Source organism: Paraburkholderia sp. J41 (assembly GCF_905220235.1).
Taxonomy (GTDB): domain Bacteria; phylum Pseudomonadota; class Gammaproteobacteria; order Burkholderiales; family Burkholderiaceae; genus Paraburkholderia.
Window position 1 is genome coordinate 57,672 of record NZ_CAJMZE010000009.1, and the last position, 113,081, is coordinate 170,752.

Below are 113,081 nucleotides of genomic sequence, written 5' to 3' on the forward strand. Positions count from 1 at the left end.
GCCGGTTAAACTTCGTCGCGGCCTGTCGGTCATGACAGCCACCAACGGCATGAACTACAACAACGTCACCCGGGTCATCCAGCTCTACGGCAACGTTCGTGGCGCGATCGCCCCGGCTGACTCCGGCGGCTCGTCCTGAACCCCGGGCCGTCCACGCAAGGCACGATTGCATGAACGAATCGACTCCCCGTCCTGAGTCCGGCCGCTCGCGAAACGCGCGCGCCGACCGCGCCGTGATCGCGGCGCTGGCCGCGCTCGCCGCCGCGCTTTCGCTCGGCGTGTTCGCACCCTCCGCGCACGCGGAGCGCGCCGACAAGGACAAACCGCTCAATATCGAAGCGGACAACATGACGTACGACGATCTGAAACAGCAGACCGTCTTCACCGGCCACGTCGTCGCGACGAAGGGCACGATCCTCATCAAGGCCGAGAAACTCGTCGTCACCCAGGACCCGCAGGGCTACCAGTACGCCACGGGCACCGTCGCGCCCGGCAGCACCGGCGACAATCTCGCGTATTTCCGCCAGAAGCGCGAGGGCCTGAACGAATATGTCGACGGCACGGCCGAGCGCATCGACTACGACGGCAAACAGGATCTCACCACGCTCACCACGAACGCGACGGTGCGCCGCCTGCAAGGCCTCTCGACGCTGATGGACACCGTCCACGGCAGCGTCATCACCTATGACGGGCAGAACGACTTCTATACCGCGAAGTCGGGCAAGGACGTCGCCGGGCCGGGCAACCCCGGCGGCCGGGTGCGCGCCATGCTGTCGCCGCGCAACGGCGGCGCGCAGCCGCTCGCCGGCGCTCCGGCGCCGCTCGCCCCGTCGAACAAGCTGCAGGGAACGCCGCAACAGTGAACACCGTTACCGCCCCCCAAAGCCACGGCCGCCAGCTCGCCGGCAAGACAAGCTCGCTCGTCGTGCGCAATCTGAAAAAACGCTACGGCTCGCGCACGGTCGTCAAGGACGTTTCGCTCGACGTGAAAAGCGGCGAAGTGGTCGGCCTGCTCGGCCCCAACGGCGCCGGCAAGACCACGTCGTTCTACATGATCGTGGGCCTCGTGCCGCTCGACGCGGGCGACATCGACCTCGACGGCCGGTCCATCAGCCTGCTGCCGATCCACAAGCGCGCGGCGCTCGGCCTCTCGTATCTGCCGCAGGAAGCTTCCGTGTTCCGCAAGCTCACCGTCGAAGAAAACATTCGCGCGGTGCTCGAACTCCAGGTGGACGGCAACGGCAGGCGGCTCTCGAAAGACATCATCACGCAGCGCGCCGAGGCGCTGCTCGAAGAATTGCAGATCGCGCATCTGCGCGACAATCCGGCGCTCTCGCTTTCGGGCGGCGAACGCCGCCGCGTGGAAATCGCGCGCGCCCTCGCGACCGACCCGAGCTTCATCCTGCTCGACGAGCCGTTCGCGGGCGTCGACCCGATCGCCGTGCTGGAAATCCAGAAGATCGTGAAGTTCCTCAAGCAGCGCAACATCGGCGTGCTGATCACGGACCACAACGTGCGCGAAACGCTCGGCATTTGCGACCACGCGTACATCATCAGCGACGGCACCGTGCTCGCGGCCGGCGCACCCGGCGACATCATCGAAAACGAGAGCGTGCGCCGCGTCTATCTCGGCGAGCATTTCCGCATGTGATGCCGCGCCGCCGGGCGCTCGCGGCATGACGCCGCGCGCCCGTCCGGTCTGTCCCAATCTCCCTTTTTTGGCGCGCCCGGCGCGTGACGCACAATTGCGGGTTGCCTCGCGCGCGATGCGCGGCGCTCGCGCCGGGCGTGCGATCCATACCGTTTTTCCGCGCATCCGTCGCGCTTTCCGCGCGTTTTCCGTATTCCCCCCCGCAGGAACCGCTCGCGCCCACGCGCGCGCGGCCCGGTGCTTGCGCACCCTGTCCGCCGATGCGGCATGACGGCGCTTGCGTGGGATCGAGGTGACATTGCGAATGCCACTTGGTGCCGCGTACGTGGCAAACTCTTTACAATGATTCGCACATCGCCATGAAAGCCAGCCTCCAACTCCGCCTTTCGCAGCATCTTGCGCTGACTCCCCAACTGCAACAGTCCATCCGGCTGTTGCAGCTGTCGACGCTCGAACTGCAACAGGAGGTCGCCACGGCGATCGCGCAAAATCCGCTGCTCGAAAACGAGGACGACTGGATCGCCAGCCCCTTGCGCGTGGCCGCCGACGGCTCGCTCATCGCGCAGCCGCCCGCCTCCGCGAGCGCGGAGCCGATGCAAGGCGCGAGCATTTCGTCCGCCGCGTCCAACGGCAGCGACGACAACGGCGAGCGCGAGCCGCGCGGCGTGGACGAATACGACGGCATGTCCGGCGACGCGAACGGCGACGCGAGCCAGTGGAATCTCGACGACTACGGCCGCTCCGGCAACGCCTCCGACGACGACGATTTGCCGCCGCTGCAAATCCACGAATCGACCACCACGCTGCGCGATCATCTGATGGCGCAGTTGCGCGAGACGAACGCGAGCCTGCGCGACCGCGCGCTCATCACGTTTCTCATCGAGTCGCTCGACGAAGACGGCTATCTGAGCGCGACGTGCGAGGAAATTCTTGCCGATATCCCCGACGAACTCGAAGTCGACAACGACGAACTGAACGCGGCGCTCGCGCTGCTGCACAGCTTCGACCCGGCGGGCGTGGGCGCGCGCTCGGCGTCGGAATGCCTGAAGCTGCAATTGCTGCGCATTCCGTCCAGCGCCACGCGCACGCTCGCGCTGGACATCGTCTCGCACCATCTCGAACTGCTCGCGGCGCGTGACTTCACGCGCCTGCGCAAGCAGCTCAAGACCGGCGACGACGAACTGCGCGAGGCGCATGCGCTGATCCGCTCGCTCGAGCCGTTCCCGGGCGCGGCCTACGGCAAGGCGGAAGCCGACTACGTGGTGCCCGACATCATCGTCAAAAAGACGGGTCAGAACTGGCACGCGGAACTCAATCCCGAGGTGGTGCCGAAGCTGCGCATCAACCATCTCTACGCCAACATCCTGCGCAACAACCGCGGCGACCCGGGCAGCGGCTCGCTGCGCCAGCAGCTTCAGGAAGCGCGCTGGCTCATCAAGAATATCCAGCAGCGTTTCGAGACGATCCTGCGTGTCGCGCAGGCGATAGTCGAGCGTCAGAAGAACTTTTTCGTGCACGGCGAAATCGCCATGCGCCCCTTGGTTTTGAGGGAGATTGCTGATACGCTGGGCCTACACGAATCAACTGTCTCGCGTGTGACAACCGGTAAATACATGCTGACTCCGTTCGGAACGCTGGAGTTCAAGTACTTCTTCGGGTCGCATGTTTCTACCGATACTGGCGGTGCGGCGTCGTCCACGGCTATCCGCGCCCTCATCAAGCAACTCATAGGAGCCGAGAACACCAGGTCCCCCCTTTCGGACAGCCGCATCGCCGAACTGCTGGCGGAACAGGGCTTCGTGGTGGCGCGACGTACGGTCGCGAAATACCGCGAGGCGCTGAAGATCCCAGCCGTTAATTTGCGCAAGTCTCTTTAGCCTGTTCTGCCTTTATGGAGCAGGCGTTTTCCGGCCGCTACGCCCGTTGGCGGAAATGGCCGGCCGAGCTAGCCCGTCGTCGCAGGCCTTTCGGGGAGCCGCGCACAGGCAGACAGTCGACCGGCATTGCCGCGCCTCACGCGTCACGCGGCCATCAGCCAGGAGGTTGCACTATGAATCTGAAGATCAGTGGACACCATCTCGAAGTCACGCCAGCGTTGCGAGAATACGTGATCACCAAACTGGACAGGGTGCTAAGGCATTTCGATCAGGTCATCGATGGCAATGTGGTCCTCTCGGTCGATAACATCAAGGAAAAGGACAAGAGACAGAAGGTGGAAGTGAACCTTCATCTGAAAGGCAAGGATATCTTTGTGGAAAGCTGCAACGGCGACATGTACGCCGCCATTGATCTTCTGGTCGACAAACTCGATCGCCAGGTCGTTCGCCACAAGGACCGCGTGCAGGGACATGCACACGAAGCGATCAAGCACCAGCCGGTGCCCGGTATCGAGATCCCGCCGCAATAAGGCGCGAGCGATCCCTACCGTGACAAGGAGCGCGAGCCGGAGCTGAACGCTTATCCTCGGTTCCTTGCCGTTTCGCAATACGAAGTTCCACGAAAGAGCCGCCCACACCGGGCGGCTTTTTCGTGGAACCTTGATTTTTGGCCAGGCGGTTGCACATGCGAGACAAGCGGTGCAACCCCAGCACGCCGGTTGCGCTAATGCATGGCGCATCGCACCATCGGCGCGTACGCTTGTTCTATAATGGACCAGTCGTTTTCGGGTCTCCCGGCACAATCGGTCCCCACGGTCCCGGCACCGGGCTTCGTCGCCAGATCCGCTGCGGTTGCCATGACGTCCCCGCCAGGCGGGCGCGGCAAGTGCAGCCATTGTCGGGGTAAGGAGCATTCAGGCCACGTTTTCGCCTGCCAACATGAATCGTTTAGCCAAAATACTTCCCATCGAGAACGTCGTCGTCGGCCTGTCCGTTACCAGCAAGAAACGCGTCTTCGAGCAGGCCGGCCTGATCTTCGAAAACCAGAACGGCATCGCTCGCAGCACCGTCACCGACAATCTTTTCGCGCGCGAGCGCCTCGGCTCCACGGGCCTGGGCGAAGGCGTGGCAATCCCGCACGGCCGCATCAAGGGCCTGAAGCAGCCGCTCGCCGCGTTCGTGCGTCTTGCCGAACCCATCGCGTTCGAAGCGCCCGACGGCCAGCCCGTTTCGCTGCTGATCTTTCTGCTCGTGCCCGAACAGGCCACGCAGCAGCATCTTGAAATTCTGTCCGAGATCGCCCAACTGCTGTCGGATCGCGAAACGCGTGAGCGCCTTCACACGGAAGAAGACCGCGAAACGTTGCATCGCCTGCTGACGCAATGGCAACCTTGATGCAGTCGTGAGCGGGCGGCCAGCCGGGTTCCCCGGTGCACCGCAAGACGCCCCGAGCCGTTAATGGGCTTGTGGCGCCGCCTTCGGCGCTCACCCCGGTCCGGCCTTCCTGCCCGCCTTTTAGTTAGTTGAGCGAGTCATCTCGCGGAGTCACCGACTCATGGACACTTCCAGCATCAACGCCCAAAGCATCTTCGACGACAACGCCACCACGCTCAAACTGAGCTGGCTGACGGGGCACGAGGGCTGGGAGCGCGGTTTCTCGACCGAGACGGTCGCCACGGCCACGGCCAGCGCCGACCTGGTCGGCCACCTGAACCTGATCCACCCGAACCGCATCCAGGTGCTCGGCGACGCCGAAATCCACTATTACCAGCGTCAAACCGACGAAGACCGCTCGCGCCACATGGCCGAGCTGATCGCGCTCGAACCGCCCTTCCTCGTGGTCGCCGACGGCATGACCGCGCCGCCCGAACTGGTGCTGCGCTGCACGCGCTCGTCCACGCCGCTTTTCACCACGCCGATGTCGGCGGCCACGGTCATCGACAGCCTGCGCCTCTACATGTCGCGCATTCTCGCGCCGCGCGCGACGCTGCACGGCGTGTTTCTCGACATCCTCGGCATGGGCGTGCTGCTCACCGGCGACTCGGGTCTCGGCAAGAGCGAACTCGGTCTCGAACTCATCAGCCGCGGCCACGGTCTCGTGGCCGACGACGCCGTGGACTTCGTGCGCCTCGGCCCCGATTTCGTGGAAGGCCGCTGCCCGCCGCTGCTGCAAAATCTGCTCGAAGTGCGCGGCCTCGGCCTGCTCGACATCAAGACGATTTTCGGCGAGACGGCCGTGCGCCGCAAAATGAAGCTCAAGCTGATCGTTCAACTGGTGCGCCGCCCCGACGGCGAGTTCCAGCGCCTGCCGCTCGAAAGCCAGACCGTGGACGTGCTCGGCCTGCCGATCAGCAAGGTGACCATTCAGGTGGCCGCGGGCCGCAACCTCGCGGTGCTGGTCGAAGCCGCCGTGCGCAACACGATCCTGCAACTGCGCGGCATCGACACGCTGCGCGACTTCATGGACCGCCAGCGCCTCGCGATGCAAGACCCCGACAGCCAGTTTCCCGGCAAGCTGATCTGAACCGCGGGGCGCCCGCCGCGCGCCCCGCGAGCCATGGCCGCGGCCGGGCGGCAACCCGCCGCCCGCGCGCCGGGGACGCAGGCCGCAAGGCCGGCGCGCGCATACCGGCGCGCGGATCGGATGCTATGATGACCCAATCGGAGTCATCCCAATCCCCATGCGTATCATCCTGATCACCGGCATCTCGGGTTCCGGCAAGTCAGTGGCGCTCAACGCGCTCGAAGACGTCGGCTACTTCTGCGTCGACAATCTGCCGCCGCGTTTTCTGCCGCAACTCGCGCAATATCTTTCCGACGACGGTTATCAACGCCTCGCCGTGGCGATCGACGCGCGTTCGAGCGCCTCGTTCGACGACATGCCGCAAATGATTCTCGATCTTTCGCGCGAACACGACGTGCGCGTGCTGTTTCTCAACGCCAGCACGCAATCGCTGATCCAGCGCTTTTCGGAAACGCGCCGCCGCCATCCGCTTTCGGGTTCGGCCGCGCACGATGCGAACGTCGGGATGCTCAAGTCGCTCGAAGAGGCCATCGAACACGAGCGCGAACTCGTGTCGAATCTCGCCGAATTCGGCCATCAGGTCGACACCAGCAATCTGAGCGCGAACGCGCTGCGCGCGTGGGTGAAGGTGTTCGTCGAGCGCGAGCGCGGCTCGCTCATGCTCACATTCGAGTCGTTCGGTTTCAAGCGCGGCGTGCCGCTCGACGCGGACCTCGTGTTCGACGTGCGCACGCTGCCCAATCCGCATTACGACGCCCGTCTGCGTCCGCTCACCGGGCTCGACCAGCCCGTGATCGACTTTCTCGGCGCGCAACCGGCCGTCCACGAAATGATCGACGATGTCTACGCGTTCGTCGCGAAATGGCTGCCGCATTTCCGTGCTGACAACCGCAGCTACCTGACGGTGGCCATCGGTTGCACGGGTGGCCAGCACCGTTCGGTGTACATCGCCCAGACGCTCGCCGCGCGCTTCGCGGGCGAGTCCAACGTGATCGTGCGCCACCGCGATGCGCCTCTCGACGTCGGAGAAGCGGCCCGCCTGATCGCCTAACCGGCCGTATCGCGCGGCCCTTAACCGAAGCGTTGCGCCATGTCTTCGTCACCCCCCGTGCTCGCCGATTTGCCGCTGTTTCCGTTGCATACGGTGCTCTTTCCCGGCGGCCTGCTGCCGCTCAAGATCTTCGAAGCGCGTTACCTGGACATGGCGAGCGAGTGCCTGCGCGAGCGCACGCCGTTCGGCGTGTGCCTGCTCAAGAGCGGCGCCGAAGTCGCGCAGCCGGACGAGCCCGCCGTGCCCGAAACCGTCGGCTGTCTCGCCACCATCGAGCAATGCGACGTGGAAACCGTCGGCATGCTGCACATTCGCGCGCACGGCACCCAGCGCTTTCGCCTGCTCTCGCATCGCGTGGCCAGCAACGGTCTGCTGGTGGGCATGGCCGAAGTGCTGCCCGCCGACATTCCGCTCGAAGGCAGCGAGCGGCTCGCGCGTTTCGGCGCCTGCGCCGAAGTGCTCGAACGCATCATTGCGACGATCCGCGAGCGCGACGCGTCGAGCCTGCCGTTCGCGGAACCGTTCCGGTTCGACGATCCCTCGTGGGTCTCCAACCGTCTCGCCGAAGTGCTGCCGATCGCGCTGCGCGCGCGCCAGAAACTCATGGAACTCGACGACGCCGGCGCGCGCATCGACGTCGTGCATCACTACATGCAGCAGCATCAACTGCTTTAGGCGGCAAGTCTCAGATCAGCGGCCCGCGCAAACCGTCAAGCAGCTTGCGCACGGGTGCGGGCACGCCGTACGCGTCGATCGCGGCGAGCGGCACCCAGGCAACTTCGCCGTCGTTCGCCTCGAGCGCCGCGCCCTCGCGCATGAGTTCGACGAGACGCGGCTCGATGTCGAGCTTGAAGTGCGTGAACGTATGCGTGAGCGGCATCAGCGGCACGCCTTTCGCGGCGGCCTCGCTCGCGCCGTACGCTTGCGCGCGCCCGGCGAGCGCGGCTTCGTCGGCGGCTTCGGGCAAGCTCCAGAGTCCGCCCCAGATGCCCGAAGGCGGCCGCTTTTCGAGCATGACCGAATCGCCGTCCATCAGCACGAGCATCCAGGTGTGCCGCTGCGGCACGGTCTTTTTCGGGCGCGCGGCGGGCAGCTCGCGCTGACGTCCGGTGAGGTTCGCCACGCAGTCGGCCGCGAACGGGCAGCGCGCGCAATCGGGCTTGCCGCGCCCGCACAGCGTCGCGCCCAGATCCATCAGCCCTTGCGTATACGCGCTCACCTCGGCGTCGCTCGCGGCCGGACCCGGCACGATGGATTCGGCGAGCGCCCACATCGCGTTCTCCACGCGCTTTTCGCCGGGAAAGCCTTCCACGCCGAACACGCGCGCAAGCACGCGCTTCACGTTGCCGTCGAGGATGGTTTCGCGCGCACCGAACGCGAACGAGGCGATCGCCGCGCCCGTCGAGCGGCCGATGCCGGGCAACTCGGCCAGCGCCTCTCCCGTCGACGGAAACCGGCCGCCGTGCTCGCTCGCGACCACCTGCGCGCAGCGATGCAGATTGCGCGCGCGCGTGTAGTAGCCAAGGCCGGCCCAGAGCGCCATCACGTCGTCGGCGGGCGCGCCGGCAAGCGCCTGCACCGTGGGAAAGCGTTCGAGAAAACGCGCGTAGTACGGAATCACGGTCGAGACCTGCGTCTGTTGCAACATGATTTCCGAAAGCCAGATGCGATACGGGTCGCGCGTGTTCTGCCACGGCAGATCGTGGCGGCCGTGTTCGCGCTGCCATTCGATCAGGCGCGGCGCGAAGCTCGCAAGCAGGCCGGAGGGATAGGTGCCGGCCGGGATCGTCGAAGCGGGGGAAGACGTTTTGTACATGAAAGCGAAGCGAGTCAGCGCTGGCAGCGCGGACAGAAATAAGTGGAGCGCTGGCCCTGCACGATCTGCTTGATCGGCGTGCCGCACACGCGGCACGGTTGGCCCGCGCGGTCATAGACGAAATATTCGAGCTGGAAATAGCCGCTTTCGCCGTTGCTGCCGACGAAATCGCGCAGCGTGCTGCCGCCCTTTTCGATGGCCGAGGCGAGCACGGCGCGCACGGCGTCCGCAAGCAGTTCGTAACGGGCGAGCGAGACGCGGCCCGCCGGCGTGGTGGGCCGGATGCCCGCGCGAAAGAGGCTTTCCGACGCGTAGATATTGCCGACGCCCACCACGATGTCGCCCGCGAGCAGCGCCTGTTTCACCGACACCTTGCGCCCGCGCGTCTCGCGAAACAGCAGCGCGCCGTCGAACGCGGGAGTGAAGGGCTCGATGCCGAGGCTCGCCAGCAGCGGATGGCCGAGCACGTCGCCGGCCTCGCGCGGATGCCAGAGCACGGCGCCGAAGCGGCGCGGATCGCGGTAACGCAGCGTGAAATCGTCGAACAGCCAGTCGACGTGATCGTGCTTTTCGGCGGCGGGCGGCTTCGGCAGATTGCGCAGCACGCGCAGCGTCCCCGTCATGCCGAGGTGAACGATGAACCAGCCCTCCTCCACCTCGAACAGAAGATACTTGCCGCGCCGCCCCACGGAACGAATCGTGCGGCCGCGCAGCGTACGCGCGAGCAAGGCCGGCACCGGCCAGCGCAATGCGGGGTTGCGCACCTCCACGCGCTCGACGCGGCGGCCGGCGACCCACGGTTCGATCCCCCTTCGGGTAACCTCGACTTCTGGCAACTCTGGCATGGCTTACGGCCTGACGCGGTGATGTAAGGAGATGGTCTGCAACTTGCATAATCAGCATGTGCGCGTTGTGCGCGTATTGTAGCCAGCGCGTTACAATCGACCGAAACATTCGACGGAATTCCATGGAACTGTCTTTCGTGAAGCTGTTCGCAACGCGTCTTGCCGCGCCGCGCCTGCCCGCCGCCTTCGCGCGCCGTCTGATCGGCACGGCCGTTCTGGCGGCCTGGGCGTTCACCGCGCCGGGCGCCTACGCGCAAGATCCGTCCCCCGACACGGACGACACCTCCGTGACCATCCCGGACGCTTTCGGCCCTGCGTCGCCGGACGAGAAGAAGGATCTGCCCGGCGTGGCGCTCTCGAGCCAGATCGTCTTTCAGGTGCTCGCCGCCGAGATCGCGCTCCAGCGCGGCCAGCCCGCGCCCGCATTCCAGACCTACCTCGCGCTCGCGCGCGACACGCACGACCCGCGCATGGCGCAGCGCGCGACCGAAATCGCGCTCGCGGCGCAAAGCCCGACCGACGCGCTCACGGCCGTGCAGCTCTGGCAGCAGTACGCGCCCGACTCGGAGCGCGCCGCGCAGCTCGACGCCTCGCTGCTCGTGCTCGCCGGCAAGCCCGACGACGCGCAGCCGCTGCTCTCGCGCGAACTGGCGCGCGTGCCGGCCGACAGCCGCGGCCAGGCCATTCTTTCGCTGCAACTGCTGCTCTCGCGCGGCCCGAACCGCGTGGGCGGCCTGAACGTGCTCAAGACGATGCTCAAGGACGACATGAATCGTCCCGAAGCGCAGCTCGCCATCGGCCGCCAGCAACTGCTCGCCGACGACGTGCCGGGCGCGCGCAAGTCGTTCGAGCAGGCGCTCGCGCTCAAGCCCGACTATCTGCCCGCCGCGCTCATGCTTGCGCAAATGGGCACGGAGGAGCGCAACGAAGGCATTGCGTCGATCGAAAAGTACGTGCAGCAGAACCCGAAGTCGCGCGACGGCCGGCTCGCGCTCGCGCAAACCTATCTCGCGGCGAACCGCCTCGACGACGCGCAGAAGCAGTTCGAGATTCTGCACAAGGACAACGCGAACGATCTCATGCCGCTGATGGCGCTTGCGCTCATCAACGTGCAGGAAAAGAAGTTCGACGCCGCGCAAAAGTATCTGACGCAGTACGCGCAGGTCGCGGAAAAGAGCCCGACCGCCGACCCCGGCCAGGCTTACATCTACCTGGCGCAGCTTGCCGTCGAGCAGAAAGACGACGCGGCCGCGCAAAAGTGGCTCGACAAGATCCAGCCCAACAGCCAGCAATACGTGCCCGCGCAGATCACTCGCGCGCAGATTCTGGACAAGGAAGGCAAAACCGACGACGCGCGCCGCCAGCTCGCGGCCATCCAGACCAACGACCCGCGCGACCAGGCGCTGATCGCGCGCACGGACGCGGCTATCCTGTTCGACGCGAAGCGCTTCACCGACGCCGAAGGGCGTCTCGCGAAAGCCACCGCCGACTTCCCGGACGACCCCGATCTCACCTACGACTACGCGATGGCCGCCGAAAAGAACGGTCATTACGACGTCATGGAAGCCCAGCTTCGCAAGCTCATCAAGACGCAGCCCGACAACCCGCAAGCGTACAACGCGCTCGGCTATTCGCTCGCCGACCGCAACCAGCGCCTCCAGGAAGCCGACACGCTCGTCGAGAAAGCCTCGGCGCTCGCGCCCGACGACGCGTTCATCATGGACAGCGTGGGCTGGGTGAAATACCGCATGGGCGACAACACCGACGCGATCAAGCTGCTGCGCAAGGCTTACAGCATGCAGCCGAACGCCGAAATCGGCGCGCATCTGGGCGAAGTGCTGTGGAAGAACGGCGACCAGAGCGGCGCGCGCGAAGCGTGGCGCGAGGCGCGCAAGCTCGAACCCGACAACGACACGCTCGTGAAAACGCTCCAGCGCTTCCAGATCAACGACCTCTGATGGCCGAACTGCTCCCCAACGCTCTCATGGCGGCGCGCCGCGCGACGCTCGGCGCCGCCGCCGCCGCGCTGCTCGCCGGTTGCCTCAGCGGCTGCGTGACGCAGCCGCCGCATCAACCGTCCACGGCAAACGCGACCACCTCGCTCACGACGCAAACCAATCGCGCGTGGCACGGCCGCTTCGCGGTGACGTACAACGACCAGAACGGTCAGCAGCGCAACGCGTACGGCAATTTCGACTGGCGCGAGAACGGCGCGACCGTCACGCTGCAACTGCTCAACCCGCTTGGGCAAACGCTCGCGATCGTGACTTCGTCGCCCTCGCAGGCCACGCTCGAACTGCCCAATCGCCAGCCGCTCACCGCCGACAACGTGAGCACGCTGATGCAGCAGTCGCTCGGCTTCGCGCTGCCGGTCGAAGGGCTGCGCTACTGGCTGCAACCGTCGGTCGCGCCCACCTCGCGCGCGCGCACGACGCCCGATCCGCAAGACCCGAATCGTCTTTCGCGCATCGACCAGGACGGCTGGACGATCGACTACGTGGCGTATGCCGATGCGCCCGCAACGGGCGTGAAGCGCGTCAATCTCTCGCGCGAAGATCCGCCGCTCACGATCAAGCTCGTGCTCGACCAGTAACGGTTAAGGCCACATTTCACCGGAGGCCGGCGCGCGCCTGCCCGCATCAAGCATCATGACCGAAACCCAGGACTCGCTGCGCGGCTGTCTCGCGCCCGCGAAACTCAATCTCTTCCTGCACATCACAGGCCGTCGCCCCGACGGCTATCACGATCTGCAAACCGTATTCCAGTTGCTCGACTGGGGCGACACGCTGCATTTCACGCGCCGCGCCGACGGCCGCGTCACGCGCGCGACCGAAGTGGAAGGCGTGCCGGCCGAGCACGATCTCACGGTGCGCGCGGCCATGCTGCTCAAGACGCACACGGGCACGGCCGAAGGCGTCGAGATCGACATCGAAAAACGTCTGCCGATGGGCGCGGGTCTCGGCGGCGGCAGCTCCGACGCGGCCACCACGCTGCTCGCGCTCAACCGTCTCTGGAAACTGAACCTGCCGCGCGCGGAATTGCAGGCGCTCGCGCTCAAGCTGGGCGCCGACGTGCCCTTCTTCGTGTTCGGCAAAAATGCGTTTGCGGAGGGTGTTGGAGAAGCTTTGGAGGCGGTACAATTGCCCCCGCGTCATTTTTTGGTGGTGACGCCGCGGGTTCAGGTTCCTACCGCTGCGATTTTTTCGGAAAAATCGTTGACAAGGGACACAAAGGCCTGCACAATAGCAGTCTTTCTTGCACAGCAAGCTTCGCAAAAGGGTTGGCCAGACAGTTTTGGTCAAAACGACATGCAAGCGGTTGTCGCAGGAAAATACGCGGAAGTAGCGCAGGTGCTTCGATGGTTTGAGCGTGTCTCAAGCAGCATCACACCGGCGCGGATGACCGGGTCGGGCGCCAGTGTTTTCGCGGCGTTCACCAGTCGGTCCGAAGCAGAGGCGGTTCAAGCCCGTTTGCTTGCGGAACAACCTGACTGGCGAAGCGCGGTAACATCGGGTCTGGACACGCATCCACTCTTCGCTTTCGCGGCATAGTTTTGCCGGATTGATCGGACCTAGCCGGTCAGTCAGGCTAAAAGTTGTGTAGGGGAGTCGCCAAGTTGGTCAAGGCACCGGATTTTGATTCCGGCATGCGAGGGTTCGAGTCCTTCCTCCCCTGCCAAAAATTCCAGGCAGTTCGCCAATAGTAGTTCCTCTCGCCCCCCCAAGTCCGCAGCAGGTGCATGATGAGCAGCCATGACGGCCTGATGGTTTTTACTGGCAACGCCAATCCCGCGCTTGCACAGGAAGTCGTCAAGATCCTCGGTATTCCCCTCGGCAAGGCTATGGTTAGCCGCTTCTCCGACGGTGAAATCCAGGTCGAGATCCAGGAAAACGTGCGTGGCAAGGACGTGTTCGTCCTCCAGTCGACCTGCGCGCCGACCAACGACAACCTGATGGAACTGATGATCATGGTCGATGCGCTCAAGCGCGCATCCGCCGGCCGGATCACCGCCGCCATTCCCTACTTCGGCTATGCCCGTCAGGACCGCCGCCCGCGCTCGGCGCGCGTGGCCATTTCGGCGAAGGTCGTGGCGAACATGCTGGAAATCGCCGGCGTCGAGCGGATCATCACGATGGATCTGCACGCCGACCAGATTCAAGGCTTCTTCGACATTCCCGTCGATAACATCTATGCAACGCCCGTGCTGCTCGGCGATCTGCGCAAGCAGAACTACGAGAACCTGCTGGTCGTTTCGCCGGACGTCGGCGGCGTGGTGCGCGCGCGCGCGCTCGCCAAGCAACTGAATTGCGATCTCGCGATCATCGACAAGCGCCGCCCGAAGGCGAACGTCGCTGAAGTGATGAACATCATCGGTGAAGTCGAAGGCCGCACCTGCGTGATCATGGACGACATGGTCGACACCGCCGGCACGCTCTGCAAGGCGGCGCAAGTGCTGAAGGAACGCGGCGCGAAGAAGGTGTTCGCTTACGCCACGCACCCGGTTCTCTCGGGTGGCGCGGGCGAGCGGATTGCCGCATCGGCGCTCGACGAACTGGTCGTGACCGACACGATTCCGCTGGGCGACGAAGCGCGTTCGTGCGCCAAGATCCGCGCGCTCACGAGCGCCGGTCTGCTGGCCGAAACGTTCTCGCGTATTCGCCGCGGCGACTCGGTGATGTCGCTGTTCGCCGAGAGCTAAAAAGAATTGACGCGCGAAGCGCGGCATTCGCAAGGATGCCGCGCTTTTGCACGTAATCGGCGCGAACGGACGATGGTTCGCGCTGCATCGCCTGGGGGTCCGGCTTGTTGGCACGGGCCCCGTTTTACTGCCTGGTCGCGGGCAGTGTATTGGAGAATCCTATGAAAGTCGTCGCTTTTGAGCGCAATCTGCAAGGTACGGGTGCGAGCCGCCGCCTGCGCAATGCTGGCAAGACGCCCGGCATCGTGTACGGTGTTGGCGCTGAGCCGCAACTGATCGAACTCGATCACAACGCCCTGTGGCACGCCCTGAAGAAGGAAACGTTCCACGCTTCGATCCTCGAACTCGAAGTAGCGGGCAAGTCGCAGCAAGTGCTGCTGCGCGACGTGCAATACCATCCGTTCCGTCAGCTCGTGCTGCACGTGGACTTCCAGCGCGTGGACCCGAACAAGAAGATCCACACGAAGGTGCCGCTGCACTTCATGAACCAGGAAACCAACCCGGCTGTGAAGCTGGGCGGCGCGATCATCTCGCACGTCGTCAACGAAATCGAAGTGGTGTGCCTGCCGGGCGCGCTGCCGGAATTCCTCGAAGTCGACCTCGCAGCGATCGAAGCGGGTCACTCGCTGCACGCAAGCGACATCAAGCTGCCGAACGGCGTGACGCTGGTTCAGCACGTCGAGCAGGAAAACCCGGTGATCGTTTCGGCTACCGTGCCGGCTGCGGCCGTGTCGGCTGCCGAAGGCGAAGAAGAAAAGCCGGCTGCGGAGTAAATCGCAGCGGCGTTGCGTGGCGCCTCGGTGCGCCACGAAGCCGATCTTCGCGATCCGTTTTCCTGAAACGGACCAAAAGACCCGCCGCGGTTCGCCCCGGCGGGTTTTTTTTCGCATGTTTTTCCACTCTTCCGTACACTTGCGGATTCGTTCAGCGTTTATCCGCAGGTAGAACATCACCATGATCAGGTTGATCGTCGGGCTCGGGAATCCGGGCGCCGAATACACGGCAACGCGCCACAACGCGGGCTTTTGGCTCGTGGACCAACTCGCGCGCGAAGCCGGCGCGACGCTGCGCGACGAGCGCCGCTTTCACGGCCATTATGCGAAGGCTCGCCTCTATGGCGAGGAAGTACATCTGCTCGAACCGCAGACGTACATGAACCGCTCGGGCCAGTCGGTCGTCGCGGTTGCCGCATTCTTCAAGATTCTTCCCGACGAGATTCTTGTCGCGCACGACGAACTCGATCTGCCGCCCGGCAGCGTCAAGTTCAAGCTCGGCGGCGGCAGCGGCGGCCACAACGGCTTGAAGGACATTTCCGCGCACCTTTCGACGCAGCAATACTGGCGTCTGCGCATCGGCATCGGCCATCCGCGCGATCTGATTCCCGAAGGCGCGCGCGCGGGCGCGAAACCCGACGTTGCGAACTTCGTGCTCAAGCCGCCGCGCCGCGAGGAGCAGGACGTGATCGATCAGTCGATCGAGCGCGCGCTCGCCGTCATGCCCACGTTCGTGAAAGGCGAAACCGAGCGCGCCGTGATGCAATTGCACCGCAACGGTTAAGCCATCGCCAGCCAGGCTGGACTGGCCAGTTTGAGGAGAGCGTCTTGAGTCGTTTCTGGAGTGACATCGTCCACCGCCTCGTGCCGTATGTGCCGGGCGAACAGCCCGCGCTCGCGAAGCCGGTCAAGCTCAACACCAACGAGAATCCGTACCCGCCCTCGCCGCGCGTGCTGGAAGCGATTCGCGCGGAACTCGGCGAGCACGGCGAGTCGCTGCGCCGCTATCCCGATCCGCTCGCGAGGCGTCTGCGCGACGCCGTGGCCGCGCATCACGGCCTTCGCGCGGAACAGGTGTTCGTCGGCAACGGCTCGGACGAGGTGCTCGCGCACGCGTTCCAGGCGCTCCTCAAGCACGAAAAGCCCATTCTCTTTCCCGACATCACGTACAGCTTCTATCCGACCTACGCGCGCCTTTACGACGTCGAATACCGCACGCTGCCGCTCGATGCGCGGTTCGCGATTCGCGTGGACGACTACCTCGCGCAGCACAACCCGAACGGCGGCGTGATTTTCCCGAATCCGAATGCGCCGACGGGCCACGCGCTGCCGCTCGCCGAAATAGAGCGGCTCGTCGCGGGCAACCCCGACTCGGTCGTGATCGTCGACGAAGCGTATGTCGATTTCGGCGCCGAATCGGCGATTGCGCTGATCGACCGCCATCCGAACCTGCTCGTCGTACACACCACCTCGAAGTCGCGCTCGCTCGCGGGCATGCGCGTGGGCTTCGCGTTCGGTCACGCCGATCTGATCGACGCGCTCAACCGCGTGAAGGACAGCTTCAACTCGTATCCGCTCGACCGTCTGGCGCAAGCGGCCGCGACGGCCGCCTACGAAGACGCCGACTGGCTCGCGACGACGCGCGCGCGCGTGATGGCGAGCCGCGAGCGGCTCACGGCCGCGCTCGCGGCGCTCGGTTTCGAGGTTGTGCCTTCGGCCGCCAACTTCGTGTTCGCGACGCAGCCGGCGCACGACGCGGCGGCGATTGCCGCGAAGCTGCGCGAGCAGGAAATCTTCGTGCGCCATTTCAACGCACCGCGCGTGAACCAGCATTTGCGCATCTCGGTCGGCACGGACGCCGAATGCGAAACGCTCGTGCAAGCGCTCAAGGGCATCGTGGGTTGAAGCCGCTCACCGCTTCGCGCAGCCGCCGGCCATAAAAAAACGCGCCCCTGGAGGCGCGTTTTTTATCGCGGTTGCGGACCGGCGGCGTCAGCGCTCGCGTTTCGCCGCAACCAGCGCGTGGTACTTCTGCATCAACTGCTCGGGCGACTCCGGATGCTCGGGATTCTTCGGGATACATTCCACCGGGCACACCTGAATGCATTGCGGCTCGTCGAAATGGCCGACGCATTCGGTGCATTTGCCCGGGTCGATCACATAGATTTCCGGGCCCATCGAAATCGCGTCGTTCGGGCACTCGGGCTCGCAGACGTCGCAATTGATGCACTCGTCGGTAATCATCAGGGCCATGCTGTTCTCACTTCCCGCCGGCGCGCGGCCAGCTTACACGTTGCTTGAACCCGATAGTTTACGCTGGTTTGGCCGCGCTTTCAGGGCTTGCCGCTCTGGCCGCCCGAAGCGCTCGCGCCGCCCATCGACGTCACCTTGTCCTGCAAACGCTTTTCCACCGAAGGAAAGACGAACTTGCTGACATCGCCGCCCAATTGGGCGATTTCGCGCACGATCGTGCCCGAAATAAACTGATATTGGTCCGATGGCGTCATGAACATGGTTTCGACGTCCGGCAGCAAATAGCGGTTCATGCCCGCCATCTGAAACTCGTATTCGAAGTCGGACACGGCGCGCAGGCCGCGCACGATCACGCGCGCGTTGTTGCTGCGCACGAAGTCCTTGAGCAAGCCCTTGAAGCTCATGACCTGGACGTTCGGATAGTGGCCGAGAACCTCATGCGCGATCTCGAGCCGCTCCTCGAGCGAGAAGAACGGCTTCTTGTTGCGGCTGTCGGCAACGCCGACCACCAGCGTGTCGAAAATGCTCGACGCGCGCCGCACGAGATCTTCGTGACCGCGCGTGAGCGGATCGAACGTACCGGGGTACACGGCGACTACCATGAGGCTTCTCCTCTCAACAGAAATGGGGCGCGCCTGGACGCCGTAACGTCGCATACGCACGTGCCGGCGTGAAGGCGAGGCCCTCCGCCGCTTCTTATCGAACGCGCATTATTCCTCATTTTCGCACCGCAGCAAATGGTAGAAAACCGCGCCTGCCTTGCCCTCGCGCGCGACGTGCCAGCCCGCCAGCGCGGGCTGCGCGGCCGGGTCGAGGCGTGCGCCGGACTCGACGTAGAGCCAGCCGTCGGGCGCGACGAGCGGCGCGGCCAGCGCCAGCGCGCGGTCGAGCAGCGCCGTGTCGCCGAACGGCGGATCGAGAAACACCACGTCGAACGACGCCGGCGCGAGATTGGCGGCAAGCCGCAGCGCGTCGGCTTCGGCGATTTCAATCGTGCGCGCGCCCAGGCGCGTCTGGTTCGCGCGCAACTGCGCGGCGGCGCGCGCGCTGCGCTCCACCATCACCACGCGCGCCGCGCCACGCGACGCCGCCTCGAAACCGAGCGCGCCGCTGCCCGCGAACAGGTCGAGGCAACGCAGACCGTCGAGCCGCTGGCCGAGCCAGTTAAAAAGCGTTTCGCGCACGCGGTCGGGCGTGGGGCGCAGGCCGTCGAGATCGAGCACGGGCAATGGCGTGCGCTTCCAGTCGCCGCCGATGATGCGGATCGTGTGCGCGCCGCCACCGTGCGTGCGCGCGGCGGATTGAGTGGAGCGAGCGCCTTGCCCTCGCGGAGATGAAGAACGGGTCATGCGTTTGGACGATGGATTGCGGGCGGAGCGCGCGGCGCGCCATGGCCGTGAGACACGGCAAGCGACGTCGCGCCCTCCAGTCCGCGCACGTTACCACACGGTTACAGCGGCGCCGCGCGGAGAAACCCCCAAGCGCCGCGCGGCCAATGACGAAACATGACGCAGACGGATGACGCAGACGGGATTTCGACCGATGCGCGGGCGCCGCCGGGACGCCCGCGCGAGAGCGCTCCGGCCGCGACACGGGCGCCGTCCGGACCGAAGCGCGAAAGCCGTGCCGGCCAACGCCCGGGCGCCGCGGCGACGCTTCCGGGGGCGCCTGATAAAATGCGCTGTTTTCCGCGCGTTACCGCCTTGGAACGCGCCATCCAGCGCGTCGCCGACCGTTCACCGGTCCGACCCGCACGCGCCAGACCCACACCGATCATGTTCAGTTTCTTCAAACGATTCCGCGGCGCCAAGGACGACGCCGAGCCCGCGCAGGCCGAAGCCGCGCCCTCGCCCGCCGAACCCGCCGATCTTGCTGATTTCGCCGAACCCGCCGATTCCGCCGATCTTGCTGATTTCGCCGATTCCGGCGAGGCCGCCGATTCCGCGAAAAACCTCGCAGCGCCCGCGCCGCGGGAGCCCGCCGCCAGCATGCCCGCGCCTGCGCCCGCGCCGCGCGTCGCGGAAATGCCCGCAATCGCCGAGATTGTTCCGCCGCCGCCTGTCGAGGCCGCGGCCAAGCAGTCGTGGCTCACGCGCCTGAAAAGCGGTCTGTCGAAGACCAGCTCGAACATCCAGAGCATTTTCGTCAACGCGAAGATCGACGACGATCTTTACGAAGAACTGGAAACCGCCCTGCTGATGTCCGACGCGGGCGTGGACGCCACCGAATATCTGCTCGAAACGCTGCGCCAGAAAGTGCGCGCCGACCGGCTGACTGAGGCGCAGCAGGTCAAAACCGCGCTGCGCGGCCTGCTGGTGGACCTGCTCAAGCCGCTTGAAAAATCGCTGCTGCTAGGCCGCGCGCAACCGCTCGTGATGATGATCGCGGGCGTGAACGGCGCCGGCAAAACCACCAGCATCGGCAAGCTCGCGAAGCATCTGCAAAGCTTCGACCAGAGCGTGCTGCTGGCCGCCGGCGACACCTTCCGCGCCGCCGCGCGCGAGCAACTGGCGATCTGGGGCGAGCGCAACAACGTCACTGTCGTGCAGCAGGAAAGCGGCGACCCGGCCGCCGTGATCTTCGACGCCGTGAGCGCCGCGCGCGCGCGCGGTATCGACGTGGTGATGGCCGACACGGCCGGCCGCCTGCCCACGCAATTGCATTTGATGGACGAGTTGAAGAAGGTCAAGCGCGTGATCGGCAAGGCATTCGAAGGCGCCCCCCACGAAGTGCTGCTCGTGATCGACGCCAACACCGGTCAGAACGCCCTCACGCAGGTGAAGGCGTTCGACGACGCACTCGGCCTGACCGGCCTGATCGTCACCAAGCTCGACGGCACGGCGAAGGGCGGAATTCTCGCGGCCATCGCGCGCCAGCGCCCGATTCCGGTGTACTTCATCGGCGTGGGCGAGAAGGTCGAGGATCTTCAGCCGTTCGTGGCCGAGGAATTCGCCGACGCGCTGCTTGGCGGTTAGGCGCCTGATCGGCGTAGTTCGCCGGCATTTATCGACACAAAAAGCGCCGTTCTTGCGAACGGCGCTTTTTTTCACGCTCGGGAAACGCGGACGCTCACTCCGCGTCGGGTTGCGCGCCCGGTTCGGCGCGCGCGAAGGCATCGAGCGTCAGCGCGTAGTCGTTGATGCGCTGGATCGTGGCGTAGCGCGTGGTGTCGATCTTGAAGCGATTGGCGTTGAACACCTGCGGAACGAGGCACAAGTCCGCGATCGTGGGCGTATCGCCGAACGAAAGTTTGCCCGTGCGCGGGTCGTTCGCAAGACGCTGTTCGAGCGTTTCGAAACCCGTCTCGATCCAGTGCCGATACCACGCGTCCTTCACCTCGTCGTCCACGCCCACGGTGCGCTTCAGATACTTGAGCACGCGCAGGTTGTTGACCGGATGAATCTCGCACGCGATCTGCAACGCCAGCGAGCGCACGTAGGCACGGTCGGCGGCCGTTTTCGGCAGCAGCGGCGGTTCCGGCTGGGTTTCCTCCAGATATTCGATGATCGCGAGCGACTGGTGAATCGTGTGGTTCTCGTCGTCGACGAGCGTCGGCACGATCGCCTCCGGATTCACCGCGCGGTATTCGGACTTCAAGTGCTCGCCGCCGTCGCGCACGAGATGCACCGGCACGTAGTCGTATGGCAGTTGCTTCAGGTTCAGCGCAATGCGCACGCGATACGACGCCGAACTGCGGAAATAGCTGTAAAGCTTCATGCTCCTCTGCGACTCCTCTGATTTTTTAGCGTACGAAACCGGATTTCTCTGGCTGCTGCATCGCGTGTCACACCACGCGTACTTCGAATTCGCCGATCCCTTCCACGCCGCCCGTCATTACGTCGCCCTTCACCACGGCGCCCACGCCTTCGGGTGTGCCGGTGAAAATGAGATCGCCCGCCTGCAACTCGAACAGCGCGGAAAGGAATGCGATCGTGTCGGCAACGGGCCAGATCATCTGCGAAATATCCGAGCGTTGCTTTTCCGCTCCGTTCACGTTCAGCCAGATCGCGCCTTGCGAAAGCTGGCCGATTTTCGAAACCGGATGAATCGGGCCGATGGGCGCCGAATGGTCGAAGCCCTTCGCGGTGTCCCAGGGGCGGCCCAGCTTTTTGGCCTCGGCTTGCAGGTCGCGGCGCGTCATGTCGAGCCCCAGCGCGTAGCCATACACGTGATCGAGCGCGTTCGCCGCCGGAATGTCCTTGCCGCCCTTGCCGATGGCCGCGACGAGTTCCATCTCGAAATGGACGTTGCTCGAATGGCCCGGATACGCGAATTGGCCGGTCGAGCCGGGCGGCACGTAAAGTACGGCGTCGGCGGGCTTCGAGAAGAAAAACGGCGGTTCGCGGTTCGGATCGTGGCCCATTTCACGCGCGTGCGCCTCGTAGTTGCGGCCGACGCAGTAGATGCGGCGCACCGGGAAGCGCGCGTCGCCGCCGGCGACCGGCACCGACGCGATCGGCGCCGGTTCGAATACGTAAGTCATGGAGTTCTCCGTTTTTGAAGCGAGGCGTGCGCGAAGCACGCCAGCGTAACGATGCCGATTCGATGACGCCGCTCCGACGATGTGAAGCCGACGGCAATGCAAAGCGGGCGCGTGCGGAAACGGCCGGATTCCGGCCCGAACACTCGCGAGTGTAACGCGCGAGGCGGCGCATGCGACGGCGCCCACGTGAGCGCGTGCGCGACGGGCACCGCACGCTGCGAACGCGGGTTCCGCATGCTTCCCGCGCATCCCGGTCTCCGCCACGCTCGTGCGATACTTCCGACATCCCCGCATTCACGCACAACACCTGCCGCAAGCGCGCCCTTCCGGGCCGCCGCGCCGCCCGAACGAACTCGCCGACATGACCACCGCCGATTCCACCGACACCTTCGCCTGCGGCCGCTTCATCAAGGAAATCGGCCGCGGACCGCACGGCGCGCGCTCGCTCTCGGCCGAAGACACGCACACGCTTTACGCCGCGATGCTCGACGGCCGCGTCGCCGATGTCGAACTGGGCGCCGTGCTGCTGGCCTACCGCCTGAAAGGCGAAACCGCCGAGGAACTCGCCGCGATGCTCGCCGCCGCACACGCATCGTTCGCGCCGCTCGCCGTGCCGCGCGGCGCGTATCGTCCCGTGTCGATTCCGAGCTACAACGGCGCGCGCAAGCAACCGAATCTCGTTCCCCTGCTCGCGCTGTTGCTCGCGCGCGAAGGCGTGCCGACGCTGGTACATGGCGTGGTGAACGATCCGGGCCGGGTGACGAGCGCCGAAATCTTCGCGGCACTGAGTCGGCCTATCGCACGCGATCACGCCGACATCGAAGCGCAACTCGCTGCCAACCAGGTGGCATTTGCCTCGATCGAAACGCTGGCGCCCAAGCTCGCGCGCCTGCTCGCGCTGCGCCGTCGCATGGGCGTGCGCAATTCCACGCACACGCTCGTGAAGCTGCTCCAGCCGTTCGCGGAGCCGGGCCTTCGTCTCGTGAACTACACGCACCCGCCCTATCGCGAGAGCTTGAGCGCGCTGTTCGCGGCGCATCCCGACGCTGCTGCGGGCGGCGCGCTGCTCGCGCGCGGCACGGAAGGCGAAGCCGTCGCCGACACGCGCCGCCAGGTGCAGGTCGACTGGCTTCATGACGGCCAGTGCGAAACGTTGATCGCGCCGGAACGATCGTCGCCCGACGCGCCCGAAGTCGATCTGCCGGAAGGCCGCGACGCGCCCACCACCGCCGCGTGGATCGACGCCGTGCTGCGCGGCGAAGCGCCGGTGCCCGACGCCATCGCCCGCCAGATCGAGACGATCAAGCGTATCGCCAGGCACTAACAAAGATGCAACCCGCCGCGACGCCGAAACCCGCGACGCCTTACGGCGCGCGCGTTCCGGCGATATCCGCGGCCATCTTCGCGCATCTTCGCGCCGCGCGTTGGCCAATTCGTTGTTGACACATTCGCCCGCCCTGGCATACATTCGACGAATGCGTTCCTTCCCGAACACCCTCCGAATTACCTTCGGCCGCCTAGCGGCCCTATCGCTACGTCTAGCGTAAGCCAGGCGTAGCGCTGCACGGCCACTCCCCGGCCGGCAGTCCTCCCAGCAGTTCTCGCAGTACCCCAAATCCAGCAGCACCCTACAACTTGTCGTCTGCATTCGTCCGTCTACCGTTCGGACGAGTCGCGAGGTCCAAATGCACGTTGCATTCGCTTCGTTCACGTTCGCTTCCGCCGCGCCGGTTACCGCCGTTGCCGCAGCCGCCGTTTTCGCGCCCGAGGTTGCCGCCGGGGCGCGCGAAGCGGTGCGCGAAACGTGCCGCGAAGCGATTCGCATCGTGCCCCGTCGTCAGCATGCCAGCCGCTCGCCGATGACCGCCGCCGCACACGACACAACGAAGAACGAGGCTCGTCATGTTGCGTAATCCCGCCGAAAAATACCGCCCTTTTCCCGCCGTCCGCCTGAACGGCCGACGTTGGCCCACACGCACCGTCGAACAGGCGCCCGTCTGGATGAGCACCGACCTGCGCGACGGCAACCAGTCGCTGATCGAGCCGATGAGCATCGAGCAAAAGACCGAGTTCTTCGAGATGCTCGTGTCGATCGGCTTCAAGGAAATCGAAGTCGGCTTTCCGTCCGCTTCGCAGACCGACTTCGATTTCGTGCGCAAGCTGATCGACGAAAAACGCATTCCCGACGACGTGACCATCGAGGTGCTCGTGCAGTCGCGCGAGGATTTGATCGCGCGCACGTTCGAAGCGCTCGAAGGCGCGCCCCGCGCGATCGTGCATCTCTACAACGCGATCTGTCCGTCGTTCCGCAAGGTCGTATTCGGTTTGTCGAAGGACGAGGTGAAGGCGCTGGCCGTGAACGGCACGCGCATGATTCGCGAACATGCCGATAACCGGCCGCAAACGCACTGGATCTACCAGTATTCTCCCGAAACGTTCAGCATGACCGAACTCACGTTCGCGCGCGAGGTGTGCGACGCGGTCGCGCAAACGTGGCGCCCGACGCGCGATCACAAAATGATTGTGAATCTGCCCGCGACGGTCGAAGCCGCGATGCCCAACGTGTTCGCCGACCAGATCGAGTGGATGGACCGCAATCTCGCGTATCGCGACAGCATCGTGCTCTCCGTGCATCCGCACAACGATCGCGGCACCGCCGTGGCCGCCGCCGAAATGGCGCTGCTCGCGGGCGCGGACCGCATCGAAGGCTGCCTGTTCGGCAACGGCGAGCGCACCGGCAACGTCGATCTCGTCACGCTCGCGATGAATCTCTACACGCAGGGCATCGACCCCGGCCTCGATTTTTCCGATATCGACGCGGTGCGCCGCGTGGTCGAGCGCTGCAACCAGTTGCCCGTGCATCCGCGCCATCCGTACGCGGGCGATCTCGTGTTCACGGCGTTCTCCGGCTCGCATCAGGACGCGATCCGCAAGGGCTTCGCGCAGCAGCAGCCCGACGCCGTCTGGGAAGTGCCCTATTTGCCGATCGACCCCGCCGATCTCGGTCGCAGCTACGACGCGGTAATTCGCGTGAACAGCCAGTCCGGCAAGGGCGGCGCGACGTATCTGCTCGAACGCGGCATGGGCTTCACGCCCCCGCGCCGCGTGCAGATCGAGTTCAGCCACGCCGTGCAAGCCGTGGCCGACACGTCGGGCGAGGAAATCACGGGCGAGGCGATCTGCGCCTTGTTCGAACGCGAGTATTTCGGGACGAGCGGCCCGGCGGCCGTGGCCGGCGCGGGACGCGTGCGCTGGAAAAATCGCGAGATCGCCCTGGCCGCTTCGGCCCATGTCGACGAAACCTACGTGAAAGCCGTGGCCGAGGCGGTGGCGACGGCGGCGGGCGAGCGCATCGAAATCACGTCGTTCGAAACGGAACGCACCACGCAGGGCGGCACCGCCGTGTTTGTCGGCGCGCGCGTGGGCGGCCAGCCGCTGCGTCACGGCGTGGGCGTGGCCGACGATGCGGCTGAGGCTTGCATTGCCGCCGTGGTGAGCGCCGTGAACCGCGCGGCGTGGGCGCCGGTGGATCGCCGCGAGGCGGCCTGACCGGAACTAGCGGCTCGAATGATCGGGAAAGCATGAGCAGCGTTGAGCGCCGGCGGCAACCCGCCGCCGGCGTGCGCCTGAAACGTCCAGAAGGCGTTTTGGCGGATGGACCTACCGGTCGTCATTCGATCGCGCAACGCGTTGCCTGCCATGCCACGAGCCGCCAGCGGCCATCTTCCTGCGTCTGGATCGACGTATAGGCGATGGGGAAAAGCAGCGCGCCGCTGTTCGCTTCCATTTCGATCAGCACGCGGCCCGAGACGATGCAGGTTTCGCTGCCCACGAGCAGCACGTCCTGCGACTGGATCTCGATCTGACGATAGCGGCGGCGCCCCGCCGTGATCGCGTCGATAAACTGCTGCCGGGTTTCGCGCTTGCCGTTCGTATGCACGAAGGTGGCCTGATCGGACAGCAGTTGTTCGAGCGAACTGCCGTCGCCGTCCACCATCGCGCGAAACCGCTCCCGCTCCAGTCCGCGAATTGCTTCGATCGTCTTTGCCGCCATTGATCGCGCCCCTTGCGCGCGGCGCCTGCTGGGCAGACTCGCGCCGAAGTTTTCCCGCCTGCGTCTGGCTGCAATTTATACCAGGATTTGGCGCAAAGATACTTGCGATCAAAAGTGTCGTCCCTATATAGGAAGGGCTTGGCCGCGACGTGTCATCGAGACGGCGCGGCGAGGTGTCGCAGTGCCGCACGTCGTTTGCTTTTTGATGTCGATTAATAATCGTGCGCAAGCGGATTCGCGCTCGACATTCTTAGCGATATCGCCCTTTTTCCAGTCGAACTCCTTGCATCGGGAAACTAGAGTCATTCTTCGGCTCGCCGCCGTTCGCAATCGTCGCCGGGCGCAAAGCCCCGCCCCGTCTGTCTCCGACAGATTCGCTGAAACCTATCGAAACAACTATTTCGATAGCGATAACGGAACTCTCAAGCCCCTACAGGCTCCAAGTATTAGCACTCAGTGTTTCAGAGTGCTAACATCACCGTGGAGTCGCAGTCCGACTTTTGCAAGATTTCCCAAGGAGTTCGCTACGTGAGCAACGCAATGACCATGACCCTTCCCAGTACGCTGAGCCCGTCGTCGGCCAAGGCCGGGGGTTCGGGTGCACTGGCGCTCGCGAATGCCTCACTGCTGCCCGGTCAACTGGGCAACATCGACGCCTACATTCAGGCCGTGAACCGGATCCCGATGTTGACGCCGCAAGAGGAGCGCCAGTTCGCGACCGAGTTTCGCGAGCAAAACAACCTCGAGTCCGCGCGCCGCATGGTGCTTTCGCACCTGCGCCTCGTGGTGTCGATCGCGCGTAATTACCTCGGCTACGGCTTGCCGCACGCCGACCTGATCCAGGAAGGCAACATCGGCCTGATGAAGGCCGTGAAGCGCTTCGACCCGACGCAAAACGTGCGTCTGGTGTCGTACGCCATGCACTGGATCAAGGCCGAGATTCACGAATACATCCTGCGCAACTGGCGCATGGTGAAGGTCGCCACGACCAAGGCGCAGCGCAAGCTGTTCTTCAACCTGCGCAGCCACAAGCAGGGCCTGCAATCGTTCACGCCCGAGGAAATCGAAGGCCTGGCGCAGGAACTGAATGTGAAGCGCGAGGAAGTCGTGGAGATGGAAACGCGTCTGTCCGGCGCCGACATCGCGCTCGAAAGCCAGACCGACGACGGCGAGGAATCGTTCGCGCCCATCGCCTGGCTCGCCGACTCGCATAGCGAGCCGAGCGCCGTGCTGGCCGCGCAAGCCCACGACCGTCTGCAAACGGACGGCATCGCGAGCGCGCTGGAATCGCTCGACGCGCGCAGCCGCCGCATCATCGAGGCACGCTGGCTGAACGTCGCCGACGACGGATCGGGCGGTTCCACGCTGCACGAGCTGGCCGACGAGTTCGGCGTGTCGGCGGAGCGTATTCGCCAGATCGAGGCAAGCGCGATGAAGAAGATGCGCACCGCGCTCGCCGACTACGCGTAATTTCGCGCGCCGCGTAACCGGAGCACCGCGTAACCGGCAGCACCGCGGAAGCACCGCAAAACCCCGTTCCCCGGAACGGGGTTTTTCTTTTGGCGCTCCCCAAAAGAAAAACGCCGCGGTTTGCGCCGCGGCGTTTTTCATTGCCGAGCCGGCGCGTTCGTCAGGCCGGCTGAAGCGCGAGCTCGCGCGCGTAGCGCTGCGCCGACTCGCCGACGACGATATGCAGCGTGTCCGTCGTCACCCACACCGTGTCGAGCGCGCCGAGCGCCGCGCGATCGACCGCCGACGCGTTGCGCACCACCACGCGCAAGCGCGTGGCCGCCACGACGTCGAGCGAGACGATATTCGACGCGCCGCCGAGCACCGCGATCCAGCGCGACGGATTCGGATCGAGCGGACCCGCTGCCGGCGCGGCGCTCGCTTGCGCCGCCTGCTCGACGCGTTCCAGCCGTTCGGCCCGCGCCGCGAGTTCCACCGCCGGCGCGGCCTTCACCGCCGTCGCGCCCACGCCGCGTGCGATCTCGCCGCGAATTTCGTCGGCGATGATGTCGGCCTCCGGCCCGATGATGACCTGCACGCTTTCACCGCCGCGCTTGAGCACGCCGCGCGCGCCGTTCGCCTTGAGCGCAGGCTCCGAGACGCGAGCCGGATCGGCCACGCTCAGACGCAGGCGCGTCGTGCAGGCGTCGACCACCTTGAGGTTGGCCGCGCCGCCGAGCGCTTCGATGTAACGCGAAGCACGCGTGGCCGAGCCGCCCGCCGCTGCCGTCGCCAGGTCGGGGACCGGCGCATCGGCCGCCGCGTCGCCGGTCGCGACTTCGCGGCCCGGCGTCGGCAGGTTGAAGCGGCGGATGAAGAAGCGGAACAGCGCGTAGTACACGATCGCGTACGCCACGCCGAGCGGGATCGCTTCCCAGCCGTGCGTCGAGAGGCCGTAGTTCAGCACGTAGTCGATGAAACCCGCCGAGAACGTAAAGCCGAGCTTGATGCCGAGCAGCGAGCAGATCGCGAGCGAAAGGCCCGTGAGCACCGCGTGGATCGCGTAGAGCACCGGCGCGAGGAACATGAACGTGAATTCGATCGGCTCGGTCACGCCCGTGAGGAACGAGGTGAGCGCCATCGACATCAGCAGGCCCGCCACCATCGCGCGCTTTTCCTTCGGCGCTTCGTGAAGCATGGCGAGACACGCGGCCGGGAGGCCGAACATCATCACCGGGAAGAAGCCGGCCATGAAGCCGCCCGCCGTGGGGTCGCCCGCGAAGAAGCGGTGCAGGTCGCCGGTCACGGCCGCGCCGCCCGCCGGCGTGAACGTACCGAACACGAACCACACGAGCGAGTTGAGGATGTGATGCAGGCCCGTGACGAGCAGCAGGCGGTTGAGCAGCCCGTACACGAAGGTGCCGATCGCGCCCGCCGTGGTGAGCCAGTGGCCCGCCGTGTCGATCACGCCCTGCACCGGTCCCCATGCGTAGCCGAACACCACGCCCAGCACCACGCACACGAGCCCCGTGATGATCGGCACGAAGCGCTTGCCGCCGAAGAACGCGAGGAACTCGGGCAGCTTGATGTCCTTGAAGCGGTTGTACAGCATGCCCGCCACGAGACCGGCCACCACGCCCGACAGCACGCCCATGTTGAGCTTGTCGTTGATGTCCTTCATCACGGCGGTTTCGACCAGATAGCCGAGCGCGCCCGCCAGCGCCGCCACGCCGTTGTTGTCCTTCGCGAAACCCACGGCAATGCCGATCGCGAACAGGAGCGGCAGATTGTCGAAGATCGCGCCGCCCGCGTCGGCGATGATCTTGATGTTGAGCATGTCGCTCTGGCCGAAGCGCAGCAGCAGGCCGGCGACCGGCAGCACTGCAATCGGTAGCATCAGCGCGCGGCCGAGGCTTTGAATCTTGAGAAACGGATTGCCATCCATCGAACTGCCTCCAGTCCCTGTCTCTTGCTTACGTGTAGACGTATTGCGGTGGTGAGGAATCCCGCGCGCGATCGCTGCGCGCGCGGGCTTGCGGTGAAAATCGTTGACTGCGTTGTTAAGGATTGCCGAACAGCGACGCGCGCTTACGGGCGCGGCCTCAATCGAGCGGCCAGGTCGCGGCGCTCGCCATGCGCACCGCTTGCGCCGATTCCAGCGCGAGTGCGTTCTGCGCGCGCGCGCGGCATTCGTTGTAATCGAGCTTGCGCACGCGTGCCTTGATCGACGGCACGGAAACCGGATCGACCGAGAGTTCGCTCACGCCCAGACCCACGAGCAGCGGCACCGCGAGCGGATCGCCCGCGAGCGCGCCGCACACGCCCACCCACTTGCCGTGCTGGTTCGCGCCTTCGACCGCCGCCGCGACGAGGCGCAGCACGGCCGGATGCAGCCCGTCGGCCTGCGCCGCGAGATCGGGCTGGCAGCGGTCCATCGCAAGCGTGTACTGCGTGAGATCGTTGGTGCCGATCGAGAGGAAATCGGCGTGGCGCGCGAGCTGATCGGCCAGCAGCGCCGCGGACGGCACTTCGATCATCACGCCCACTTCGATGCGCTCGGTGCGGCCCGCCTCGCGCGCGAACAGGTCGATGCGCTCGCGCAGACGCACGAGTTCGCCCACGTCCGTCACCATCGGCAACAGAATGCGCACCTTGCCGGTGGGCTGCACGGCGAGCAGGCCGCGCAACTGATCGTCGAGCAGATCGGGGCGCACCTGCGCGAGCCGGATGCCGCGCAGTCCCAGCGCCGGGTTCGGTTCGGGCGGCAGCGTCAGATAATCGACTTCCTTGTCGGCGCCCACGTCGAGCGTGCGGATGATCGCCGTGCGCCCCTTGAGCGCGTCGACGATCGCCTGATAGCTCTGGCGATGCTCGTCCACGTTCGGCGCGGCCTGGCGATGGATGAACATGAGTTCGGTGCGCAGGAGGCCCACGGCGTCGGCGCCGTTTTCCACGGCCGTCACGGCGTCGTCGAGCGTCGCGATGTTGGCCGCGATTTCGACGGTACGGCCGTCGCGCGTGGATGCCGTTTCGTGCGAGCTGCGGCGGTTCGCTTCGCGCAGGCCCGCGAGACGCAGTTTTTCGCTGCGCGCGCGTTCGATGTCCTGCGCGCTCGGCGCATAGGCGAAACGGCCCGCGCCCGCGTCCACGACGACCTGGGTGCCTTCGGCCACCGACTTGAGCGCGTCGCCCAGCGCGACCAGCGCCGGAATGCCGGCCTGGCGCGCGATGATCGCCGCGTGCGAGGTCGCGCCGCCGCGCGCCATCACGAGCGCCGTCACGCGCGAGCGATCGAGCGAGGCGAGGTCGGACGGCGTGAATTCGTCGGCGGCGAGCACGGCTTCGTCGGGCAGCACGCGCGCGGCCGTGTTCGACAAACCGAGCGCGCGCAGCACGCGCTTTTCCAGATCGCGCAGGTCGGCGGCGCGTTCCGCGAGCAGCGGATCGTCGACCTTGCCGAGCACGGCGATCTGCGCGCGAATCGCCTCGCGCCACGCGAAACCGGCGCTCTTGCCAAGGCTGATCGCGTCGCGCGCCGCGTCCACCAGCGCGGGATCTTCGAGCAGCACGCGGTGCATCGTGAAGATGCCCGCCTCGCCGATCGCGCCGCGTTGCGAGGCAGTGCGCACGCTGTGATCGAGTTCCGCGTCGATGGCGGCAAGCGCGCGGTCGAGCGCGCGGCTTTCCGCAGCCGGCGTGCCGCTCGCGGCCTCCGCCGGCGTCAGCTCGGCTTCGTCCCAGCGCACCAGCGTGCCCACCGCCACGCCCGGCGCCGCGCACACTCCCGCGAGCACGCCCGTTTCGGCCGCAGCCGCAGTCGCAGCCGCGACCGATGCCGCCGATGCCGCCGATGCCGATGCAGGCGCCGGCGATTGCGTGCGCGCCGGCGCTTCGTGCGCTTCGCCCGCCGCTTCGCGCAGCAGTTCGTTCGCGACGGCGTTCACGGCGCGTTCGGCTTCCCTGCCGATGCCGACGAGTTCGATGGTCGCGCCCTCGCCCGCGCCAAGGCCGAGCAAACCGACCACGCTTTCGATGGCCGCCTTGCGCTCGCCGTAGCGCACCTCGACGCGCGCGTCGATGCCGCGCACGGCTTCGCGCGCCCGCGCGGCGGGCCGTGCGTGCAGACCGCCCGCATGCGCGAGCGTGATCGTGCGGCGCACTTCGTTGGCGACGAATTCGTGCTCGGGAATCGCGCCGGGCACGACGCCGTCGCGCGGGCGCAGCACGAGCAGCGTGCTCGCGCCCGCTTCCACATGACCCGCGCCCGCGCGCTCGATCACTTCGAACGCGTCGGAATTGGCGATCGCCACGACCGAGACGAGACTGGGCGCGCGGCACGCCACGACGTCGAGATCGAATTCGATCAGCGTGTCGCCGCGGCGCACCTGCGCGCCTTGCGCGACCCTGGCCGTGAAGCCTTCGCCGTTGAGTTCGACGGTGTCGATGCCGACGTGTACGAGCACTTGCGCGCCTTCGGCCGTTTGCAGCGTCACGGCGTGACCCGTGCGTGCGAGATGCATGACGATGCCATCGCACGGCGCCACGAGCTTGCCGACGAGCGGATCGACGCCGATGCCGTCGCCGAACATGCCTCCGGCAAACACGGGATCGGGCACCGACGCGAGCGGCACGACCGGCCCGGTGAACGGCGAAACCAGCGCGACGCGAGCCTCTGCGGGCTTGAGCGGTTCCATCAGGCGGGACTCCACGATGCGTTCCATCTGCTTTCCAATCTAGTGGGTTTCGGTGACTTTGTTCAGGTAGCGCGGCTCGTCGGGGTTACGGCCGCGCGCGGCGGCCAAACTCGCGGCCATGACGTAGAACGAAAGAATCGCCGCGATCGGGTCGAGCGCCGTGTCGGCGGTGGCGGCCAGCGGCAGCGTCACGTCGGCGACGTCGGCGGCGATATCGGCCGGCGCGGCGAGCAGCACGCGCGCGCCGCGCTGCTTCATGTCGCGCGCGAGATCGACGAGACCCGCCTGCTCCGGCCCGCGCGGCGCGAATACGAGCAGCGGATAGTCGCGGCCGATCAGCTCCATCGGGCCGTGACGCACTTCGGCGCTCGAAAACGCCTCGGCCTGGATGCCCGAGGTTTCCTTGAGCTTGAGCGCGGCTTCCTGCGCGATGGCGAGGCCCGCGCCGCGGCCGATCACGATCATCTGCTTGACGTCGCGCAGTTCGCCGACGGCTTTCGACCAGTCGAGCTTGCCCGCCGCTTCGAGCGCCTCGGGCAGCGCGCGCACGGCGTCGAGCAGCCTGGCGTCGCGCTGCCAGAGCGCGACGAGCTGCGCCGACATCGCGAGCATCGCGATATAGCTTTTGGTGGCGGCCACGCTGAGTTCGGGACCGGCGACGAGCGGCAGTTCGGTGCCGGCGGCCTCGGCCAGCGGCGAATTCGCCACGTTGACCATCGCGGCCGTGAGCGCGCCCGCCTCGCGCAGCGCCTTGATCGTCTCGACGAGATCAGGACTCCTGCCCGATTGGGAGAAAGCGAGGGCGAACTGGCCGCGCACGCGTAACGGCGCCTGCTGGAGCGTGGCGATCGACATCGGCAGCGAAGCCACCGGCACGCCGACGCGGCTCATGGTTAGTGCTGCGAAATAACTCGCGGCGTGGTCCGAGCTGCCGCGCGCGACGGTCAGCGCGACGTGGCGCGGCTCGGCTTGCAGCGCCTGCGCGAGCGCCTCGACGCGCGAGGTGTCCGCGAGTTGCGCGGCGACGACGCTGGACGAGGCCAGCGCTTCGTTAAGCATATTCGACAATCGATTCTCCTTCGACGTAGGTCGCGGTAAGCGCCAGATCGCGGTCGAACACGTTGACATCGGCCCACGCGCCGCGCGCGAGGCGGCCCCGGTCTTCGATGCCCAGATAGTCGGCCGCGTAGCGCGACAGGCGCGCGGAAACGTCCGCGATCGGCAAGCCGAGCGAGACGAGATTGCGCAGCGCCTGGTCCATGGTGAGCGTGCTGCCCGCGAGCGTGCCGTCGGCGAGGCGCACGCCGCCGAGGCACTTGGTCACGTGCTGGCTGCCGAGGCGGTACTCGCCGTCGGGCATGCCGGTGGCCGACGTGCTGTCCGTGACCACGTAGAGGCGCGGAATCGCGCGCAGCGCGGCGCGGATCGCGCCCGGATGCACGTGCAGCAGGTCGGGAATGATTTCGGCGTATTCGGCATGCGCGAGCGCCGCGCCGACCACGCCGGGATTGCGATGATGCAGCGGCGACATCGCGTTGAAGAGGTGCGTGAAGCCGCACGCGCCGTGCTTGAGCGCGGTCACGGCGTCGTCGTAGGTCGCGAGCGTGTGGCCGATCTGCACGCGCACGCCGCGCGCCGCCATTTCGCCGATGATCTCGATATGGCCCGCGATTTCGGGCGCCACGGTCACTACGCGAATGGGCGCGATCGACAGGTACTTGAGCACTTCGTCGAGCACCGCGGAGACGGCCGCGTCGGGCTGCGCGCCGAGCTTGCCCGGATTGATGTACGGCCCCTCGAGATGCACGCCCAGCACGCGCGCGCCGCCCGGCGTGCGGTTGCGCGCCACGCCGCCGAGACCTTCGACCACGTGCATCAGTTCGTCGCGCGGCGCGGTCATGGTGGTGGCGAGCAGGCTCGTGGTGCCGTAGCGCGCGTGCGTGCGCGCGATGGTCTCGATGGCGTCGCCCGCTTCCATCACGTCGGCGCCGCCGCCGCCGTGAACGTGCAGGTCGATGAAGCCGGGAATAAGGTACGGCGCGTCGTTCTTCGCCGGATCGGCGGCCTCGCCCTCGATCGACGTGATGCGACCGTTCTCGAACGACAGCGTGCCGTGAATCCAGCCGTCAGGGGTGAGAATGTTTCCGCTCAGCATGAGATATTTCCCGTAATGCGCTTGGCGCAGTAAGACGTTTCGGTAACGTGCGTGAGAGAGATCTGAGTCAATTGCGTTCCCGCGCTCACTGGCGCAGCTCCGCGACGAAGTCGTAATAACCGTCGCGGCAATAGGTGTCGGTCAGCTCGATGGCGCGCTGATCGGCGGAAAACCCCACGCGCGTGATCACGAGCAGCGCCGCGCGCGGCTCGACGCCCATCAGCGAAGCGATCTCGCCCGTCGCGTTGACGGCGCGAAAATGCTGCAAGGCGCGCACCACGGGCACGCGATGCTGTTCGAGATACGCATACAGCGACCCGTCGATGGCGCCCGGTTCCGGCACGATCGACACGGGCAGCGCCGAATGCTCGACCGCCATCACGGTGCCGTCGGCGCGGCGCAGGCGGCGCAGGCTCGCGACCGAGGCGCCCGGCGAAAGGCCGAGTTGCACGATTTCCTCGCGGCGCGCGGGGCGCACTTCGCGCTCGAGCCACACCGAGTCGGGCGTGAAACCGCGCTGCTCCATCTTCTTCGTGAAGCCGGTGAGCCGCGAGAGCGGATCTTCCACGCGCGGCGTGATGAAGCTGCCCGCGCCGCGCGCCCGCCGGATCAGGCCTTGTTCGACGAGCAGTTCGATCGCCTTGCGCGCCGTGATGCGCGACACGCCGATGGCGTCCGAAAGTGTGCGCTCGGAAGGCAGCGCCTCGCCGGCCGACCACACGCCGCAGTGAATGGCCGTGGCAAGGTTGCGCGCCAGCTGCAAGTAGAGCGGCGTCACGTTGCGCGCATCGGGCATCAGGGCAGACCAACGGGTTTCCATGGAGTCAGCGCCAGCGGTTGGACGATCGTGGGGGGCCGGACGGCGTGCCGTGCGTGCAGCGCGCGTTCATCCGATGATTCCGGGCCGGTGGTTGCCGGTCCGGTTCAAAAGCGAGCCCATTATATAACCACAATAAGACCAGTCAACCTGCGGCTTGCCGCGATCTGCACTTAGAAAAATAGTCGATAAATCAGCGAGTTGCTCGTAAAAATAAAGCGCCGCGGGCGGGGAATCCGGCATCGGGATTTACCCTGGAAAGCACTGCCGGCGCCTCGAACAGGCCGAAAGTGGGCTCCCCAAATGGGCTTATGGCCGTACACGGCAGGACCACCGTAGGACCGGCATAAGACCAGCGCATCAAACCGAATGGGCAGAATAACGCGCGGGCGCGCGGCCTCCCTAACGTCTCAATTGCGCGCCGTCAAAGTCCCGCGCCAAAAGCCGCGAATTCGACGTTTTCCCACAAAGCCATCGGAAACTTGCGCGCGCGTAGGAAAAAACCATAAAAAAACGCCGCGGCTTGCGCCACGGCGTTGTCGTCTACGGCCTGTCTTGGGCGCGCGTCGCTTAGAACGACGGCACCATCGAGCCCTTGAACTGGCTCTTGATGAACTGGCGCACGTCCTCCGACTGGTAGGCGGCCACCAGCTTCTTGACCCACGGCTTGTCCTTGTCCTGCGTGCGCACGGCGATCACGTTCGCGTAAGGGCTGCGGATGTCCTCCAGCGCGATGGCGTCCTTGGTCGGCTGCAACCCGGCGGCGAGCGCGTAGTTCGTGTTGATGACGGCGGCGTCCACGTCGGCGAGCGAGCGCGGCAGTTGGGCGGCGTCGAGTTCGACGAACTTGATCTTCTTCGGGTTTTCGGCGACGTCGAGCGGCGTGGCGTTGCTGCCGTTCGTGCCCGCGCCCGCGCGCAGCTTGATCACGCCCTTCGATTGCAGCAGCAGGAACGCGCGGTTTTCGTTCGACGGATCGTTCGGCACCGCGACCTTCGCGCCTTGCGCCAGATCGTTCACCGACTTGAGCTTCTTCGAATACACGCCGATCGGCGAGATGTAGGTGAGGCCCACGCTCTGGATCTTGTAGCCGCGCTGCTTGATCTGGCTATCGAGATACGGCTGGTGCTGGAAGCTGTTGGCGTCGAGGTCGCCGGCGTCGAGCGCGGCGTTCGGCTGCACGTAGTCGTTGAATTCGATGACCTTGACGTTCAGGCCTTCGCGCTTCGCGACCTTCTGGACCACGGCCCAGACTTGCGCGTCGGGGCCGGAAACGGTGCCGACCTTGATGACCTGGTCGTCGGCGCGGGCGCCGAAGCTGGCCGCGAGCGTGGTGGCCGCGAAGCCGGCGAGGAGAGCTTTAATCAGATTTCTGCGCTGCATGGAGGTGGTGTTCCAACGTGTGTTTGTTGTTGCGCCGGGGCGATGGCATCGTGTGCCGTCTGCCGGACGGTATAAATCGTCTCATATGACGGCGGCGCCTGGAAATAATGAAATCGCATACTGGTATGCCGTGCGGACGTAAAAAAGCGCGCCTCGCGGGCGCGCTTTTGCGCTGACGCCAGAAGGCGCGCTCAGGAATTCACGCCGAGCAGGATCTTGAGATCGTGGACCCACGGCGTCACGCCCTGCCCGTCGCGCGCGAACAGGCGCAGCTTGCCGCTCGGGTCGAACACGTAGCTGGCCGCCGTGTGATCCATCGTGTAGTTGTCGGGCGACGTGCCGGGCACCTTCGCGTAGTAGACACGGAAGTCCTTCGTCACCTGCTTGAGTTGCGCCTCGTTGGCGGGGCGCAGCGCGAGGAAGCTGGGGTTGAACGCCGCGACGTACTGGCTCAGGATCTGCGCGCTGTCGCGGTCGGGGTCGACGGTCACGAACAGCACCTGCACGCGTTTCGCGTTTTCGGGGCCGATTTGCTCGAGCGCCTGCGAAAGCTCGGCCATCGTGGTCGGGCAAACGTCGGGGCAATGCGTGTAGCCGAAGAACAGGACGACGACCTTGTCCTTGAAGTCGGCGAGCGTGCGCGTCTTGCCGTTGGTGTCGGGCAGCGCGAAGTCCTTGCCGAACTGCGTGTTGCCGGTGATGTCGAGATTCGAGAACGACGGCGGCTGCTGGCCGCAGCCTTGCAGCGCGAGCGCGCCGCTCACGGCGAGCAGCGCCATCAGCGAAACGAACGCGGCGCGCGCATGACGAGAAAAACGCGAAGCCGCGCGCGAAGCAAAATGCGCGGCAATACGCGCCATGAGCGCAAGCGAGCGAGCGGCCATGGCGTTACGCGGCGATGATCGCATGCACGTAATGGTCCACGAGCAGCGCGACGAACAGGATCGACAGATAAACGATCGAGTAACGGAAGGTCTTGCGTGCGAGCGCGTCGGAATATTCGAGGTAGATCTTCCACGCGTAGGCGAGAAACACGGCGCCCAGCAGCACGGCGGCGGCAAGGTAAAGCAGCCCGCTCATGCCCGAGATGTACGGCATCAGCGTGACGCAGAACAGAATGACCGTGTAGAGCAGGATGTGCAGGCGCGTGTACTTCTCGCCGTGCGTGTTGGGCAGCATCGGCAGGCCGGCAGCCTCGTAGTCCTTGCGGCGATACAGCGCGAGCGCCCAGAAATGCGGCGGCGTCCATACGAAGATGATCAGCACGAGAATCCACGCGTCGCCGGGCACGTGCCCCGTGACGGCCGCCCAGCCGAGCGCCGGCGGCATGGCGCCCGAAGCGCCGCCGATCACGATGTTCTGCGGCGTGGCCGGCTTGAGCAGCAGCGTGTAGATGATCGCGTAGCCGATGAACGTGGCGACGGTGAGCCACATCGTGAGCGGGTTTGTGAACGTGTAGAGCACCCACATGCCCAGGCCGCCGATCACGGCCGAGAACAGCAGGATCTGGCGGCTCGTGATTTCGCCGCGCGCCGAGGGGCGCCAGGCGGTGCGGCGCATGCGCGCGTCCACTTTCTGCTCGACGAGGCAGTTGATCGCGAAGGCCGCGCCGGCCGTCAGCCAGATGCCGACCGTGCCGCCGATGAGCTGCTTCCACGGGACCATGCCCGGCACGGCCAGGAACATGCCGATGACGGCGCAAAACACGGCCAGTTGCGTGACGCGGGGCTTGGTGAGCGCGAGATATTGGGAAATCCGGCTGCCGGGCGTCTGGGAGAGAGTTGTGCTTTCCATGGGGCGGGATCACACCGCGGCGGTGTCGCGCGCGGGGAGAAAGGCGCGGCCGGGGCGGTTACAGGCAATTCGAAAGTTTAGCACGACGATCAAAAGCAGCAGGATCGCCGCGCCACCGTTGTGGGCGACTGCAACAGGCAGCGGCCACTGAAGCACGATATTGGAAAGTCCTGTCAGAAACTGAAGGGCAATCACGATGATGACCCAGTTGGCGGGACGTCGCAGTGAGGCATAGCGCCGCATTTGGAAAGCGAACCACAACAGATAGGCGATCACCACGAACGCGAACGTGCGGTGCGTCCAGTGAATCGCCACCAGCGCGTCCTGCGTGATGACGTCGCCGTTGCCGTCCATGCCGAGCGCGCGCCAGAGGTGAAAGCCGTGCCGGAAGTCCATCGGCGGAATCCATGCGCCGTTGCAGGTCGGGAAGTCGGTGCAGGCGAGCACCGCGTAGTTCGTGCTCACCCAGCCGCCCAGCGCGATCTGCACGACGAGCAGCGCGAGCGCGGCCAGCGCCGCCGCACGCCAGCGCGCGACTTCCGGCTCGAACGCGGGCAGCGGCGTGATGCGCGCCGCGAGCCACGCGAGCGTGCCGAGCAGCGTGAGGCCGAGCAGCAGGTGCGTGGTGACGATCACGGGTTGCAGCTTCATCGTGACCGTCCATGCGCCGAACACGCCTTGCACGACGATCAGCCCGAGCAGCGCCGTGGGCCACCACGGCGAGACGTGCAGCGGCCAGCGCTTGAGGCGCGCGCGCCAGGCGATCGCCATCTGCGCGATGATCAGCACGCCGATCGCCATGGCGAAATAGCGGTGGATCATCTCGATCCACGCCTTCGACATGCTCACGGGACCGCTCGGCATGGCGAGGTGCGCGGCCGCGATCTGCGCGTGCGCGATGAACGGCGACGAGGTGCCGTAGCAGCCCGGCCAGTCCGGGCAGCCGAGCCCCGAGTCGGTGAGACGCGTGAAACCGCCGAACATCACGAGGTCGAGCGTCATGAAGGTCGTGAGCCACACGAGCTTGCGAAACTTGTTGTCGTCCGCCTTGACCCAGACCCAGGACAACGGCAGCAACGCGATGCAAAGGCCGATCAGGCCCAGCTCCAGGATAAACATCTTGCTTACTCTTTTCTGTCAGACAGCGCTGCGCACCTTAACCGATTCGCGACCACTTGAGGAGTTTTGTGACGTCTTGCTTGATCTTTGACGGATCGGCGTGCGCGGGAAAACGCATCATCAGATTGCCGTTCGGATCGACCAGGTAAATGTGATCGGTGTCCTGCGTCGTGTCCGTCGCGGGCAGCCATTGCGCGAGCGCGGCCGGGTCTGCGCGCAGCATGCGCGTGTCCGCGTAGGCGCCCCGGATTTTTTCGGGCACGGGCGCGGCGTCGGTGCGCAGCCAGACCGTGACGATGCGCTCGCGTTCCGGCCCTTGTGTGGCGCGCACCTGGCGCATGAAGTAGAGCTTCGTCGCGCACGCCTCGCCGCAGGCGCCGCCGTCCGCCGAAATCATCAGCCAGCGTCCGCGCAGCGAGGCGAGCGGCGCGGCGCGGCCGTCGTCGCCCGTCACCATGAGCGCCGCGGGAATCGGGCGCTGCGGCTCGATGAGCGCGCCGTAGCTCGTGGTGCCGCCCTTCGGCTTGATGACGTAGTACGTGAAGTACGAAATGGCGATGGGCGCGCCGCAGATCAGCATGATGAGCACGAGCGTCCAGCGGCCGCGCCGGCGCGCGCCCTGGCTACGCGGCGAGGAAGGCATGGGCGCGGAAGCTCGGGGGGAAGAGGAATGCGTCGACACGTTCAGGAGACCTCACATCTGTCGCTTTCAGTTGTCCATGTGCCCGTTCAGCGTCGGGCGCGGGTTCGGCTCGTCGGTGTGCGCTTTTGTCGCAGCCTTGCGGGCCGCGTAGAGCCCGAAAACCAGCGCGGCCAGCGCCATGCCCCACCACTGAAGCATGTAGCCGTAATTGCGCTCGACATCAGTACTGGGCACCGGCCAGTCGCGCACGAGCCCATCCTTGAAGGCGGGCGCGAAGCCGGTTTGCTGGATCACGAACGGTTGCAGCGGCAACCCGGTTTCCGCTGCGTAGGAAGCGACGCCGAGATTCTGCCGTATCTTCTGATGCGCCGCAGAGCCGTTCGCACCCAGCTCGAACGCGCGCGAGGCGTCCGCGCGCGCAATGCCTTCCACCGTGACCGGCCCGGCGGGCGTTTCGTAGGGCGCAATCGTCGTGCGGTCCATCATGTTGCGCGGCAACCAGCCGCGGTTCACGAGCACGTAGCCGCCGCCTTCGAGTTCAAGCGGCATCACCACGTAAAAGCCGGGCTGATCGTTATAGGGACGATTGTCGAGATACACCGCGCGCCCGGGCAAAAACGTGCCGGTCGCGCGCACGCGATGAAACTGAACGTCCTTGAGCGCGAGCGGCGCGGCGCCCACCGTTTGCGGCGGCGATGCTTCGTACTGCGTAATCTGCGTCTGCAACGCTTCCTTCTGATGGGCGCGGTCGCGCTGCCAGAAGCCCAGGCGGATCGTCACGGCCATCACGACGAGGATGAGCAGCGCGGGAACGAGACGAATCTTCATTAGGTACGTCCGATGCGGCACATAGCGACGATCGAGCCCCGCGTCACGCGGCGCGGTGCCATAATGCGACAGGCGTTTTCAGGCATGCCAAATTCCGTGAACTTCATGCACATACTCGTCCCCGTGGCGTTCGCGCTGATCATCGCCAGCATGATCTCGGCGCTCTACTTCATGATGCACGACCGCGGGCGCACGAAGCGAATGGTCTGGTCGCTCGCCACGCGCGTGGGCCTGTCCATCTCGCTCTTTCTCTTCATCCTCTTCGCGCACTGGATGGGCTGGATTCAGTCGACCGGCATTCCGTACGGGCGCTGAGCCGCGCCGCTCGATCCGCGCAAATGACAAGGCGCCGTGCCGACGCAGTCGGGCGGCGCCTCGTCTTTTCGCCGCGCGGGTTTCGCCGCACGGCAAGGCGCCGCGCGCGCGGCGCGCATCGACATCACAGCCAGTACACGACGACATACAAACCGAGCCACACCACGTCCACGAAGTGCCAGTACCACGCGGCGCCTTCGAACGCGAAATGATGATCGGGCGTGAAGTGGCCGCGAATCAGCCGGATCAGCACGACGGTGAGCATCGTCCCGCCGAGAAACACGTGAAAGCCGTGAAAGCCCGTGAGCAAAAAGAACGTCGATCCATAGACACCCGAAGCGAGCGTGAGGTTCAGTTCGCCGTAAGCGTGGATGTACTCGAACGCCTGGAGAAACAGAAAGCAGACGCCCAGCACGATGGTCGCCGCAAGCCAGGCAATGGCCTTCCTTCGGTGATCGTCGCGCAACGCGTGGTGCGAGACGGTCAGCGTCGCGCCCGACGAAAGCAGCAGCGCCGTGTTGATGGTCGGCACCGGCCACGGCGTCATGGAGCGGAAGTGCGAGACGAGTTCCGCCGGTCCCGTGTTCGGCCACACGGCGCTGAAGTCCGGCCAGATCAGCTTGTAGTCGAGGCTGCCGAGCTGGTGCAGCGCGATCGCGCGCGCGTAGAACAGCGCGCCGAAGAACGCGCCGAAGAACATCACCTCGGAGAAGATGAACCAGCTCATGCTCCACCGGTACGAGACGTCGACGCGCTTGCCGTACATTCCGCCTTCGGATTCGGAAATCGCGTCGCCGAACCAGTGCCATAGCGTGAACAGCAGCCACAGCAGACCGATGACGACGCCGATGGGCGCCCACGATTCGCCGTTGAGCCACGACGCGAGCGACGAGAGCATGACCAGAAGGCCGATGGCCGCGCTGATCGGATGCCGCGACGGATGCGGAACGAAGTAGTACGGGCTTTCGTTTTGACCGCTCATGCCTGATTCTCCAGTTTCCAGTTGCCTCGGCCGCTTTCCGCCGCCTTCGTTATTCAGTTGTCCTTCCGTTGCCCTGAAGCCGCTTGACCGTCAGTCATCCTGAAGATCGAGCCGCTCTGCTTCATGCTCTGCTTCATCCCACCACCGCGTGTACGATCAACAGCAGCACGACGATGAACAGCGCCGCGCCCACGATGCCCGCGACGATCAAATGCACGGGATGCAACTGCGCGGCGTCCGCTTCGAGATCGGCGCGTTTTCGCACGCCCAGAAACGACCACGCCACCGCCTTCATCACTTGCAGCACGCCGCCCTTCTTCGGTTGCGGCCGCCCTGCCTCGCCTTCGTCGCTCATCTCGGCTCCACGCCTCATGCCAGCCGGCTCATGCGGGCCGGATCATCGGTCACGCGCCCGCCGCCTGCTTCGGCGCTTTCGCCGCGGCCGGCGCGTTCAGCTCGAAGAACGTGTACGACAGCGTGATCGTCTTCACGTCCTTCGGCAGTTTCGGGTCGATGACGAACACCACCGGCATGCGCTTCGTTTCGTTCGGCCGCAAGGTCTGCTGCGTGAAGCAGAAGCACTGGATCTTGCGGAAATATTCGGTTGCCTGCTTCGGCGCGTAGCTCGGAATGGCCTGCGCGTCGATCGTGCGTCCTTCGTTGTTCGAAATGTCGTACATCACCGTCATGACTTCGCCCGGATGCACGTCGAGGCTCGACTGCTCCGGCCTGAAACCGAGCAGGCCGCGCGCGTTCGCGTCGAACTCCACCGAGACCGTGCGCGTCATGTCCACCTGCGTGTTGCGCGCCTCGGCCTCGGTGGCGTCGCGCTGCACGAGATTGTTGATGCCCGTGATCTGGCAGATCGCGCGATACATCGGCACGAGCGCAAAGCCGAAGCCAAACATCAGCAATGACACGACGACGAGCTTGATGAGCATCGCCCGGTTGAAGGCGCGGTCGCTATGCGCGTGCTGCGTGGACATCGGACTTCCTTTACGGTTCTCGCGCTCCCTTCAATGCGCGGTGAAATACACCTGATGCACGATGGCCGCCGCGAAGAATCCGGCCACGACCACCAGCAGGACGAGACCGATCCGCCGGTTGCCCGCGCGGATTTGCTCGCGCGTGCGCCGCCGGGGCGGCGTTCCTTTCTGCGTTTGCCTGGGCGTCAATGCGCGGCTCACTCGACGGTCGGCGGATTTTCGAACGTATGGAACGGCGCCGGGCTCGGCACGGTCCACTCGAGACCCGTCGCGCCGTCCCACGGTTTGTCGCTCGCCTTTTCAAGCTCGCCGCCGCCGCGATACACGGGCAGCGCCACCGCGAACAGGAAGTAGACCTGCGAAAGCCCGAAGCCGAACGCGCCGATCGTGATCACCTGGTTCCAGTCGGTGAATTGCGCCGGATAGTCCGCGTAACGGCGCGGCATGCCCGCAAGCCCGACGAAGTGCATCGGCAGGAACGCGAGGTTGAAGAACACGAGCGAACACCAGAAGTGGATCTTGCCGCGCATCTCGTTGTACATCCAGCCGGTCCATTTTGGCGACCAGTAGTACCACCCGGAAAACAGCGCGAACAACGACCCCGCCACCAGCACGTAATGGAAGTGCGCGACCACGAAGTAGGTGCCGTGATACTGGATGTCGAGCGGCGCCATCGCGAGCATCAGGCCGGAAAGGCCGCCGAACGTGAACACGATCAGAAAGCCCACGGCCCACAGCATGGGCGTTTCGAAGGTGAGCGAGCCGCGCCACATGGTGGCGACCCAGTTGAACACCTTCACGCCGGTGGGCACGGCGATCAGCATGGTCGCGTACATGAAGAACAACTGGCCCGTGACCGGCATGCCGGTGGCGAACATGTGGTGCGCCCACACCATGAACGAGAGAATCGCGATGGACGCCGTGGCGTACACCATCGAGCTATACCCGAACAGCGGCTTGCGCGAGAACGCCGGAATCACCTGCGAGACGATCCCGAACGCCGGCAGGATCATGATGTAGACCTCGGGATGGCCGAAGAACCAGAAGATGTGCTGGTACATGACCGGGTCGCCGCCGCCCGCCGCGTTGAAGAAGCTCGTGCCGAAGTGGCGGTCGAACAGCAGCATGGTGATCGCGCCCGCGAGCACCGGCATCACGGCGATCAGCAGATACGCGGTGATGAGCCAGGTCCACGCGAACATCGGCATCTTCATGAGCGTCATGCCGGGCGCGCGCATGTTGAGAATGGTCACGACGATATTGATGCCGCCCATGATCGACGAAGCGCCCATGATGTGTACCGCGAAGATCGCGAAGTCCATGCCGGGGCCCATCTGCGTGGAAAGCGGCGCGTAGAGCGTCCAGCCCGCCGCCGTCGCGCCGCCGGGCGCGAAGAACGAACCGACCAGCAGCACGGCCGCGGCCGGCAGCAGCCAGAAGCTGAAGTTGTTCATGCGCGCGAACGCCATGTCCGACGCGCCGATCTGCAACGGCACCATCCAGTTCGCGAACCCCACGAACGCCGGCATGATCGCGCCGAACACCATGATGAGGCCGTGCATGGTGGTGAGCTGGTTGAAGAACTCGGGCCGCATGATTTGCAGCCCCGGCTCGAACAGCTCCGCGCGAATGCCGAGCGCCATCACGCCGCCCGAAAGGAACATCACGAACGAGAAGATCAGATACAGCGTTCCGATGTCCTTGTGATTGGTCGCGAGCAGCCAGCGCCGCCAGCCGTGGGGCGTGGCGTGCGCGTGGTCGTCGTGTTCGTGACCGTGCCCGCCCGCTACATCGTGTCCGAGGGTCGACATGACTTAATCTCCTGTCGATCGCAGTTGGCGTTCGAGCGCCCGACCGCGATCCCATTAATTTCCAAAGCGTTGAGCTTTGCGTCTCTGACTGCAGCGTTTGACTGCTTGTTCTGTACTTGTGCAGCGCCTGTACTACGGTTTTCCGCGTGCCGACTTCCTGCGCCTTGCGCGTATTTCCACGTATTTCCGGCGCGTTTTGCAGCACCGCGCCCACGTCATTCGATGTCCCGCCCTCGCCTCGCGCGGCTCAAGCCGCCGGGCTGATTTCCACGCGGCGCGCTTCCCTCGCGTCCGTGCCGCCCGTGATCGCCTGCGGCTTCTTGAGGACGATGCGATCCTCGGCAATGCCGGCCGCCTTCAGCGCGTCGCGCACGGCTTGCGCGCGGCGCTTCGCCAGGTCGGCGTTCGCGGCGGCTTTGCCGCTCGCGTCGGTATAGCCCGAAAGCGAAAATTTGGCGTCCGGGTGGGCTTTCGCGTAGCCGGCGGCGGCCTGGACCGCGTTGTTCGCGTCGGCGGGCAGCGTGGCCTTGCCGACTTCGAAGTACACGCTCGCCGGTAACGCGGCCGCGCTTTGCGCCGCGCCGGAGGCTGCGCCCGCGCCGCTCGCCGCGTCCGTGCCCGATGCCGCACCGCTCGCGCCCGCCGCGCCGCTGGCCGCATTCGCGGCGGCGCCGCTCGCCTGATCCGCACCGCCCGCTCCTGCCGCCGCCGTGGCCGTGCCGCCGCCTTCGGGCATCTTGCCGTTGCGCGCGTCGGCGACCTGACGCGGTTGCAGCACGTCGCCCGTGTGGTTGCCCCACGAATTGCGCTCGTAGGTGATGACGGAGGCAATTTCCACGTCGTTCAGCGTGGGCGCCCACGAAGGCATCGCGTTCTTGCCGTGCAGCACGATGCTCACGTGTTCCGCGATCGGGCCGTTGGCGACCTTGCTGCCGTCGAGCGCCGGGAACGCGCCCGCGCCCTTGCCGGTCGGCTGGTGGCACACCGCGCAGTTCGACAGGTAGACTTTCTCCCCGCGCTCCTTGAGTTCCGCGAGCGTGTAGGTCTTGTTCGGATCGTCGGCCGCGGCGGCGAGCTTGGCCTTTTGCGTTTGCACCCACTTCGCATAGTCGTCGTCGGAGAGCACTTCGACCACGACCGGCATATAGGCATGCTCCTTGCCGCACAACTCCGTGCAGAAGCCGCGATAGGTGCCGGTCTTGTCCGCCTTGAACCACGTGTCGCGCACGAAGCCCGGAATCGCGTCCTGCTTCACGCCGAACGCGGGCACGTACCACGAATGCACCACGTCGTTGGCCGTGGTGATGATGCGAATCTTCTTGTTGACCGGCACGACGAGCGGGTTGTCCACTTCCTGGAGATACGTGTCGGTGATAGGCGCCTCGCCGTTCACCTCGGCGCGCGGCGTGGTGAGCGTCGACAGAAAGCTGATGCCCTCGCCGGGCCCCTTCACGTAGTCGTAGCCCCATTTCCATTGATAACCCGTGACCTTCACGGTGAGATCGGCGTTCGAGGTGTCCTTCATCGCGACGACGGCCTTGGTGGCCGGCAACGCCATCAGCACGACGATCACGAACGGCACGATCGTCCAGATGATTTCGACCGTGGTGCTTTCGTGGAAGTGCGCCGCCTGGTGGCCCTTCGACTTGCGGTGCGCAAAGATCGAATAGAACATGACGCCGAATACGCCGATGAAAATCACCGTGCACAGGATCAGCATCATCGTATGGAGGCTGTAGAGCTCTTCGGCGATGCGCGTGACGGGCGGCTGGAGATTGATCTCGTTGACCGCGGGGCCGCCTGGGCTGTCTCCGACCGCGAGTGCCGCGCCGGCGACGAGGAATCCGCTGCACGCCAGCACGCCCATGAGGGCTCGCTTGATTGTTTTCATAGCTTCCTTACCCATAATTTCCATTCAAACCCTCGGCCCCGCAGGAAGGTTTTGCAACCAGGGCGCCCCCTGGGACGCATGCGCCGCGCATCGGCTCGACGCACGCATTCATTCGATGAGCGCGCAACCGCCCTTGCGCGCCGCAAGGAAAACGCTGCGGCTCAACCCGCGCGCGCGAGCCACGTGCGCAGTTCCCGCGCGAACTGCGCACGCCGATAGTGCGGCAGATGCAACCCGACAGCGACCGCCTGGCCGCGGGACACGAGACGCACCGGGTCGCGTGGGGTCGCGCCCGGCTCGACCCGGACCCAGCGGGGATTGAATTCGAACTGGGTGAGCGCGTTGGCGCTCATCTGCTCGATCACCAGCCGGTTCGGATAAAGCCTGATACGTTCGTAATCGACAGCATGACGCGCATACAAGACAAATGCGCCGCCCGTTACCAACAGATCGATACCGGTAAACGGCATAACCAGCCAGGCGCCGTGGATCAACAGCAGAACGGCGATCGCGATGGAGACCAGCGCCAGCGAAACATAGAAGAACACGAATTGCCTGGGCGAAACCGAACAGTTGCGCTTCATGAGCCAGTCCTGGAGGACCGGCTCCGGGCTCGTCAGCAGATCAGACGCCTGCATCGTTCGCTTCCCCCACTGCAACATCCTCAGACTATCGCCGCGCCGCGCCTTGCACAACTGCGGGCAGATACGGATTTTGGGGACCCTTCCGCGTCGCGACCAGCGCATTATAGGCGCGATCCCCAGGCCCTTCAAGCAAGCCGCAATCCGCCGCAAACCCAATACCGGCGCGGTTTTCAGCGTTTTTTCAAGACAAATTCGAAGGCTTTTCCGCCGCTAATCTCAGGCATAACGAAAGCCCCCTTATTACGTCACCGATTCCTTGCCGGACCGCGCCCGATGTCTTCGACACGCACGATGCCGTGCCCCTGCGCCGTCGTGCGCGGCACGGCTTTCCACGCGTGACCGTAGATGATCTCGAAGGTCAGCGGGATCGTGCCCGCATGCGGCCCCTCGCTCGCGCGGCGCGCCTCGAGCGCGGCCAGCAGCGCGCGGTGGCGCCGCCGCGAACCGGCGATGGTAGCGTCCTCGCGCTCGAATGGGTATGCGCCCCAACGGCGCACGTCGGCGAGCAGCTTTTCCGGCGTCGGGTAAGTCACGGTCAGCGTTTCCTGGTCCATCACCGGAATTTCGAAGCCGTTTTCGACGAGCATGTCGCCGAGATCGTGCATGTCGACGAAATCGACCACGTGCGCGCGCGTGCTCACGCCGTGCGCGGCCTCGACTTCGGCGAACGCGCCGCGCAGTTGCTTGAGCGTGTCGGGGCCGAGCGTGCTGAACATCAGCAGGCCGTTGACCTTGAGCACGCGCTGCCATTCGCCGAACACGAGGTCCGGGCGCGGATGCCAGTGCAGCGCGAGATTCGACCAGAGCAATTCGAACGCGCCGTGCGCGAACGGCAATTCGGCGAAATCGGCTTGCGCAAACCGCGGGCCGCGCGCGCCGAGCGCACGCCCGACCGAAGCGGGCAGAAAGCGGCGCCAGCTCGTGTCGCCGGCATCTTGCGCGCGCGCGCGTTGCAACATGGCGAGGGAGAGGTCGGCGCCGAATACCGGCGCCTCGGGAAAACGCTGACGCAAGGCGGGCAGGTCGTTGCCCGCGCCGCAGCCGATATCGAGCACGCTCGCGGGATTCACCTTGATGTATTCGAGGCGCTCGCGCATGCGGTCGGCGATTTCGCGCGGCAGGAAAGCGACCTCGTCGAAAGCCGCCGCGCGGCGATCGAAAACGCGCCGCAAATGCCGGGTGTCATAGCCCGGACGGCCAGTTCTTGCGGGAGTCGGGGACATGTCGGTCGTATTGGCGAAGTCTGCGAAGTATACTCGCTCACTCCCATCCTTTCAGTTGAACGAGCCCGCGCACGGGCCGCCTCTCGATGCCGCCGCCCATTTCGCCCGACCCCGCGCTTCATGGCGACGCAAAACGCCACGCACTGTGTGACGCACCACGCGACGCAAAAAGCACGACGCCGCTTTCATCGGCCTTCGCGCGGCTTACGCGCGCCGGCCGGCAAGCGCGCCCGCAATGGCCCCGGCGCGCGCAGCGCTTCGTCCGCCGCCTGCTGCCGCTGGTGCTGCCCAACCGGTGTTCATTATGCGGCAATTTGTCGCGAGCCTCGTTCTGCGTGTCCTGCGACGCCGCGTACTGGAACGAGCCGCGCTTGCGTTGCACCGTGTGCGCCGTGCCGCTCGCGCATGCGCCCGGCGCAATGCGTGAATCCGGCGCGGCGCGTTATCAATGCAGCGCGTGTAGGCAAGCGCCGCCCGCGTTCGACGCCACGCTCGCGCTCGCCGACTATCGCGCGCCGCTCGATCTGCTTGCGCGCGGCCTCAAGTTTCGCGCGCATCTCGCGCTCGGCGAAGAATTCGCACGGCGTCTCGCGCTTGCGGCGCAAGACGCCTTCGATGCGCACGGCACGCCCGACCTCGTCGTGCCGGTGCCGCTTTCGCGCGAGCGGCTGATCGAGCGCGGCTACAACCAGGCGTGGGAAATCGCGCGGCCGCTCGCGCAGCGCCTGAACGCGCGCGCCGACGCCACGCTCGTGCGCCGCGTGCTGCACACCGCGCCGCAGTCGAAACTCGATCGCGACACGCGCCGCCGCAACGTGGGCCGCGCGTTTGCGCTGGCGCCCGCGCGCTCGTGCGCGCTGCACGGCGCGCACGTCGGCGTGGTCGACGACGTGATGACTTCGGGCGCCACGCTCGACGCGCTCGCGCACGCACTCAAGGCCGCGGGCGCGCGGCGCGTGACCAACTTCGTCGCGCTGCGCACGCCGAAGGACTGAACGCCGCGGCTCCGTCTTTGTCCGCATCAATCTGCCTACACGATTCAGAGAGTTTCATCGCCATGTTCAACGTCGTTCTCGTCGAACCGGAAATCCCGCCGAACACCGGCAACGTGATTCGCCTTTGCGCGAATACGGGCGCGCGCCTGCATCTGATCGAGCCGCTCGGCTTTCCGCTCGACGACGCGAAATTGCGCCGCGCCGGCCTCGACTACCACGAGTACGCGCAAATGCAGGTGCATCGCGACTGGGATGCCTTTCTCGCCGCCGAAACGCCCGACGCCTCGCGCATGTTCGCGTTCACCACGCGCGGCTCGGGCCGTTTTCATGCGCACGCGTTCGCGCCCGGCGACTGGTTCGTGTTCGGCGCGGAAACGCGCGGCCTGCCCGACGCCGTGCTCGACCGTTTCGCGAACGAGCAGCGCGTGCGCCTGCCGATGCGGCCGGGCAACCGCAGCCTCAACCTCTCCAATACGGTGGCCGTGGTGGTGTTCGAGGCGTGGCGCCAGGCGGGCTTCGAAGGCGGCGAATAAGGCGGCAAGTAAGGCGGCAAGTAAGGCGGCGAGTAAGGAGGCGAATTAGGCGGCAAATAAGGCTCCAAACAAGCCGCCGGTTTCGCCCGCCCGGTTATGCCTGCGCGCGCGCGGCGAGTTCCTTGCCGTAACGCGCGAGCATCGCCTGATCGAAGCACGCGAAGATCACGCGCGTGAGTTCGGGCGACTTCGGCAGCGTGTCGATCACGGTTTGCACCGCGATCTTCACGGCTTCGTCGGGCGGGAAACGATAGATGCCGCAACTGATCGCCGGAAACGCGATGCTCGTCACGCCCGCTTCGTGCGCGACTTCGAGCGAGCGCCGGTAGCACGCGGCGAGCAAAAAGGCTTCATGACGATGGCCGCCGTGCCAGACCGGGCCGACGGTGTGAATGACGTGCCTGGCGGGCAAACGGTAGCCGCCCGTGATTTTGGCGTCGCCGGTCGGGCATCCGTCGAGCGTCTCGCATTCGCGCAACAACTCCGGTCCCGCCGCGCGATGAATCGCGCCGTCCACGCCGCCGCCGCCCAGCAGCGACTCGTTGGCGGCGTTGACGATGGCATCGACGGCGAGCGTGGTGATGTCGACGGCTTGCGCCTCGATGCGGCAGTGGGCGATGGTGAGCATACGGTCCTCCTTGTCGGCTTTCGCTTCGCGCAGGACTCACGCGGCGTGGCCGCCGCGCGCCGTACCCGGCCGCCTACGCGGCCTTCTACCCGGCCTCTTCTACTCGGCCTTCTACTCGGCCTTCAACCCGGCTTCTACTCGGCCTTGGCGTCGCGCTTGAGCAGCGCGCTCACGGCGTCGCGCGGCGCCGTCCCGTCGAACAGCACGGCGCATACCGCCTCGGTGATCGGCATGTCGATGCCGCGCGCGCGCGCGATGGCGAGCACCGCCTGGGCGCAGCGCACGCCTTCGGCGACGTGGCCGAGCGCGCCGAGAATGTCGTCGAGCGTGCGCCCGCTCGCGAGCTGCTTGCCCACGGTGCGATTGCGCGACAGATCGCCCGTGGCGGTGAGAATGAGGTCGCCCAGGCCCGTGAGGCCCGTGAAGGTTTCGGCGCGGCCGCCGAGCGCGGCGCCAAGGCGCGTCATTTCCGCGAGTCCGCGCGTGACGAGCGCGGCGCGCGCATTGAGGCCGAGGCCCAAACCGTCGGAAATGCCGGTGGCGATGGCCAGCACGTTTTTCACCGCGCCGCCCACTTCCACGCCCACCACGTCGTCGCCGGTATAGATGCGCATGGCGCGGTGGTGAAATGCGGCCAGCGTGCGCTCGCGGCATTCGGCCGAAGCGCTCGCCACCGTGAGCGCGACGGGCAAGCCGTCGCCCACTTCGCGCGCGAAGCTCGGCCCCGAGAGCACGCCGTTGCTCGTGTGCTCGGGCAACTCGGCGGCCACGACCTGATGCGGCATCAATTGCGATTCGGCTTCGAAGCCCTTGCAGAGCCAGACGAAGTGCGCGGGCACGCGGCCCATGTCGCGCAGCGTGCGCAACGTGCCGCGCAAGCCGGCGACGGGCGTGGCGAGCACGACGAGATCCGCCTCGCCCGAGCCGTGGTCGAGCGCGGCGGCGAGATCCGTTTCGTAACGAAGCGATTCCGGCAGCGCGATGCCGGCGAGATAGCGGGCGTTTTCGTGCGTCTGGCGCAAGGTGTCGACGAGCGCGCCATCGCGCGCCCACAACACGGTGTCGTGCGCCTGAGCCAGATGCCCTGCCAGCGCGGTGCCCCACGCTCCGGCGCCGAGAACGGCGATTTTCATTCCGATACTCCGCACCGGTAGTTCGTGAAAACAGTCAGGCAGCGATCGAAGGCCGATCAGTGCGTGGCGTTGCTGGCGCCTTCCTGCTGCGCGAGTTGCTGGAGGCGTTGCTCGTAGAGCGCCTGGAAGTTGATTTCGGCGAGGTGGATCGGCGGGAAGCCCGCGCGCGTGATCGCGTCGGCGATGTTCGAGCGAAGGTACGGGAACAGGATGGTCGGGCAAGCGATGCCGACGAGCGGGTCGACCTGTTCGGCCGGAATGTTGCGGATGTCGAAAATGCCGGCCTGCCTGGCTTCGATCAGGAACGCGACCTTGTCCTTGACCTTGGCCGTGACCGTGCCCGTGACGATGATCTCGAACACGGAGTCGGCGAGGCGCTCGGCCTTGACGTCGACTTCCACTTCCACCGAAGGCATGTCCTGCTCAAGGAAGATGGCCGGCGAATTCGGCTGCTCGAGCGACATGTCCTTGAGGTAGATGCGCTGGATGTTGAAGAACGGCTGGTTGTTCTCGTCAGACATGATGTTTGGCTTCCCTGATTGAATGGATCGCGGCCCGCAAGATCGTGGCGTCTCGCAACACGAACAAGGACCGCATTAAAGCGATGGACGTCGACGGACCCGCGCGCCTTGCGGCCCTGCGCGGGCCGAAACCCGGAAACTTCGAGGCGCTGCGCCGCGGCGCTCGCCAGCGCCGCCCCGCATCACCCGGCGGTTTCGAGCAGCGGCATCAAGCCGCCCGCACGATCGAGCGCGGAGAGGTCATCGTAACCGCCCACATGCGTTTCGCCGATGAAAACCTGCGGCACGGTGCGCCGCCCGGTGCGCGTCATCATCTCTTCGCGCCGCGCCGGGTCCCGGTCGATCAGCACCTTTTCGATGTGCTCGACGCCGCGCGACTTTAAAAGACGTTCGGCCATCTGGCAATACGGGCACACCTGCGTGCTGTACATCACGACTTTGCTCACTTCGAACCTCCTTGTTTGACGACCGGCATGCCGGCCTTCTGCCAGGCGTCCACGCCGCCGTCCAGCACGTGGACTTCGGCATAACCGGCTTCCTTCACGAGGCGCAGGGCCTTGTGCGACTGCTGGCCCGTCTGGCAGACCAGCAACACCGGGTTGCTCTTGTTCTTCGCGAGCTGGCCCGCTTTCGCCGCCAGTTCGCCGAACGCGACATGCCGCGCCGAAGGCAGATGCCCCTTCGCGAATTCTTCCGCGGAGCGCAAGTCCACGACCACCGCGTTGCGGCGGTTGATGAGCTGCGTGGCCTCGCCGGCCGACACGCCGCCGCGCCCGCCGCGCTTGAGCGACGGCCACAGGAGCAAGCCTCCGGAGATGAGGACGATCGCGATGAGTACAAGATTGATGTAATTGGTGAAGAACGTCACGAAAGGTCCGCCGGTGAAAGAGAAATTCGGAGAAATCGCGGAAAACCGGATTCAGGCAATCCGCTCATTATAAAATAAGCGTTTGTCGCAGGGTGACCGTCCCCCAGCCCGGGCGCGCGCCCGCGCAATGGACGCCGCGCGCATGCCGGCCAGGCTCGTTCAGCCAGCGCCGGCAAGCGTTGCGCGGCCGCACACCGTCCCCGATTACCGCTTCCTTCACTACCGACCGGCATCCTCATGTACAAACTCGTACTCATCCGCCACGGCGAATCGACGTGGAACAAGGAAAACCGCTTCACCGGCTGGGTGGACGTCGACCTCACCGAACAGGGCAACCGCGAAGCGCGTCAGGCGGGCCAACTGCTCAAGGAATCCGGCTACACCTTCGACATCGCCTACACCTCGGTGCTTAAGCGCGCGATCCGCACGCTCTGGCACGTGCAGGACGAAATGGACCTCATGTATCTGCCCGTGGTCCACTCGTGGCGCCTGAACGAGCGCCATTACGGCGCGCTTTCGGGGCTGAACAAGGCCGAAACCGCGGCGAAGTTCGGCGACGACCAGGTGCTCGTCTGGCGCCGCAGCTACGACACGCCGCCGCCCGCGCTCGAACCCGCCGACCCGCGCACGTCCTATGACGACCCGCGCTACGCGAAGGTGCCGCGTGAGGAACTGCCGCTCACCGAGTGCCTGAAAGACACGGTCGCGCGCGTCATGCCGATCTGGAACGAGTCCATCGCGCCGGCCATCAAGGGCGGCAAGAAGGTGGTGATCGCCGCGCACGGCAACTCGATCCGCGCGCTCGTGAAGTATCTCGACAACATCTCGGACAGCGAGATCGTCGGCCTCAACATCCCCAACGGCGTGCCGCTCGTCTACGAACTCGACGAGAACCTCAAGCCGATCAAGCACTACTACCTCGGCGACGCCGAAGCCATCGCCCGGGCGCAAGCCGCTGTCGCGAACCAGGGCAAGAAGGCCGGCTAACGCCATTGCGCTTTCCGTCACCGCTCCGCCCGCGCCCGCCCGCCAGGCGCCGCGCGGGCCGGACGCGGCGGTCTTGCGGTCTTGCGCGGCCGCATTCGTTGCCTTATCCCTCGTCCCGCTTCTCCGCGCGTTGTTCCGCGCCCCTGGCTTCGCGCCCGTATCGCGCCCGTATCGCGCCCGTATCGCGCCCGTATCGCGCCCGTATCGCGCCCGTATCACGCTCGCCTCGCGCCCGTCTTCGCACTTTCCCGCGCACGCCCGCGCTTCTGGCAAAACTGCCAGCCACGCGCCAGCACCGCGTCAGTGCCGCGCCGGCACTGGCTTTACGGCACATGACTTGCGAACCTCGCGGCAGCGGCGCTGTCTGAAACGCATCGTTTGCGCCATATACACAGGGCGGCCGGGTGTGCAGTTATACTTGTCCGTCGCTTTTCCATTAGACGCTGCCCCACGCGCCCCGGCGCGCTTCGACCGCACGCAACAATCTCTATGCGAAAGAACCTGAAAAACATCGGCTTGATCGCCGCTGGCCTCGCGACCGGCGTGTTTGCCACCTTGCAGATTTCCGCCTCGGCGCAGCAAACCCAGCAGACCGTCATCGAGCCGCTGCCGCTCGATCAACTGCGTCTCTTTGCCGAAGTGTTCGGTCAGATCAAGCATGAGTACGTCACGCCGGTCGACGACAAAAAGCTTCTCACCGCCGCCATCAAGGGCATGGTGTCGAGCCTCGACCCGCACTCGTCGTATCTCGACAAAACCGACTACCAAGAGCTTCAGGAGCAGACCAAGGGTCGCTTCGCGGGCCTCGGCATCGAAATTTCGTCCGAAGACGGTCTGATCAAGGTGATCTCGCCGATCGAGGACACGCCCGCGTACCGCGCCGGCATTCGTCCGGGCGACCTCATCACGCGCATCAACGACAAGCCGGTGCGCGGCATGACGCTCGACCAGGCCGTCAAGCAGATGCGCGGCGACCCCGGCACCAAGGTCACGCTCACGATCTTCCGCAAGACCGACGACCGCACGTTCCCGCTCACCATCACGCGCGCCATCATCAAGGTGCAGAGCGTGAAGTCGAAGATCCTCCAGCCGGGCTACGCGTACATCCGCATCACGAGCTTCCAGGAACGCACCACGCCCGACCTCGCGGCCAAGCTGCAAGACATCGCGCGCCAGGAGCCGAACCTCAAGGGCCTCATTCTCGACCTGCGCAACAACGGCGGCGGCCTGCTGCAAAGCGCCGTGGGCGTGGCGGGCGCGTTCCTGCCGCCGGACTCCGTGGTGGTGTCCACGAACGGCCAGATTCCCGACTCGAAGCAGGTGTATCGCGACAACTACGAGAACTACCGCCTGCCGTCGTTCGACAGCGACCCGCTCAAGGACGAAGCCGCCGAGTTCAAGACCGTGCCGATGATCGTGCTGACCAACGCCTACTCGGCGTCGGCGTCGGAAATCGTGGCGGGCGCGTTGCAGGACCAGAAGCGCGCGCTGATCGTCGGCAAGACGACGTTCGGCAAGGGCTCGGTGCAAACGGTGCGTCCGATGACGGCCGACACCGCGCTGCGTCTGACCACGGCGTACTACTACACGCCGAGCGGCCGCTCGATCCAGAACAAGGGCATCCGTCCCGACATCGCGGTCGACCAGTACGCCGACGGCGATCCGGACGACGCACTCGTCACGCGCGAAGTCGACTACTCGAACCATCTTGCGAACACGCAGGACCCGGACGAGAAGAAGGAACAGGAGCAGCGCGAGCAGGAGCGCATGGACATGCTGCGTCAGCTCGAGGAGCAGAACGACAAGAAGACGCCGGAACAGCGCCAGAAGGATCGCGAGCGCAAGCCGGTCGAGTTCGGCTCGAACGACGACTTCATGCTCCAGCAGGCGCTCAACAAGCTGCAAGGCAAACCGGTAACGGAATCGAAGTCGCCGATGGAGCGCCGCCTCGCGCAAGCGAAGCCGCCCACGTCCGCTTCGGCGCCCATCGCCGTGAAGCCTTCGGCTTCGGCCGTGCCGGGCGCTTCCGCACCCGCCGCGACGCCCGCGAAGTAATCCGCCGCAAGCCTCGCGGCCCGCTTCACGTGGGCCGCGAGGTGCAAATCCTCCGCGCCGGTACAATGAGCGTTCTGTACTCCCGGCGCACGTCGCGGCCTTTTCGGCCCATCGCGGCGCCAGCACCGTGCGCCACGCGATGAACGACGACCAACTTCTCCGCTATTCCCGCCATATCCTCGTCGACGAAATCGGCATCGAGGCGCAGCAGCGCTTTCTCGACGCGCACGCGATCATCGTCGGCGCGGGCGGCCTGGGCTCGCCCGCGGCCATGTATCTCGCGGCGTCGGGCGTGGGCACGCTCACGCTCGTCGACGACGACAACGTGGATCTCACCAATCTCCAGCGGCAAATCCTGCACGACACGGCTTGCGTCGGCCGCCCCAAGGTCGAGTCGGGCCGCGAGGCCATCGCGCGCCTGAATCCCGAGGTGAAGGTGCGGGCGCTGCAAACGCGTATCGACGATGCCTGGCTCGACGCGCAGGTGCCCGGCGCGAGCGTCGTGCTCGATTGCACCGACAACTTCGCCACGCGCCATGCCATCAACCGCGCCTGCGTGAAGCATGGCGTGCCGCTCGTTTCGGGCGCGGCGCTGCGCTTCGACGGTCAGATCAGCACGTTCGATTTGCGCGGCGAGGCGTCGCCCTGCTACGCCTGCGTGTTCCCCGAGGATCAACCGTTCGAGGAAGTCGCCTGTTCGACGATGGGCGTGTTCGCGCCCACCGTGGGCATCATCGGCGCGATGCAGGCGGCCGAGGCGCTGCGCGTGATCGGTGGCATCGGCGAGCCGCTGGTCGGGCGGCTCATGATGCTCGATTCGCTGAGAATGGAGTGGAACACGATGCGCATCGCGCGCCAGCCCGATTGCCCGGTGTGCGGCGAACGGCACGTGTGAAGTCCGCCTGAAGCTCGCTCGAAGTCGGCTAAGCCGCCTGCGTAAAAAAGCCCCGGTCGATGCCGGGGCTTCGTTCATGCGCGCTCAGAACAAACGCGCGTCAACCCTGCTTCATGCAAGCGCCACGCGCTTCAACGCCGCCTGCAATTCCTCGGGCTCGTAAGCGGCCAGCACGTCGGCGACCGGCTTTTCCAACGTCTTCAATTGCGAGCGCAAGATTTCCTGCTTCACGACCAGCAACTGGCTCGGATGCATCGAGAACTCGGTGAGGCCCATGCCCAGCAGCAAGCGCGTGAGCTGCGGGTCGCCGGCCATCTCGCCGCAGACCGAAACCGGCACGCCCGCGCGCTTCGCCTCGCGCAGCGTGTGCGCGATCAGATGCAGCACGGCCGGATGCAGCGGATCGTAGAGATCGGCCACGGCGTTGTCGGCGCGGTCGATCGCCAGCGCGTACTGGATCAGATCGTTGGTGCCGATCGAAAGGAAATCGAGGCGCCGCAGGAAGATCGGCAACGCGAGCGCGGCGGCCGGAATCTCGATCATCGCGCCCACCTGGATGTTGGGATCGTAGGCGAGACCCGCGTCGTCGAGCTGGCGCTTCGCCTCGCGGATCAGATCGAGCGTCTGGTCGATCTGCTGCGCGTGCGCGAGCATCGGAATCAGGATCTTCACCGCGCCGAACGCGGACGCGCGCAGGATCGCGCGCAACTGCGTCAGGAACATCTGCGGCTCGGAAAGACTCCAGCGGATCGCGCGCAGGCCGAGCGCCGGATTCGCCGCCGTCTCGTAGCCGTCGCCGCCGCCCATCGAATCCAGCGGCTTGTCGGCGCCCACGTCGATCGTGCGGATCGTGACCGGCAGGCCGTTCATCAACTCGGCCGCGCGGCGATAAGCGACGAACTGCTCCTCCTCTTCCGGCAACTGGTCCTTGTGATTCATGAACAGGAACTCGGTGCGAAAGAGGCCCACGCCCGTCGCGCCCGCATCGAGCGCGGCCTGCGCGTCCTCGGGCAATTCGATGTTCGCGCAAAGCTGGATCTTGGTGCCGCACAGCGTTTGCGTGGGCGAGAACTTGAGGCGCTGAAGCTTGCGCCGCTCGAGCGCCATCTCGCTCTGGCGGTACGTGTATTCCTCCAGCACGATGGGCGCGGGATCGACGATCACGACGCCATGATCGCCGTCGACGATGATGAGATCGTCCTGGCGGATCAGCGCGCTCGCCTGCTGCACGCCCACGGCCGCCGGAATGCCGAGGCTGCGCGCGACGATTGCCGTGTGCGAGGTGCGGCCGCCCAGGTCGGTGACGAAGCCCTGGAACGTTTGCCCCTTGAATTGCAGCATGTCGGCGGGCGCGATGTCGTGCGCGACCACGATCATTTCGTCGCAACTGCCGTGCAGCACCGTGGGCGACGCGCCCGCCAGCGCTTTCAGCACGCGCTCCACGACCTGCTCGATGTCGGCCTTGCGCTCGCGCAGGTATTCGTCCTCCACGTCGTCGAAATGACGCGTGAGGCGTTCGAGCTGCTCGGTGAGCGCCCATTCCACGTTGAAGCGGCGCGTACGGATCAGGTCGATGGTTTCCTGCACGAGCATCACGTCGTTCAGGATCATGAGATGCACGCCGATGAACGCGCCCATTTCGCTGGGCGCGTCGGCGGCGAGGTCGGCGCGCAACGTGTCGAGTTCCTGCCCGACCACGGCGAGCGCCGCGCGAAAGCGATCGATTTCCCCGTCGATCTGCGCGTGCTCGATGAGGTAGTGGTCGACGTCGAGCGCGGCGGGCGCGATCAGATACGCTCGCCCGATGGCGATACCGCGTGATACGGGAATTCCATGCAGCGTGAACGGCACGCGCACCTCCTCTGGTTATTGATGCTGCGGCAAACCGCTGCAATGCGCACTCTCAGACCCCGGCGACGATTATAAATTCCGCAGCGGCCGAATGTGGCGGCGCGCGCCGGTGCGGCTCCATGCAGCAGCGGGCGCGCGGGCGTCGGACGCGAATTCCGCGCCGCAATAAAAAACGCCGCGGCAAAGCGCGGCGTTGTGGACGGTGCATGATGCGGCGGTTACTGACCTTCGCCGAACTTGTCGGCGATGAGCTTGAGCAACGCGCTCATGGCGTCGGCCTCGTCGGGGCCTTCGGTCTCGATCAGCACCGTGCTGCCGATGCCCGCCGCGAGCATCATCACGCCCATGATGCTCTTGGCGTTGATGCGGCGGCCGTTGCGGCTCATCCAGATTTCCGACTGATAGTTGCCTGCCAGTTGCGTCAGCTTCGCCGACGCCCGCGCGTGCAGGCCGAGTTTGTTCACGATGGTCGTTTCTTGTTGCAGCATGGTTCGATCCAGACGCAGTGTTTGGCGCAGTTTTTGGGGGTGTTGCCGATTGCCGGCGAACCGGCCGCGCGCGGGCGGCGGCTCCGGTTCGCCGCGATTGTGTTACGTCGCCCTGGCCGGTTTCCTGGCCGGTTCGGGCGCCGCGGCGGTGCTGCCCGTGCTCACGCCATTCGCGACTTCGGCGGCCGCTTCGGCACACGGCGTGGGCGCGCAGCCGCAGTCGGCGGGACTGGCGGCGGCCGGCGTGGCGGGACCGATGGGTTGCACGCCTTTGCTCGCCCCTGCCAGCGCCTTTTCGACCAGCGTGTCGAGCGGCGTGGCGCGATAGCACACGGCGCGCACGAGCATCGGCAGGTTCACGCCCGCCAGCACGCGCACGTCGGGCACCGTGGCGAGGCGCGCCGCGATGTTCGACGGCGTGGCGCCGAACATGTCGGTCAGCACCAGCGCGCCGTTTTCCTCGCGAAGCCGCTCGATTTCCGCGTTCGCCTGAGCGACGACCTGCGCCGGATCGCTGTCCGGCAGCACGTCGAGCGCCCCGATGCGCGCCGGGCAGCCGCCATAAATATGAGCAATGCACTCGCGTAGCGCGGTGGCGAGCGGTGCGTGCGCGATGATCAGAATCCCTGCCATGTCAGCCTGAAGCAATATGCAAAAAGACGGCTTCGGTTGATGCTGCGCCCAACCCGGAGCCAGCCGTAAGCTCGCGGGGTCGGAACACGCCGCGCTAGCGGCCCGTACGTTGCCATGCAGCAAAATACCGGCCCGCCAGCCCGGAACGTGGGCTCGCGGCATTGTAGCAGGGTCATTTTCGCGCACACGGGGCGGTTTTGCCCACGCTTTTGCGCACCGCGCGACGGATGTCGCGCGCAGGTCACATTCGCTTGCGCCGGCGCCACGGTCCTGCGTGGCGGGCCGCCCGCCCTGCCGGGGCCGCCCACGTTGCCTAGATGCCGACGCCCGCGCGGGATTCAAGAGCGCAGGAGCGCATGCCGCCAGCGCACTGGTTGACACATTACTCGCACACCCTCTCGCGCGCACTTTGCGCACACCGCGCGCGCCGGCTCGAACGCATTTCGCCTCGCCGATCGCCGCTTCCGCAACAACGCTTCGGCTTGCGGCTTGCGCCCTGCGGCGCGCTCGCCGCGTTCAAGCCGCCGCGCGTTCCAGCGCGTCGATGAACATCGCGGCCACGTCGAAGCCCGTTTGCTCCATGATTTCGCGAAAGCACGTCGGGCTCGTCACGTTGACTTCGGTGAGCCAGTCGCCGATCGCATCGAGCCCCACCAGCAGCAGGCCGCGCGCGGCGAGCGTGGGCCCCAGCGTGCGCGCGATTTCCATGTCGCGCCCGGTGAGCGGCTGCGCGCGGCCAAGACCGCCCGCCGCGAGATTGCCGCGCACCTCGTTGCCTTGCGGAATGCGCGCGAGCGAATACGGCACGGGCTCGCCGCCGATCAGCAGAATGCGCTTGTCGCCGTCCTTGATCGCGGGGATGAACTTCTGCGCCATCACGCTGCGCGCGCCGTCCTCGCTCAGCATTTCGATGATCGAGCCGAGATTCATGCCGTCGGGCTTCACGCGGAACACGCCCATGCCGCCCATGCCGTCGAGCGGCTTGAGGATCACGTCCTGATGTTCTTCATGGAATTTGCGCAGGCGCGCGGCGCTGCGCGTGACGAGCGTAGGCGCGACGAACTGCGCGAATTCGCCGATGGCGAGCTTTTCCGAGTGATCGCGAATCGACTGCGGCTTGTTGAAGATTTTCGCGCCCGCGCGCTCGGCCATTTCGAGCAGCCACGTGGACGTCACGTATTCCATGTCGAACGGCGGGTCCTTGCGCATGATCACGGCGTCGAAGTCCGTGAGCGCGCGCCCGCCGGACGCGTCCGGCGTGTCCTTGAACCACGTTTCGCGATGCAGGTCCGCCGTATCGCCGGCGATCTCGAAGCGCCGCACGTCCGCCTCCACTCGGCCTCCCACCCAGGCGAGATGCCGGGGCTCGCACGCGTGAAGCGTATGACCGCGCCTCGCGGCCTCGGCCATCATCGCGTAGGTCGAGTCCTTGTAGATCTTGAACCGCTCGAGCGGATCGGCGATGAAAAGAATGTCCATGTCGTCCCTGCTGAAACTCATCCGTTATGACGGCAACGCCCGCTCGGGGCGGGCGCTGCGTTAGATTGTGGCGCGATGATGCGACGCGTGCGCCGAAGCCGCCGGCGTCAGACCTGGATCGCCTCGGGATCGGTTTTTTCCAGTTCCACCGAAGCCGCGAGCAAACCGAGCCGCGCGACCACGCCGTACATGTAGAAGCGGTTCGGCGGCGCGGCGCCCGGCTTCGCGCGCGTATCGGGCAGCGCGGTGTGCTCGAAGCCGAGCGGCACGAAGTGCATGCCGGGCGCGTTCAGGTTCTGGTCGCGTTCGCGGCTGCCGTGCGCGCGGTAGAAGCCGCCCACCACGTAGCGGTCGATCATGTAGACGACCGGCTCCGCCACTTCGTCGCCGATATGCTCGAACGTGTACACGCCTTCCTGCACGATCACGTCATGCATTTCCAGCCCATCCTTCGTGGCCGACATCTTCGCACGTTCGCGCTTGGTGAGCGCGGCGACCTCGGAGGCGTCGTGTACCGTCATCACGCCGCGCCCGTCGGTGCCGGCGTCCGACTTGATGACCACGTAGGGCTTTTCGGTGATGCCGTATTCGCGGTACTTCTTCGCGATCTTCTTGAGCACCGCGTCGATGGCCGTGGCAAGCTGCTCCTCGCCCGTGCGCGCCTCGAAATCGACGCCCTCCACGTGCGCGAAGTACGGGTTGATCATCCACGGATCGACGCCCACCATCTTCGCGAACTTCTTCGCGACGTCGTCGTAACACGAAAAGTGCGTGGACTTGCGGCGCACGGCCCAGCCCGCGTGCAGCGGCGGCAGCAAATACTGCTCGTGCAGGTTTTCCAGCACCGGCGGAATGCCGCCCGAAAGATCGTTGTTCAGAAGAATCGAGCACGGGTCGAAGTTCTTCAGCCCGAGGCGGCGCTGCGAGCGCTCAAGCGGCTCCAGCACGATCTTCTGGCCGTCCGCCATGGAGATCGTGACCGGCCCGGCGATGTTTTCGTCGAGCGTGCCGAAGCGCACGTTCAGGCCCGCCTGACGCATGATCGTGGCGAGCCGCGCGACGTTCTCCAGATAGAACGCGTTGCGCGTGTGCATTTCGGGAATCACGAGCAGGTTCTTGGCGTCGGGGCAGATTTTCTCGATCGCGGCCATCGCCGCCTGCACGGCGAGCGGCAGCACTTCTTCCGGCAGGCAATGGAACGCGCCGGGAAAGAGATTGGTGTCGACCGGCGCGAGCTTGAAACCGGCGTTGCGCAGGTCCACCGAGCAATAGAACGGCGGCGTGTGCTCCTGCCATTCGAGGCGGAACCAGCGCTCGATGGCCGGCGTCGCATCGAGGATGCGCTGCTCCAGTTCGAGGAGCGGGCCGTTCAACGCCGTAACCAGATGCGGGACCATAAGGGGTGACTCGCGGACTAAAGCAGTGATTGTAGGGAAACAGGGAAACCGGCCGTTTATCTGGGGACGATTGGCGCCGTTGCAAGACGGCCGCGGCATGCCGCTTCAAGCCGCCGCTGCGCGCCGCCGTTACACGCCGTCGTTACACGCCGTCGTTACACGTCGCCGTTCGCCGCGCGCGGCCCCGCTTTTCCCTTCATGCGGCAGGGCGGATCGGCCGCGATTTCGCCGATTTCGCCGATTTCGCCGATTTCGCCGATTCGCCGATTCGCCGATTCGCCGCCGGACGTTCATTCTGGACCGTGCGGCCCTCGCGGCGCAATGGGCGCGCCGATTGGGCACACGATCCGAAGGGACACTACGCCACGCGGTCCCGCCCGAGCCGGCACGACGCAAACACCCGCGCCCCACGGTTTATTCCGCACCGTGCCGCCGCCCCTGCGTGGGCGCCGCGTTGGCCGCCTTCTGCGCCGCAAACGGCACGCCCAGCACACGGCGGCGCCAAAAAAGAAAAAGGCCCGCCGAACGTGCCGGCGGGCCAGGTCGCTGCTGCTTGCCTTGCTGCTTACTGCCTGAAACTCCGTATGACGGTCATGCCGGGGCGCTTATTCCACGCGCTCGCCGTGCAGGATCACGTCCAGACCTTCGCGTTCCTCTTCTTCCGTGACGCGCAGGCCCATGACCATGTCGATGATCTTCAGCAGGACGAAGCTGATCACGCCGCTGTAGATGACCGTCGTGAGCACGCCCTTGAGCTGAAGAATCACGCTGCCGTCGGCGCCGCCGATGTCCTTGACCGCGAACACGCCGGTCAGGATGGCGCCGATGATGCCGCCGATGCCATGCACGCCGAATGCGTCGAGCGAGTCGTCGTAGCCGAACTTGTGCTTGAGCCACGTTGCCGACCAGAAGCAGACCACGCCCGCCACCACGCCGATCACGATCGAACCCAGCACGCCGACGAAGCCCGAAGCCGGCGTGATGGCAACCAGACCCGCCACCGCGCCCGAAGCAATGCCGAGCACCGAAGGCTTGCCCTTGGCGATCCACTCGGCAAACATCCAGCCGAGCGCCGCGCAGGCCGTGGCGACTTGCGTCGTGAGCATCGCGAAGCCGGCACGGCCGTCAGCCGCCACCGCCGAACCCGCATTGAAGCCGAACCAGCCCACCCACAGCATGGCCGCGCCCATCAGCGTGAGCACGAGGTTGTGCGGCGCCATCACTTCGCGGCCGTAACCCACGCGCTTGCCGAGCACGAGGCAGCACACGAGACCGGCCACGCCGGCGTTGATGTGGACCACCGTGCCGCCCGCGAAGTCGAGGATGCCGGCGCTGGCGAGCCAGCCGGTCGGTTCCCAGACCATGTGCGCGATCGGCGAGTAGACGATGATCGACCAGAGCGACATGAACACCAGCATCGCCGAGAACTTCATGCGGTCGGCGAACGCGCCGGTGATGAGCGCCGGCGTGATGATCGCGAACGTCATCTGATAGACGAAGTACACGGTCTCCGGAATGGTCGGGGCGAGGTGGCTCACGGTCAGCGTGGTCGCCTTGTCGCCCTTGATGTAGTTCATGCCTTCGAGGAACACGCGCGAGAAGCCGCCGATGAACGAGTTGCCCGGCGTGAACGCGAGCGAATAGCCGACCACCGTCCAGATCACCGTGACGACGCAGGTGATCGCGAAGCTCTGCATGAGCGTCGCGAGCACGTTCTTCTTGCGGACCATGCCGCCGTAGAAGAGCGCGAGGCCGGGGATCGTCATGAACAGCACGAGTGCGGTGGAAGTCAGCATCCAGGCGGTGTCGCCCGAGTTGACCTTCGACGAGTCGACCGAGAACGGCGCGGCCGGCGCGGCGGGTGCGGCTGCGGCGTCCGAAGCGGCGGCCGGTGCGCTCGCGGCGGCGGCCGGAGCCGAAGCCGTGTCGGCGGCGGGCGCCGATGCCGGGGCGGCGGCCGATGCGTCGGGCGCCGAAGCGGTGGTGGCGGGCGCGGAAGCCGCGGCCGGTGCGGAGGCGTCGTCCGCCAGCGCGGCGCCGACGCCGCCGGCCAGCAGCGAGCCGGCCATCAGCAAGGACATCAAAAGTTTGCGCATCTCGAAGTTCCTCTTGTCTCTCTGTCGATCGGAGTCGACGCTCGCGATTTAAATGAGCGCTTTAGCGTCCAACCCGGGTCCCATGCGTGAAGTTTGTTGTTACAGCGCGTCGGCGCCAGTTTCGCCGGTGCGGATGCGGATTACCTGCTCGATCGGCGTGACGAAAATCTTGCCGTCGCCGATCTTGCCCGTGCGGGCGGCGCGCTCGATGGCCTCGATCGCCTGGTCGACGATGTCGTCGGACACGGCGGCCTCGATCTTCACCTTCGGCAGAAAGTCGACGACGTATTCCGCGCCGCGATACAGCTCCGTGTGGCCCTTCTGGCGCCCAAAGCCCTTCACCTCCGTCACCGTGATCCCCGAAACGCCGATCGCCGAGAGGGCTTCGCGCGCCTCATCGAGCTTGAACGGCTTGATGATTGCTGTAATGAGTTTCATGTAGTCCTCGCTGTGGTTGCTTCATCCCCTGGTTGCTTGTGCAACGGGCGCCTTGCGAGCGGCGCATCGGACACCCCGCGTCGCTGGCGCACCGTGAGCCAACCATCGTTCGGTGCGCGGGGCAGTAAAAGCAACAGGTGTGCCAGTTCGTTTGGCCGCGATGCGCGGTAGTTCTGACCTGGTTCGATGCACGCGATGACAAAGCCGTGGACAATGCCGGTCCGCGCGCGGGAAAGCACGGCGCACAAGGCCCTGGCCGAACGGCCAACGTGGCGCCGGCGCGGTGGCGTGGCACGGTGAACGTTGCTACAGTGTCCGCAGGCTTCGCCCGCGTGCATCGCGCCGCCAGCCGGCGAATGCGGCCGCGCGGCGCGCGCGAGGCCGCCGGCCGGGCGCGGCGCACCAGTTGCGCGCATGCCCGCCGGGCGCCCCGGCGGTACGCACCAAGATCGGTCACGATCCGAACCGGGGCACAGGCGAAACGAAACTTGCACAATTTTTGTGCAACGAAGGGGAAACGAATGAAACAACCGAACGACGTATTCAACGATTTGCAGTCGCGCTTCAGCGATCTGCTCAGAAACTCTCCGGCGCGCGACGTCGAGCGCAACGTGCGCGCCATGCTTTCGCAAGGCTTTTCGAAGCTCGACCTCGTCACGCGCGAGGAATTCGACACGCAAACGCAAGTGCTCGTGCGCACCCGCGCTCGCCTCGAAGAACTCGAACGCCGCGTGGCCGAACTCGAACAGAAGCTACCCGTCACCGGTCAGTCGTCCTGATCGTTTCGGCGCGCGCCGGGCTGGCGCCGCGTTGGCGTGGCGCTGGCGGCGCATTGGCATCTGGTCGGCATCGGTCGGTGTCCGGTCGGCGTCCCTCGTGCGCCTGCCTCGCTGCGGCGCTCGCCTGCCGTGACGCCCGCGGCGCCGAAAGCCTTCCGTAGCGCAATCGCAGCGGAACCGTAAAGGGGCATTCGCCTCACCAGCCTGGCGCATGCGCGGCGCGCGCTTCACCGCACGCGCGACCGCTGCGCCGCTTCCTTCGGAGAATCTCCATGTCGCTTGCCGTGGTGCGCAGCCGCGCGCCGGCTGCCGGCCGCGCGCCCGAAGTCACCGTCGAAGTTCATCTCGCCAACGGGCTGCCTTCGTTCGCGATCGTCGGCCTGCCCGATCTCGAAGTGCGCGAAAGCCGCGAACGCGTGCGCGCAGCGTTGTGCAATTGCGGCTTCGACTTCCCCGTTAAACGCATCACCGTCAATCTCGCGCCCGCCGATCTGCCCAAGGAGTCGGGCCGCTTCGACCTGCCGATCGCGCTCGGCATTCTCGCGGCAAGCGGTCAGTTGCCGCTCGCGGCGCTCGCGCATCGCGAGTTCGCGGGCGAGCTGTCGCTCACGGGCGCGGTGCGGCCGATGCGCGGCGCGTTCGCCATGGCGTGCGGCACGGCGCGCGCCCAAGCGGAGCGCGAAGCGGCTTCCCTTGCCGATGCCGGCGCGCGCGAAATCGTTGGCATTCCTAACGAATTGGCGCACCCTGCGCCCGGCCGCGAAACCGAGCTTTATCTGCCCGCGCACAACGCGGCCGAAGCGGCGCTCGTGCCGGGCGTCGCCGTCTATGGCGCGGCGGACTTGCGCTCGCTCTGCGCGCATCTCGCGGGCGACGATCCCGATGCGCGCCTTTCGGCCGTGCGTGCCGCGCCGCTCGACGCCGCGCACGGCAACGCCTCGGCCATTCCCGACATGGCCGACGTGATCGGCCAGCGCGGCGCACGGCGCGCGCTCGAAGTCGCGGCGGCGGGCGGCCACCACCTGCTGATGGTCGGACCGCCGGGCGCCGGCAAGTCGATGCTCGCGGCGCGTCTGCCCGGCCTGTTGCCGCCGATGACGGACACCGAAGCGCTGGCTTCGGCGGCGCTGCTTTCCGCGAGCGCCGTCGGCTTCACGCCGCAGCAGTGGCGGCGGCGGCCGTTTCGCGCGCCGCATCATTCGTCGAGCGCGGCGGCGCTGATCGGCGGGCGCAATCCGCCGCAGCCGGGCGAGATCACGCTCGCGCATCTGGGCGTGTTGTTCCTCGACGAATTGCCCGAATTCGATCGCCACGTGCTCGAAAATCTGCGCGAGCCGCTCGAAGCCGGCGCGATCACGATTTCGCGCGCGGCGTGGCAAACCGACTTTCCGGCCGCCTGCCAGCTCGTCGCGGCCATGAACCCTTGCCCCTGCGGCTGGCGCGGCGATCCGTCGGGGCGCTGCCGCTGCACGCCCGAAGGCGCCGCGCGTTATCTGCGCAAGCTATCGGGGCCGCTGCTGGACCGCATCGACATCCAGATCGAGATTCCGGCGCTGCCGCCCGCCGAACTGGCGGCGCGCGCCAGCGCCGCCGCCGAGCCTAGCGCCGCGATTGCCGCGCGCGTGCAGGCGGCGCGCGAAACGCAACTGGCGCGTCAGGGCAAAACCAATCGCGAACTTTCGGGCCGAGAAACCGATTCGGTTTGCCGGCTCGACGCCGCCGGCGAGGCGCTGCTGCGCGAAGCGGGCGAACGCTTCGGCTGGTCGGCGCGCGCGCACTACCGCGTGCTCAAGGTCGCACGCACGATCGCCGATCTGGCGCGCGCGCCCATGCCGGGCGCGGCGCACGTGGCCGAAGCCGTGCAGTATCGGCGCGTGCTGGCCGAAGCCTGACGAAGCCCGGCGGTCGCGACGCTCATCACAAGATTACGAATAGCGCCAATAAACCGAAGTCAAGACTTGACTTATGCACACAAGATCGTGCCGGGCGCTCGTGCGCCCAAGCTCCGCACTACGCGCGGGGCGATTTCATAACTACTTGATTTTTCTATGTTTAAGCGCCTGCCGGAAAGGGGGTTGATTCCGCTGAAGTGCCGAACGGGCGGCCTTTCGCGGCTGTTAGCGCGTGTTTTTCCACAAAGTTACCCACAGGCGCTGTGCGTAACCTGTAAACTTCCAATTAAATCCGGCAGATAGCGGGTAAACCTGCGGCGCGACTTTCATAATCGGCCGCAAACGGCCGTCGCTTCGCCATGGGCATTCAGTACAGCTTGAAAGAGCCGAAGAACTGGTCGACCTGCTCGACGGGCGGCTCGGCGCGCCCGACGATCGCCACCTGATACGCATGCGCGCCCTTCGCCACGAGCCGTGCATGGATGGTGCGCGTTTCGCCGTTCGCGCCCGCCCGGCCGGCCACGCGCAACTCGACGCCCGGCACCGCGCCGCCCGTCGCGAGCGGCACCGCCACGGCTTGCGCGTCCGGCACGCCGCTCACGTTGCGGGCAAGCCCCGCGCGCAGGAAATCGAGCGCCTTTTGCTGCGTGGCGGGCTGCGCATCGGGCAAGTCGAGCGTGCCGACCACGAACACGTCGTCGGCGACTTCGGCGGTTTGCACGCGCATGCGCATCGGCGTGCCGTCCACGTCGATACGGCGTTCGTCCGCGCCCGGCTTCGCGGGCAAATCCACGCTATAGCCGCTGTCGTTGTTCGAGATCGTGCGCCAGTCGTAGGTGGGCGAGCAGGCGCAGAGCGCGGCGGCCACGGTCAGCACGCCGAAGGCGGCCGCACTCATGCGCGGCGCGGTTCGCAGGCAAGCGGGCGCGACGCCCGCAGCGACGCAGACGCGGCAAATCGCGAAGCGAATGACGGTAAAAAACCTGCGCATCGACGTATCGGTTCGAAAGGAAACGTTCATTATCCGCTGCGGCGCGCGGCGCGTTGCGCTGGAATCGATATGTCAGAATTCGGCGCTACAATACCTACGCTCCATGCCGCGCCCGTTGGCGCACGAGGCGAACTCATGACCGCTGCATCCCCGACTTCCACGAATACGAAAGCGAACGCGATCCGCCGCATCGGCGCGGCCGTCGTCGTGCTCGCGCTGGCCGTGGCCGGCTATTTCGCGTTCTTCGGCAGCCAGCAGCGCGTGCCGGACGCCACCTTCACGCTGCTTTCCGGCCAGAAGGTCTCCACGAGCGATCTGAAAGGCAAGGTCTATCTCGTCAACTTCTGGGCGACGAGCTGCACGACCTGCATGGCGGAAATGCCCAAGATGGTCCAGACCTATAACCGCTTCAAGGGCGACGGTCTGGAATTCGTGGCCGTGGCGATGAACTACGACGCGCCGATGTACGTCGCGAACTATGCGCAAACGCGCCAGTTGCCGTTCAAGGTGGCAATGGACGACGGCTCGGCCGCGAAGCAGTTCGGCAACGTGCAGCTCACGCCCACGACCTTCGTGATCGACCGCAACGGCAAGATTCTCAAGCGCTACGTGGGCGAGCCGCAGTTCGCGGAACTCGACCAGATTCTGCAAAAGGCGCTGGCGACCTGAGATCGCCCGACGCGGCAATCGCAAGCAAAAAAGCAGCGGAATTCCGCTGCTTTTTTTTCGACTCGCGCACGCCATGAATGCGTCACGCCCGCGGCTCGCCCTCGCCGCGCGCCACGAGGCCGTAGCGGCGGATCTTTTCGTAGAGCGTGGCCTTCGCCATCTGCAAGCGCTCGGCCGCCTGCGCGACCGCGCCGTGGCTCTGCTGCAAGGCGTCGGCGATCAAGGCGCGCTCGTACTGCTCCACGCGCTCCTTGAGCGGCAGCGCTTCGTCGGCGCTGCCCGGCGCGCTTGCCGAAAGATCGTCGGGAATGCCCAGCACGCGCCGCTCCGCCGCGTTGCGCAACTCGCGCACGTTACCGGGCCATTCGCGCTGCGCGAGGCGCATGCGGTCGCGCTCGGTGAGCAGCGGCGCGCAACGCTGATACCGCACAGCCGCGTCGAGCAGAAAATGCTCGAACAGCGGCACGATGTCCTCGCGGCGCTCGGCGAGCGGCGGCAGCGCGATCGTCACCACGTTGAGCCGGTAAAGCAGGTCGCGCCGGAACGTGCCCGCCGCGACGTGTTCGTTCATGTCGCCCTTCGCGGCGGCCACCACGCGCAAATCCGCGCGCACCGGCTGGTTCGAGCCCAAGCGCTCCAGCACGCCGTCCTGAAGTACGCGCAGCAGTTTCACCTGCAACGCGAGCGGCATGCTCTCGATCTCGTCGAGAAACAGCGTGCCGCCGCTCGCGTGCTCCAGTTTGCCGATGCGCCGTTTGGCCGCGCCCGTGAACGCCCCCGCCTCGTAGCCGAACATCTCCGATTCGAACATGGGTTCGGGCAGCGCGCCGCAGTTCACGGCCACGAACGGCTTGTCGCGGCGCGGCGAAAGCTCGTGCAGGCTGCGCGCGATCAGTTCCTTGCCCGCGCCCGTGTCGCCGTTGATGAGCACGGAGGCGTCGGTGGGCGCGACGTTCGCGATCAGCTTGCGCACCTGGTCGATGGCCGTGCTCTTGCCGATGATGCGCGGCGCGAGCGCGTTCTGCCCCGCCAGTTCCCGGCGCAGCGCGACGTTTTCGAGGATCAGCGTGCGGCGCTCCAGCGCGCGGCGCACCGTTTCGACGAGGCGCTCGGAGGCGAACGGCTTTTCGATGAAGTCGTACGCGCCGTCGCGCATCGCCTGCACGGCCATCGAGATGTCGCCGTGGCCCGTGACGAGAATCACGGGCACCTCGGGCGCGCGCTCGTGGCATTGCGCGAGCAGGTCGAGGCCGCTCATGCCGGGCAGGCGAATGTCGCTCACGACGATGCCCGCGAAATCGGCGCTGACGAGCGGCAGCGCGCCTTCGGCGTTCGCGAAGCCGGCGGCGTCGAAACCCGCGAGTTGCAAGCTCTGCACGCCGGCGCGGCGCACGAGTTCGTCGTCTTCCACGTAGAGCACCCGGCCAGGCGTGGTCGTCACCATATCGTTCGTATTCCTGATGGCATTCGCTTCATCGGCAGATTCACAGGCCCGCCGCCCGCGCCGCGCTCGCGGCGTCCGCACGCGCGCGCCGCAGCGTGAGCGTGAAGCATGCGCCGCCTTGCGCGTCGTTGGCCGCCGTGAGCGCGCCGCCGCAATCGCGCGCGATCGACGACGAAATCGCGAGGCCGAGCCCGAGGCCCTGGCCCATTTCCTTGGTCGAGAAAAACGGCTCGAAAAGGCGCGGCAGCACGTCTTCGGCGATGCCGGGCCCATTGTCGCGCACCGCGATGGCGACCGTCGCGGCGCTCGCATGCACTTCGACGGCGATGCGCGGCGCTTTCACTTCCGCCACGGCGTCGAGCGCGTTGCCCAGCAGATTGATGAGCACCTGCTCGAGCCGCAGGTCGTCGCTTTGCGCGTAGAGATCGGCGTAATCGGCATGGGTGTCGAGCGGCGCGGGCGGCGCGCCGTCCTCGAACAGCGCGAGGTCGACCTGCACGCCGTTCAGCCGCTTGCCGAGCAGCGCGAGCGCATTGCGCAACGCGCGCGCCACGCTCGAACGCGTGCTTTTCGGCCGCGCGCGCCCGACGAACAGCTTGAGCTGGTTCACGATCTTGCCCATGCGCTCGGTGAGCGAGCCGATCGCTTCGAGATTTTCCCCGGCCGCCGCGTACTGGCCGCGCTCCAGAAACACGCGCGTATTGTCCGAAAAACTGCGCAGCGCGGCGAGCGGCTGGTTCAGCTCGTGCGTGATGCCCGCCGCCATTTGCCCGAGCGCCGCGAGCTTGCTCGCCTGGATCAGCTCGTCCTGGGTCGCGCGCAATTCCTGCTCGGCGCGCGTGCGCTCGGCCACTTCCCGTTGCAGCCGTTCGTTGGCCTGGGAAAGATCGGCGGTGCGCTCGGCCACGCGCTCGTTGAGCATGGCGTAGGCCTTTTGCAGCAGCGCGCGGCTGCGCATGACTTCCTGCACGCGCGCGCGGCGCATGCGCCAATAGAAGCCGAGCAGGCACAGCGAGACATAGCCGAAGCCCGTCATGATGGTCGTGTCGCGCGCGGCGTCCAGCACGGGGTCGATCGACGACATCGTGACGAGATGCCAGTCCGGCTCGCCCAGCGCGCGGCGCGTTTCCAGATAGCGCGGCGCGCGTATCCCGGCGCCCACGCGCACGATGTCGGCGTCGCCTTCGAGCACGCGCTCGATGCTCGCGGGCAGCGGCGCGATGGGCTCGCTCGCGTACTGGCGCGTGGCGTCGATCGAGGCGATCACGGCGGGCGCGAGCGGGCGCACCGTGCGGTATTTCCAGGCGGGCACGGAGGAAAGAAAGATCACGCCGTGATCGTCGGTGACGAGCAGCGGCTCGGACGCGTCCGTGCCCGGAAACCATTCGAGATTGAGCTTGACCACGGCCACGCCGACGATCTTGCCGTCGCGCCGCACGGGCTGCGAAACGTAGTAGCCGGGATCGTGCGAGATCGTGCCGATGGCGAAAAAGCGGCCCACGCCGCCCTTCACGGCGTCGATGAAATACGGGCGGAAGCGGTAGTCGACGCCCACGAAGCTGTCGGCGCTGCGCCAGTTGCTCGCGGCGATGCTCATGCCGTCGGCGCGAATGATGTAGGTGGTGGTGGCGCGCGCGTGGCGGTTGACGTCTTCGAGATAGCGGTTCGCGGCCGCGACCCAAGCGGGTTTGGGGTCGGCGAGCACGTCCTGCACGAGCGGATGCTCGCCGACGATGTACGGCAGCGAGTCGTAGCGCTCCAGCGTGCTCTTGAGCGCGGCCGTGGTGCGGTCGCCGCGCACGGCCGCGTTGCGGCGCAGCGTGTCGATGCCGGTTTGCCACGCGAGCGCCCACGAAAGCGCGCACACGACGGCGAGCCCGGCGGCGAGCACGAAGAGGAGAACGAGGCGGCGCGTCACGGGTGCGGCTTCCAGGCGGTCGGAGCGGTCGGGCAACGAGAGAGATTGTGTCACACGCGAGAGCCGGAGAAGCGCCGCGAGCGCGGCGACGGGAGCGGGAACGGACAACACGGCGAGGCGGGCACGACCGGCATGACCGGCACCATCGGCATGACCGGCACGATCGGCACGCGCGGCGCCGCCGCCCGCGTCGCAAAAAAAAGAAAAAGGGCGGCGCGGTGCAGGGGACACGCCGCGCCGCCCGGCGGCTCGAAAGCCGTTAAACGGTCCTGAGAACGGCAGGCCCGGCGGCGGCGCGCATCGGCGAAAACCGGCGCGCTCACGCCGTCGGACCTGCGCGCGCGTCAAACGCGCACGTCGTCCTTCACTTCCTCGATCTTGCCCGCGAGCACCGCGCGCAGCTTGGCGTGATCGAGTTCCTTCTCCCATGCCGAAACGACCACCGTAGCCACGCCATTGCCGACGATGTTGGTCAGCGCGCGGCATTCGCTCATGAAGCGGTCGATGCCGAGAATCAGCACCATGCCCGAGAGCGGAATGGTCGGCACCACGGCCAGCGTCGCCGCCAGCGTGATGAAGCCCGCGCCGGTCACGCCGCTCGCGCCCTTCGAGGTGAGCATGGTCACGGCGAGCAGCGTGAGCTGCTGCGTGAGCGTGAGGTCGGTGTTGGTTGCCTGGGCGATGAAGAGCACCGCCATCGTCATGTAGATGTTGGTGCCGTCGAGGTTGAACGAGTAGCCGGTCGGCACCACGAGACCCACGACCGAGCGCGAACAGCCGAGGCGTTCGAGCTTTTCCATCAGTTGCGGCAGCGCCGACTCCGACGAGCTGGTGCCCAGCACGATCAGCATTTCTTCCTTGATGTAGGCCACGAAGCGAATGATCGAGAAGCCCGTGAAGCGCGCGATCGCGCCCAGCACGACGAGCACGAACACCACCGAGGTCAGATAGAACGTGCCGATCAGCTTGAGCATGGGGATCAGCGAGCCCACGCCGTACTTGCCGATGGTGAACGCCATCGCGCCGAACGCGCCGATCGGGGCGAGCTTCGTCACGATCTTCACCACGCCGAACAGCACGCTGGACGTGCTTTCGATGAAGTCGGTCACGACGCGCCCGCGCTCGCCGATCTGCGCGAGCACCGCGCCGAACAGCAGCGCGATGAGCAGGATCTGGAGGATTTCGCCTTGCGCGAACGCCGAGAAGATCGTGTCGGGAATGATGTGCATCAGAAAGTCGACGCTGCTCTGGCCGTGCGCCTTCTCCGCGTAGCTCGCGACGGCCTTGGCGTCGAGCGTATGCACGTCGACGTTGAAACCCGCGCCGGGCTTGAGCACGTGCGTGGCGACGAGGCCGAGCACGAGCGCGAAGGTCGAGACGATCTCGAAGTAGAGCAGCGCCTTGCCGCCCACGCGGCCGACCTTCTTCATGTCTTCCATGCCGGCGATGCCGGTCACGACGGTGCAGAAGATGATCGGCCCGATCACCATCTTGATGAGCTTGATGAAGGCGTCGCCGAGCGGCTTCATGTCGATGCCGATGGCCGGCCAGTAGTGGCCGAGGATCACGCCGACGACGATCGCCACGATCACCTGGACGTAAAGGACTTTGTGCAGAGGTTTCTTCACGATGGTTCCTGCGAATGAAATTAAGCCAATGGCCGAACGACGCTCGGGTCGGGCCGCAACAGAACGAAACGGGAATCAGCGAAACCGGAAGGTGGGATCGGACATCGGCTGTCTCCTTGCTATTTTTTGTCGCGGCCGCGGTGGCCGCGCGCTTCTTAATGCAAGGTGGATGCCAGCTTCGGCGCGCATGTAGGCCCTTGATTTTCAAGGGTGTTTATCGGCGTCGCCGCGGCAGGAATCTGGATTCCCGGAATTCGGCCTTCGAGACGTCCGGGTTTCCAGAATCGAACCCTGCCGATGGGCGGGCGCGACGCCGCATGTTAAGCTTACATACCTATAGGGGGTATACGTATGTCTCATCTTTCCGGGCAAACAGACGATTTGCTCAAGCGCGTGCGCCGCATCGCCGGTCAGGTGCAGGCCATCGAGCGCTCGCTCGAAGCCGGCGCCGAATGCGAAAAAGTGCTGCATCTGGTCGCCGCCACGCGCGGCGCGATGAACGGCCTGCTCGACGAAATCATCGAAGCGCACGCGCGCGAGCATGTCGCGCATCCCGATCTCACGAATCACGAACGGCAAAAAGGCGTCGACGAACTGCTCGAAGCCATTCGCCGCTATTCACGCTAGCGTCCCCATGAATTCCGCAAGTTCCGACACCCGCCACGCCGCGCCGCGCGAGCACGACCACGCGTTCCTCGGCCGCGAGCACGATGAAAACGCGCGCCGCACGCGCTCGGTCGTCGCCCTCACCTTCGTCATGATGGTCGGTGAGATCGTGGCCGGTTACGTCACCGGCTCGATGGCGCTGCTCGCCGACGGCTTCCACATGGCCACGCACGCGGGCGCGCTCGGCATCGCCGCCCTGGCCTACGGCTTCGCGAAGCGCAATGCGGGCAACCGCGCGTACAGCTTCGGCACGGGCAAGGTGGGCGAACTGGCCGGCTTCGCCTCGGCGCTGATCCTCGCGCTGGTGTCGCTCGGCATCGGCATCGAGTCGGCGTTCCGGCTGGTGCAGCCGACGAGCGTGGCGTTCGGCGAGGCGACCGTCATCGCGGCGGCGGGCCTGGGCGTGAACATCGTGAGCGCGCTGCTGCTCTCGGGCGGCCACGGCCATCACCATCACGGCCACGGCCACGACCATCATCATGCCGATCATGCCGGTCACGCTCACCACGGTCATGCGCACGGCGCGGACAACAATCTGCGCTCGGCCTACGTCCACGTGCTGGCCGACGCGCTCACGTCCGTGCTGGCCATCGCCGCGCTGCTGGCCGGGCGCTATCTGGGCTGGGTCTGGCTCGATCCGGCGATGGGTATCGTGGGCTCGGTCGTGATCGCGCGCTGGGCGTGGACGCTCATGCGCGACACGGCGGCGGTCCTGCTCGACAAGACCGACGAGCACGTGGCGGCCGAAATTCGCGACATTCTCGGCGCGCATGGAGACGCCGACATCGCCGATCTGCACGTCTGGCAAATCGGCCCGCAGGCGCGCGCCGCCATCGTGAGCGTGCGCACGCGCGGCAACGTGACGATGGAGACGATCCGCGAACGGCTCGCGCAGGTACACGAGGTTTCGCATTTGACGGTGGAGGCGGGCTAGGCGCCACGCTTCGCGTTGTCGCGCGCCGTCGGCCAGCCAGAAAAAAGCCCGCGATAAACGCGGGCCTTTTCACTTCGAAGGTTGCTCAGCAGCAAGCGCGCCTCAAACCACGCCGGCTCCGTGCGCCTGGAGGTCGGCGTGATAGCTCGAACGCACCATCGCGCCCACGGCCGCGTGCGTGAAGCCCATCTTGTACGCCTCTTCCTCGTACATCTTGAACGTGTCGGGATGCACGTACGCGCGCACCGGCAGGTGATGCTCGGAAGGCTGGAGATACTGGCCGATCGTCAGCATGTCCACGTCGTGCGCGCGCAGGTCGCGCATCACCTGAAGAATTTCTTCCTCGGTTTCGCCAAGGCCGACCATCAGGCCCGACTTGGTCGCAACGTCGGGATGCAGCGCCTTGAAGTCCTTGAGCAGCTTGAGCGAATGCGCGTAGTCCGAACCGGGGCGCGCTTCCTTGTAGAGACGCGGCACCGTTTCGAGGTTGTGGTTCATCACGTCGGGCGGCGCGGCGTTCAGAATGCCGATCGCGCGATCGAGACGGCCGCGGAAGTCCGGCGTGAGAATTTCGATGCGCGTTTGCGGCGAAAGCTCGCGCGTCTTGCGGATACATTCGACGAAGTGCGCCGCGCCGCCGTCGCGCAGGTCGTCGCGGTCCACGCTCGTGATGACCACGTACTTGAGCTTGAGCGCCGCGATCGTGCGCGCGAGATTGTCCGGCTCGTTCGCGTCGAGCGGATCGGGACGGCCGTGGCCCACGTCGCAGAACGGGCAGCGGCGCGTACACTTGTCGCCCATGATCATGAACGTCGCGGTGCCCTTGCCGAAGCATTCGCCGATGTTCGGGCAGCTTGCCTCCTCGCAGACCGTATGCAGCTTGTGCTCGCGCAGGATTTCCTTGATCTCGTAGAAGCGCGAATTGCCCGTGGCCGCTTTCACGCGAATCCATTCGGGCTTCTTGAGCTTCTCGATGGGGATGACCTTGATGGGAATGCGCGAGGTCTTGGCCTGCGCCTTCTGCTTGGCGGTGGCGTCGTAGGCGGCAGCGTCGACGGGAGCGCCGGCGACGGGAGCGGTCGGGTTCGAGGCGGAATTCGCGGCGGGGTTCGCGGTGATGTCAGTCATGCTTTCGATCCAGTCAGGCCGCCGGTTCGCCGCCAGCCTGCGGTTGCGGCGGTTGCCCGCCTTCAGACCGCGCTTGCGGTCGGGTTCCCTGTAGCCGCTTCGGCTGCCGGGTCTGCGACAGCCGCTTCGGCTGCCGTCGGATTGGGGATGATGCGTTGCGCGTGCGCGGCCAGGTTGGCTTCGAGCCGCGCGGCGAGCGTCGCGGCAACGTCGCGCCAGCTTGCCTGCACGCCGAGCGTGGCCATGTCGACGGTTTCGAGGCCCGCGTAGCCGCACGGATTGATCGCGAGGAACGGCTTGAGATCCATGGCCACGTTCAGGCTCACGCCGTGATAGCTGCAACCGTTGCGGATCTTGAGGCCGAGCGCCGCGATCTTCGCGCCGGCATGCCGCGCGCTGGGGCCTGCGGCCTGTGCGCCTGCACCTTCGGTCTGTGCGCCTGCGCCGTCGGCGTGTGCGCCTGCGCCTTCAGCGTGTTCCGGCACGTAAATGCCGGGCGCGCCGGCCTTGCGGACGCTCGCGAGATTATACGCCGCCAGCGTTTCGATCACGGCGTCCTCGATGAGCGTGACCAGCTCGCGCACCATCAGCTTCGCGCGCCGCAGATCGAGCAGCAGATAGGCCACCACCTGCCCCGGCCCGTGATACGTAATCTGTCCGCCGCGGTCGATCTGCACGAGCGGAATGCCGCTATTGGCGACCAGCAGATGCTCGGGTTTGCCGGCCTGGCCGAGCGTGAAAACGGGCGGATGCTCGACGAGCCAGATTTCGTCGGGCGTGGCGGCGTCGCGCGCGGCGGTGAAGCCGCGCATGGCGTCGAAGCTTGCCTGATACGCCTCGTTGCCGCGCCAGCGCACGATGGGCGGCGCGAAAGCCGCGCTTTGGGCGGCCGGGCTAACGATCACGGGGTCGGATGAAACTGGCGAGGGCGAAACGGGGGTGGCGCACATGATTTCCGCAGTTTACCGAATTCGGGACAAGCGCGCCGGGCGGGAACGTCGAGAGAAGCGCGGGGGCCGGTGTCTCGCCGCGGCCATGTTCGCCGACACCACGCAGCGCCGCGAAACCGGGGAGAAAAGCCGGAAGGCGCGAGCGATGAGCGAAGCGCGCGAGACGAAAGCGCAATTGCGTGCAGCACGAACCGGGGCCGCGCCGGGCGCCAAGCGGGAGATCGCGAAGCGCGTGCGCGTGCGGCGCGAACGGGCCGCTCCGGGCGTCAAGCGCGAGATCGCGAAGGACAAGCGAAGCGCGCGAGACGAAAGCCCGAGCGCGTGCGGCACGAACAGGCCGCGCCCGGGCGCCAAGCAGGAGATCGCGGAGGGCAAGCGAAGCCCGAGACGAAAGCGCAATCGCGTGCGGCACGAACCAGCCCGCGCCGGGTGCCAAGCGGGAAATCGCGAACTCCAACCCGGAGCGCACGCGGCGAAAGCACGAACTCAGGAGGCGCAAGCGGGATTGCACGCGGCGAACGCCAAACCCCGCACTGCGCGCAGGGGCGCGCCAATCCGCTGCGCCGCAACCCCAGCTCACCCCATCGGCACCGTCAAACCGTGCGCCAGCCGTCGCCGAAATGCACGCCCGCGCGCTGCGCCACGCGCGCCGCCAGATCCACCGCGCGCTCGCCCAGCCGCGCCGGCGCCGCGAACTGCACCCAGGCATCCGCGCCGCCTTCCGCGCCGATCCACAGCCGCTCGCCGCGCCGCAAGCGCAGCGTGTGGCCCGGTTCGAGCCAGTAGTCGGCGGTGTCGTCGCTGCGCGTCACCCACACCACGCCGCACTTCACCGTCAGCCGCGTGCTGCGCGAAACGCGCACCGAGGCAGTTTGGTCCGCCGCCACTTCAAACGTGATATCCGAGGAAATTTCTCTCATTTTGGGCTCCGAAAGTGCTGCTTCGATGGCTACAATCGTAGACACTGCAAGGGATCGGGCCAAACGATCAATTTTCACGGCTATGTGAGAAAAATTACGATGGATCTGCGTCAGCTCCCCGCCCTCAACGCGCTCAAGGCCTTCGAGGCCGCCGCGCGCCACGAAAGTTTCTCGCGCGCCGCCGACGAGCTTTTCGTCACGCACGGCGCCGTGAGCCACCAGATCCGCGCGCTCGAAGCCGAACTCGGCGTGGCGCTGTTCGCGCGCGACGGCAAACGCGTGCGCATGACCGACACCGGCCGCCGCTACGCCGCCCAGGTGCGCGACGCGCTGCTCCAGCTCGCACACGCCACCCAGGAAATCCGCGCGGGCGACCGCGACCGGCGGCTCGTCGTTTCCATGCTCTCGTCGTTCGCCGCGCGCTGGGTGACGCCGCGCATCGGCCGCTTCATCGAAGCGCATCCGCAATGGGACGTCGAGCTGCAATCGACCAATCTGCTCACCGACTTCGCGCGCGACGACGTGGACGTGGCGATCCGCTTCGGCTTCGGCCACTATCCGGGCCTGCACGCCGAACTGCTGCTCGACGAAATCTTCTTTCCCGCCTGCTCGCCCGACTTCAACGAAGGCAAGCTGCCCGAAGCGCCGGGCGAACTCGCGAAACTGCCGCTGCTGCGCTCCGACGACGAACTCTGGCGGCCGTGGTTCGACGCCGCCGGCTTGCAGGATTTGCCCGAGCCCAAACGCGGCGTGCTGTATCAGGATTCGTCGAACCTGCTGCAAGCGGCCATGGACGGCCAGGGCATCGCGCTCGTGCGCCGCTCGCTCGCCATGCACGAGATCGCGCGCGGGCGCCTCGTGCGTCTGTTCAAGGACATCGACGGCCCGAGCCCGTGGCGCTACTACTTCATCTGCACGCCGCAGCGCATGCAGACCGAGCGCGTGCAGGCGTTTCGCCACTGGGTATTCGACGAAGTCGCGCGCTTCAGGCGCCTGTACGAAGACGCCTGCGAAGCCGGCCCGCTGATGACGGCCGCCGCCGCCGCGCAACGCGCCAGCCTCGGCGACGTGCCGTAAATGAAAAAGGGCCGCATGGAGCGGCCCTTTCCCTCGTAGTCCGGTCTACCGCGCGCGAAACGCGTTCACAGCACGATTTTCACCATGGGATGCCCGGTGAGCGCGCGGTAAATGTCGTCGAGATGCGTCTGGCTCGTGGCGCGCACCGTCACGGTCAAGCCCGTGTAGTTGCCGCCGCTCGACGGACGCGTTTCGATGGTCGCGGCGTCGAAGCCGCCGTCGAATTCGCGCAGCACGGCCACGATGGTGTCGTGAAACTCGGGGTGCGTCTTGCCCATCACCTTGATCGGAAAATCGCACGGAAACTCGATCAGCGATGCCTTCGCTTCGGCCGGATTGGTTTGCTGCGTCATGCTCGTTGCTCCCTGCTCATTGCATTTGATTTGCCGCGTGCCCTGCACGACTTCATGCGGCGCAAGCGCGCATTCTAAGCGTTGCGCAGAAGCTCTGCTTCGCGCGCCTTGGCGCGCTGGTACGCGGCATGGAGCGCCGCATACACCGGCCCCGGCGCGCCCGCGCCCACCGGCTTGCCGTCGACGGACGCCACCGCCAGCACTTCCTTGGTCGCCGAAGTCAGGAGGATTTCGTCGGCGGCGCGCAGTTCGGTTTCGTCGATCTCGCGCGCCTCGAAGCGAATGCCGCACTCGCGCGCGAGTTCCTCCAGCAAGCCGTAGCGGATGCCTTCGAGAATGCGCTCGCTGCGCGGCGGCGCGTGAAGCGCGCCGTCCTTCACGATCCACACGTTCGACGACGAAGCTTCCGTGAGCCGGCCGTCGCGCAACAGGATGGTTTCGAACGCGTCGTGCGCCTTCGCGTGCTGCGCCATCAGCACGTTGCCGAGCAGCGACGTGGACTTGATGTCGCAATTGAGCCAGCGGCGGTCCGCGGCCGTGACGCAGGCCACGCCACGCTCGCGCAGCGCGGCGCCGGGCAGCACGAGCGGATTGACCATGGCGAACACGGTTGGCGTCGCATCGGCCGGAAACGCGTGGCCACGCGGCGCGACCCCGCGCGTGATCTGCACGTAGACGTTCGCGTGCGCGTCGTGCGCGAGCGTGCCCGCCGCCACGTTCGCTTCGACAAGGCGCGCCACCAGCGCGCGCCAGCCCGCTTCGTCGAACGGATTCGCGATGCCGACTTTCGCGAGCGAACGCGCGAGCCGCGCGAAATGCTGCGCACCGCGAAACGGCACACGGACGAGACGGGCGCTTCCCTCGACGGCCAGCGCATAGACCGGCGCGACTTCGTAAATGCCGTCGCCGAAAATGAAGCCGCGATCGAGCACCGGAATGCGCGCTTGCGAAAGCGGCGTGAGCGCGCCGTTGAGCCAGACGAGCGGCTCGGCGGCGGTCGCGGCATCAGCCACCCTTTCAGCCGCGCCCGCCGCCGTTTCGGGCGATGCCGGAACGTCCGCCTTCATCACTTCTTCTTGTTCACCATCAGCATGAGCGAATCCCACACGCGGCCGACGATGCCCGCCTGCGGCACCGCTTCGAGCGCCACCAGCGGGAATTGCGCGAGCACCTTGCCGTCCGCGCCCACGAATTTCGCCGTGCCGACCTGCTGGCCGTCCGCGAGCGGCGCGATCAGCGGGCTCGCGAGGTCGATCTGCGGCTTGGCCTTGTCGGCGGCGCCCTTGGGCAGCGTGACGTACTGGTCCTTCTTCACGCCCACCTTCACGGCGTCGAGCGTGCCCTTGTAGACGCGCGGCGTGGCCACGGCCTGATTCGCCTGATAGATGCGCGTGGTGTCGAACGCGCTATAGCCGTAATTCAGCATCTTCAGGCTGTCCTGAACGCGGTCGTGCTCCTTCTGCTCGCCCATCATCACCGAGACGAGGCGACGGCTGCCGCCGCCCGCGATCGGACGCTTGGCCGAGGCGATCAGGCAGTAGCCCGCCGCCTGGGTGTGGCCGGTCTTGAGGCCGTCGACGGTCGGATCGATCCACAGCAGGCGATTGCGGTTGGGCTGCTTGATCTTGTTGTACGTGAATTCCTTGACCGAGAAGATGTTGTAGTAGTCGGGGAAGTCGCGGATCAGGCGCGCGGAGACGATCGCGAGGTCGCCCGCCGTGGTGTAGTGCTGCGGGTCGGGCATGCCGTTCACGTCGGCAAAATGCGTGTGCGTCATGCCGAGCTTCGCGGCTTCGGCGTTCATCATGTTGACGAAGTTCGACTCGCTGCCGCCGACGAGTTCGGCGAGCGCGATGGCCGCGTCGTTGCCCGACTGCACGATCATGCCGTACACCAGGTCATGCACCGAAACCGGCTTGTTCGCCTCGATGAACATGCGCGATTCGTCGGTCTTCACGCGGCGCACGGCTTCGCTCGGCGTGACTTCCTGCTCCATCGTGATCTTCTTCGATTGCAGCGCCTCGAACACGAGGTACGCGGTCATCAGCTTCGTGAGCGATGCGGGTTCCACGCGCTCGTCGGCGTTGCCGGAAGCGAGCACCTGGTTCGCGGTGGCGTCGACGAGCACCCACGAGCGCGCGTTCACGGCGGGCGGGGGCACCTGCGCGAACGCCGTGGCGCTCGCGAGGAGCGTGGCGGGCACGAGCGCGGCGAGCGTGACGTTGCGAACGAGCGAAGGAGGAGCGAAAGCGGACTGAACGGAGGAGAGAAAACGCATAGGTTCGAATCGGGCTGAATTGGGCTGGATGAACGTGGCGCGCGAAGCGGCGCGCGCCCGGAAAGCAGGCGGGGATGCGGGCGGGGACATCGCCTTGAAACGCGGCGAACCGACTGCGGAATCCGGGCGCGCATCCACAAAAATGGCGTTCATTATACGCGCCACATTCGGGCGTTTTTTCGCGATGTCACACGTTTGCGCCCAGTTTTCGCACCTTCGCGACGCACTTTCCACGCAAGACGCGCGGTTTCGAATCTTTTCTACACCTTCGCGAAAGCCCGCTGAACGGCTTCGTATCGCGCGCTGAAAGCCGGCGCCGAAAACGCCCGGCGCCGCGCGGCCACTCGAAGCTCAGCGCCACGCCTCGACGATGATGCGCTTGAGCACGTGCAGCTTGCGGTGCAGGAAGTGTTCCGCCCCCGGAATCACCACGATGGGCAATTCCTGCGGCCGCGCCCATTCGTAGACCGAAAGAATCGGCACGGTGTCGTCGAGTTCGCCGTGGATCACGAGCGTGTCCTCGCGCACCGGCGCGACTTCCCAGCGGCTCGCCGCCGTGCCGACGAACACCATGCGCTCGATCGCGCCGCCCGCTTCCAGAAGACGCTTCGCGACGTGCGAAAGCACGAAGGTGCCGAACGAGAAGCCCGCCAGCACGAGCGGCTGGCCGGCGTGGCCCGGCTGTGCGCGCATGTGGTCGATCAGCGCGAGCAGGTCGTCCTGTTCGCCGATGCCTTCGTCGTGCGTGCCTTCGGTCGCGCCCACGCCGCGAAAGTTCGAGCGGTACGTCGTATAGCCGAGTTGCACGAGCGTGCGCGCGAGGGTTTGCGCGACCTTGTTGTCCATCGTGCCGCCGAACAGCGGATGCGGATGCGCGACGAGCGCGATGCCGCGCGGCGTGACGCCGGCGTCGGGCGCGTCGAGCGCGCATTCGATCTTGCCGACGGGACCGTCGATCTGGAATTTTTGCGTCTGGGCGTTCATCGTGGCTGTGTTCCGGCTGGCTTTTGCGTTAGCGGTCGATCTTGAGGCGTTCGACCACCTGGCCGTTTTGCAGATGCGAAACCACGATCTCCTCGATATCGGTTTCGTCGACATAGGTGTACCAGGTGCCTTCCGGATACACCACCACGACCGGGCCTTCCTCGCAGCGATCGAGACAGCCCGCCTTGTTGATGCGCACCTGGCCCGGCCCGGAGAGGCCCAGCTTCTTCACGCGCTTTTTCGCGTATTCCTGCATCTCCTGCGCGTTGCAGTTGGCGCAGCTCGGACGCTCGGCGCCCGGATCGCGTTGATTGAGGCAGAAAAACACGTGGTACTTGTAGAAGGAATCGGTCATGACGTGGGTACCGGGCTGGTGCTTCGCAGTCGCTGCGAGGCGGGGGACGTGGCGGCGAACCGGCGATGCGTTGGTGATGCGTCGGCGATGCGTTGATGATGCGTCAGCAATCCGCCGGCGATTCACCGGCGGCCATCGCGATCCTGTTATCCGGGCGATTATAACGAGCGGCGCGCGAACGCTCAGATGGCGCGCTTGCCGCCTTTCGCGGTTTTGCGGCCTTCCGGTGCGGCCTTTCCGTGCGGCCTTTCCGTGCGGCTTTCCCGTGCGGCTTTCCCGTGCGGCCTTGCGGCCTTGCGGGCGTTCGCCGCGCCGCCGCGTTGCGCGAGAGGCAAACGCACGCGTACATGCGCCAACGCGCGCAAAGCCCGCCGACACAGGCAAAGCCCGCCAGCGCAGCAAGCCGCTCAAACGCGTCGGCGCGAGTGCCGCAAGAGCCATGCGCGCTCGACGGAAAACGCGGTCCAGGCGAGCGCCGCCCACGGCCAGATCCACGCGAGCCAGCGCGCGAGGCCGTTGAAATGCAGATAACGCCCTTGCCGCCAGTCCTCGAGCACCACGTCGAAATACGGATTCACGGGCAGCACGTTCACGAGCACGAGCGCCAGCGCCAGCGCGCAGGCGGCGGCCGCCGCGCGGGCGGCGCGCGGCAGGCGCAGCGCGGCGAGCGCGGCAAAGGTTCCGCACGCGAGTCCCGCGCGCGCGCCCGGCGTCGCCCAGTCGAACACGAGACCGCTTTGCGATTGCAGGAAGGTCGCGCTCGCCTTCACGGCGAGCGTCGTCGCAATCAGGAGCAGCACGAGCCGCGCGCGCGGCGCGCGGGCGCGCATCGGCAAGGAAGCGAACACGGCCGCGCCGAACAGGTTGAGCGTCGTGACGATGGCTTCCCAGGCGGTGTCGGGCAAGCGCGCGGCGAGCGCGTCGGGCAACGCGCGCAGGTGCCAGGCCGCGGGCGTCCAGGCGAGCATGGCGTCCTGCATCGAGGCGTCGAAGCGCTGCCAGAGTTCGCTCGGCCAGTCGCCCATGCCGAAAAGGCGCGGCGCCGGAAACATCGTCGCGAACGGCCATAGCGAGGAAAGCACCATCAGCACGGCGGCGTCGCGTTCGAACCAGCGAAAGCGCAGGCGCCGCAGAAAGCCGCGCTCGAGCAGCGCGCCCGTGGTGGGCGCGGCGAGCGCGGCCCCGAGCAAGGCGCCGAGCGCGTTCGACGCGAGATCGAGATTGGACGCGACTCGCGTGGGCAGCCACGTCTGCACGGCTTCCATCACGCCCGACAGCAGCGTGCCCGCCGCGCTCGCGAGCACCACCGCGCGCACGCCGCGCCAGCGCGGCCACACGGCAAGCACGACGAGCGCGCCGAACGGCATGTAGCCGAGCACGTTGGTCACGATGTCGAAAACGGTCCAGTAGCGCGGGAACGGGTCGCCGAGATACGCGAACGGGCTCAGGCCGAGCGAGCGCCAGCCCGAAAACGGATACCACGAGCCGTAGACGATCAGCGCCGCGTAGAGCGCGAGCGACTGGCGCGCCAACGCCGATGCCTGGCGCGGCAGCGGTTCGGGCGCGGGGGACGAGTGCGCGCTCCGGGACGCGTTCGCCGATGCGGCCACGGACGTTTCCCGCGGTGCGCCGGATTCGCCGTTGGCGTCGCGGTTCGTGAGGACGGGGGCGTTCGCTTGCGCGCTGGCGGAGGGTGCGCCATACGGTTCATGCGGCGCGCCGGCAGACGGGGTCGCGCCGCGTGGGCCGTGCGCGTCGGCGCTCGCGTTGCCGGGCGTGTTGTCCGGGTCACGCGGCGCGCCGGCGGACCGGCTCGCGCCGCGTGGGCCGTGCGCGTCGGCGCTCGCGTTGCCAGGCGCGTTGTCCGGGTCATGCGGAGCGCCAGCGGACGGGCTCGCGCCGCGCGGGCCGTGCGCGTCGGCGCTCGCGCTGCCGGGCGCGCTGCCGGACACGTCGCCACGCGCGTCGCCGCGCGCGCCGTCCGCGTTCCCGCCTGACGCGCCCTCCGGTTCATGCGGCGCGCGCGGCCGTTGCCGTCCCGCTTCGATCATGACGCCCGCCTGCTTTTCGCCCTGCGCTTCATCCCGCCGTCCACCCACCGCTTCGCACCGTATCCTCCGCTACACCGTATCGCGCCACGCGCGTCATGCACCTCGCGCGCGCGCGGCCCGCACGCGCCTCAAGGCGTGCCGGCAAACGCCTGGGCGCCGAGCCATGCGCTCACCTGGCTCGTGAAGTCGTCGCTGGCCGCTTGCAGCGCGCGCGCGCCGCCCGCCGCGTCAGGTGAAGTCGCGGGCGCACTCGCCACGAAGTCGCGCTGCGCGAGCACCTTGCCGCCCTGCATGAGCGTCGCGCGCGCGGCCAGCACGCCGTGGCTTTGCGTCGGGCTTTCGAACACCTGCTCGAAATCCGTCAGCTCGATTTTGAGCATGGGCGCGGGCACGGCGTCGGCGCCCGAAAGCACGGTCGCGCGCGCGCCTAGCGCCGTGCGCAGGCGCTCCGTGAGCAGCCGCGCGGGCGACATCGTCCAGCGGCTGTTCGCATAGCGCGCCGCGCGCTGCGAGTCGGCGTTCATGCGATAGACGATGCCGTCGTTGTCGAGCGGCGGCGGCGCGCTCACGTCCAGCACCTTGAGCAGCGGCTTGCCGCGCGGCGCGGCCCCGGCTTGCTGCATCTGCTGCGCCTGCACGGCTTGCGGCCCGAGATCGTAGCGCGCGTCGCTGATGGCGGCCTGCTGGCCCGCGCACGCCGCCAGCAGCGCCGTGAGCGCGAGCGCCGCCGGCGCCTGGGCGCGCGAAATCAGCGATCGCTGCGCAATCGGCGCAATCGGCACAATCGGCACAATCGGCACAATCGGCAACATGAAAAAACGAAAGCGCGACATGAAACGAAAGCGCGACATAAAACGCGGCATCGTTCGTGGCGGGCGAAAAAAGCGTGACATGGCGATTCCTTGTGTCGGCTTGCGGCTTGCGGCTCGCGCGGCGCGCAAGTCAGTCAGATCGGCGTCGATCGGGCGAGGTTCCGGCGGCGGCTCATTTGCCCGCCGCCGCGGGCCATGCGAAGCCGGGTTCGCCCGGCCCCGGCGCGGGCTGCGGCGCGCCGCCGAACAGCACGCTGCGCGGGCTCGTGCTGAAGGTGCCCGCCGCGCGGTCCACGGAGCGCATCGCCGAGCGCACGTCCTCGGTCAGCGAATCCACGCGCGGCAGCGTGTCGTAACCCACGCGCGCCGAGAGTTCCTGCACCGACGCGTCGATCGACGCGAGCGCCGCGCCCGCCTGCTGCGCCGCCGTGCCGGCCTTGTTGAGATTGGTCTGGAACGGGCCGTCCGGACGGTTCACGCTCACGATGAGCTGATTCGTCGATTGCAGCGTGCGTTGCAGGTCGGCCACCGCGCCCGGCAGCCGGCTCGTGGTCGGCTGCAATTGCTGCGCGAGCGCGTTCACGCTGCTCGCGGCCTGCTGGAGACTCGCGGCGGTCGCCATCAACTGCTTGCGGTTGTCCTCGTTGAGCAGGTCGTCGACGTCGCCGGCAATGTGGTCGAGCTTGTTCAGCAGCGCGTCGCCGCGCCGCTGAAGCTGGTCGAGCAGGCCGGGCCGCAGCGGCAGTTCGGCCACGCGCTTGTCCGAGGAGACGAGCGGCGAGAGATCCACGCCGTTGTCGTCGAGCTGCACGAACGCGATGCCCGTCACGCCCTGGAGCGCGAGCGTGCCGAAGGTGGAACGCGTCATCGGCGCTTTCTGATCGACGAGAATACGAATGCGGATTTCGCCCGGCCGGCCCGGATCGAAGCGGATCGACTGCACCTTGCCCACGTCCAGGCCGCGATAGCGCACGGCCGCGTCGGGATAGAGGCCCGTCACGCTCGTGCGCGAAATCATGTCGTAGGGCACGCGCACGGCGTGATCGGCGCTGAAGAACAGCACCGTCACGGCAATCACGACCAGCAGGCCGATCGTGAAGAGACCCGCCCAGAACGCATGCGGTTTGTTTTCCATCGTCAGATTCCTCTAGTGGCCGTCGCGCACACGGTTAGCCCGGCTTGTGCCCCACCGCCGCGGACGCGAGCGCGGCCGGCGGCAGCTTCGCGCGCCGCTCGGGCGGCAGCGCCTGGAGCGCGCGGCGCCCGCGCATGCCCAGAAAATATTCGCGGATAAACGGGTGATCGACGCTCGCCGCTTCCTCCACGGGCGCCGCCACCAGCACGCGGCGCTCGGCCAGCACCGCCACGCGCGTGGAAAGCGCCACCATCGCGTCCAGATCGTGCGTGACGAGCACCACCGTCAAGCCCAGCGCACGATGCAGCGTGCTGATGAGATCCACCACTTCGTCCGACGAACGCGGGTCGAGCCCGGCCGTGGGTTCGTCGAGAAACAGCAGCTCCGGCTCGAGCACGATGGCGCGCGCGAGACCCACGCGCTTGATCATGCCGCCCGAGAGCGCGGCCGGCATTTTCGAGGCGTGCTTGCACGGCAGCCCGACCATTTCGAGCTTGAGCATGACGATGTCGCGCAGCAGATCGGGCGGCACGCGGCCCAGTTCGCGCACGGGCTGCGCGATGTTGTCGAACACCGTGAGCGACGAAAACAACGCGCCCTGCTGGAACAGCATGCCGGTGCGCGTGCGCATGAGGCGCGCGTGGTCGGCGTCGACGGTCGCAATGTCCTCGCCGAACATCCGGATGGTGCCCGAGGTGGGATGCTCCAGCCCCAGAATCTGCCGCACGAGCGTGGTCTTGCCCGAGCCGGAGCCGCCCACGAGCGTGACGATCTCGCCGCGCCGGATCTCCAGATTCAGGTGCTGATGGACGATGTTGCGCCCGTAGCGCTTCGTGAGGTTTTCCACTTCGATCACGGGCTCGCCGATGGCGGGCAGCGGCAGGTCCTGCACCGCGTCCTTGAGCGGCGTGGTGAGCGTGCCGGTGGTGTTCACCGCGGCCGAGCCCTTGACGCTGACAGTGCTCATGACAGCCCCACGTTCTGGAAGAGGATCGCGAACACGGCGTCGGCGAGGATCACGATGGTGATCGACGTCACCACCGAAGTGGTCGTGCCTTCGCCGAGGCTTTGCGAATTCGCCTTGATGCGAAAGCCGAAGTGGCAGCCCACGATCGCCACCAGCATGCCGAACGCCACGCCCTTGCCGAGCCCGATCCACAGATTGGCGATGGGAACCACGCCCGGCAGCGAGCGGATGAACCACGAAATGTCGATGCCCAGCACGATCTTCGCCGCGATCGCGCCGCCGAGCAACGCGATGATGTCGGTCCACATCACGAGCAGCGGCATCGCCACGCCCAGCGCGACCACGCGCGGCAAGATCAGCCGCAGGCCGTGCGAAATGCCCATCACGCGCATCGCGTCGAGTTCCTCGGTCACGCGCATCACGCCGATCTGCGCCGTGATGGCCGAGCCGGAGCGCCCGGCCACGAGAATCGCCGAAAGCACGGGGCCGAGTTCGCGAATCACGGCGAGCCCGAGAATGTTGACGATGAACTGGTTTGCGCCGAAGAGACGCAATTGCTGCGCCGAAAGATACGAAAGCACGATGCCGATCAGAAACGCGACCAGCGCCGTGATCGGCAGCGCGCGCGCGCCGGCGTTGTAGACGTTCGCCGAAATCTCGACCCACGGCGCGAGCTTCGGTCTGCGCAGCACCAGCAGAACGTCGAGGATCACGCCGCCGAGCAGCGCGATGCCGCCGTACAGGTGATCGAGAAACGAAAAGATCGACAGGCCGAGCCGCGTGACGGGATCGACGCGCACCACGCGCTCGGGCGCTTCGCGCACCGAATCGAGCAGCGCGATGCGCTCGAAGATGTCGCGCTGCGTTTGCGAGAGCGCCACCAGATCGGCGGGCAGCTTGTGGCCCCAGACGCGCCAGAGCGCCTGGCCGCCCACGTGGTCCATGCGCTCCACGCGCGAGAGATCCCATTCGCCAACGCGCTCGCTCGCCAGCGCGCGCAGCCGCTGCGCCGCGCCGCCCTGGCTGCGGTCGCGCGCGAGCGCGAGCGCCGTCCACTGCCCGGACAGGCGCACGGTTTTCCCGCGGTTGCCGGCCGTGACTTCGAGGCCGGGCGGCGTGTCTTGATTCAAGGGTGAACACTCGACGGATCGAAAGGTTCAAACATTGTAACGAACGCGCCCTGTTTCGTCGGCTACGTCGCGCAGACGCGGTGCGGTGCGGGCGCGGCGGGCGCGGCGGGCGCGGCGGGCGCGGCGGGCGCGGCGGGCGCGGCGGGCGCGGCGGGCGCGGTGCGGGCGATACGGGCACGACTCGGGTGCGATGCGGGGGCGGCGGACGCGGTGCGGGCGCGGCGGGCGCGATGCGGACGCGGCGGGCGCGGCGGGCGCGATGCGGACGCGGCGGGCGCGGCGCGGGCGCGGCGGGCGCGGTGCGGGCGATACGGGCACGACTCGGGCACGACTCCGAGGCGGCGCGGGCGCGAAATGGCCAGCCGCAGCCGCTCAAGCTGTGGGTAATTCCGTGGATAACCTGTGGGCGGCCTGTGGGTACGCTGTGGATTGCCTGAAAAAGAGGCAAATTTCCCGCCGATGGCGCTCTCGCGCCGTGCCCGCGCCGCCTGTGGATGATTCGGTAGAAAAGCTGTGGGCCGCCTGTGGGCGGCGTGTGAATAGCGCTTTGGCGCGCTCGCGCATGCCGCCGCGCATCGTGCGCGCGCCTGCGCCGCCCGGCGCGCGAATGGCCGGCCCGGCGCGCGCGAGCCACTACAATACGAACCATGAACGCCACGCCTTCCACCCCCGCTTCCCCCGGCGCCGACTGGCGCATCGACCGCAACCGCGCGATCACGCTTTTCGGGCCCGCCGCGCACGACTGGCCGATCGAGATCGTCGAGGAAACCGGCTCGACCAACGCCGACCTGATGGCGCACCTCAAGACGCTGCCGCACAGGCGCAGTGCGCTCGCGCGCCCGATGGTCCGCGTCGCTTATCTGCAAACGGCGGGGCGCGGCCGGCGCGGCCGCACGTGGGTCGCGCAGCCCGGCGACGCGCTGCTGTTCTCGCTCGCGGCCGTGCTGCCGCGCCCGGTCGAAGGGCTCGCGGGCCTGAGTCTCGCCATCGGCTCGGCGCTCGTCGACGGCTTGCGCACGCTGCCCGTCGCCGCGCCCGGCCAGATCGCGCTCAAATGGCCGAACGACGTGCTGCTCGAAGGCGACAAGCTCGTCGGCATTCTGGTGGAGACGGCGTGGAGCACGCCGGACGCCACGGCGGTGGTGATCGGCATCGGCACCAACGTGCGCGGCGCCGACACGCTCGCGGCCGAGGTCAAGGCGCTCAACGCGCAAGGCGCGACGGCGGCCGTGCCCGGCACGACGCCCACGGCGCTCTCGCGCGCGTGGCCGAACGCCAATCTCACCGACACGCTCGCCGCCGAACTCAACGCGCTCGAAGGCGCGCTGCAACGCTTCGGCGAGCACGGCTTCGCGGCGTTCCAGGCGCGCTGGAACGCGTGCCACGGTTACGCGGGACGCGAAGTGGTCATCTACGAACAAGGCAAGGAGTGGCTGCGCGGCACGGCGGCGGGCGTGGACGAACGCGGCCAGTTGATCCTCGAAACGGCGCACGGGCGCGAAGTCGTGACCACCGGCGACGTCTCGCTGCGGCTCGCGGACGGCGGCGCATGAGCGGTCCGTTTCTGCTGATCGACGCGGGCAACAGCCGGATCAAATGGGCGCTCGTCGCCGGCGACGGTTCGCGGCTGCATGCGGGCGCGATGGATCACGCGAGCGAGCCGCCCGGCAGCGCGCAGACTGCCGGACACGCGGCCGGACACGCAGCCGAACTCGCGGCCGGACACGCGGCCAAACTCGCGGGCAAACACGCGGCCGAATTCGCGGCGGAACACGCGGCGGAACACGCGGACAAACTCGCGGACAAACTCGCGGACTGGCGCGCGCTGCCCGCGCCGCGCGGCGCGTGGATTTCGAACGTCGCGGGCGCGGCGGCCGGCGCGCGGCTCGACGCGCTCGTGGAGGCGCATTGGCCCGGCTTGCCGCGCCACGTCGTGCGCGCGTGCGCGCGGCAAGCCGGCGTGACCAACGGCTACGCCACGCCCGAGGCGCTCGGCAGCGACCGCTGGGCGGGATTGATCGGCGCGCGCGCGGCGTATCCGGGCGAGCCGCTGCTGATCGCGACCTTCGGCACGGCGACGACGCTCGAAGCCCTGCGCGCCGACGGCACTTTCGTCGGCGGCCTGATCGCGCCGGGCTGGACGCTGATGATGCGCTCGCTCGGCGAGCACACGGCGCAACTGCCCATGATCGAGCGCGGCGCGCACGAGATCGCGCACGACCCGCGCGCGCCGGCCTTCGCCACGGAGACGCGCGGCTCGATTTCGGCGGGCTGCGCGCTCGCGCAGGCGGCGCTCGTGGAGCGCGCATGGGCCGACTTGCAGGACGCCTGGAAGGTGCCGGTGCGGCTCGTGGTGAGCGGCGGCGCGGCGGCGGAAGTGGCAGCGGCGCTCAAGGTGCCGCATACTCGCCACGATGCGCTCGTGCTCGCGGGCCTCGCGCTCATCGCCACGCAGTCTTGAGCCGCGGCTTTCACGCTTTTCCCACACAACGTAACGATATCGACGGAGTTTTTAACGATGCTGCGCTGGCTGATCGCCATTCTGATTCTCGCCAATCTGCTCGCCTTCGCGGCGATCAGCGGCGTGTTCGGCCCGACGCCCGCCTCGGGTAATCGCGAAACCACGCATCTGAGCCGCCAGATTCATCCCGAGCGGCTGCGCGTGCGCGCGATCCTGCCGTCGGAATCCGCCGATGTGCCCACCGTCGGCGGCCCGGTCGCGCAACCCGCCGTGCAGGCTTCGGCGCTGACGCAGTAGCGGGGTTCGGTGGCGTTTTGGATTGAAGCGTTTTGATTGGAGCGTTTGGATTGGCGCGTTTTTGATCGGCGCGTTTTGATTGTCGCGCTTTGATTGGTGCGCTTTGATTGGTGCGTTTCGATTGGCGTATTTTGATCGGCGCATTTTTGATTGGAGCGTTTCGATCGGCGTGTTTTGGTCGGCGCGTTTTTGATTGGCGCGTTTCGATCCGCGCGTTTTGATTGGCGCGTTTTGATTGGGGCGTTTTGATTGGCGCGTTTCGATTGGTGCGCTTTGATTGGCGCGTTTTGATCGGCGCGTTTTGGTCGGCGCGTTTCGATCGGCGCATTTCGATCGGCGCGTTTTGATCGACGTGTTCGGTGGAGGTCTCGCCGCGCTGTTTTTCGGCACATCAAGCGGCGCTTTGATCGACGCTTTGATCAGCACTTTAATCGCGACGCTTTGATCGGCGCTTTACCCGACGCGCTTTAATCGACGCCGTTCTCGCCGCCTTTACCGGCATTCCCCGCCACAAAAACCATCGGCCGCACCGTTCCCGCGCTGTTCGAACGCGAGACGGTGCGGCCGCTTCTTTCGCCGCGCGCGCCGGCGCTTACTTCGGGCCTTCCTGCGCGCGCACCTTCTGCAACAGCTTGGTGGTCGAGCGGTCGTGCTCGAACGGAATCGCGAGCGCCGTGCCGCCCCAACCGCGCACCAGCGCCGACTCCGCCAGCTTGTCCATGTCGTAATCGCCGCCCTTCACGAGAATGTCGGGGCGCACCGCCTCGATCAGCTCGATCGGCGTGAATTCCTCGAAACACACCACCCAGTCCACGCTTTCGAGCGCGGCGAGCAACGCCATGCGGTCGTTCTCGTTGTTGATCGGCCGGTCGTCGCCCTTGCCGAGCAAACGCACCGAAGCGTCGCTGTTGACGCCGACGATGAGCGTCGCGCCCAGCGCCTTGGCGTCGGCGAGATAGGTTACGTGACCGCGATGAAGAATGTCGAAAACGCCGTTGGTGAACACCACGGGGCCGGTGAGCGCGGCGCGCGACTGGGCGAGCGCCTCGCGCGTCGTGATCTTGCGTTCGAAGGAAGCAGGCATCGGAAACGGATTCCTGGGAAAGTGGGCGCCGCGAAGGGCGCAACGAATAGAACGAAAAGCGGGACGAAAAGCCGGGGCGAAAAGCTGGACGAAAAGCGCTGAAGTCCGCCTGAAAAGCGAAAACAAACGGCCCGAGACGCGCGAGCGCTTCGGGCCGTTGCGGTCGCGGCGGTCGGGCCGCGCGTCAGGCCGGCTGCTGCTGCGTGCCGCTTTCGGCTTGCAGGCGCTGCACCACTTCCTTGCGATAGCGATTCAGTTCCTGCGCCGTGGTGAACGTGCGCTCGAACAGAATGGACAGGTTGTGCAGAATGCGCTCGATGACCTTCTTTTCCCAGCCGTCGTCGAAGCAAATCTGCTCGTCGAGCCAGCGTTCGAGCCATTCCGGGTCGGGCAGGCGCGACTGCACCGTGTCGCGCGGGAACAGCGCCTGGTTCACATGCAGATTCGTGGGGTGCAGCGGCTTTTCCGTGCGGCGCGCGGACGCCATCAGCACGCCGATCTTCGCGAACGCCGCGCGCGCGACGTCGCCGGCATTGTTCAGCGCCTTCTTCATGTAACGCAGATACGCGCCGCCGTGACGCGCTTCATCGCGCGAAATGGTTTCGTAGATGGCCTTGATGACGGGCTCCGTGTGCCATTCGGCGGCACGGCGATACCAGTGATTCAGGCGGATTTCGCCGCAGAAGTGCAGCATGAGCGTTTCGAGCGGCGGCGCCGGATCGAACTCGAACCGCACGGCATGCAGTTCCTCCTCGGTCGGCACCATTTCCGGCTTGAAGCGGCGCAGGTATTCCATGAGCACGAGCGAATGCTTCTGCTCCTCGAAGAACCACACGCTCATGAACGCCGAAAAGTCGCTGTCGTGGTGGTTGTCGCGCAGGAACATTTCCGTGGCGGGCAACGCGGACCACTCGGTGATCGCGTTCATCTTGATGGTCGCTGCCTGCTCGTCGGTGAGGAGCGACGCATCGAACTTGTCCCAGGGAATGTCCTTTTCCATGTCCCAACGGACTTGTTCGAGCGATTTGTAAAGTTCTGGATAAAGCATCGTGTTCATAGTCCCGCCCCTGATCTGCGCATGACGCGCGCATGACGAATTTGTAGCGCGCCGCGTGCCCGCTCGAAAACGCGGCACGCAGACGAAAAACATTTAATTTTACGCGGTAACTGGCGCGCCGGACGCAATCGCGCGGTCGCGCAACGCCCGGGCGTTGTTTCACGACAATCCCGCCGACCGGAATGAACGGCGCCGCAATGGGTTCTGGGTAGCTGCTCCGTGCCTTGAACCCGGCGCCTTTAACCGCGCATCCACGCGGATCAATGCAGACAAGCGCCGACCATCACCGAAGCCGCCCGCCGCACGGACCGTTCGCGCGATGTCGCGCGCCGGTCCTGCCTTGTTCGCTGTTTTGTCCCGCTTTTTCCCCGTTAGCACGCGCCGTGGCGGTTTGCCCGCCGTGGCCGCGCGCGTCAACGCAAGGCCGGCAATGGCGGCGAGACGCCGCGAAGCGCCACGCGTGCGGCGTGTTGTCGCACATATTGCCGCACTTCGGAACCCATTTAGGAGCCCACTTACGGGCCCACTTAGGAACCCATTTAGGAGCCGCGTTCACGCCGCGATTTTGCCCGTTTTCCGGCGCGCCGACGACGCGCTTTCGCGGGTCGCACGGCTTCGCGCAGCAAGGCTGTCAATGCCGTGGAATTTCCCACAATTTGACCGGAAAAACCTTACACCATGATAGCACGCCGATCTTTCACTTCCGACGCCTGGCGCGTGCGCGCGACGCCACATCACGGAACTCGCGACGGATGAAATTCGCGCCCGCCGCACGCACGCCGCCGCACGCACGCGGCGGGCGGCAAGGACGAGGACGGGGCGTGCTTGCCACGGGTAACGGCGCAACGCGGCAACGGCCCGGCCAACGCCCGGCGGCTCGGGCCTGGCGCTCACTCGGGCTGCGCCGGCTTTTTCGCGCCGCGCGAAGTCGCGCGGCCGGCTCCCGGGCTGCCGCCGGCGCGCTTCGCGGCAGCGGGGCCTTTGCCTTTGGCGGCGGACGGCGCGGCGGCAGATGCGCCGCTCGCGGCTTCGGCGGCCGCCTGCGCGGCTTGCGCCGCCGCGGCGGGCTGCGCCATCGCGAATTGCGCGAGCTGGTTGAACTGCGTTTGCAGCAGATTCCACCACGCCGAAGCGTCGAAGCCCGGCGGCGGCGCTTCGGCGTGCTTGCCGGATTCCGCGGCTTGGGCGGCATCGGCGGCGAGTTTCGCCTCCTGCTCGCGATCGGTGGGCGTGGCGCTCGAAGCCGCGCCGAACGGCCCGAACGGGTTGTAGGCGGAAGCGGGGTGCGCGGGCTGCTGCGCGCTGTCGGCTTCGGGCTTCGCCGGATTCATCTGCGACTGCGCGAACGCGCCGAACGCCCGCAGCGTCGAGAGCGTGGCGCGCTGCACTTCCATCGCCTGGATCGCCGATTGCAGCATGCTCAAATTCAGCTTGAGCCATTGTTCGACGGCGCGCAGGTCCGTGATGCGCTTGTCGAGTTCCTCGATGCTGGTGAGCGGCGTCATCATGTCGAACATCATCGACAGCGACGGCCCGAAGCCCTGCGCCGCGCCCGGCTCGCCGCCGGGAAACGCCGCGCCGAACGGCGTGAGGCGCATCATGCCCCACATGCGGTCGAGCATTTCCGCGGGCGGAAAGCCGGGAAAGCCCGGGAACGGCGGCACGGCGCCTGATGGATCGGTCATGCGTTTTCTCCCTTGCCTTGATGGAGTTTCGCCCACGCGCGGACGATCGCGACGATCATACCGCGCGCGTCTTGCAGCCAGATTGCCTGCGTCGTTGCATACGCGCCGGCGCGTGACGGAAAACGGCGCACGCTCCGCGCCCGGCGTTTGCGTGCGGCGTTTGATCGACGTCTGGCCGATGCTGTGAGGCGTGGGACCGGCGTGGGACCGAAGTCCGATAGAAGCCCAACCGACGCTCGATCAACATTCAACCCAAGTTCGGCGGAATCTGAAGCGACGCTTGATCGCCGCCCGCCTTATCGACACTGTTCGCCCCGAGATCACCGCAAAGATCACCCCAAAACCGCCCCGCGCTCAAAACGGCGCGCCGCCTGGAAACTCCGGCGCGCGCCGCTCGCGCAGCGACTGCACGCCCTCGCGCACGTCCGGGCCGGAAAAGCCCATGAATTCCAGCGCGAGCGAAGTGTCGAAGGTCGGGCCGGCCATGCGCAGCCAGTTGTTGAGCGCGTACTTGGTCCAGCGCACGGCCGTTTGCGAGCCGCTCGCAAGACGCTTCGCCACTTCGAACGCCTTCGGCAGCAAGTCGTTGTCGTCGACGGCGAGCGAGACGAGGCCGATGCGCTCCGCCTCCGCGCCGCTCACCGGCTCGCACAGCAGCAGGTAGTACTTCGCCTTCGCCATGCCGCACAGCAGCGGCCAGACGATGGCCGCGTGATCGCCGGCCGCGACGCCCAGGCGCGTGTGGCCGTCGATGATGCGCGCGGTTTTCGTCGCGATGGAAATGTCGGCGAGCAGGCCCGCGACCAGCCCCGCGCCCACCGCCGGGCCGTGCATCGCCGAAACGATCGGCTTGCCGCAATTGATGACGTTGTAGACGAGGTCGCGCGCCTCGCGCCACACGCGCGCGCGCACGTCGAAATGCGCGGCCATGTCCTCGACGAGTTGCAGGTCGCCGCCCGCCGAAAAACCCTTGCCCTCGCCGCGAATCACGGCCACGCGCGCGTCCGGGTCGCGGTCCACGTCGCGCCAGATTTCGGCGAGTTCGCGGTGCATGCCCGCGTCGGCGGTGGCAAGCTGGCTCCGGTTGGCGCCCTCGCCGCTCATCACGATCTCGACGATGCCGTGCTCGTGCCGCCGCACGCGCAACGCCTGATAGTGCGCGTAGAAAGAATCGTTCATGAGCACCGCCTCCTTGTGTTCCGAATGCTTCGTAAAACTAACGATAAACCGATGCGCGCCATTAGATTCGCGCCATTACCCGCTTCGCGGCGTTACTTCTGATAAACCCACTTGCCGTCGCGAATCTCCACCATCACGCGCGCCTTCGCGTCGAGCCCGAGGTGGTCGGTGGCGCTCATGTTGACCACGCCGTTGGTGTCCTGCAAGCCGCGCGTCGCTTCGAGCGCGTCGCGCAGCGCGCGGCGGAATTCGGGCGTGCCCGGCTTCGCCGTCTTGAGCGCGACGGGAATCGCGTTGCCGAGCAGCATGCCCGCGTCCCACGTATAGGCGCCGAACGCCGAGACCGTGCCCGCGCCGTACTTCGCCTCGAAGCGCGAAATATAGTCGAGCGCGAGGCGGCGGCCCACGCGGTCCTCCGGCAACTGCGAAGCCACCAGCACCTGGCTCGCGGGCAGGAACGTGCCGTTGCAATCGGCGCCGCACACGCGCAGGAAGTCGCGGTTGCCCACGCCGTGATTGTGATAAACGAGGCCCTGGTAGCCGCGCTCCTTGAGCGTTTTCGGCGGCAGCGCGGCGGGCGTGCCGGCCGCGCCCACCACCACGGCGTCGGGGTGCGCCGCGAGGATCTTGAGCACCTGGCCCGTCACGCTGGGGTCGGTGCGATTGAAGCGCTCGTTCGCGACGATCTTGATGTTGCGCTGCTGCGCGGCCTTCGCGACTTCGGCGTAGAAGGTTTCGCCGAGCGCGTCGTTCTGGCCGATGAACGCGAGCGTTTTCACGTTGTGCGCGGCCGCGTGCTCGGCGATCGCGCCCGCCATCATCGCGTCGGTTTGCGGCGTCTTGAACATCCAGTGGCGCTTGTCGTCCACGGGTTCGATGATCTTCGCCGACGAAGCCAGCGAGATCGCGGGCGTCTCGCCTTGCGCGACCACATCGAGCATCGCGAGCGAGTTGGGCGTGATCGACGAGCCGACGATCACGTCGACGTGCTGTTCGTCGATGAGCTTGCGCGTGTTCTGCACGGCCTGCGTGGTGTCGGAGGCGTCGTCGAGCACGATGTACTGCACCTGCTGGCCCGCGATGGTCGTGGGCAGCATGGCCGCCGTGTCGCGCTCGGGAATGCCGAGCGAAGCCGCCGGCCCCGTGAGCGAAAGCACGAGGCCGACCTTGACCTGCGCGAGCGCGGGCGCGGGCGCGAGTGCGCCGAGCAGGAGCAGCGAAAGCAGCGAAGAAGCGAAAGGCAGGGCAAGGCGATGCCGGCGAGAGGCGTTCATGGTGTCTCCTCGTGAGTCGTTCTCATGCGCTCGCGTGCGGGATTCGCAACGTCGAGCGAGCGCGCATTTCATGCGTCTTCTTGCGGACTTGCTGGGCTTGTGCAACCGGGGATGCGCGCCGCCGCCACGTTCGGCGCGTCCGCCAGTGTAGCCGCCCGCATGGCGAGCGGCATCCGGCGAAACCCTTCTGTAAGTCTTTCGCGACAGCGCGCGTCAGGCTTCCTGCGCGAGCGGCACCACTGCCTGTTCGATCGCGCCGAAGATCGACTTGCCCGCTTCATCGAGCATTTCGATCTTCACGGTGTCGCCGAACTTCATGAATTCCGTTTGCGCCGCGCCGTGCTCGATCATCTCGAGGCAGCGCTTTTCGGCGATACAGCAGTAGCCGCGCTTCGCATCCTTGTTGGAGACCGTGCCCGAGCCGACAATCGCGCCCGCGCGCAGATTGCGCGTTTTCGCCGCGTGCGCGATCAACTGGCCGAAGTGGAACACCATGTCGGTGCCCGCGTCCGGCTGGCCGACCTTGCAGCCGTTCCAGTACACGAGCATGGGCAGATGCACGCGGCCTTCGCGCCAGTGCTCGCCCAGCTCGTCGGGCGTGACGGCCACGGGCGAAAACGCGCTCGCGGGCTTGCTCTGGAAAAAGCCGAAGCCCTTCGCGAGTTCGGCCGGAATCAGGTTGCGCAGCGACACGTCGTTGACGAGCGTGACGAGGCGCACGGCGCGCAGCGCGGCTTCGGGCGTGGCGCCCATCGGCACGTCGCCGGTCATCACGGCCACTTCCGCTTCGAAGTCGATGCCGAACGCCTCGGAGGCGCACACGATGTCGTCGCGCGCGCCGATGAAATCGTCGCTGCCGCCCTGGTACATGAGCGGGTCGGTCCAGAATTCCTCGGGCATCTGCGCGCCGCGCGCGCGCCGCACGAGTTCGACGTGATTGACGTAGGACGAGCCGTCCGCCCATTGATACGCGCGCGGCAGCGGCGCCATGCAGGCGCTGGCGTCGAAGCTGAAGGCGTTGCGCGCGCGGCCGTGGTTGAGCGCTTCGTAAAGCTCGGCGAGTTGCGGCGCGTAAAAGCGCCAGTCGTCGAGCACGCGCTGGAGCGTGGGCGCGATGGCGTCGGCGATGGCGGCGTTGCGCAGGTCGCGCGACACGACGATCAGTTGGCCGTCGCGGGTTCCGTCTTTGAGCGTGGCAAGTTTCATGGGAGCGCGGCGAACCGGGCGACAACGCCCGGCGACGCCAAGTGACGATCAGGGAAATGTATTCTACGATGGTGAATCCGCGCGGCCCAAGCGCTTGCCTCGTGCCTGCTTCGTGCCTGCCTCGTGCCTGGCTCATGCCTGCCTTGTGTTTGCTTCGTGCTTGCCTCGTGCTTGCTTCGTGCCTGCCGCCGCACCGCGCCGCATTTCCGTCTCCGTCCCTGTCACGCCTTTATGCCGCCCACCGCCCGCCCCGCCGACCTCGACGACACCGCCAGCGACGACGCCCTCGACACCCTGCGCGCGCACGAATCCGGAGAATCCGCCGACTCCCCGGACAACGGCGAGGAAAAGCTGCGCTCCGGCATCCAGTCGATCGAAGTGGGCTTTCGCCTGCTCGAAGTGCTCACGAACGAGCCGCGCGCGATGATGCTGCGCGACCTCGCGCAGCGCGCGGGCATGAGCCCGGCGAAGGCGCATCGCTATCTCGTGAGCTTCATGCGGCTCGGCATGGTCGCGCAGGATGCGCTTTCGGGGCGCTACGAACTGGGCGGCTTCGCGTTGCAGCTCGGGCTCGCGCGGCTTGCGCGCGTGGACGGCGTGAAGCTCGCGCGCCTCGCGCTCACCGAACTGCGCGACGCGCTCGACATCACCGTGGGCATCGCCGTGTGGGGCAATCAAGGGCCGACGGTCGTACACTGGCTGGAATCGAGCCATCCGGCGAAAGCGGCGCTCAAGCTCGGCGACGTCATGCCGATGCTGAGTTCCGCGACCGGGCTGCTGTTCGCCGCGTACCTGCCGCGCAGCAAGACCGCGCCGATGATCGAGCGCGAACTCGCGGGCGCGCAGCACTATTCGTACGGCTCGACGCCGCGCACGCCGGCGGCGCTCGAACGCGCGCTCGACGACGTGCGCGCGCACGGCGCGGCGCGCGTCGAAGGCATGCTGCTGCCGACCATCCACGCGTTCTGCACGCCGGTGTTCGACGCGAGCGGCGACCTCGCGCTCGGCCTCATCGCGCTCGGTCACGAAGGCGCCTTCGACATCGAATGGAACGGCGCCGTGGACACCGCCCTGCGCGAGTGCGCGCAGAAACTCTCATATGAGCTCGGTTATAGCGCGGCCGCGCGCTGAACGCGGGAACATGGGGAACGCGGCGTGCGGATCGAACCGCTTCCTGCGTGCGCCGCGCCCAATGTGTCAGAGTAGCGAAACCGGCGGGTTCGCCGCGCGCGCGGCCCGCCGCACGACGCGCTGCGATCCCGCTTCATTCGCTTCGTCCGCTTCATTCGCTCCACCTGCTTGACTTGCTTCACCATTAGGCCGATGCCCACTTCCGCCGCCTCCACCAAGGCCCGCCGCACCGATCGCGCCGATCGCGCCGATCAGAATCAGCGCCCGCGCACGCGCGCCTGGCGCTGGGTCGCGGCGTTCGTCGCGGTGACGGCGCTGCACTGGCTCGCGGCCGAATGGATCGAGCGCCATCGCGGCGCGCCGCCGCCCGTCGCCCAGGTGCGCGTGCCGGTGCAGGTGCGGCTGCTCAAGCCCGAGCGCATCGAGCGCGAAGCGCGGCCCGCGAGTCCCGCGCCGGCCGCCGCCGCGCCCCGCCCCGCGCCGAAGCCCAGGCCAAGGCCCGCGGAGGCGCATACGCTGCAAGCGATCTCGCCCGAGAAGCCGCATCCGGCCGCGCCCGCGGCGCCCGCGGCGCCCGCGCAGGCCGCGTCCGCGCCGGAAGCGGCATCGGCATCGGCATCGGCTTCGGCGGCGGCGGCGGCGGCAGGCTCCGGTGCGAGCGGGACGGCCGGCGCGGCCTCCGGCAACGGCAGCACGCCGTCCGCGCAGGCGGCGCAGGTTTCGCACGGCCTCAAGTTCTCCGTGCCGCCCTCGGGGGAGCTTCAGTACGACACGTTTTACAACGGCGTGCGCAACCAGCCCGGCACGATCCACTGGTTCAGCGACGGCCAGCGCTACGAGATGGTCGTTGCGGTCCCGCTGCCTTTCGTCGGCACGTTTAGCTGGACCAGCAAGGGGCATGTCGATGGCTTCGGGCTCGCGCCCGATCAGTACATCGAAAAGCGCGGCCGCCGCGCCGCCGATATCGCGATCTTCAATCGCACCGACAAGCAGATCGTTTTCACGCGCACGCCCAATTCGCTCGCGCTGCCCGACGGCGCGCAAGACCGCTTCAGCATGGTGATGCAGCTCGCGAGCCTCGTGCGCGGCGACCCCGACGCGTACAAGCCCGGCGTCACGCGCGAGTTCTACGTCGCGGACAACAACAGCGGCGAGACCTGGCCGATCACCACCATCGGCGACGAAACCGTGAACACCGACCAAGGGAGCGTCAGCGCGCGCCACTTCATGCGCCTGCCGCGCCACGACGGCGACAAGCGGCGCATCGACGTGTGGCTCGCGCCGTCGCTCGGCTGGCTGCCCGTGCGGCTCGTGCAGACGGAGCCCAACGGCAGCCAGTTCGAACTGGTGTGGCGCGGCGCGCTGGCCGTGCCGTCGGCGGGCGCGCCTCCCGCCGACGAGCCGGCCGACGCGGGCGGCGGTGCGGCGGACGGAGCGCCGGGGGTCGCGCCCGCGCCTTCCACGGCAGCGCCCGCGCCGCAAGAGGTGCCGGTTCAGCCGGAAGCGACAACGCCTTCGCCATCGCCATCGCCATCGCCGTCGACATCGACAACGCCATCGCCATCGACATCGCCATCAACAACGCCCGCGTCGTCGCCCGCATCGCCGCAAAACACGCCGCCCGCGCCCTAGCCTTCCGCCGGGAATGCGGCGCCCGTCACCGCTTCGCCTGACGCCGGTCCCGCGCATCCCTGAAGCCGCCAGGCCGAACGCCGCGAGCGCCCCGGCCGCCCGCGAAAATCGCGGCCCGATTCCCGGCAACTTTCATGGAAATCGCCCATACTGAGGTAAAACGGTCTGGCGGCTCATCGAAGACAGCCGCACGGGAAACCGCGTTTCGCGCTCGCCGCGCAGGGCAAAAACTCACCGACGAACCCAGCGGCGCACGCGTTCAACAACCGGCGACGAAATCAGCGAAACGCCGAATTCGCGGGCACGGCAATGCAACACCGAAGCCCGCCATCGCGGTCAACAGGGACGGCAACACTCGCGGTGCAAGAACACGGTGCGAACCGGCGCGTGGACGCGCGGTTTCGCGCAACCGACTGCAAACATCGCGACAAGCATCGTTCGCGCGCCTCGGGCGCGCGAATTGCTGCATGGCATCGAACGCGCAGCACCTCGCAACGGCTTGACTCCGGCCCCGGCGGGCGAAGGAGGCACCCATGCAAGTGACTGTCAACGGCATCGAGACGCACTACGTCCATGACGACAGGAGCGGCGGACCCGCGCTGGCGTTCATCCACCAGCTCGGCGGCGACTTGTCCATCTGGGACACGCTCGCGGGCCATTTCCGCCATCGTCACAACGTGTTGCGCTACGACGTGCGCGGGCACGGCCGCAGCAGCGTCGCCGAGTCGCCCAACCGCCAGAACGACGAGAGCGGCAGGAACGACGAGAGCGGCGGCAACGACGAGAACGGCGTCGCGCGCATGGCCGCCGATCTCGCGGCCCTGTTCGACGCGGCCGGCATCGAGCGCGCCCATCTCGTCGGCATGTCGATGGGCGGCATGATCGCGCAGCAATTCGCCCTGGACCATCCGCGCCGCGTGCTCACGCTCACGCTTTGCGACACCGCGAGCCACACGCCGCCCGAAGCGCGCGAAAGCTGGGACGAGCGCGCCGCCGCCGCGCGGCGCGACGGCCTCGCGGCGCTGGCCGACGCCGCCATGGCGCGCTGGTTCAGCGCCGAGTTCCGGCGCGCCCAACCGCATGCCGTCCAGCGCGTGCGCGACGTATTCGTGCGCACGCCCGCGGAAGGCTATGCGCTGGCCTGCGAGGCCTTGCGCGACTTCGACGCGCGCGAGCGGCTCGCGCAACTGCGCGTGCCCACGCTGGCAATCGCGGGACGCCACGACACCGGCACGCCATCTGCGGTAACCCAGGCAATGGCAGAAAGCATCCCCGGGTCGCATTTCGTCGTGCTCGACGCGGCGCATCTGGCCCCGATCGAGGAATCGCATCGCTTCACGGCGCTGCTGGAAACATTCCTCAAACAGCAGCACTAACGTTTTCGATCGGGCGGCCGTAGAACAGGTAATCGGGTTGAAGTATGGAAAGAAGCAGCGGATGGAAAGAAGCAGCAGCCGTAGCGGAAGTGGCAGTGAGTTTGCAGCCAAGGGAGAGCAGTCCAGAAAGAGGTGATGCGGGACCCACCCCTTGAATTCCAGAACGAACGCTCCATGTACCGATTCAAGCAGTCAGGGAGCACAGGAAAAAGGAGTGTCGCCATGCAGATGATCTACAACAGTCCGAACTATTGCGTAGTTGAGTTTCCGCCGCAGGACGGCCACGTCGCCCTGGGTTCCGGCGGTTACGAGATCGTCGACAAGAACTCGCGGCGCGAGCTTTTCATCGACGGCGTGATGGCGGCGCGTTTTCGCGAAGACGTGCAAAAACTGATGGACGAGGAGCAGTCGCTCGACGAGGTGGATGAATTCCTCGGGCAGTTCGACAGCCTCATGCAGCAACCTGTCGTGCTTCACTGACCGCCCGCCGGGCCACGCGCGCGGCACTCGCGTGGCCTTGCCCGATCTTGCGCGATTTTGCGTAACGTTGCGCACGAGCATCGCGCGGCGGACCTGAATCGAGCCCCGTCCGGCTTGCCGGGCGGGGCTTTTGTTTTTGCGGGCCGCGCTTCGTTTGCCCGCATGCCCTGCCGCCCGGCTTGCTCCCGATCGCGCGATTCCTTCGTGCCCGCGCGGCCGTCCCGGCGCGCAGCGCCTCGCCCCGGCTGCGGCTACAATGACGGGTTTCCCCGTTCACCCGGCGCTCGTCACGCCCGCGATCCATGAACCAGCCCGTTAAAACTGCCCGCTACACGCGCGGCGGCGCGCTCGTCGCGCAACTCGCCTCGCGCATCGTCATTCTCGACGGCGCAATGGGCACGATGATCCAGCGCTACAAGCTCGACGAAGCCGCCTATCGCGGCGAGCGCTTCAAGGATTACCCGCGCGACATCAAGGGCAACAACGAACTGCTCTCGATCACGCAGCCGCAGATCATCAGCGAGATTCACGAGCAATATCTCGCGGCGGGCTCGGACATCATCGAAACCAATACGTTCGGCGCAACCACGGTGGCGCAGGACGACTACGGCATGGGCGAGCTGGCCGTGGAGATGAACGTCGAATCGGCGAAACTCGCGCGCGCCGCGTGCGAGAAATATTCGACGCCCGACAAGCCGCGCTTCGTCGCGGGCGCGATCGGGCCGACGCCGAAAACGGCGAGCATCTCGCCCGACGTGAACGACCCGGGCGCGCGCAACGTCACGTTCGAGGATCTGCGTCACGCGTACTACGAGCAGGCGAAGGCGCTCATGGACGGCGGCTGCGACCTGTTTCTCGTCGAAACGATCTTCGACACGCTCAACGCCAAGGCCGCGCTGTTCGCGCTCGACCAGTTGTTCGAGGACACCGGCGAGAACCTGCCGATCATGATCTCGGGCACGGTGACGGACGCCTCGGGCCGCATCCTTTCCGGGCAAACGGTCGAAGCGTTCTGGAACTCGCTGCGTCACGCAAAGCCGCTCACGTTCGGCCTGAACTGCGCGCTGGGCGCGGCGCTCATGCGCCCGTACATCGCCGAACTCGCGAAGCTCTGCGACACCTACGTGTCGTGCTATCCGAACGCGGGCCTGCCGAACCCCATGAGCGACACGGGCTTCGACGAAACGCCCGCCGACACCTCGGCACTGCTGAAGGAATTCGCCAGCGCCGGTCTCGTGAACGTCGCGGGCGGCTGCTGCGGCACGACGCCCGAGCACATTGCCGCCATCGCCAAGGCGCTCGCCGAAATCAAGCCGCGCCGCTGGCCCGGCCAGTATCGCGACGCGGCCTGACCGCCGTGCCCGCGCCGCTTGCCGATCGCCCTGACACGACCCACTCTCGCTCCGGTCCCCACGCCATGACTGACCACACCCTGCGCCTTTCCGGCCTCGAACCCTTCAACGTGACCGAAGGCACGCTGTTCATCAACGTCGGCGAGCGCACCAACGTGACCGGCTCGAAGGCGTTCGCGCGCATGATCCTCAACGGCCAGTTCGACGAGGCGCTCGCCGTCGCGCGCCAGCAGGTCGAAAACGGCGCGCAGGTCATCGACGTCAACATGGACGAAGCCATGCTCGACTCGAAGGCGGCGATGGTGCGCTTCATGAACCTGATCGCCTCCGAGCCCGACATCGCGCGCGTGCCGATCATGATCGACTCGTCGAAGTGGGAGGTGATCGAGGCGGGCCTGCAATGCGTGCAGGGCAAGGCCATCGTCAACTCGATCTCGCTGAAGGAGGGCCGCGAGCCGTTCGTCCATCATGCGAAGCTGATTCGCCGCTACGGCGCGGCGGCCGTGGTGATGGCGTTCGACGAACAGGGCCAGGCCGACACATTCCAGCGCAAGACCGAAATCTGCAAGCGCTCGTACGACGTGCTCGTGAACGAAGTGGGCTTCGCGCCCGAGGACATCATCTTCGACCCGAACATCTTCGCGGTGGCCACGGGCATCGAGGAACACAACAACTACGCCGTGGACTTCATCGAAGCCACGCGCTGGATCAAGCGGAACCTGCCGCACGCGAAGGTGAGCGGCGGCGTGTCGAACGTGTCGTTCTCGTTTCGCGGCAACGACCCGGTGCGCGAGGCGATCCACACCGTGTTCCTCTACCACGCCATTCAGGCGGGCATGGACATGGGCATCGTCAACGCGGGCCAGTTGGGCGTGTATGCCGATCTCGACGCCGAGCTGCGCGAGCGCGTGGAAGACGTGGTGCTCAACCGCCGCGAGGACGCCACCGACCGTCTGCTCGAAATCGCCGACAAATTCAAAACCGGCGCCGCGAAGAAGGAAGAAAACCTCGAGTGGCGCAACCAGGACGTGGAGAAGCGCCTCGCGCACGCGCTCGTACACGGCATCACCAACTTCATCGTCGAGGACACGGAAGAGGCGCGCGCGAAGATCATGGGCGGCGGCGGCCGCCCGATCAACGTGATCGAAGGCCCGTTGATGGACGGCATGAACATCGTCGGCGACCTGTTCGGCCAGGGCAAGATGTTCCTGCCGCAAGTGGTGAAGTCGGCGCGCGTGATGAAGCAGGCCGTGGCGCACCTGATTCCGTTCATCGAGGAAGAAAAGCGCCTGCTCGCCGAAGCGGGCGGCGACGTGCGCGCCAAGGGCAAGATCGTCATCGCCACCGTGAAGGGCGACGTACACGACATCGGCAAGAACATCGTTTCCGTCGTGCTCCAGTGCAACAACTTCGAAGTCGTCAACATGGGCGTGATGGTCCCGTGCAACGAGATTCTCGCGAAGGCGAAGGTCGAAGGCGCGGACATCGTCGGGCTCTCGGGCCTCATTACGCCGTCGCTCGAGGAAATGGCCTACGTGGCGAGCGAAATGCAGCGCGACGACTACTTCCGCATGAAGAAGATTCCGCTCCTGATCGGCGGCGCGACCACCTCGCGCGTGCATACCGCCGTGAAGATCGCGCCGCACTACGAAGGTCCGGTCGTGTACGTGCCGGACGCGTCGCGCTCGGTTTCGGTGGCGTCGAGCCTGCTTTCGGACGAAGGCGCGACGAAGTACATCGACGAACTCAAGAGCGATTACGAGCGCATTCGCGACCAGCACGCGAACAAGAAGGCGCAGCCGCTCGTGACGCTCGAAGAGGCGCGCGCGAACAAGACGAAGATCGACTGGGCGGGCTATACGCCCGTGAAGCCGAAGTTCATCGGCCGCCGCGTGTTCAGGAACTTCGATCTGAACGAACTCGCGAACTACATCGACTGGGGGCCGTTCTTCCAGACGTGGGATCTCGCGGGCCCGTACCCGCAGATTCTCAACGACGAGATCGTGGGCGAGTCGGCGCGCAAGGTGTTTTCCGACGCGAAGTCGATGCTCGCGCGCCTGATCCAGGGCCGCTGGCTCACGGCCAACGGCGTGATCGCGCTGTTGCCCGCCAACACGGTGAACGACGACGACATCGAAATCTACACCGACGAATCGCGCAAGGAAGTCGCGCTCACGTGGCGCAATCTGCGTCAGCAGAGCGTGCGTCCGGTGGTGGACGGCGTGATGCGCCCGAACCGCTCGCTCGCCGACTTCATCGCGCCGAAGGACTCGGGCGTGGCCGACTACATCGGCATGTTCGCGGTCACGGCGGGCATTGGCGTGGACGTGAAGGAAGCGCAGTTCGAGAAGGACCACGACGACTACAGCGCAATCATGCTCAAGGCGCTCGCCGACCGTTTCGCGGAAGCCTTCGCCGAGGCGATGCACGCGCGCGTGCGCCGCGACCTGTGGGGCTACGCGGCTGGCGAAACGCTCGACAACGAAGCGCTGATCGACGAAAAGTACGCGGGCATTCGTCCGGCGCCCGGCTACCCCGCTTGCCCGGATCACCTCGTGAAGCGCGACATGTTCGACGTGCTGCAAGCCAACGAGATCGGCATGAGCGTGACCGAATCGCTCGCCATGCTGCCGGCCGCGAGCGTCTCGGGCTTCTATCTCGCGCACCCGGACAGCACGTATTTCTCGGTCGGCAAGATCGGCCAGGATCAGCTCGCCGACTACGCGCGCCGCATGGCGCTTTCGGACGAGGACGCGCGCCGCGCGCTGGCGCCGCAGCTTTGATGCGCGCGCCGATACGTATCGGCGGCTAGCCGGTCGGGCCAACGGGGCGCTTTCGGGCGCCCCGTTTTTTTATGTTGCGCCCGCCCGACATACGCGAACTCGCAGGATGAATATTACGCGCAGGCAATTTTTCGGCTTTGTAAGATGAGTCCGCAAGACCCGCCGTGACTGCGCGACGAAGTTCGTCAGCAGATCCTTAAAACGTAGATAGAAGCCCAATTCCAGGCAACCTCGACGGAGAAGATCGCATGAAAAAACTGATGCTGATGTTGACCGCGTGCGGCATCGCGGCGCTCGCCCAGCCGGGCTTCGCGCAGCAACCCGCCGCGCCCCAGCAGGCCAGCCCGGCGACGGCCTATTCGCCGCCCACCGAAAAGCACGTGAAAAAGCCGAAAAAGAAGAAGATGAAGAAGTCGGCGGCTTCGGCGGCGGAACCGGCGGCGGCGAGCGAGTAAGGCCCGCAACCGCGCTTTCCAGGCATCAAGGCAAAGAGCCCGCGTCAGCGGGCTCTTTGCTTTTGCAACTTATCGGGAAAACGGCGCGCGCTGCGGCGCGCCGCAGGCAAAACCGCTCAAATCCCCCAAACGATGTCGTTCTGTTCCTTGCGCGCGGCGCGCAGCATGTCGAGGAACGGAAACGCGCGCTGCGCGAGGCCCACGGGCACCTCATGGTGTTCGTGGCCGTCTTCGCCTTCGTGGAAATGGCCTTCGTGTTCGGCGCGGTCTTTCTTGTCGGTGGCGATGGCCGCTTCGAGTTTGGTGATGGCGCCGTCGAGTTCGTCGTGCGTGATCACGCCGCGCTCACCGAGACGCTTGCCGATGATGCCGAGGAGGTATTGCGCGAGATTCTCGAGCATCGTGACGTCCGGCGCAGCGTGACACTTGAAAGTAACCAGCATGTCTGTTCCCTTTATCGTTTTTTAGGACTCCCGCCCGGCGCCGGGCCGCTCGCGAGCCGTATGAGGCCAGGGCGGCCCCTGCCGGGCATCTCATTGCACATATTAGCACCTGCTAAAATCCGTCTGGACGGATTTACCCGCAGGGCGCGGCCGCCGCGCGACGGTTCGAAAGGTTCCGCCACGATCCACGCGCAGGCCGCCGCCGTTTGCTTCGTCCGCGCCGCCTGTAGCGGCGGCTCGATGCACGGCAGCGCCCTCGCCGCAGTTAGCGGCCTACGCCGGCCGGCCCGCAAGGCCACGCCTCGCGCGGCGCGCCGGCCCCCGCATCTTATTACCCGCACAGGACCTGCAATCAGCATGCTGCCCGCACAGAAACACACCCTGGAGACCTTGCTCGCGCAAGCCGTGACCCAGGTGGCCAAAGCCACCGAAGGCGCGAGCGAAGCCGCATTCGTCGTGCCCGCGATCACGCTTGAGCGTCCGAAGGTCGCCGCGCACGGCGACGTCGCCTGCAATGTGGCGATGCAGCTCGCCAAGCCCATGCGCGCGAATCCGCGCCAGCTCGCCCAGCAGATCGTGGACGCGGCGCTCGCGCAGCCCGAAGCCGCCGGCCTGATCGACGGCGCCGAAGTGGCCGGTCCCGGCTTCATCAACCTGCGCCTGAGCGTCGCGGCCAAGCGCGCCGTGATCGGCGCCGTGTTCGCCGAAGGCGAGGCATTCGGCCGCTCGCAGCGCGAAGCGGGCAAGCAGGTGCTCGTGGAGTTCGTCTCGGCCAACCCCACGGGGCCGCTGCATGTGGGCCACGGCCGCCAGGCCGCGCTCGGCGACGCCATCTCGAACGTGCTGGCCTCGCAGGGCTACGCTGTCCACCGCGAGTTCTACTACAACGACGCGGGCGTGCAGATCGCCAACCTCGCGCTTTCGACCCAGGCGCGCGCGCGCGGCCTCAAGCCCGGCGACGCGAACTGGCCCGAAGCCGCCTACAACGGCGAATACATCGCCGACATCGCGCGCGACTATCTGGCCGGCGCGACCGTCGCGGCGAAAGACGGCGAGCCCGTGAAGGGCGCGCAGGACCCGGAGGACCTCGAGGCGATCCGCCGCTTCGCCGTGGCGTATCTGCGCCACGAGCAGGATCTCGACCTCCAGGCGTTCGGCGTGAAGTTCGACCGCTATTACCTCGAATCGTCGCTGTACAAGGAAGGCCGCGTCGAAAAGACCGTCGAAGCACTGGCCGCCTCGGGGCAAACCTACGAGCAGGACGGCGCGCTGTGGCTCAAGACCACGGATTACGGCGACGACAAGGACCGCGTGATGCGCAAGTCCGACGGCACCTACACCTACTTCCTGCCGGACGTCGCTTATCACGTCACCAAGTGGGAACGCGGCTTCACCAAGGTCATCAACGTGCAGGGCTCGGACCACCACGGCACCATCGCGCGCGTGCGCGCCGGTTTGCAGGCGCTCGGCGTCGGCATTCCGAAGGGCTATCCCGACTACGTGCTGCACAAGATGGTCACCGTCATGCGCGACGGCCAGGAAGTGAAGATCTCGAAGCGCGCGGGCAGCTACGTGACGGTGCGCGACCTGATCGAATGGTCCGGCGGCCTCGTTCCCGGCCACGAAACCGCGCCTGACCAGATCGACGAAGCCACGATCCGCCGCGGCCGCGACGCCGTGCGCTTCTTCCTCATCTCGCGCAAGGCCGACACCGAATTCGTGTTCGACATCGACCTCGCGTTGAAGCAGAACGACGAAAACCCCGTGTACTACGTGCAGTACGCGCACGCGCGCATCTCGTCGATTCTCGGCGACTGGCAGGGCAAGTTCGGCGGAAATCCGGCGCATCTGCCCGGCGTCGACCTCGCGCCGCTCGCGAGCGAACGCGCGCTCGCGCTCATCGCAAAACTCGCCGAATACCCCGACATGCTCACGCATGCGGCCGGCGAACTCGCGCCGCACGCGGTCGCGTTCTACCTGCGCGAACTCGCGGCTGAGTTTCACTCGTTCTACAATGCCGAACGCGTTCTCGTCGACGACGCCGCCGAGCGCGACGCGCGCGTGGCCCTGCTCGCGGCCACGCGCCGCGTGCTCGCGAACGGTCTCGCCGTGATCGGCGTGTCCGCGCCCGAGCGCATGTAAGACGAGGCAAAGGCGCGGCGCGACCTCTCGCGCGCCGCGCAGCAGCGACATCGACGCACCATGTTTGGGGCCGCCCGCCACGCGCGAGCGGCCGTTCCAGGATTCTCTTGTTTGCAGGTGATTCAGACGATGGCAAAACCGCGCCGCATTACAAAACAGCAGTCGAAACAGACCGGGGGAACCTTTCTCGGCATCGTGCTGGGCCTGATCGTCGGCCTTGCGATCG

Annotated in this window: 109 protein-coding genes and 1 tRNA gene (2 of these 110 cut by a window edge); 47 read left to right on the forward strand and 63 right to left on the reverse strand. The window is 66.6% G+C overall.

The genetic code is table 11. The annotated features are described in order from the left end of the window. The 9 genes from lptC to U5805_RS11620 form a co-directional block, all read left to right on the forward strand. Positions 1–139: the 3' portion of an LPS export ABC transporter periplasmic protein LptC gene (gene lptC, locus U5805_RS11580; RefSeq protein WP_322103618.1), read on the forward strand. The gene continues 461 nt to the left of window position 1, outside the view; the window shows 139 of its 600 coding nt (coding positions 462–600); its start codon lies beyond the left edge, outside the window; its stop codon occupies positions 137–139. Between the two features lie 31 nt (positions 140–170). Continuing rightward, complete coding sequence (gene lptA / locus U5805_RS11585) at positions 171–863, forward strand: lipopolysaccharide transport periplasmic protein LptA (protein ID WP_322103619.1); 693 nt, start codon at positions 171–173, stop codon at positions 861–863. Continuing rightward, on the forward strand, positions 860–1,651 hold the full coding sequence (lptB, locus tag U5805_RS11590) for an LPS export ABC transporter ATP-binding protein (protein ID WP_322103620.1): 792 nt from the start codon (positions 860–862) through the stop codon (positions 1,649–1,651). Before lptA ends, lptB begins: the two co-directional genes overlap by 4 nt. A gap of 359 nt (positions 1,652–2,010) precedes the next feature. Next, positions 2,011–3,528, forward strand: a complete 1,518-nt coding sequence (locus tag U5805_RS11595; protein ID WP_322103621.1) for an RNA polymerase factor sigma-54 — start codon at positions 2,011–2,013, stop codon at positions 3,526–3,528. Positions 3,529–3,701: 173 nt separating this feature from the next. Next, positions 3,702–4,058 (forward strand): ribosome hibernation-promoting factor, HPF/YfiA family, encoded by a 357-nt coding sequence (gene hpf, locus U5805_RS11600; RefSeq protein WP_322103622.1) that lies wholly within the window; start codon positions 3,702–3,704, stop codon positions 4,056–4,058. A 409-nt stretch (positions 4,059–4,467) separates the two neighbouring features. Then, the gene (gene ptsN / locus U5805_RS11605) at positions 4,468–4,923 is read left to right on the forward strand and encodes a PTS IIA-like nitrogen regulatory protein PtsN (RefSeq protein ID WP_027815677.1); all 456 of its coding nucleotides are present in this window, start codon (positions 4,468–4,470) and stop codon (positions 4,921–4,923) included. 160 nt (positions 4,924–5,083) lie between these two features. Continuing rightward, positions 5,084–6,052: an HPr(Ser) kinase/phosphatase gene (gene hprK / locus U5805_RS11610; RefSeq protein ID WP_028201859.1), complete on the forward strand. Its 969-nt coding sequence runs from the start codon at positions 5,084–5,086 to the stop codon at positions 6,050–6,052. 157 nt (positions 6,053–6,209) lie between these two features. Further along, positions 6,210–7,103 (forward strand): RNase adapter RapZ, encoded by an 894-nt coding sequence (gene rapZ, locus U5805_RS11615; protein ID WP_322103623.1) that lies wholly within the window; start codon positions 6,210–6,212, stop codon positions 7,101–7,103. A 39-nt stretch (positions 7,104–7,142) separates the two neighbouring features. Then, positions 7,143–7,778 (forward strand): LON peptidase substrate-binding domain-containing protein, encoded by a 636-nt coding sequence (locus U5805_RS11620; RefSeq protein WP_322103624.1) that lies wholly within the window; start codon positions 7,143–7,145, stop codon positions 7,776–7,778. Positions 7,779–7,788: 10 nt separating this feature from the next. Here the strand turns inward: U5805_RS11620 and mutY are convergent, their stop codons facing one another. Together mutY and mutM are read right to left on the reverse strand one after the other, a co-directional pair. Further along, positions 7,789–8,919, reverse strand: a complete 1,131-nt coding sequence (gene mutY / locus U5805_RS11625; RefSeq protein WP_322103625.1) for an A/G-specific adenine glycosylase — start codon at positions 8,917–8,919, stop codon at positions 7,789–7,791. Between the two features lie 14 nt (positions 8,920–8,933). Continuing rightward, entirely contained in the window at positions 8,934–9,764 is an 831-nt protein-coding gene (gene mutM / locus U5805_RS11630) for a bifunctional DNA-formamidopyrimidine glycosylase/DNA-(apurinic or apyrimidinic site) lyase (protein WP_322103626.1), read from the reverse strand. 122 nt (positions 9,765–9,886) lie between these two features. Between mutM and U5805_RS11635 the strand changes: the two genes are divergently transcribed. The 8 genes from U5805_RS11635 (at position 9,887) to hisC (ending at position 17,141) form a co-directional block, all read left to right on the forward strand. Beyond that, entirely contained in the window at positions 9,887–11,722 is a 1,836-nt protein-coding gene (locus U5805_RS11635; protein WP_322103627.1) for a tetratricopeptide repeat protein, read from the forward strand. Further along, positions 11,722–12,357 (forward strand): lipoprotein insertase outer membrane protein LolB, encoded by a 636-nt coding sequence (gene lolB / locus U5805_RS11640; protein ID WP_322103628.1) that lies wholly within the window; start codon positions 11,722–11,724, stop codon positions 12,355–12,357. The genes U5805_RS11635 and lolB overlap by 1 nt, the downstream gene beginning before the upstream one ends. A gap of 55 nt (positions 12,358–12,412) precedes the next feature. Continuing rightward, positions 12,413–13,315, forward strand: a complete 903-nt coding sequence (gene ispE, locus U5805_RS11645; protein ID WP_322103629.1) for a 4-(cytidine 5'-diphospho)-2-C-methyl-D-erythritol kinase — start codon at positions 12,413–12,415, stop codon at positions 13,313–13,315. Positions 13,316–13,365: 50 nt separating this feature from the next. Then, positions 13,366–13,442: transfer RNA gene (locus tag U5805_RS11650), tRNA-Gln, on the forward strand. A gap of 64 nt (positions 13,443–13,506) precedes the next feature. Then, positions 13,507–14,463, forward strand: coding sequence for a ribose-phosphate pyrophosphokinase (locus U5805_RS11655; RefSeq protein WP_322103776.1), 957 nt, complete (start codon positions 13,507–13,509; stop codon positions 14,461–14,463). A 161-nt stretch (positions 14,464–14,624) separates the two neighbouring features. After that, the gene (locus U5805_RS11660) at positions 14,625–15,236 is read left to right on the forward strand and encodes a 50S ribosomal protein L25/general stress protein Ctc (protein WP_322103630.1); all 612 of its coding nucleotides are present in this window, start codon (positions 14,625–14,627) and stop codon (positions 15,234–15,236) included. Positions 15,237–15,417: 181 nt separating this feature from the next. Continuing rightward, entirely contained in the window at positions 15,418–16,020 is a 603-nt protein-coding gene (gene pth, locus U5805_RS11665) for an aminoacyl-tRNA hydrolase (protein WP_322103631.1), read from the forward strand. A 44-nt stretch (positions 16,021–16,064) separates the two neighbouring features. Then, complete coding sequence (gene hisC, locus U5805_RS11670; RefSeq protein ID WP_322103632.1) at positions 16,065–17,141, forward strand: histidinol-phosphate transaminase; 1,077 nt, start codon at positions 16,065–16,067, stop codon at positions 17,139–17,141. Positions 17,142–17,228: 87 nt separating this feature from the next. Here the strand turns inward: hisC and U5805_RS11675 are convergent, their stop codons facing one another. From U5805_RS11675 to rsmD, 3 genes are all read right to left on the reverse strand, one after another. Beyond that, positions 17,229–17,489, reverse strand: a complete 261-nt coding sequence (locus U5805_RS11675; protein ID WP_322103633.1) for a YfhL family 4Fe-4S dicluster ferredoxin — start codon at positions 17,487–17,489, stop codon at positions 17,229–17,231. 80 nt (positions 17,490–17,569) lie between these two features. Beyond that, positions 17,570–18,091, reverse strand: a complete 522-nt coding sequence (coaD, locus tag U5805_RS11680) for a pantetheine-phosphate adenylyltransferase (RefSeq protein WP_322103634.1) — start codon at positions 18,089–18,091, stop codon at positions 17,570–17,572. 108 nt (positions 18,092–18,199) lie between these two features. Beyond that, positions 18,200–18,838, reverse strand: a complete 639-nt coding sequence (gene rsmD / locus U5805_RS11685; RefSeq protein ID WP_322103635.1) for a 16S rRNA (guanine(966)-N(2))-methyltransferase RsmD — start codon at positions 18,836–18,838, stop codon at positions 18,200–18,202. Positions 18,839–19,264: 426 nt separating this feature from the next. Here rsmD and ftsY point away from each other — a divergent pair, with 426 nt between their 5' ends. Continuing rightward, on the forward strand, positions 19,265–20,464 hold the full coding sequence (gene ftsY / locus U5805_RS11690) for a signal recognition particle-docking protein FtsY (RefSeq protein WP_322103636.1): 1,200 nt from the start codon (positions 19,265–19,267) through the stop codon (positions 20,462–20,464). A gap of 94 nt (positions 20,465–20,558) precedes the next feature. Here the strand turns inward: ftsY and maiA are convergent, their stop codons facing one another. After that, the gene (maiA, locus tag U5805_RS11695) at positions 20,559–21,206 is read right to left on the reverse strand and encodes a maleylacetoacetate isomerase (RefSeq protein ID WP_322103637.1); all 648 of its coding nucleotides are present in this window, start codon (positions 21,204–21,206) and stop codon (positions 20,559–20,561) included. Between the two features lie 67 nt (positions 21,207–21,273). Further along, complete coding sequence (locus tag U5805_RS11700) at positions 21,274–21,972, reverse strand: fumarylacetoacetate hydrolase family protein (RefSeq protein ID WP_322103638.1); 699 nt, start codon at positions 21,970–21,972, stop codon at positions 21,274–21,276. Between the two features lie 361 nt (positions 21,973–22,333). Between U5805_RS11700 and ybiB the strand changes: the two genes are divergently transcribed. Together ybiB and leuA are read left to right on the forward strand one after the other, a co-directional pair. Next, positions 22,334–23,296 (forward strand): DNA-binding protein YbiB, encoded by a 963-nt coding sequence (gene ybiB / locus U5805_RS11705; protein ID WP_322103639.1) that lies wholly within the window; start codon positions 22,334–22,336, stop codon positions 23,294–23,296. A gap of 578 nt (positions 23,297–23,874) precedes the next feature. Next, positions 23,875–25,521: a 2-isopropylmalate synthase gene (leuA, locus tag U5805_RS11710; protein WP_322103640.1), complete on the forward strand. Its 1,647-nt coding sequence runs from the start codon at positions 23,875–23,877 to the stop codon at positions 25,519–25,521. Between the two features lie 121 nt (positions 25,522–25,642). Here leuA and U5805_RS11715 read toward each other — a convergent pair whose 3' ends face one another. Next, complete coding sequence (locus tag U5805_RS11715; protein ID WP_322103641.1) at positions 25,643–26,026, reverse strand: nuclear transport factor 2 family protein; 384 nt, start codon at positions 26,024–26,026, stop codon at positions 25,643–25,645. A 528-nt stretch (positions 26,027–26,554) separates the two neighbouring features. On the opposite strand from U5805_RS11715, the gene rpoH reads away from it, so the two are divergent. Continuing rightward, on the forward strand, positions 26,555–27,496 hold the full coding sequence (gene rpoH / locus U5805_RS11720) for an RNA polymerase sigma factor RpoH (RefSeq protein WP_322103642.1): 942 nt from the start codon (positions 26,555–26,557) through the stop codon (positions 27,494–27,496). A 160-nt stretch (positions 27,497–27,656) separates the two neighbouring features. Here rpoH and nagE read toward each other — a convergent pair whose 3' ends face one another. The 11 genes from nagE to U5805_RS11775 all read right to left on the reverse strand — a co-directional run bounded on the left by nagE (position 27,657) and on the right by U5805_RS11775 (position 40,908). Then, positions 27,657–29,420, reverse strand: a complete 1,764-nt coding sequence (gene nagE, locus U5805_RS11725; RefSeq protein ID WP_322103643.1) for an N-acetylglucosamine-specific PTS transporter subunit IIBC — start codon at positions 29,418–29,420, stop codon at positions 27,657–27,659. A gap of 157 nt (positions 29,421–29,577) precedes the next feature. After that, the gene (gene ptsP / locus U5805_RS11730) at positions 29,578–32,196 is read right to left on the reverse strand and encodes a phosphoenolpyruvate--protein phosphotransferase (protein ID WP_415914577.1); all 2,619 of its coding nucleotides are present in this window, start codon (positions 32,194–32,196) and stop codon (positions 29,578–29,580) included. A gap of 12 nt (positions 32,197–32,208) precedes the next feature. After that, complete coding sequence (locus tag U5805_RS11735; RefSeq protein ID WP_322103778.1) at positions 32,209–33,228, reverse strand: SIS domain-containing protein; 1,020 nt, start codon at positions 33,226–33,228, stop codon at positions 32,209–32,211. Then, complete coding sequence (gene nagA, locus U5805_RS11740) at positions 33,221–34,324, reverse strand: N-acetylglucosamine-6-phosphate deacetylase (protein WP_322103644.1); 1,104 nt, start codon at positions 34,322–34,324, stop codon at positions 33,221–33,223. Before nagA ends, U5805_RS11735 begins: the two co-directional genes overlap by 8 nt. 85 nt (positions 34,325–34,409) lie before the next feature. Then, positions 34,410–35,144 (reverse strand): GntR family transcriptional regulator, encoded by a 735-nt coding sequence (locus U5805_RS11745; RefSeq protein ID WP_322103645.1) that lies wholly within the window; start codon positions 35,142–35,144, stop codon positions 34,410–34,412. Between the two features lie 567 nt (positions 35,145–35,711). Continuing rightward, positions 35,712–36,524 carry a MetQ/NlpA family ABC transporter substrate-binding protein gene (locus tag U5805_RS11750; protein WP_322103646.1) on the reverse strand — a complete coding sequence of 271 codons (813 nt, stop codon included), beginning with the start codon at positions 36,522–36,524 and terminating at the stop codon, positions 35,712–35,714. 191 nt (positions 36,525–36,715) lie between these two features. Further along, complete coding sequence (locus tag U5805_RS11755) at positions 36,716–37,384, reverse strand: SCO family protein (protein WP_415914580.1); 669 nt, start codon at positions 37,382–37,384, stop codon at positions 36,716–36,718. A 28-nt stretch (positions 37,385–37,412) separates the two neighbouring features. Next, a complete protein-coding gene (cyoE, locus tag U5805_RS11760; protein WP_322103647.1) occupies positions 37,413–38,318 on the reverse strand; it encodes a heme o synthase in 906 nt (301 codons plus the stop codon). A 9-nt stretch (positions 38,319–38,327) separates the two neighbouring features. Continuing rightward, positions 38,328–39,437, reverse strand: a complete 1,110-nt coding sequence (locus tag U5805_RS11765) for a COX15/CtaA family protein (protein WP_322103648.1) — start codon at positions 39,435–39,437, stop codon at positions 38,328–38,330. A 37-nt stretch (positions 39,438–39,474) separates the two neighbouring features. Next, the gene (locus U5805_RS11770) at positions 39,475–40,080 is read right to left on the reverse strand and encodes a cytochrome C oxidase subunit I (protein ID WP_322103649.1); all 606 of its coding nucleotides are present in this window, start codon (positions 40,078–40,080) and stop codon (positions 39,475–39,477) included. A 66-nt stretch (positions 40,081–40,146) separates the two neighbouring features. Beyond that, positions 40,147–40,908 carry an SURF1 family protein gene (locus U5805_RS11775; RefSeq protein ID WP_322103650.1) on the reverse strand — a complete coding sequence of 254 codons (762 nt, stop codon included), beginning with the start codon at positions 40,906–40,908 and terminating at the stop codon, positions 40,147–40,149. 105 nt (positions 40,909–41,013) lie between these two features. Here U5805_RS11775 and U5805_RS11780 point away from each other — a divergent pair, with 105 nt between their 5' ends. Further along, a complete protein-coding gene (locus U5805_RS11780; RefSeq protein ID WP_028201826.1) occupies positions 41,014–41,223 on the forward strand; it encodes a twin transmembrane helix small protein in 210 nt (69 codons plus the stop codon). A gap of 124 nt (positions 41,224–41,347) precedes the next feature. On the opposite strand, the gene U5805_RS11785 is transcribed toward U5805_RS11780, so the two are convergent. The 8 genes from U5805_RS11785 to U5805_RS11820 form a co-directional block, all read right to left on the reverse strand. Next, the gene (locus tag U5805_RS11785) at positions 41,348–42,205 is read right to left on the reverse strand and encodes a cytochrome c oxidase subunit 3 (RefSeq protein WP_322103651.1); all 858 of its coding nucleotides are present in this window, start codon (positions 42,203–42,205) and stop codon (positions 41,348–41,350) included. 133 nt (positions 42,206–42,338) lie between these two features. Further along, complete coding sequence (locus U5805_RS11790) at positions 42,339–42,560, reverse strand: DUF2970 domain-containing protein (protein ID WP_322103652.1); 222 nt, start codon at positions 42,558–42,560, stop codon at positions 42,339–42,341. A gap of 49 nt (positions 42,561–42,609) precedes the next feature. After that, positions 42,610–43,191 (reverse strand): cytochrome c oxidase assembly protein, encoded by a 582-nt coding sequence (locus tag U5805_RS11795; protein WP_322103653.1) that lies wholly within the window; start codon positions 43,189–43,191, stop codon positions 42,610–42,612. Positions 43,192–43,221: 30 nt separating this feature from the next. After that, the gene (locus tag U5805_RS11800) at positions 43,222–43,380 is read right to left on the reverse strand and encodes a cytochrome oxidase small assembly protein (RefSeq protein ID WP_415914581.1); all 159 of its coding nucleotides are present in this window, start codon (positions 43,378–43,380) and stop codon (positions 43,222–43,224) included. A gap of 8 nt (positions 43,381–43,388) precedes the next feature. Continuing rightward, positions 43,389–45,002, reverse strand: coding sequence for a cytochrome c oxidase subunit I (ctaD, locus tag U5805_RS11805; protein ID WP_322103655.1), 1,614 nt, complete (start codon positions 45,000–45,002; stop codon positions 43,389–43,391). Between the two features lie 247 nt (positions 45,003–45,249). After that, positions 45,250–46,917 carry a cytochrome c oxidase subunit II gene (gene coxB, locus U5805_RS11810; protein WP_322103656.1) on the reverse strand — a complete coding sequence of 556 codons (1,668 nt, stop codon included), beginning with the start codon at positions 46,915–46,917 and terminating at the stop codon, positions 45,250–45,252. A gap of 137 nt (positions 46,918–47,054) precedes the next feature. Further along, positions 47,055–47,531: a DUF2244 domain-containing protein gene (locus U5805_RS11815; protein WP_322103657.1), complete on the reverse strand. Its 477-nt coding sequence runs from the start codon at positions 47,529–47,531 to the stop codon at positions 47,055–47,057. Positions 47,532–47,782: 251 nt separating this feature from the next. Then, positions 47,783–48,760, reverse strand: coding sequence for a methyltransferase domain-containing protein (locus U5805_RS11820; RefSeq protein ID WP_322103658.1), 978 nt, complete (start codon positions 48,758–48,760; stop codon positions 47,783–47,785). Between the two features lie 272 nt (positions 48,761–49,032). Here U5805_RS11820 and U5805_RS11825 point away from each other — a divergent pair, with 272 nt between their 5' ends. Together U5805_RS11825 and trmL are read left to right on the forward strand one after the other, a co-directional pair. Continuing rightward, positions 49,033–49,755, forward strand: a complete 723-nt coding sequence (locus U5805_RS11825; RefSeq protein WP_415914582.1) for a ComF family protein — start codon at positions 49,033–49,035, stop codon at positions 49,753–49,755. A gap of 62 nt (positions 49,756–49,817) precedes the next feature. Beyond that, positions 49,818–50,288 carry a tRNA (uridine(34)/cytosine(34)/5-carboxymethylaminomethyluridine(34)-2'-O)-methyltransferase TrmL gene (gene trmL, locus U5805_RS11830; protein ID WP_322103659.1) on the forward strand — a complete coding sequence of 157 codons (471 nt, stop codon included), beginning with the start codon at positions 49,818–49,820 and terminating at the stop codon, positions 50,286–50,288. A gap of 94 nt (positions 50,289–50,382) precedes the next feature. On the opposite strand, the gene U5805_RS11835 is transcribed toward trmL, so the two are convergent. The 5 genes from U5805_RS11835 to U5805_RS11855 form a co-directional block, all read right to left on the reverse strand. Continuing rightward, entirely contained in the window at positions 50,383–50,916 is a 534-nt protein-coding gene (locus tag U5805_RS11835) for an O-acetyl-ADP-ribose deacetylase (RefSeq protein WP_322103660.1), read from the reverse strand. Positions 50,917–51,050: 134 nt separating this feature from the next. Beyond that, positions 51,051–52,049 (reverse strand): NAD(P)H-dependent glycerol-3-phosphate dehydrogenase, encoded by a 999-nt coding sequence (locus tag U5805_RS11840; protein ID WP_322103661.1) that lies wholly within the window; start codon positions 52,047–52,049, stop codon positions 51,051–51,053. 56 nt (positions 52,050–52,105) lie between these two features. Further along, a complete protein-coding gene (secB, locus tag U5805_RS11845) occupies positions 52,106–52,570 on the reverse strand; it encodes a protein-export chaperone SecB (RefSeq protein ID WP_322103662.1) in 465 nt (154 codons plus the stop codon). Between the two features lie 182 nt (positions 52,571–52,752). Then, positions 52,753–53,016, reverse strand: a complete 264-nt coding sequence (grxC, locus tag U5805_RS11850; RefSeq protein WP_322103663.1) for a glutaredoxin 3 — start codon at positions 53,014–53,016, stop codon at positions 52,753–52,755. Continuing rightward, complete coding sequence (locus U5805_RS11855; RefSeq protein WP_322103664.1) at positions 53,013–53,438, reverse strand: rhodanese-like domain-containing protein; 426 nt, start codon at positions 53,436–53,438, stop codon at positions 53,013–53,015. Before U5805_RS11855 ends, grxC begins: the two co-directional genes overlap by 4 nt. A gap of 237 nt (positions 53,439–53,675) precedes the next feature. Here U5805_RS11855 and gpmA point away from each other — a divergent pair, with 237 nt between their 5' ends. The 3 genes from gpmA (at position 53,676) to U5805_RS11870 (ending at position 57,375) form a co-directional block, all read left to right on the forward strand. Beyond that, positions 53,676–54,425 (forward strand): 2,3-diphosphoglycerate-dependent phosphoglycerate mutase, encoded by a 750-nt coding sequence (gene gpmA / locus U5805_RS11860; protein ID WP_322103665.1) that lies wholly within the window; start codon positions 53,676–53,678, stop codon positions 54,423–54,425. 489 nt (positions 54,426–54,914) lie between these two features. Next, positions 54,915–56,480 (forward strand): S41 family peptidase, encoded by a 1,566-nt coding sequence (locus U5805_RS11865; RefSeq protein WP_322103666.1) that lies wholly within the window; start codon positions 54,915–54,917, stop codon positions 56,478–56,480. A gap of 139 nt (positions 56,481–56,619) precedes the next feature. Then, positions 56,620–57,375 carry a molybdopterin-synthase adenylyltransferase MoeB gene (locus U5805_RS11870; RefSeq protein WP_322103667.1) on the forward strand — a complete coding sequence of 252 codons (756 nt, stop codon included), beginning with the start codon at positions 56,620–56,622 and terminating at the stop codon, positions 57,373–57,375. 111 nt (positions 57,376–57,486) lie between these two features. On the opposite strand, the gene ptsP (U5805_RS11875) is transcribed toward U5805_RS11870, so the two are convergent. The 7 genes from ptsP (U5805_RS11875) to U5805_RS11905 all read right to left on the reverse strand — a co-directional run bounded on the left by ptsP (U5805_RS11875) (position 57,487) and on the right by U5805_RS11905 (position 65,757). Continuing rightward, complete coding sequence (gene ptsP / locus U5805_RS11875; RefSeq protein WP_322103668.1) at positions 57,487–59,226, reverse strand: phosphoenolpyruvate--protein phosphotransferase; 1,740 nt, start codon at positions 59,224–59,226, stop codon at positions 57,487–57,489. Between the two features lie 218 nt (positions 59,227–59,444). Next, positions 59,445–59,714 carry an HPr family phosphocarrier protein gene (locus U5805_RS11880; RefSeq protein ID WP_158947987.1) on the reverse strand — a complete coding sequence of 90 codons (270 nt, stop codon included), beginning with the start codon at positions 59,712–59,714 and terminating at the stop codon, positions 59,445–59,447. 102 nt (positions 59,715–59,816) lie between these two features. Further along, on the reverse strand, positions 59,817–60,347 hold the full coding sequence (locus U5805_RS11885; RefSeq protein WP_322103669.1) for a PTS sugar transporter subunit IIA: 531 nt from the start codon (positions 60,345–60,347) through the stop codon (positions 59,817–59,819). A gap of 516 nt (positions 60,348–60,863) precedes the next feature. Continuing rightward, positions 60,864–61,826 (reverse strand): glutathione synthase, encoded by a 963-nt coding sequence (gene gshB, locus U5805_RS11890; protein ID WP_322103670.1) that lies wholly within the window; start codon positions 61,824–61,826, stop codon positions 60,864–60,866. 107 nt (positions 61,827–61,933) lie between these two features. Further along, positions 61,934–63,223, reverse strand: coding sequence for a glutamate--cysteine ligase (gene gshA / locus U5805_RS11895; RefSeq protein WP_322103671.1), 1,290 nt, complete (start codon positions 63,221–63,223; stop codon positions 61,934–61,936). Between the two features lie 605 nt (positions 63,224–63,828). Further along, positions 63,829–65,319 (reverse strand): ammonium transporter, encoded by a 1,491-nt coding sequence (locus U5805_RS11900; protein WP_322103672.1) that lies wholly within the window; start codon positions 65,317–65,319, stop codon positions 63,829–63,831. A 99-nt stretch (positions 65,320–65,418) separates the two neighbouring features. Continuing rightward, positions 65,419–65,757, reverse strand: a complete 339-nt coding sequence (locus U5805_RS11905; RefSeq protein ID WP_020566534.1) for a P-II family nitrogen regulator — start codon at positions 65,755–65,757, stop codon at positions 65,419–65,421. A gap of 521 nt (positions 65,758–66,278) precedes the next feature. Between U5805_RS11905 and U5805_RS11910 the strand changes: the two genes are divergently transcribed. Both U5805_RS11910 and U5805_RS11915 read left to right on the forward strand, forming a co-directional pair. Further along, positions 66,279–66,536: an accessory factor UbiK family protein gene (locus U5805_RS11910; protein ID WP_322103673.1), complete on the forward strand. Its 258-nt coding sequence runs from the start codon at positions 66,279–66,281 to the stop codon at positions 66,534–66,536. Between the two features lie 272 nt (positions 66,537–66,808). After that, entirely contained in the window at positions 66,809–68,428 is a 1,620-nt protein-coding gene (locus tag U5805_RS11915; protein WP_322103674.1) for a YifB family Mg chelatase-like AAA ATPase, read from the forward strand. Between the two features lie 367 nt (positions 68,429–68,795). Here the strand turns inward: U5805_RS11915 and U5805_RS11920 are convergent, their stop codons facing one another. Next, positions 68,796–69,326: a hypothetical protein gene (locus U5805_RS11920; protein ID WP_322103675.1), complete on the reverse strand. Its 531-nt coding sequence runs from the start codon at positions 69,324–69,326 to the stop codon at positions 68,796–68,798. Positions 69,327–69,554: 228 nt separating this feature from the next. Here U5805_RS11920 and U5805_RS11925 point away from each other — a divergent pair, with 228 nt between their 5' ends. Then, positions 69,555–70,088: a TlpA disulfide reductase family protein gene (locus U5805_RS11925; RefSeq protein WP_322103676.1), complete on the forward strand. Its 534-nt coding sequence runs from the start codon at positions 69,555–69,557 to the stop codon at positions 70,086–70,088. A gap of 82 nt (positions 70,089–70,170) precedes the next feature. On the opposite strand, the gene U5805_RS11930 is transcribed toward U5805_RS11925, so the two are convergent. Next, positions 70,171–71,532 (reverse strand): sigma-54 dependent transcriptional regulator, encoded by a 1,362-nt coding sequence (locus U5805_RS11930; RefSeq protein WP_322103677.1) that lies wholly within the window; start codon positions 71,530–71,532, stop codon positions 70,171–70,173. A 40-nt stretch (positions 71,533–71,572) separates the two neighbouring features. After that, positions 71,573–73,504: a sensor histidine kinase gene (locus tag U5805_RS11935; RefSeq protein WP_322103678.1), complete on the reverse strand. Its 1,932-nt coding sequence runs from the start codon at positions 73,502–73,504 to the stop codon at positions 71,573–71,575. Between the two features lie 78 nt (positions 73,505–73,582). Here U5805_RS11935 and U5805_RS11940 point away from each other — a divergent pair, with 78 nt between their 5' ends. Then, positions 73,583–73,723: a hypothetical protein gene (locus U5805_RS11940; RefSeq protein WP_322103679.1), complete on the forward strand. Its 141-nt coding sequence runs from the start codon at positions 73,583–73,585 to the stop codon at positions 73,721–73,723. 71 nt (positions 73,724–73,794) lie between these two features. On the opposite strand, the gene U5805_RS11945 is transcribed toward U5805_RS11940, so the two are convergent. After that, positions 73,795–75,081 (reverse strand): dicarboxylate/amino acid:cation symporter, encoded by a 1,287-nt coding sequence (locus U5805_RS11945; RefSeq protein ID WP_322103781.1) that lies wholly within the window; start codon positions 75,079–75,081, stop codon positions 73,795–73,797. A gap of 348 nt (positions 75,082–75,429) precedes the next feature. On the opposite strand from U5805_RS11945, the gene U5805_RS11950 reads away from it, so the two are divergent. Beyond that, positions 75,430–75,705 carry a metal/formaldehyde-sensitive transcriptional repressor gene (locus U5805_RS11950; protein WP_322103680.1) on the forward strand — a complete coding sequence of 92 codons (276 nt, stop codon included), beginning with the start codon at positions 75,430–75,432 and terminating at the stop codon, positions 75,703–75,705. Positions 75,706–75,712: 7 nt separating this feature from the next. Next, positions 75,713–76,678, forward strand: a complete 966-nt coding sequence (dmeF, locus tag U5805_RS11955; RefSeq protein ID WP_322103681.1) for a CDF family Co(II)/Ni(II) efflux transporter DmeF — start codon at positions 75,713–75,715, stop codon at positions 76,676–76,678. Between the two features lie 102 nt (positions 76,679–76,780). Here dmeF and lipA read toward each other — a convergent pair whose 3' ends face one another. The 3 genes from lipA to U5805_RS11970 all read right to left on the reverse strand — a co-directional run bounded on the left by lipA (position 76,781) and on the right by U5805_RS11970 (position 79,676). Next, positions 76,781–77,806 (reverse strand): lipoyl synthase, encoded by a 1,026-nt coding sequence (lipA, locus tag U5805_RS11960; protein ID WP_322103682.1) that lies wholly within the window; start codon positions 77,804–77,806, stop codon positions 76,781–76,783. Between the two features lie 62 nt (positions 77,807–77,868). After that, positions 77,869–78,756, reverse strand: a complete 888-nt coding sequence (gene lipB, locus U5805_RS11965; RefSeq protein ID WP_322103683.1) for a lipoyl(octanoyl) transferase LipB — start codon at positions 78,754–78,756, stop codon at positions 77,869–77,871. A 593-nt stretch (positions 78,757–79,349) separates the two neighbouring features. Further along, positions 79,350–79,676: a DUF2917 domain-containing protein gene (locus U5805_RS11970; protein ID WP_322103684.1), complete on the reverse strand. Its 327-nt coding sequence runs from the start codon at positions 79,674–79,676 to the stop codon at positions 79,350–79,352. A 99-nt stretch (positions 79,677–79,775) separates the two neighbouring features. Here U5805_RS11970 and U5805_RS11975 point away from each other — a divergent pair, with 99 nt between their 5' ends. Then, positions 79,776–80,753, forward strand: coding sequence for a transcriptional regulator GcvA (locus U5805_RS11975; protein ID WP_322103685.1), 978 nt, complete (start codon positions 79,776–79,778; stop codon positions 80,751–80,753). Between the two features lie 65 nt (positions 80,754–80,818). Here U5805_RS11975 and U5805_RS11980 read toward each other — a convergent pair whose 3' ends face one another. From U5805_RS11980 to U5805_RS12025, 10 genes are all read right to left on the reverse strand, one after another. Next, a complete protein-coding gene (locus U5805_RS11980; RefSeq protein ID WP_322103686.1) occupies positions 80,819–81,106 on the reverse strand; it encodes a DUF493 family protein in 288 nt (95 codons plus the stop codon). Positions 81,107–81,180: 74 nt separating this feature from the next. Beyond that, the gene (locus U5805_RS11985; RefSeq protein ID WP_322103687.1) at positions 81,181–82,173 is read right to left on the reverse strand and encodes a D-amino acid aminotransferase; all 993 of its coding nucleotides are present in this window, start codon (positions 82,171–82,173) and stop codon (positions 81,181–81,183) included. Next, the gene (locus U5805_RS11990; RefSeq protein ID WP_322103688.1) at positions 82,173–83,384 is read right to left on the reverse strand and encodes a D-alanyl-D-alanine carboxypeptidase family protein; all 1,212 of its coding nucleotides are present in this window, start codon (positions 83,382–83,384) and stop codon (positions 82,173–82,175) included. The genes U5805_RS11985 and U5805_RS11990 overlap by 1 nt, the downstream gene beginning before the upstream one ends. A 351-nt stretch (positions 83,385–83,735) precedes the next feature. Beyond that, positions 83,736–84,368: an alpha/beta hydrolase gene (locus U5805_RS11995; RefSeq protein WP_322103689.1), complete on the reverse strand. Its 633-nt coding sequence runs from the start codon at positions 84,366–84,368 to the stop codon at positions 83,736–83,738. 28 nt (positions 84,369–84,396) lie between these two features. Next, complete coding sequence (locus U5805_RS12000) at positions 84,397–84,723, reverse strand: (2Fe-2S) ferredoxin domain-containing protein (RefSeq protein ID WP_322103690.1); 327 nt, start codon at positions 84,721–84,723, stop codon at positions 84,397–84,399. 407 nt (positions 84,724–85,130) lie between these two features. Further along, a complete protein-coding gene (locus tag U5805_RS12005) occupies positions 85,131–86,276 on the reverse strand; it encodes a VanZ family protein (RefSeq protein ID WP_322103782.1) in 1,146 nt (381 codons plus the stop codon). 626 nt (positions 86,277–86,902) lie between these two features. Continuing rightward, positions 86,903–87,586: an ABC-type transport auxiliary lipoprotein family protein gene (locus tag U5805_RS12010; protein WP_322103691.1), complete on the reverse strand. Its 684-nt coding sequence runs from the start codon at positions 87,584–87,586 to the stop codon at positions 86,903–86,905. 172 nt (positions 87,587–87,758) lie between these two features. Beyond that, positions 87,759–88,721, reverse strand: a complete 963-nt coding sequence (locus U5805_RS12015) for an MlaD family protein (RefSeq protein WP_322103692.1) — start codon at positions 88,719–88,721, stop codon at positions 87,759–87,761. A 34-nt stretch (positions 88,722–88,755) separates the two neighbouring features. Further along, entirely contained in the window at positions 88,756–89,688 is a 933-nt protein-coding gene (locus U5805_RS12020; protein ID WP_322103693.1) for an ABC transporter ATP-binding protein, read from the reverse strand. Then, positions 89,685–90,818, reverse strand: a complete 1,134-nt coding sequence (locus U5805_RS12025) for an ABC transporter permease (RefSeq protein ID WP_322103694.1) — start codon at positions 90,816–90,818, stop codon at positions 89,685–89,687. The genes U5805_RS12020 and U5805_RS12025 overlap by 4 nt, the downstream gene beginning before the upstream one ends. A gap of 647 nt (positions 90,819–91,465) precedes the next feature. Between U5805_RS12025 and U5805_RS12030 the strand changes: the two genes are divergently transcribed. The 4 genes from U5805_RS12030 to U5805_RS12045 all read left to right on the forward strand — a co-directional run bounded on the left by U5805_RS12030 (position 91,466) and on the right by U5805_RS12045 (position 94,021). Beyond that, positions 91,466–92,371, forward strand: coding sequence for a biotin--[acetyl-CoA-carboxylase] ligase (locus U5805_RS12030; protein ID WP_322103695.1), 906 nt, complete (start codon positions 91,466–91,468; stop codon positions 92,369–92,371). After that, entirely contained in the window at positions 92,368–93,279 is a 912-nt protein-coding gene (locus tag U5805_RS12035; RefSeq protein ID WP_322103696.1) for a type III pantothenate kinase, read from the forward strand. The genes U5805_RS12030 and U5805_RS12035 overlap by 4 nt, the downstream gene beginning before the upstream one ends. Positions 93,280–93,336: 57 nt before the next feature. Further along, positions 93,337–93,576, forward strand: coding sequence for a hypothetical protein (locus tag U5805_RS12040; RefSeq protein WP_322103697.1), 240 nt, complete (start codon positions 93,337–93,339; stop codon positions 93,574–93,576). A gap of 277 nt (positions 93,577–93,853) precedes the next feature. Further along, positions 93,854–94,021, forward strand: coding sequence for a hypothetical protein (locus U5805_RS12045; protein WP_322103698.1), 168 nt, complete (start codon positions 93,854–93,856; stop codon positions 94,019–94,021). Between the two features lie 147 nt (positions 94,022–94,168). Here U5805_RS12045 and rfaE2 read toward each other — a convergent pair whose 3' ends face one another. From rfaE2 to U5805_RS12075, 6 genes are all read right to left on the reverse strand, one after another. Continuing rightward, the gene (rfaE2, locus tag U5805_RS12050; protein ID WP_322103699.1) at positions 94,169–94,660 is read right to left on the reverse strand and encodes a D-glycero-beta-D-manno-heptose 1-phosphate adenylyltransferase; all 492 of its coding nucleotides are present in this window, start codon (positions 94,658–94,660) and stop codon (positions 94,169–94,171) included. Between the two features lie 184 nt (positions 94,661–94,844). Next, complete coding sequence (locus U5805_RS12055; protein WP_322103700.1) at positions 94,845–95,717, reverse strand: ferritin-like domain-containing protein; 873 nt, start codon at positions 95,715–95,717, stop codon at positions 94,845–94,847. 890 nt (positions 95,718–96,607) lie between these two features. Further along, positions 96,608–97,402: a PhaM family polyhydroxyalkanoate granule multifunctional regulatory protein gene (locus U5805_RS12060; protein ID WP_322103701.1), complete on the reverse strand. Its 795-nt coding sequence runs from the start codon at positions 97,400–97,402 to the stop codon at positions 96,608–96,610. Positions 97,403–97,756: 354 nt separating this feature from the next. Next, a complete protein-coding gene (locus tag U5805_RS12065; RefSeq protein ID WP_322103702.1) occupies positions 97,757–98,581 on the reverse strand; it encodes an enoyl-CoA hydratase/isomerase family protein in 825 nt (274 codons plus the stop codon). Positions 98,582–98,673: 92 nt separating this feature from the next. Next, positions 98,674–99,855: an ABC transporter substrate-binding protein gene (locus U5805_RS12070; RefSeq protein WP_322103703.1), complete on the reverse strand. Its 1,182-nt coding sequence runs from the start codon at positions 99,853–99,855 to the stop codon at positions 98,674–98,676. Between the two features lie 213 nt (positions 99,856–100,068). Then, the gene (locus tag U5805_RS12075; protein ID WP_322103704.1) at positions 100,069–101,061 is read right to left on the reverse strand and encodes a fumarylacetoacetate hydrolase family protein; all 993 of its coding nucleotides are present in this window, start codon (positions 101,059–101,061) and stop codon (positions 100,069–100,071) included. Between the two features lie 231 nt (positions 101,062–101,292). Here U5805_RS12075 and U5805_RS12080 point away from each other — a divergent pair, with 231 nt between their 5' ends. The 7 genes from U5805_RS12080 (at position 101,293) to U5805_RS12110 (ending at position 110,270) form a co-directional block, all read left to right on the forward strand. Then, positions 101,293–102,192: an IclR family transcriptional regulator gene (locus U5805_RS12080; protein WP_322103705.1), complete on the forward strand. Its 900-nt coding sequence runs from the start codon at positions 101,293–101,295 to the stop codon at positions 102,190–102,192. Between the two features lie 192 nt (positions 102,193–102,384). Continuing rightward, on the forward strand, positions 102,385–103,824 hold the full coding sequence (locus U5805_RS12085; RefSeq protein WP_322103706.1) for a DUF3108 domain-containing protein: 1,440 nt from the start codon (positions 102,385–102,387) through the stop codon (positions 103,822–103,824). Between the two features lie 533 nt (positions 103,825–104,357). Then, the gene (locus U5805_RS12090; protein WP_322103707.1) at positions 104,358–105,200 is read left to right on the forward strand and encodes an alpha/beta fold hydrolase; all 843 of its coding nucleotides are present in this window, start codon (positions 104,358–104,360) and stop codon (positions 105,198–105,200) included. 222 nt (positions 105,201–105,422) lie between these two features. After that, positions 105,423–105,680, forward strand: a complete 258-nt coding sequence (locus U5805_RS12095) for a DUF3567 domain-containing protein (RefSeq protein WP_322103708.1) — start codon at positions 105,423–105,425, stop codon at positions 105,678–105,680. A 302-nt stretch (positions 105,681–105,982) separates the two neighbouring features. Then, positions 105,983–107,032 (forward strand): homocysteine S-methyltransferase family protein, encoded by a 1,050-nt coding sequence (locus U5805_RS12100; RefSeq protein WP_322103709.1) that lies wholly within the window; start codon positions 105,983–105,985, stop codon positions 107,030–107,032. 65 nt (positions 107,033–107,097) lie between these two features. Next, positions 107,098–109,815: a methionine synthase gene (gene metH, locus U5805_RS12105; RefSeq protein ID WP_322103710.1), complete on the forward strand. Its 2,718-nt coding sequence runs from the start codon at positions 107,098–107,100 to the stop codon at positions 109,813–109,815. A 248-nt stretch (positions 109,816–110,063) separates the two neighbouring features. Further along, a complete protein-coding gene (locus tag U5805_RS12110) occupies positions 110,064–110,270 on the forward strand; it encodes an acid-shock protein (RefSeq protein WP_322103711.1) in 207 nt (68 codons plus the stop codon). Between the two features lie 116 nt (positions 110,271–110,386). On the opposite strand, the gene U5805_RS12115 is transcribed toward U5805_RS12110, so the two are convergent. After that, the gene (locus U5805_RS12115) at positions 110,387–110,713 is read right to left on the reverse strand and encodes a DUF1840 domain-containing protein (protein ID WP_322103712.1); all 327 of its coding nucleotides are present in this window, start codon (positions 110,711–110,713) and stop codon (positions 110,387–110,389) included. A gap of 357 nt (positions 110,714–111,070) precedes the next feature. Here U5805_RS12115 and argS point away from each other — a divergent pair, with 357 nt between their 5' ends. Both argS and U5805_RS12125 read left to right on the forward strand, forming a co-directional pair. Beyond that, positions 111,071–112,855 carry an arginine--tRNA ligase gene (gene argS, locus U5805_RS12120; RefSeq protein WP_322103713.1) on the forward strand — a complete coding sequence of 595 codons (1,785 nt, stop codon included), beginning with the start codon at positions 111,071–111,073 and terminating at the stop codon, positions 112,853–112,855. Between the two features lie 129 nt (positions 112,856–112,984). Beyond that, on the forward strand, positions 112,985–113,081 hold the start of the coding sequence (locus U5805_RS12125; protein WP_322103714.1) for an SPOR domain-containing protein. 728 nt of this gene lie beyond the right edge of the window; the window shows 97 of its 825 coding nt (coding positions 1–97); the start codon lies at positions 112,985–112,987; its stop codon lies beyond the right edge, outside the window.

Bases quoted from the DNA above. Each gene is read 5' to 3' on its own strand.
- U5805_RS11790 (WP_322103652.1), bottom strand. From the start codon at position 42,560: ATGAGCGACGAAGGCGAGGCAGGGCGGCCGCAACCGAAGAAGGGCGGC.
- lolB (WP_322103628.1), top strand. From the start codon at position 11,722: ATGGCCGAACTGCTCCCCAACGCTCTCATGGCGGCGCGCCGCGCGACG.
- ctaD (WP_322103655.1), bottom strand. From the start codon at position 45,002: ATGTCGACCCTCGGACACGATGTAGCGGGCGGGCACGGTCACGAACAC.
- U5805_RS12055 (WP_322103700.1), bottom strand. From the start codon at position 95,717: ATGAACACGATGCTTTATCCAGAACTTTACAAATCGCTCGAACAAGTC.
- U5805_RS12030 (WP_322103695.1), top strand. From the start codon at position 91,466: ATGAACGCCACGCCTTCCACCCCCGCTTCCCCCGGCGCCGACTGGCGC.
- U5805_RS11900 (WP_322103672.1), bottom strand. From the start codon at position 65,319: ATGCGCAAACTTTTGATGTCCTTGCTGATGGCCGGCTCGCTGCTGGCC.
- coaD (WP_322103634.1), bottom strand. From the start codon at position 18,091: ATGGTAGTCGCCGTGTACCCCGGTACGTTCGATCCGCTCACGCGCGGT.
- U5805_RS11595 (WP_322103621.1), top strand. From the start codon at position 2,011: ATGAAAGCCAGCCTCCAACTCCGCCTTTCGCAGCATCTTGCGCTGACT.
- U5805_RS12095 (WP_322103708.1), top strand. From the start codon at position 105,423: ATGCAGATGATCTACAACAGTCCGAACTATTGCGTAGTTGAGTTTCCG.
- U5805_RS12110 (WP_322103711.1), top strand. From the start codon at position 110,064: ATGAAAAAACTGATGCTGATGTTGACCGCGTGCGGCATCGCGGCGCTC.
- pth (WP_322103631.1), top strand. From the start codon at position 15,418: ATGATCAGGTTGATCGTCGGGCTCGGGAATCCGGGCGCCGAATACACG.
- U5805_RS11840 (WP_322103661.1), bottom strand. From the start codon at position 52,049: ATGAAAATCGCCGTTCTCGGCGCCGGAGCGTGGGGCACCGCGCTGGCA.
- gshA (WP_322103671.1), bottom strand. From the start codon at position 63,223: ATGGTCCCGCATCTGGTTACGGCGTTGAACGGCCCGCTCCTCGAACTG.
- trmL (WP_322103659.1), top strand. From the start codon at position 49,818: ATGTTCAACGTCGTTCTCGTCGAACCGGAAATCCCGCCGAACACCGGC.
- maiA (WP_322103637.1), bottom strand. From the start codon at position 21,206: ATGAAGCTTTACAGCTATTTCCGCAGTTCGGCGTCGTATCGCGTGCGC.
- U5805_RS11970 (WP_322103684.1), bottom strand. From the start codon at position 79,676: ATGAGAGAAATTTCCTCGGATATCACGTTTGAAGTGGCGGCGGACCAA.
- U5805_RS11620 (WP_322103624.1), top strand. From the start codon at position 7,143: ATGTCTTCGTCACCCCCCGTGCTCGCCGATTTGCCGCTGTTTCCGTTG.
- U5805_RS11995 (WP_322103689.1), bottom strand. From the start codon at position 84,368: ATGAACGCCCAGACGCAAAAATTCCAGATCGACGGTCCCGTCGGCAAG.
- U5805_RS11780 (WP_028201826.1), top strand. From the start codon at position 41,014: ATGCACATACTCGTCCCCGTGGCGTTCGCGCTGATCATCGCCAGCATG.
- U5805_RS12060 (WP_322103701.1), bottom strand. From the start codon at position 97,402: ATGACCGATCCATCAGGCGCCGTGCCGCCGTTCCCGGGCTTTCCCGGC.
- U5805_RS11635 (WP_322103627.1), top strand. From the start codon at position 9,887: ATGGAACTGTCTTTCGTGAAGCTGTTCGCAACGCGTCTTGCCGCGCCG.
- U5805_RS12070 (WP_322103703.1), bottom strand. From the start codon at position 99,855: ATGAACGCCTCTCGCCGGCATCGCCTTGCCCTGCCTTTCGCTTCTTCG.
- U5805_RS12115 (WP_322103712.1), bottom strand. From the start codon at position 110,713: ATGCTGGTTACTTTCAAGTGTCACGCTGCGCCGGACGTCACGATGCTC.
- U5805_RS11985 (WP_322103687.1), bottom strand. From the start codon at position 82,173: ATGAAGGCGGACGTTCCGGCATCGCCCGAAACGGCGGCGGGCGCGGCT.
- U5805_RS12020 (WP_322103693.1), bottom strand. From the start codon at position 89,688: ATGAGCACTGTCAGCGTCAAGGGCTCGGCCGCGGTGAACACCACCGGC.
- U5805_RS11765 (WP_322103648.1), bottom strand. From the start codon at position 39,437: ATGTTTATCCTGGAGCTGGGCCTGATCGGCCTTTGCATCGCGTTGCTG.
- U5805_RS11940 (WP_322103679.1), top strand. From the start codon at position 73,583: ATGACCGGCACCATCGGCATGACCGGCACGATCGGCACGCGCGGCGCC.
- U5805_RS12100 (WP_322103709.1), top strand. From the start codon at position 105,983: ATGAACCAGCCCGTTAAAACTGCCCGCTACACGCGCGGCGGCGCGCTC.
- dmeF (WP_322103681.1), top strand. From the start codon at position 75,713: ATGAATTCCGCAAGTTCCGACACCCGCCACGCCGCGCCGCGCGAGCAC.
- U5805_RS11885 (WP_322103669.1), bottom strand. From the start codon at position 60,347: ATGGCAGGGATTCTGATCATCGCGCACGCACCGCTCGCCACCGCGCTA.
- U5805_RS12080 (WP_322103705.1), top strand. From the start codon at position 101,293: ATGCCGCCCACCGCCCGCCCCGCCGACCTCGACGACACCGCCAGCGAC.
- ftsY (WP_322103636.1), top strand. From the start codon at position 19,265: ATGTTCAGTTTCTTCAAACGATTCCGCGGCGCCAAGGACGACGCCGAG.
- ybiB (WP_322103639.1), top strand. From the start codon at position 22,334: ATGACCACCGCCGATTCCACCGACACCTTCGCCTGCGGCCGCTTCATC.
- U5805_RS11820 (WP_322103658.1), bottom strand. From the start codon at position 48,760: ATGTCCCCGACTCCCGCAAGAACTGGCCGTCCGGGCTATGACACCCGG.
- secB (WP_322103662.1), bottom strand. From the start codon at position 52,570: ATGTCTGACGAGAACAACCAGCCGTTCTTCAACATCCAGCGCATCTAC.
- metH (WP_322103710.1), top strand. From the start codon at position 107,098: ATGACTGACCACACCCTGCGCCTTTCCGGCCTCGAACCCTTCAACGTG.
- nagE (WP_322103643.1), bottom strand. From the start codon at position 29,420: ATGGATGGCAATCCGTTTCTCAAGATTCAAAGCCTCGGCCGCGCGCTG.
- mutM (WP_322103626.1), bottom strand. From the start codon at position 9,764: ATGCCAGAGTTGCCAGAAGTCGAGGTTACCCGAAGGGGGATCGAACCG.
- U5805_RS11745 (WP_322103645.1), bottom strand. From the start codon at position 35,144: ATGGAAACCCGTTGGTCTGCCCTGATGCCCGATGCGCGCAACGTGACG.
- U5805_RS11870 (WP_322103667.1), top strand. From the start codon at position 56,620: ATGAACGACGACCAACTTCTCCGCTATTCCCGCCATATCCTCGTCGAC.
- U5805_RS11990 (WP_322103688.1), bottom strand. From the start codon at position 83,384: ATGCGTTTTCTCTCCTCCGTTCAGTCCGCTTTCGCTCCTCCTTCGCTC.
- U5805_RS11835 (WP_322103660.1), bottom strand. From the start codon at position 50,916: ATGCTCACCATCGCCCACTGCCGCATCGAGGCGCAAGCCGTCGACATC.
- U5805_RS11660 (WP_322103630.1), top strand. From the start codon at position 14,625: ATGAAAGTCGTCGCTTTTGAGCGCAATCTGCAAGGTACGGGTGCGAGC.
- lipA (WP_322103682.1), bottom strand. From the start codon at position 77,806: ATGACTGACATCACCGCGAACCCCGCCGCGAATTCCGCCTCGAACCCG.
- argS (WP_322103713.1), top strand. From the start codon at position 111,071: ATGCTGCCCGCACAGAAACACACCCTGGAGACCTTGCTCGCGCAAGCC.
- U5805_RS12000 (WP_322103690.1), bottom strand. From the start codon at position 84,723: ATGACCGATTCCTTCTACAAGTACCACGTGTTTTTCTGCCTCAATCAA.
- U5805_RS11950 (WP_322103680.1), top strand. From the start codon at position 75,430: ATGTCTCATCTTTCCGGGCAAACAGACGATTTGCTCAAGCGCGTGCGC.
- U5805_RS11975 (WP_322103685.1), top strand. From the start codon at position 79,776: ATGGATCTGCGTCAGCTCCCCGCCCTCAACGCGCTCAAGGCCTTCGAG.
- coxB (WP_322103656.1), bottom strand. From the start codon at position 46,917: ATGGAAATTATGGGTAAGGAAGCTATGAAAACAATCAAGCGAGCCCTC.
- U5805_RS11910 (WP_322103673.1), top strand. From the start codon at position 66,279: ATGAAACAACCGAACGACGTATTCAACGATTTGCAGTCGCGCTTCAGC.
- U5805_RS12015 (WP_322103692.1), bottom strand. From the start codon at position 88,721: ATGGAAAACAAACCGCATGCGTTCTGGGCGGGTCTCTTCACGATCGGC.
- U5805_RS11880 (WP_158947987.1), bottom strand. From the start codon at position 59,714: ATGCTGCAACAAGAAACGACCATCGTGAACAAACTCGGCCTGCACGCG.
- nagA (WP_322103644.1), bottom strand. From the start codon at position 34,324: ATGCTGAGCGGAAACATTCTCACCCCTGACGGCTGGATTCACGGCACG.
- ptsN (WP_027815677.1), top strand. From the start codon at position 4,468: ATGAATCGTTTAGCCAAAATACTTCCCATCGAGAACGTCGTCGTCGGC.
- U5805_RS12085 (WP_322103706.1), top strand. From the start codon at position 102,385: ATGCCCACTTCCGCCGCCTCCACCAAGGCCCGCCGCACCGATCGCGCC.
- gpmA (WP_322103665.1), top strand. From the start codon at position 53,676: ATGTACAAACTCGTACTCATCCGCCACGGCGAATCGACGTGGAACAAG.
- U5805_RS11930 (WP_322103677.1), bottom strand. From the start codon at position 71,532: ATGGTGACGACCACGCCTGGCCGGGTGCTCTACGTGGAAGACGACGAA.
- U5805_RS11775 (WP_322103650.1), bottom strand. From the start codon at position 40,908: ATGAAGATTCGTCTCGTTCCCGCGCTGCTCATCCTCGTCGTGATGGCC.
- lptA (WP_322103619.1), top strand. From the start codon at position 171: ATGAACGAATCGACTCCCCGTCCTGAGTCCGGCCGCTCGCGAAACGCG.
- U5805_RS11865 (WP_322103666.1), top strand. From the start codon at position 54,915: ATGCGAAAGAACCTGAAAAACATCGGCTTGATCGCCGCTGGCCTCGCG.
- rapZ (WP_322103623.1), top strand. From the start codon at position 6,210: ATGCGTATCATCCTGATCACCGGCATCTCGGGTTCCGGCAAGTCAGTG.
- U5805_RS11785 (WP_322103651.1), bottom strand. From the start codon at position 42,205: ATGAGCGGTCAAAACGAAAGCCCGTACTACTTCGTTCCGCATCCGTCG.
- U5805_RS11920 (WP_322103675.1), bottom strand. From the start codon at position 69,326: ATGAGTGCGGCCGCCTTCGGCGTGCTGACCGTGGCCGCCGCGCTCTGC.
- U5805_RS12065 (WP_322103702.1), bottom strand. From the start codon at position 98,581: ATGAACGATTCTTTCTACGCGCACTATCAGGCGTTGCGCGTGCGGCGG.
- U5805_RS11770 (WP_322103649.1), bottom strand. From the start codon at position 40,080: ATGCCTTCCTCGCCGCGTAGCCAGGGCGCGCGCCGGCGCGGCCGCTGG.
- U5805_RS11915 (WP_322103674.1), top strand. From the start codon at position 66,809: ATGTCGCTTGCCGTGGTGCGCAGCCGCGCGCCGGCTGCCGGCCGCGCG.
- U5805_RS11925 (WP_322103676.1), top strand. From the start codon at position 69,555: ATGACCGCTGCATCCCCGACTTCCACGAATACGAAAGCGAACGCGATC.
- lipB (WP_322103683.1), bottom strand. From the start codon at position 78,756: ATGTGCGCCACCCCCGTTTCGCCCTCGCCAGTTTCATCCGACCCCGTG.
- U5805_RS11735 (WP_322103778.1), bottom strand. From the start codon at position 33,228: ATGCTTAACGAAGCGCTGGCCTCGTCCAGCGTCGTCGCCGCGCAACTC.
- hprK (WP_028201859.1), top strand. From the start codon at position 5,084: ATGGACACTTCCAGCATCAACGCCCAAAGCATCTTCGACGACAACGCC.
- U5805_RS11700 (WP_322103638.1), bottom strand. From the start codon at position 21,972: ATGACTTACGTATTCGAACCGGCGCCGATCGCGTCGGTGCCGGTCGCC.
- U5805_RS11755 (WP_415914580.1), bottom strand. From the start codon at position 37,384: ATGGCGCGTATTGCCGCGCATTTTGCTTCGCGCGCGGCTTCGCGTTTT.
- ptsP (WP_415914577.1), bottom strand. From the start codon at position 32,196: ATGGAACGCATCGTGGAGTCCCGCCTGATGGAACCGCTCAAGCCCGCA.
- leuA (WP_322103640.1), top strand. From the start codon at position 23,875: ATGTTGCGTAATCCCGCCGAAAAATACCGCCCTTTTCCCGCCGTCCGC.
- U5805_RS11715 (WP_322103641.1), bottom strand. From the start codon at position 26,026: ATGGCGGCAAAGACGATCGAAGCAATTCGCGGACTGGAGCGGGAGCGG.
- U5805_RS12090 (WP_322103707.1), top strand. From the start codon at position 104,358: ATGCAAGTGACTGTCAACGGCATCGAGACGCACTACGTCCATGACGAC.
- U5805_RS12040 (WP_322103697.1), top strand. From the start codon at position 93,337: ATGCTGCGCTGGCTGATCGCCATTCTGATTCTCGCCAATCTGCTCGCC.
- U5805_RS11905 (WP_020566534.1), bottom strand. From the start codon at position 65,757: ATGAAACTCATTACAGCAATCATCAAGCCGTTCAAGCTCGATGAGGCG.
- cyoE (WP_322103647.1), bottom strand. From the start codon at position 38,318: ATGGAAAGCACAACTCTCTCCCAGACGCCCGGCAGCCGGATTTCCCAA.
- U5805_RS11815 (WP_322103657.1), bottom strand. From the start codon at position 47,531: ATGCAGGCGTCTGATCTGCTGACGAGCCCGGAGCCGGTCCTCCAGGAC.
- U5805_RS11750 (WP_322103646.1), bottom strand. From the start codon at position 36,524: ATGCAGCGCAGAAATCTGATTAAAGCTCTCCTCGCCGGCTTCGCGGCC.
- U5805_RS12075 (WP_322103704.1), bottom strand. From the start codon at position 101,061: ATGAAACTTGCCACGCTCAAAGACGGAACCCGCGACGGCCAACTGATC.
- U5805_RS11980 (WP_322103686.1), bottom strand. From the start codon at position 81,106: ATGACGCAGCAAACCAATCCGGCCGAAGCGAAGGCATCGCTGATCGAG.
- hpf (WP_322103622.1), top strand. From the start codon at position 3,702: ATGAATCTGAAGATCAGTGGACACCATCTCGAAGTCACGCCAGCGTTG.
- U5805_RS12010 (WP_322103691.1), bottom strand. From the start codon at position 87,586: ATGTTGCCGATTGTGCCGATTGTGCCGATTGTGCCGATTGCGCCGATT.
- rfaE2 (WP_322103699.1), bottom strand. From the start codon at position 94,660: ATGCCTGCTTCCTTCGAACGCAAGATCACGACGCGCGAGGCGCTCGCC.
- rsmD (WP_322103635.1), bottom strand. From the start codon at position 18,838: ATGACCCGTTCTTCATCTCCGCGAGGGCAAGGCGCTCGCTCCACTCAA.
- U5805_RS11675 (WP_322103633.1), bottom strand. From the start codon at position 17,489: ATGGCCCTGATGATTACCGACGAGTGCATCAATTGCGACGTCTGCGAG.
- U5805_RS11655 (WP_322103776.1), top strand. From the start codon at position 13,507: ATGAGCAGCCATGACGGCCTGATGGTTTTTACTGGCAACGCCAATCCC.
- U5805_RS11795 (WP_322103653.1), bottom strand. From the start codon at position 43,191: ATGTCCACGCAGCACGCGCATAGCGACCGCGCCTTCAACCGGGCGATG.
- gshB (WP_322103670.1), bottom strand. From the start codon at position 61,826: ATGGACATTCTTTTCATCGCCGATCCGCTCGAGCGGTTCAAGATCTAC.
- mutY (WP_322103625.1), bottom strand. From the start codon at position 8,919: ATGTACAAAACGTCTTCCCCCGCTTCGACGATCCCGGCCGGCACCTAT.
- U5805_RS12035 (WP_322103696.1), top strand. From the start codon at position 92,368: ATGAGCGGTCCGTTTCTGCTGATCGACGCGGGCAACAGCCGGATCAAA.
- ispE (WP_322103629.1), top strand. From the start codon at position 12,413: ATGACCGAAACCCAGGACTCGCTGCGCGGCTGTCTCGCGCCCGCGAAA.